100 protein-coding genes, 1 CRISPR repeat array and 1 riboswitch (2 of these 102 running past the window's edge) are annotated in these 115,343 nt (G+C 35.6%); of the genes, 48 read left to right on the forward strand and 52 right to left on the reverse strand.

What is annotated here, in order from left to right; genetic code table 11:
* From trpC to recG, 10 genes are all read right to left on the reverse strand, one after another.
* Nucleotides 1-152, reverse strand: partial view of an indole-3-glycerol phosphate synthase TrpC gene (trpC, locus tag LB076_RS07985; RefSeq protein ID WP_066331712.1) — the 5' end (the start) only. It extends 634 nt beyond the left edge of the window; the window shows 152 of its 786 coding nt (coding positions 1-152); its start codon is at nt 150-152; its stop codon lies off the left edge, out of view.
* 91 nt (nt 153-243) lie between these two features.
* Nucleotides 244-1,236: an anthranilate phosphoribosyltransferase gene (gene trpD / locus LB076_RS07990; protein WP_066331709.1), complete on the reverse strand. Its 993-nt coding sequence runs from the start codon at nt 1,234-1,236 to the stop codon at nt 244-246.
* An 80-nt stretch (nt 1,237-1,316) separates the two neighbouring features.
* Nucleotides 1,317-1,946: an anthranilate synthase component II gene (locus tag LB076_RS07995; RefSeq protein WP_066331707.1), complete on the reverse strand. Its 630-nt coding sequence runs from the start codon at nt 1,944-1,946 to the stop codon at nt 1,317-1,319.
* 64 nt (nt 1,947-2,010) lie between these two features.
* Nucleotides 2,011-3,411, reverse strand: coding sequence for an anthranilate synthase component I family protein (locus LB076_RS08000; RefSeq protein WP_066331704.1), 1,401 nt, complete (start codon nt 3,409-3,411; stop codon nt 2,011-2,013).
* 280 nt (nt 3,412-3,691) lie between these two features.
* Nucleotides 3,692-4,969: a hypothetical protein gene (locus tag LB076_RS08005; RefSeq protein ID WP_335583354.1), complete on the reverse strand. Its 1,278-nt coding sequence runs from the start codon at nt 4,967-4,969 to the stop codon at nt 3,692-3,694.
* 279 nt (nt 4,970-5,248) lie between these two features.
* The gene (locus LB076_RS08010; RefSeq protein ID WP_066331701.1) at nt 5,249-5,815 is read right to left on the reverse strand and encodes a YceI family protein; all 567 of its coding nucleotides are present in this window, start codon (nt 5,813-5,815) and stop codon (nt 5,249-5,251) included.
* Nucleotides 5,816-5,862: 47 nt separating this feature from the next.
* Nucleotides 5,863-6,318 (reverse strand): MarR family winged helix-turn-helix transcriptional regulator, encoded by a 456-nt coding sequence (locus LB076_RS08015; RefSeq protein WP_066331700.1) that lies wholly within the window; start codon nt 6,316-6,318, stop codon nt 5,863-5,865.
* Between the two features lie 131 nt (nt 6,319-6,449).
* Nucleotides 6,450-7,037 carry a GNAT family N-acetyltransferase gene (locus tag LB076_RS08020; RefSeq protein ID WP_066331693.1) on the reverse strand — a complete coding sequence of 196 codons (588 nt, stop codon included), beginning with the start codon at nt 7,035-7,037 and terminating at the stop codon, nt 6,450-6,452.
* Nucleotides 7,038-7,365: 328 nt separating this feature from the next.
* A complete protein-coding gene (locus LB076_RS08025; RefSeq protein WP_066331690.1) occupies nt 7,366-8,223 on the reverse strand; it encodes a bestrophin family protein in 858 nt (285 codons plus the stop codon).
* A 15-nt stretch (nt 8,224-8,238) separates the two neighbouring features.
* Complete coding sequence (recG, locus tag LB076_RS08030) at nt 8,239-10,347, reverse strand: ATP-dependent DNA helicase RecG (RefSeq protein WP_066331687.1); 2,109 nt, start codon at nt 10,345-10,347, stop codon at nt 8,239-8,241.
* A 209-nt stretch (nt 10,348-10,556) separates the two neighbouring features.
* On the opposite strand from recG, the gene LB076_RS08035 reads away from it, so the two are divergent.
* The 18 genes from LB076_RS08035 to LB076_RS08120 all read left to right on the forward strand — a co-directional run bounded on the left by LB076_RS08035 (nt 10,557) and on the right by LB076_RS08120 (nt 31,198).
* A complete protein-coding gene (locus tag LB076_RS08035) occupies nt 10,557-12,335 on the forward strand; it encodes a carboxypeptidase-like regulatory domain-containing protein (RefSeq protein ID WP_066331686.1) in 1,779 nt (592 codons plus the stop codon).
* 311 nt (nt 12,336-12,646) lie between these two features.
* Nucleotides 12,647-13,447 carry a hypothetical protein gene (locus LB076_RS08040; RefSeq protein WP_066331679.1) on the forward strand — a complete coding sequence of 267 codons (801 nt, stop codon included), beginning with the start codon at nt 12,647-12,649 and terminating at the stop codon, nt 13,445-13,447.
* Nucleotides 13,448-13,484: 37 nt separating this feature from the next.
* Entirely contained in the window at nt 13,485-14,633 is a 1,149-nt protein-coding gene (locus LB076_RS08045) for a thiol-activated cytolysin family protein (RefSeq protein ID WP_066331677.1), read from the forward strand.
* 327 nt (nt 14,634-14,960) lie between these two features.
* Nucleotides 14,961-15,407: a NanQ anomerase/TabA/YiaL family protein gene (locus tag LB076_RS08050; RefSeq protein ID WP_066331675.1), complete on the forward strand. Its 447-nt coding sequence runs from the start codon at nt 14,961-14,963 to the stop codon at nt 15,405-15,407.
* Nucleotides 15,408-15,552: 145 nt separating this feature from the next.
* On the forward strand, nt 15,553-16,782 hold the full coding sequence (locus LB076_RS08055; RefSeq protein ID WP_066331672.1) for an HD domain-containing protein: 1,230 nt from the start codon (nt 15,553-15,555) through the stop codon (nt 16,780-16,782).
* A 121-nt stretch (nt 16,783-16,903) separates the two neighbouring features.
* The gene (gene lpxD / locus LB076_RS08060) at nt 16,904-17,947 is read left to right on the forward strand and encodes a UDP-3-O-(3-hydroxymyristoyl)glucosamine N-acyltransferase (protein WP_066331670.1); all 1,044 of its coding nucleotides are present in this window, start codon (nt 16,904-16,906) and stop codon (nt 17,945-17,947) included.
* Entirely contained in the window at nt 17,940-19,325 is a 1,386-nt protein-coding gene (locus tag LB076_RS08065) for a bifunctional UDP-3-O-[3-hydroxymyristoyl] N-acetylglucosamine deacetylase/3-hydroxyacyl-ACP dehydratase (RefSeq protein ID WP_066331806.1), read from the forward strand. Before lpxD ends, LB076_RS08065 begins: the two co-directional genes overlap by 8 nt.
* 84 nt (nt 19,326-19,409) lie before the next feature.
* Entirely contained in the window at nt 19,410-20,195 is a 786-nt protein-coding gene (lpxA, locus tag LB076_RS08070) for an acyl-ACP--UDP-N-acetylglucosamine O-acyltransferase (RefSeq protein WP_066331668.1), read from the forward strand.
* 47 nt (nt 20,196-20,242) lie between these two features.
* Nucleotides 20,243-20,809 carry an elongation factor P gene (gene efp, locus LB076_RS08075; protein WP_066331667.1) on the forward strand — a complete coding sequence of 189 codons (567 nt, stop codon included), beginning with the start codon at nt 20,243-20,245 and terminating at the stop codon, nt 20,807-20,809.
* Between the two features lie 12 nt (nt 20,810-20,821).
* Nucleotides 20,822-21,751, forward strand: coding sequence for a UDP-3-O-(3-hydroxymyristoyl)glucosamine N-acyltransferase (locus tag LB076_RS08080; RefSeq protein WP_066331665.1), 930 nt, complete (start codon nt 20,822-20,824; stop codon nt 21,749-21,751).
* Nucleotide 21,752: 1 nt separating this feature from the next.
* On the forward strand, nt 21,753-22,115 hold the full coding sequence (locus LB076_RS08085; RefSeq protein ID WP_066331662.1) for a hypothetical protein: 363 nt from the start codon (nt 21,753-21,755) through the stop codon (nt 22,113-22,115).
* An 86-nt stretch (nt 22,116-22,201) separates the two neighbouring features.
* Entirely contained in the window at nt 22,202-23,074 is an 873-nt protein-coding gene (sucD, locus tag LB076_RS08090) for a succinate--CoA ligase subunit alpha (protein WP_066331651.1), read from the forward strand.
* 208 nt (nt 23,075-23,282) lie between these two features.
* Nucleotides 23,283-23,705 carry a hypothetical protein gene (locus LB076_RS08095; RefSeq protein WP_066331648.1) on the forward strand — a complete coding sequence of 141 codons (423 nt, stop codon included), beginning with the start codon at nt 23,283-23,285 and terminating at the stop codon, nt 23,703-23,705.
* A 107-nt stretch (nt 23,706-23,812) separates the two neighbouring features.
* A riboswitch (SAM-I-IV-variant riboswitch) is annotated at nt 23,813-23,908 on the forward strand.
* 55 nt (nt 23,909-23,963) lie between these two features.
* On the forward strand, nt 23,964-25,286 hold the full coding sequence (locus LB076_RS08100; RefSeq protein ID WP_066331647.1) for a Na+/H+ antiporter NhaC family protein: 1,323 nt from the start codon (nt 23,964-23,966) through the stop codon (nt 25,284-25,286).
* A gap of 189 nt (nt 25,287-25,475) precedes the next feature.
* A complete protein-coding gene (gene fabG / locus LB076_RS08105) occupies nt 25,476-26,222 on the forward strand; it encodes a 3-oxoacyl-[acyl-carrier-protein] reductase (RefSeq protein WP_066331645.1) in 747 nt (248 codons plus the stop codon).
* A gap of 72 nt (nt 26,223-26,294) precedes the next feature.
* Nucleotides 26,295-28,322: a hypothetical protein gene (locus LB076_RS08110; protein WP_066331643.1), complete on the forward strand. Its 2,028-nt coding sequence runs from the start codon at nt 26,295-26,297 to the stop codon at nt 28,320-28,322.
* A 61-nt stretch (nt 28,323-28,383) separates the two neighbouring features.
* Nucleotides 28,384-29,307 (forward strand): YeiH family protein, encoded by a 924-nt coding sequence (locus LB076_RS08115; protein ID WP_066331638.1) that lies wholly within the window; start codon nt 28,384-28,386, stop codon nt 29,305-29,307.
* Between the two features lie 136 nt (nt 29,308-29,443).
* Nucleotides 29,444-31,198 carry an alkaline phosphatase D family protein gene (locus tag LB076_RS08120; RefSeq protein ID WP_066331804.1) on the forward strand — a complete coding sequence of 585 codons (1,755 nt, stop codon included), beginning with the start codon at nt 29,444-29,446 and terminating at the stop codon, nt 31,196-31,198.
* 75 nt (nt 31,199-31,273) lie between these two features.
* On the opposite strand, the gene LB076_RS08125 is transcribed toward LB076_RS08120, so the two are convergent.
* The gene (locus tag LB076_RS08125) at nt 31,274-34,135 is read right to left on the reverse strand and encodes a TonB-dependent receptor (protein ID WP_066331636.1); all 2,862 of its coding nucleotides are present in this window, start codon (nt 34,133-34,135) and stop codon (nt 31,274-31,276) included.
* A gap of 299 nt (nt 34,136-34,434) precedes the next feature.
* Here LB076_RS08125 and ychF point away from each other — a divergent pair, with 299 nt between their 5' ends.
* The 5 genes from ychF (at nt 34,435) to LB076_RS08150 (ending at nt 42,450) form a co-directional block, all read left to right on the forward strand.
* Entirely contained in the window at nt 34,435-35,529 is a 1,095-nt protein-coding gene (ychF, locus tag LB076_RS08130) for a redox-regulated ATPase YchF (RefSeq protein WP_066331634.1), read from the forward strand.
* Nucleotides 35,530-35,775: 246 nt separating this feature from the next.
* Nucleotides 35,776-36,297, forward strand: a complete 522-nt coding sequence (locus LB076_RS08135; RefSeq protein WP_066331632.1) for an NADPH-dependent FMN reductase — start codon at nt 35,776-35,778, stop codon at nt 36,295-36,297.
* A 320-nt stretch (nt 36,298-36,617) separates the two neighbouring features.
* Entirely contained in the window at nt 36,618-38,480 is a 1,863-nt protein-coding gene (locus LB076_RS08140) for a DNA topoisomerase IV subunit B (RefSeq protein ID WP_066331630.1), read from the forward strand.
* Nucleotides 38,481-38,659: 179 nt separating this feature from the next.
* Nucleotides 38,660-41,371: a DNA gyrase/topoisomerase IV subunit A gene (locus LB076_RS08145; RefSeq protein WP_066331627.1), complete on the forward strand. Its 2,712-nt coding sequence runs from the start codon at nt 38,660-38,662 to the stop codon at nt 41,369-41,371.
* Between the two features lie 14 nt (nt 41,372-41,385).
* Nucleotides 41,386-42,450, forward strand: a complete 1,065-nt coding sequence (locus LB076_RS08150) for a hypothetical protein (RefSeq protein WP_066331626.1) — start codon at nt 41,386-41,388, stop codon at nt 42,448-42,450.
* A gap of 114 nt (nt 42,451-42,564) precedes the next feature.
* On the opposite strand, the gene LB076_RS08155 is transcribed toward LB076_RS08150, so the two are convergent.
* From LB076_RS08155 to LB076_RS08165, 3 genes are all read right to left on the reverse strand, one after another.
* Nucleotides 42,565-43,623, reverse strand: a complete 1,059-nt coding sequence (locus tag LB076_RS08155) for a nucleoid-associated protein (protein WP_066331617.1) — start codon at nt 43,621-43,623, stop codon at nt 42,565-42,567.
* 141 nt (nt 43,624-43,764) lie between these two features.
* On the reverse strand, nt 43,765-44,304 hold the full coding sequence (locus LB076_RS08160) for an IS1096 element passenger TnpR family protein (RefSeq protein ID WP_066331614.1): 540 nt from the start codon (nt 44,302-44,304) through the stop codon (nt 43,765-43,767).
* 142 nt (nt 44,305-44,446) lie between these two features.
* The gene (locus LB076_RS08165) at nt 44,447-45,004 is read right to left on the reverse strand and encodes a sugar O-acetyltransferase (protein ID WP_066331612.1); all 558 of its coding nucleotides are present in this window, start codon (nt 45,002-45,004) and stop codon (nt 44,447-44,449) included.
* A gap of 433 nt (nt 45,005-45,437) precedes the next feature.
* Here LB076_RS08165 and LB076_RS08170 point away from each other — a divergent pair, with 433 nt between their 5' ends.
* From LB076_RS08170 to LB076_RS08180, 3 genes are read left to right on the forward strand one after another with little or no spacing between them, the layout of a single operon-like run.
* Nucleotides 45,438-46,781, forward strand: a complete 1,344-nt coding sequence (locus LB076_RS08170) for a histidine kinase (protein ID WP_066331609.1) — start codon at nt 45,438-45,440, stop codon at nt 46,779-46,781.
* 24 nt (nt 46,782-46,805) lie between these two features.
* Complete coding sequence (locus LB076_RS08175; protein WP_066331606.1) at nt 46,806-47,108, forward strand: 2TM domain-containing protein; 303 nt, start codon at nt 46,806-46,808, stop codon at nt 47,106-47,108.
* Between the two features lie 11 nt (nt 47,109-47,119).
* The gene (locus LB076_RS08180) at nt 47,120-47,875 is read left to right on the forward strand and encodes a LytR/AlgR family response regulator transcription factor (RefSeq protein ID WP_066331801.1); all 756 of its coding nucleotides are present in this window, start codon (nt 47,120-47,122) and stop codon (nt 47,873-47,875) included.
* Nucleotides 47,876-47,938: 63 nt separating this feature from the next.
* On the opposite strand, the gene LB076_RS08185 is transcribed toward LB076_RS08180, so the two are convergent.
* The 13 genes from LB076_RS08185 to LB076_RS08245 all read right to left on the reverse strand — a co-directional run bounded on the left by LB076_RS08185 (nt 47,939) and on the right by LB076_RS08245 (nt 60,008).
* Nucleotides 47,939-48,121 carry a CsbD family protein gene (locus LB076_RS08185; RefSeq protein WP_066331604.1) on the reverse strand — a complete coding sequence of 61 codons (183 nt, stop codon included), beginning with the start codon at nt 48,119-48,121 and terminating at the stop codon, nt 47,939-47,941.
* A gap of 201 nt (nt 48,122-48,322) precedes the next feature.
* Nucleotides 48,323-49,111 (reverse strand): CDP-alcohol phosphatidyltransferase family protein, encoded by a 789-nt coding sequence (locus LB076_RS08190; RefSeq protein WP_066331600.1) that lies wholly within the window; start codon nt 49,109-49,111, stop codon nt 48,323-48,325.
* Nucleotides 49,112-49,177: 66 nt separating this feature from the next.
* Nucleotides 49,178-50,212: a COX15/CtaA family protein gene (locus tag LB076_RS08195; RefSeq protein ID WP_066331597.1), complete on the reverse strand. Its 1,035-nt coding sequence runs from the start codon at nt 50,210-50,212 to the stop codon at nt 49,178-49,180.
* Between the two features lie 61 nt (nt 50,213-50,273).
* Nucleotides 50,274-51,695, reverse strand: coding sequence for a CCA tRNA nucleotidyltransferase (locus LB076_RS08200; protein ID WP_066331591.1), 1,422 nt, complete (start codon nt 51,693-51,695; stop codon nt 50,274-50,276).
* A 20-nt stretch (nt 51,696-51,715) separates the two neighbouring features.
* Nucleotides 51,716-52,288, reverse strand: a complete 573-nt coding sequence (locus LB076_RS08205) for an L-threonylcarbamoyladenylate synthase (protein ID WP_066331590.1) — start codon at nt 52,286-52,288, stop codon at nt 51,716-51,718.
* A gap of 8 nt (nt 52,289-52,296) precedes the next feature.
* Nucleotides 52,297-52,944, reverse strand: a complete 648-nt coding sequence (locus LB076_RS08210; protein ID WP_066331589.1) for an acetyltransferase — start codon at nt 52,942-52,944, stop codon at nt 52,297-52,299.
* Nucleotides 52,938-54,014 (reverse strand): DegT/DnrJ/EryC1/StrS family aminotransferase, encoded by a 1,077-nt coding sequence (locus tag LB076_RS08215; protein ID WP_066331588.1) that lies wholly within the window; start codon nt 54,012-54,014, stop codon nt 52,938-52,940. The genes LB076_RS08210 and LB076_RS08215 overlap by 7 nt, the downstream gene beginning before the upstream one ends.
* Before the next feature lie 13 nt (nt 54,015-54,027).
* Nucleotides 54,028-55,146: a hypothetical protein gene (locus tag LB076_RS08220; RefSeq protein ID WP_066331586.1), complete on the reverse strand. Its 1,119-nt coding sequence runs from the start codon at nt 55,144-55,146 to the stop codon at nt 54,028-54,030.
* A 2-nt stretch (nt 55,147-55,148) separates the two neighbouring features.
* Nucleotides 55,149-56,162 carry a WaaS/CpsH family glycosyltransferase gene (locus tag LB076_RS08225; protein ID WP_066331585.1) on the reverse strand — a complete coding sequence of 338 codons (1,014 nt, stop codon included), beginning with the start codon at nt 56,160-56,162 and terminating at the stop codon, nt 55,149-55,151.
* Nucleotides 56,163-56,371: 209 nt separating this feature from the next.
* Nucleotides 56,372-57,241, reverse strand: a complete 870-nt coding sequence (locus LB076_RS08230) for a glycosyltransferase family protein (protein WP_066331584.1) — start codon at nt 57,239-57,241, stop codon at nt 56,372-56,374.
* Nucleotides 57,242-57,321: 80 nt separating this feature from the next.
* Complete coding sequence (locus LB076_RS08235; RefSeq protein ID WP_099092450.1) at nt 57,322-58,296, reverse strand: glycosyltransferase family 2 protein; 975 nt, start codon at nt 58,294-58,296, stop codon at nt 57,322-57,324.
* A gap of 12 nt (nt 58,297-58,308) precedes the next feature.
* Nucleotides 58,309-59,229 carry a glycosyltransferase family 2 protein gene (locus LB076_RS08240; RefSeq protein WP_066331582.1) on the reverse strand — a complete coding sequence of 307 codons (921 nt, stop codon included), beginning with the start codon at nt 59,227-59,229 and terminating at the stop codon, nt 58,309-58,311.
* Nucleotides 59,230-59,252: 23 nt separating this feature from the next.
* Nucleotides 59,253-60,008 carry a glycosyltransferase family 2 protein gene (locus tag LB076_RS08245; protein ID WP_099092430.1) on the reverse strand — a complete coding sequence of 252 codons (756 nt, stop codon included), beginning with the start codon at nt 60,006-60,008 and terminating at the stop codon, nt 59,253-59,255.
* Nucleotides 60,009-60,089: 81 nt separating this feature from the next.
* Here LB076_RS08245 and LB076_RS08250 point away from each other — a divergent pair, with 81 nt between their 5' ends.
* Nucleotides 60,090-60,800 carry a polysaccharide deacetylase family protein gene (locus LB076_RS08250; RefSeq protein ID WP_066331578.1) on the forward strand — a complete coding sequence of 237 codons (711 nt, stop codon included), beginning with the start codon at nt 60,090-60,092 and terminating at the stop codon, nt 60,798-60,800.
* Here the strand turns inward: LB076_RS08250 and LB076_RS08255 are convergent.
* Nucleotides 60,792-61,529 (reverse strand): glycosyltransferase family 2 protein, encoded by a 738-nt coding sequence (locus tag LB076_RS08255; RefSeq protein ID WP_066331575.1) that lies wholly within the window; start codon nt 61,527-61,529, stop codon nt 60,792-60,794. The genes LB076_RS08250 and LB076_RS08255 overlap by 9 nt on opposite strands.
* A gap of 55 nt (nt 61,530-61,584) precedes the next feature.
* Here LB076_RS08255 and LB076_RS08260 point away from each other — a divergent pair, with 55 nt between their 5' ends.
* The gene (locus tag LB076_RS08260) at nt 61,585-62,409 is read left to right on the forward strand and encodes a glycosyltransferase family 2 protein (RefSeq protein WP_066331569.1); all 825 of its coding nucleotides are present in this window, start codon (nt 61,585-61,587) and stop codon (nt 62,407-62,409) included.
* On the opposite strand, the gene LB076_RS08265 is transcribed toward LB076_RS08260, so the two are convergent.
* Complete coding sequence (locus LB076_RS08265) at nt 62,402-63,463, reverse strand: glycosyltransferase family 9 protein (RefSeq protein ID WP_066331565.1); 1,062 nt, start codon at nt 63,461-63,463, stop codon at nt 62,402-62,404. The two genes, LB076_RS08260 and LB076_RS08265, sit on opposite strands and share 8 nt — an antisense overlap.
* Before the next feature lie 64 nt (nt 63,464-63,527).
* On the opposite strand from LB076_RS08265, the gene LB076_RS08270 reads away from it, so the two are divergent.
* Nucleotides 63,528-64,307: a lipopolysaccharide kinase InaA family protein gene (locus LB076_RS08270; RefSeq protein WP_066331563.1), complete on the forward strand. Its 780-nt coding sequence runs from the start codon at nt 63,528-63,530 to the stop codon at nt 64,305-64,307.
* Nucleotides 64,308-64,354: 47 nt separating this feature from the next.
* On the opposite strand, the gene LB076_RS08275 is transcribed toward LB076_RS08270, so the two are convergent.
* Nucleotides 64,355-65,170 carry a 2,3,4,5-tetrahydropyridine-2,6-dicarboxylate N-succinyltransferase gene (locus tag LB076_RS08275; RefSeq protein WP_066331561.1) on the reverse strand — a complete coding sequence of 272 codons (816 nt, stop codon included), beginning with the start codon at nt 65,168-65,170 and terminating at the stop codon, nt 64,355-64,357.
* Between the two features lie 261 nt (nt 65,171-65,431).
* Here LB076_RS08275 and ruvX point away from each other — a divergent pair, with 261 nt between their 5' ends.
* Nucleotides 65,432-65,848 (forward strand): Holliday junction resolvase RuvX, encoded by a 417-nt coding sequence (ruvX, locus tag LB076_RS08280; protein WP_066331558.1) that lies wholly within the window; start codon nt 65,432-65,434, stop codon nt 65,846-65,848.
* A gap of 120 nt (nt 65,849-65,968) precedes the next feature.
* Nucleotides 65,969-67,468 (forward strand): malate:quinone oxidoreductase, encoded by a 1,500-nt coding sequence (locus LB076_RS08285; protein ID WP_066331552.1) that lies wholly within the window; start codon nt 65,969-65,971, stop codon nt 67,466-67,468.
* A gap of 42 nt (nt 67,469-67,510) precedes the next feature.
* Here LB076_RS08285 and LB076_RS08290 read toward each other — a convergent pair whose 3' ends face one another.
* Nucleotides 67,511-69,736: an FUSC family protein gene (locus tag LB076_RS08290; protein ID WP_066331797.1), complete on the reverse strand. Its 2,226-nt coding sequence runs from the start codon at nt 69,734-69,736 to the stop codon at nt 67,511-67,513.
* Nucleotides 69,737-69,934: 198 nt separating this feature from the next.
* Between LB076_RS08290 and def the strand changes: the two genes are divergently transcribed.
* From def to mazG, 3 genes are all read left to right on the forward strand, one after another.
* Nucleotides 69,935-70,522, forward strand: a complete 588-nt coding sequence (def, locus tag LB076_RS08295) for a peptide deformylase (RefSeq protein WP_066331549.1) — start codon at nt 69,935-69,937, stop codon at nt 70,520-70,522.
* 84 nt (nt 70,523-70,606) lie between these two features.
* On the forward strand, nt 70,607-71,041 hold the full coding sequence (locus tag LB076_RS08300) for a DUF5606 family protein (protein ID WP_066331547.1): 435 nt from the start codon (nt 70,607-70,609) through the stop codon (nt 71,039-71,041).
* Nucleotides 71,042-71,147: 106 nt separating this feature from the next.
* Nucleotides 71,148-71,933, forward strand: a complete 786-nt coding sequence (gene mazG / locus LB076_RS08305) for a nucleoside triphosphate pyrophosphohydrolase (RefSeq protein WP_066331546.1) — start codon at nt 71,148-71,150, stop codon at nt 71,931-71,933.
* Between the two features lie 20 nt (nt 71,934-71,953).
* On the opposite strand, the gene LB076_RS08310 is transcribed toward mazG, so the two are convergent.
* Complete coding sequence (locus tag LB076_RS08310; RefSeq protein WP_066331544.1) at nt 71,954-72,634, reverse strand: Crp/Fnr family transcriptional regulator; 681 nt, start codon at nt 72,632-72,634, stop codon at nt 71,954-71,956.
* A 110-nt stretch (nt 72,635-72,744) separates the two neighbouring features.
* On the opposite strand from LB076_RS08310, the gene LB076_RS08315 reads away from it, so the two are divergent.
* The 9 genes from LB076_RS08315 (at nt 72,745) to LB076_RS08355 (ending at nt 81,666) form a co-directional block, all read left to right on the forward strand.
* Nucleotides 72,745-75,123, forward strand: a complete 2,379-nt coding sequence (locus LB076_RS08315; protein WP_066331543.1) for a heavy metal translocating P-type ATPase — start codon at nt 72,745-72,747, stop codon at nt 75,121-75,123.
* Nucleotides 75,124-75,213: 90 nt separating this feature from the next.
* Nucleotides 75,214-75,405, forward strand: a complete 192-nt coding sequence (gene ccoS, locus LB076_RS08320; RefSeq protein ID WP_066331542.1) for a cbb3-type cytochrome oxidase assembly protein CcoS — start codon at nt 75,214-75,216, stop codon at nt 75,403-75,405.
* Between the two features lie 2 nt (nt 75,406-75,407).
* Nucleotides 75,408-77,597 carry a cytochrome-c oxidase, cbb3-type subunit I gene (gene ccoN / locus LB076_RS08325; RefSeq protein ID WP_066331539.1) on the forward strand — a complete coding sequence of 730 codons (2,190 nt, stop codon included), beginning with the start codon at nt 75,408-75,410 and terminating at the stop codon, nt 77,595-77,597.
* Nucleotides 77,598-77,601: 4 nt separating this feature from the next.
* Nucleotides 77,602-77,772, forward strand: a complete 171-nt coding sequence (locus LB076_RS08330) for a cbb3-type cytochrome oxidase subunit 3 (RefSeq protein ID WP_066331536.1) — start codon at nt 77,602-77,604, stop codon at nt 77,770-77,772.
* A 21-nt stretch (nt 77,773-77,793) separates the two neighbouring features.
* Nucleotides 77,794-78,693, forward strand: a complete 900-nt coding sequence (locus LB076_RS08335; RefSeq protein WP_066331534.1) for a cbb3-type cytochrome c oxidase N-terminal domain-containing protein — start codon at nt 77,794-77,796, stop codon at nt 78,691-78,693.
* A 73-nt stretch (nt 78,694-78,766) separates the two neighbouring features.
* On the forward strand, nt 78,767-80,185 hold the full coding sequence (ccoG, locus tag LB076_RS08340; RefSeq protein WP_066331531.1) for a cytochrome c oxidase accessory protein CcoG: 1,419 nt from the start codon (nt 78,767-78,769) through the stop codon (nt 80,183-80,185).
* 47 nt (nt 80,186-80,232) lie between these two features.
* Nucleotides 80,233-80,682, forward strand: a complete 450-nt coding sequence (locus tag LB076_RS08345) for a FixH family protein (RefSeq protein ID WP_066331530.1) — start codon at nt 80,233-80,235, stop codon at nt 80,680-80,682.
* Between the two features lie 17 nt (nt 80,683-80,699).
* Nucleotides 80,700-81,401, forward strand: a complete 702-nt coding sequence (locus tag LB076_RS08350) for a sulfite exporter TauE/SafE family protein (RefSeq protein ID WP_066331527.1) — start codon at nt 80,700-80,702, stop codon at nt 81,399-81,401.
* A 28-nt stretch (nt 81,402-81,429) separates the two neighbouring features.
* On the forward strand, nt 81,430-81,666 hold the full coding sequence (locus LB076_RS08355; protein ID WP_066331525.1) for an HP1242/YdcH family protein: 237 nt from the start codon (nt 81,430-81,432) through the stop codon (nt 81,664-81,666).
* A gap of 124 nt (nt 81,667-81,790) precedes the next feature.
* Here LB076_RS08355 and hemN read toward each other — a convergent pair whose 3' ends face one another.
* The 16 genes from hemN to rsfS all read right to left on the reverse strand — a co-directional run bounded on the left by hemN (nt 81,791) and on the right by rsfS (nt 106,771).
* Nucleotides 81,791-83,155 (reverse strand): oxygen-independent coproporphyrinogen III oxidase, encoded by a 1,365-nt coding sequence (hemN, locus tag LB076_RS08360; RefSeq protein WP_066331523.1) that lies wholly within the window; start codon nt 83,153-83,155, stop codon nt 81,791-81,793.
* A 156-nt stretch (nt 83,156-83,311) separates the two neighbouring features.
* Entirely contained in the window at nt 83,312-85,273 is a 1,962-nt protein-coding gene (locus LB076_RS08365; protein ID WP_066331522.1) for a DUF349 domain-containing protein, read from the reverse strand.
* Nucleotides 85,274-85,451: 178 nt separating this feature from the next.
* Nucleotides 85,452-89,134: a CRISPR direct-repeat array (repeat unit 46 nt; unit sequence GTTGTGAATTGCTTTCAAAATTGTATTTTTACTTATAATTCCCAAC).
* Between the two features lie 116 nt (nt 89,135-89,250).
* Entirely contained in the window at nt 89,251-89,598 is a 348-nt protein-coding gene (cas2, locus tag LB076_RS08370; RefSeq protein WP_066331519.1) for a CRISPR-associated endonuclease Cas2, read from the reverse strand.
* Nucleotides 89,599-89,615: 17 nt separating this feature from the next.
* Complete coding sequence (cas1, locus tag LB076_RS08375; RefSeq protein WP_066331516.1) at nt 89,616-90,512, reverse strand: type II CRISPR-associated endonuclease Cas1; 897 nt, start codon at nt 90,510-90,512, stop codon at nt 89,616-89,618.
* A 288-nt stretch (nt 90,513-90,800) separates the two neighbouring features.
* Entirely contained in the window at nt 90,801-95,414 is a 4,614-nt protein-coding gene (gene cas9, locus LB076_RS08380; RefSeq protein ID WP_066331514.1) for a type II CRISPR RNA-guided endonuclease Cas9, read from the reverse strand.
* Nucleotides 95,415-95,771: 357 nt separating this feature from the next.
* A complete protein-coding gene (locus LB076_RS08385) occupies nt 95,772-96,524 on the reverse strand; it encodes a shikimate dehydrogenase family protein (protein ID WP_066331511.1) in 753 nt (250 codons plus the stop codon).
* Complete coding sequence (locus tag LB076_RS08390) at nt 96,511-97,920, reverse strand: tetratricopeptide repeat protein (RefSeq protein ID WP_066331507.1); 1,410 nt, start codon at nt 97,918-97,920, stop codon at nt 96,511-96,513. Before LB076_RS08390 ends, LB076_RS08385 begins: the two co-directional genes overlap by 14 nt.
* Nucleotides 97,921-98,062: 142 nt before the next feature.
* Nucleotides 98,063-99,244, reverse strand: coding sequence for an aspartate aminotransferase family protein (locus tag LB076_RS08395; RefSeq protein WP_066331502.1), 1,182 nt, complete (start codon nt 99,242-99,244; stop codon nt 98,063-98,065).
* A gap of 65 nt (nt 99,245-99,309) precedes the next feature.
* Nucleotides 99,310-100,941, reverse strand: a complete 1,632-nt coding sequence (locus tag LB076_RS08400) for an OstA-like protein (protein ID WP_066331500.1) — start codon at nt 100,939-100,941, stop codon at nt 99,310-99,312.
* Between the two features lie 208 nt (nt 100,942-101,149).
* Nucleotides 101,150-101,926: a superoxide dismutase gene (locus LB076_RS08405; protein WP_066331498.1), complete on the reverse strand. Its 777-nt coding sequence runs from the start codon at nt 101,924-101,926 to the stop codon at nt 101,150-101,152.
* A gap of 8 nt (nt 101,927-101,934) precedes the next feature.
* Nucleotides 101,935-102,204, reverse strand: coding sequence for an acyl-CoA-binding protein (locus LB076_RS08410; protein ID WP_066331496.1), 270 nt, complete (start codon nt 102,202-102,204; stop codon nt 101,935-101,937).
* Nucleotides 102,204-102,857 (reverse strand): phosphatidylserine decarboxylase family protein, encoded by a 654-nt coding sequence (locus tag LB076_RS08415; protein WP_066331491.1) that lies wholly within the window; start codon nt 102,855-102,857, stop codon nt 102,204-102,206. The genes LB076_RS08410 and LB076_RS08415 overlap by 1 nt, the downstream gene beginning before the upstream one ends.
* Nucleotides 102,847-103,737, reverse strand: coding sequence for a phosphatidate cytidylyltransferase (locus LB076_RS08420; protein WP_066331489.1), 891 nt, complete (start codon nt 103,735-103,737; stop codon nt 102,847-102,849). The genes LB076_RS08415 and LB076_RS08420 overlap by 11 nt, the downstream gene beginning before the upstream one ends.
* A gap of 1 nt (nt 103,738) precedes the next feature.
* On the reverse strand, nt 103,739-104,341 hold the full coding sequence (locus LB076_RS08425; protein WP_066331486.1) for a lactate utilization protein B/C: 603 nt from the start codon (nt 104,339-104,341) through the stop codon (nt 103,739-103,741).
* 112 nt (nt 104,342-104,453) lie between these two features.
* Nucleotides 104,454-106,385 carry an ATP-dependent zinc metalloprotease FtsH gene (ftsH, locus tag LB076_RS08430; RefSeq protein WP_066331481.1) on the reverse strand — a complete coding sequence of 644 codons (1,932 nt, stop codon included), beginning with the start codon at nt 106,383-106,385 and terminating at the stop codon, nt 104,454-104,456.
* Nucleotides 106,386-106,399: 14 nt separating this feature from the next.
* Complete coding sequence (gene rsfS, locus LB076_RS08435) at nt 106,400-106,771, reverse strand: ribosome silencing factor (RefSeq protein ID WP_066331478.1); 372 nt, start codon at nt 106,769-106,771, stop codon at nt 106,400-106,402.
* Nucleotides 106,772-106,867: 96 nt separating this feature from the next.
* On the opposite strand from rsfS, the gene LB076_RS08440 reads away from it, so the two are divergent.
* Nucleotides 106,868-107,596: a biotin--[acetyl-CoA-carboxylase] ligase gene (locus LB076_RS08440; RefSeq protein WP_066331476.1), complete on the forward strand. Its 729-nt coding sequence runs from the start codon at nt 106,868-106,870 to the stop codon at nt 107,594-107,596.
* Between the two features lie 59 nt (nt 107,597-107,655).
* Here LB076_RS08440 and LB076_RS08445 read toward each other — a convergent pair whose 3' ends face one another.
* Together LB076_RS08445 and pyrE are read right to left on the reverse strand one after the other, a co-directional pair.
* Nucleotides 107,656-108,048: an orotate phosphoribosyltransferase gene (locus LB076_RS08445; protein ID WP_066331473.1), complete on the reverse strand. Its 393-nt coding sequence runs from the start codon at nt 108,046-108,048 to the stop codon at nt 107,656-107,658.
* A 7-nt stretch (nt 108,049-108,055) separates the two neighbouring features.
* Nucleotides 108,056-108,706: an orotate phosphoribosyltransferase gene (gene pyrE, locus LB076_RS08450; RefSeq protein ID WP_066331470.1), complete on the reverse strand. Its 651-nt coding sequence runs from the start codon at nt 108,704-108,706 to the stop codon at nt 108,056-108,058.
* A 7-nt stretch (nt 108,707-108,713) separates the two neighbouring features.
* Between pyrE and LB076_RS08455 the strand changes: the two genes are divergently transcribed.
* The 3 genes from LB076_RS08455 (at nt 108,714) to LB076_RS08465 (ending at nt 112,319) form a co-directional block, all read left to right on the forward strand.
* The gene (locus LB076_RS08455) at nt 108,714-109,331 is read left to right on the forward strand and encodes an NUDIX hydrolase (RefSeq protein WP_066331467.1); all 618 of its coding nucleotides are present in this window, start codon (nt 108,714-108,716) and stop codon (nt 109,329-109,331) included.
* 41 nt (nt 109,332-109,372) lie between these two features.
* The gene (locus LB076_RS08460; RefSeq protein WP_066331464.1) at nt 109,373-110,719 is read left to right on the forward strand and encodes a DEAD/DEAH box helicase; all 1,347 of its coding nucleotides are present in this window, start codon (nt 109,373-109,375) and stop codon (nt 110,717-110,719) included.
* A 538-nt stretch (nt 110,720-111,257) separates the two neighbouring features.
* Nucleotides 111,258-112,319 carry a tetratricopeptide repeat protein gene (locus tag LB076_RS08465; RefSeq protein WP_066331461.1) on the forward strand — a complete coding sequence of 354 codons (1,062 nt, stop codon included), beginning with the start codon at nt 111,258-111,260 and terminating at the stop codon, nt 112,317-112,319.
* 96 nt (nt 112,320-112,415) lie between these two features.
* Here the strand turns inward: LB076_RS08465 and fumC are convergent, their stop codons facing one another.
* The gene (fumC, locus tag LB076_RS08470; protein WP_066331458.1) at nt 112,416-113,813 is read right to left on the reverse strand and encodes a class II fumarate hydratase; all 1,398 of its coding nucleotides are present in this window, start codon (nt 113,811-113,813) and stop codon (nt 112,416-112,418) included.
* Nucleotides 113,814-114,083: 270 nt separating this feature from the next.
* On the opposite strand from fumC, the gene LB076_RS13780 reads away from it, so the two are divergent.
* Nucleotides 114,084-114,257 (forward strand): hypothetical protein, encoded by a 174-nt coding sequence (locus LB076_RS13780; protein WP_099092432.1) that lies wholly within the window; start codon nt 114,084-114,086, stop codon nt 114,255-114,257.
* A 132-nt stretch (nt 114,258-114,389) separates the two neighbouring features.
* Here LB076_RS13780 and LB076_RS08475 read toward each other — a convergent pair whose 3' ends face one another.
* Nucleotides 114,390-115,343 carry the 3' portion of a TonB-dependent receptor gene (locus LB076_RS08475; RefSeq protein WP_066331451.1) on the reverse strand. The gene runs 1,509 nt beyond the window's last position, so only the last 954 of its 2,463 coding nucleotides appear in the window; its start codon lies beyond the right edge, outside the window; its stop codon occupies nt 114,390-114,392.

Raw genomic sequence — 115,343 nt, forward strand, 5'->3', positions numbered from 1 at the left:
ATTCCGGTAGTGCTGTTTTTTAAATTTTGGCGTAACGAAATGGTCTTTTTCTCAAAAAAAACGGAGGCTTCTAATTGCGAAACCGGAATGATGGATTTTTTGAGAAGGACTTCTTGTTTTTTATCCACGATTATTTTATCGAGTATGTTCATTGTTTTAGTATTTAAAGATTAAAAAACTTGCCATTTTGAAATCGATTTACAATTGTTCAGAAAACGGTGTCTTAATCTTTTAATTTTGTGTTTATTTACTTAACTCCTGTAATTTTTTCAATGCTTGCAATGCTTTTCCAGAAAGTAAACTTTCTTGGGCTTGGGCAAAACCTTCTAAAGGAGTGCACTTAGTAACGGTAACCAAGGCCATTGCGGCATTGGCACAAACAACATTGTTTTGGGCTTGGGTTCCGTTGCCAGATAGAATATCTGTAAAGATTTGTGCAGATTCTGTAATTGTTTTTCCGCCTTTTATGGCGCTTTGTGTTACACGATCTACTCCAAAGGTTTCGTGGGTTAACATGCCTTCCATGTTGGGGGTAATTATTTTGGTTGGGCTAGTTAATGCTATTTCGTCATAGCCGTCTAAGGAGTGTAAAATAGTAAAATTTACATCCGTATTTTGGTATAAATAGGCGTACATACGGGCTAGTTCTAGGTTAAAAACGCCTACTAATTGGTTTTTAGGAAAAGAGGGGTTTACCATTGGACCTAACATATTAAAGAAGGTTTTTACGGCAAGTTCTTTGCGTATGGCTCCAACGTTTTTCATGGCTGGATGAAATAGGGGAGCGTGCAGTATGGTAATTCCGGCTTGATCGATACAACGTTCAATAAAATCTGGATTATTGCTGAATTTTACGCCTAGGTTTTCCATCACGTTGCTGGATCCCGAGATGGATGAAAGACCATAATTGCCGTGTTTGGCTACCTTTATTCCGGTTCCTGCTGTTACAAAGGATGCTAGTGTAGAAATATTAAAGGTGTCTTTTCCGTCTCCGCCAGTTCCGCATAAATCAATGGTATTGTAGGCAGATAAATCCACACGAACACATAGTTCTAAAAGGGCTTCTCGAAAACCTGCAAGCTCCGCAATACTAATGCTACGCATCATGTAAACGGTTACAAATGCTGAAATTTGACTTGGGTTATAACTTCCGTTTGAAATATTTATTAATACATCTTTAGCTTCTTCTTTTGAAAGCGTTTCGTGACTAATTAATCGGTTTAATATATTTTTCATAGCCTCCCCCAACCCTTCCGAAAGAAGGGAGCAACCTACTGGAGAAATAGGGTTTTAAATTTATATCGTCTTTTGGTCGTTTATTCCCCTCTGGGGTTTGGGCTATTGACCCAATTTTCTAACATTTTTTTGCCATTGGGTGTCAATACGCTTTCTGGATGAAATTGTACTCCTCGGACATCATAGGTCTTGTGGCGTAGGGACATGACTTGTCCGTTTTCGTCATACGACGTGGCTTCTAAGACCTCTGGAAGCTTAGGATCTACCACCCAAGAATGGTAGCGACCTACTTCAAATTGGGAGCCTAAACCTTCAAATAAAAGTTCGTCATTTACTACTGTTTTTACGTTGGTAGCAATTCCGTGGTATACCTTATCTAGGTTAGAAAGTGTGCCGCCGTATACCTCGCCAATGGCTTGTTGTCCGAGGCATACACCAAAAATGCTTTTGGTTGGACCGTACTTTTGGATCACAGCTTTTAGTAAGCCTGCTTCTTCGGGTATTCCGGGGCCTGGAGAGAGTAATATTTTGTCAAAATGAGCAATTTCTTCGAGGGTAAAGGCGTCGTTTCGGTACACAGTAACCTCGCAGTTTAAATCCTCTAAATAATGTACTAAATTGTAGGTAAAGCTATCGTAATTGTCTATGACTAAAACGGATTTCCTAATCTCAGATTGAGGAACTGTTGGAGTAGGTATATGGTTGTTCATTGTTTTTTATTTTATCTTTTGTACTAATTGTTGCGCCATTAGCTGCGCTTTGTAACGCTAGAAGCTAGATGGTTTCGGCTAGATCTAATGCTGCGTTCAGGGCTCTTAGTTTGTTGTATACTTCTTGCATTTCGCTTTCTTCGTCTGAGCTGGCTACAATTCCGGCTCCTGCTTGCGAATGTAATTGGTGGTTTTTGCTCAAAAAGGTTCTAATCATTATGGCATGGTTAAAGTTACCTTCAAAATCCATAAAACCAATGGCACCACCATAAAAGTTTCGGTTTGTTTTTTCGTACTGTTCAATTAATTGCATGGCCCGGTGTTTGGGTGCTCCGCTGAGAGTTCCTGCCGGAAAAGTATCTGCAACTACTTGCATGGTGTTGGCTTTTTCATGCAAATGGCCGGTTACTTTAGATACTAAATGAATGACATGCGAAAAAAATTGTACTTCTCTATAACGCTCCACTTGCACGTGATGCCCGTTGCGGCTCAAATCATTTCGAGCCAAGTCTACAAGCATTACGTGTTCGCTGTTTTCTTTTTTATCTACAGACAATTGTTTTGCAAGTACAGCATCTTTTTCGTCATCGCCAGTGCGTTTAAAGGTTCCTGCAATAGGATGGATTTCGGCCTTACGATCTTTGACAATTATTTGTGCTTCGGGCGAAGACCCAAAAATTTTGAAGTCTCCGTAGTCAAAAAAGAAGAGGTAAGGAGAGGGGTTGATACTTCTTAAGGCTCTGTAGACGTTAAATTCGTCTCCTTTGAAGCCTTGAGTAAATCTTCTGGACAAAACCAACTGAAATACATCCCCTCTAAAACAGTGTTTTTTGGCTAGAGTTACGTTGTGTTTAAACTCTTGGTCTGTTAGGTTCGAAAAGCCTTCGCCGTCTTTATTAAATTTATATGTAGCAATGTTGCGAGATTGTAAGAGTTGCTCTATCTCTGCAATATTATTGGTATCCTTTAGGCTATGGCAAAAGATATAGGCTTGATTTTTAAAATGATTAATAGCAATAATGTTTTGATAAACGGCATAATAGACATCTGGGATGGTATTGCTATTTTCTTTTTTGGCAATGTTGACTTTTTCAAAATAGCGCACGGCATCATAAGAAATGTACCCAAAAAGACCATTATTTATAAATTTAAAATCATTTTTCTCGGATTTAAATTGACCAGAAAACGCTTGTATTATTTCCGGAATGTTGGTCTGTGGTGTGATTGTTTCTTTGGAGGTACTTCCGTCTGGATAGCTTTTGTAAATAGTTTCGTTTTCTATTTTTATGGAAGCAATTGGATTGCAACAGATGTAAGAAAAACTATTGTCACTCCCATGATAATCACTGCTCTCTAGCAACAAGCTGTTAGGGAATTTATCTCTTATTTTTAAATACACACTTACAGGAGTAATGGTGTCTGCGAGTATTTGTTTGTACTTTGTATTTAATGTAAATGATTTCAATTGGAATAAATTTTATGATTTGTAATTTATTGATGTAAAATTTTAAAAACAGAAAAGGCCTGTCGTGATGACAAGCCTTTTTATATTTATATTAAAAATAATACTATAGGAGCTTAGTTCACGACTATTGACGTAAAATGTTCCACCACCAAGTATTGTTTATTGTTGTTTTCATAAGACAAATATATAAAAATAATTTTGTTTAGTACAAGGGTTTGTTTTAAAATTATATTTATTTTTTTAATTTGTTGTAACCAATGTTTTTGTACGTATTTTTTTTCTAATTACGACCAATCAAATTGTTCACTTTTACTCTAAAATCTGGAGTGGATCTAAGGCTTACATCTGTAAATAAATCTTTTTTCGGGATATCGGTATATTCAATGGCAAAGGCATCGTTGCTGTACCAATTGTTGATTTCGGTATTGAACTCTTCTGCTTGGCTTACAATTTTACCCTTGCATCGGTTTACTGTTATGTTGTTTAGGCTTATTCTGGCTAAGTTTGCAGAGAGATATTCTATTTTTTCGTCTAATAATATAAAAGGACTAAACCCAGAGATTACACAGTTGTTTAAACTTAAATTACTTTTTTCTTTGATGTAGATAGATTCGCGCACCAAGCCTTGGTCATTTTCTTCCATGTTTATTAAAGTAATGTTGTTGGCATTTACTTTAGTCATTTTTTTGGTAAAATCTACATTATTGGGTTTGTCATACGAGTCAATTTCAAAACATCTAGAACCAGATATATCCGAAGAGTAAGGATGACGAATGGCTATACTGTTGTTTAGGTTAGCTTGTGCGCCTTGAGTAAAATCAAAATCATCATCGGTGGTTCGGTAAGAGATAAGGTTGTTTAAATTAACATCTCCACCATAGCACTCAAAAGAATCGTCATTTGAAAAACTAATCTGAATATAGTCTAAAATGGTTTTTCTGCCCACACCTGCCATAGACAAACCATTTAGTTCTTTATGAGCATTTAATTTTCGGCCAGAGTATTCTATGCGCACATATTTTAAGATTCCGGAGCTATCCCCTACATCCTCGCCGCCATAGTAGCTCATGGCTGGATTTAAATTAAAATCTAAATAACCCATACCGCCAATTTTATTGATTGGTGCTTGTCCTAACAGTATAATTCCGCCCCAATCTCCAGGTCTTCTGGCTAGGGTGTTTTTGTTGGAAGTAAAAACAATAGGGTCAGTTTCATTACCCTCAGCTATAATTTTAGCACCCTTTGTAACCACTAAGGTACCACAGCTTTCTTGATCTCCTCGGATTACGGTTCCTGGTTCAATGGTTAAAACCGCATTGTTGGTAACGTATACAATGCCATTTAGGAGGTACGTATTTCTTTTGTATAGTTTCGTGTCTTTGGATATTACTCCGGTGATTATATCCGTGGCTTCGTTATAATCCGTGGTAGCAGGTTTAAAATTAGTCCAATTGTACATCCAGTTAGAAACACCAAAAATTCCTTTTGGTTGTTGTGCTGTTCCAATAAAATTAAAAAGTAAAATAATAACTACAGTAAATAGTGTTCTTTTCATCATAATTGTTTTTTTAATATTCCGGATTATTTAAAGGAATATTTGGGTTACGTTTTGTTAAGAAAATAACTATTAAGTAAATGTTTAATAGACTTGTTTTCTGGTCACAAAATTAACGCTATAGTGCGTATACCCTCAATTTTTGGCATTATCAATAAGTTACTGTAATGTTAATTTTGTTTAGTAAGAATTAACATACATTATAAATAAAAAAAAACCACCCTAACAAATCTAAAATTTGTCAGGGTGGTTTTAATCCAGAATAGTTGGTATAAGTACGTACTAATACTGCATACTAACGGTTAACTGAAACGCATCTGCAATGGCTTTGTCTCCAATGGTGCTAAAAATACTTGCGGAGTTGTATTTGATATCGTATTTAGTTCTGTCTACAACAAGAGTTGTGCTAGCAGTTGTAGGTTGCACTAAAAGATCAAAAGTAACTGGATTGGTGATTCCTTTAATGGTCAAATCTGCTGCAATGGTATATAGATTTTTTGCTTTGGTTTTGATTCTTTTAAATACCAAAACGGCAGTTGGAAACGTATCGGTTCCAAAAAAATCTTTAGACTTTAAATGGGTATTTAGTTTTTGTTGGTATTCGCCAGAAAGATCCGTAGCAGTTAGTGTCTGCATGGCTACCGTAAAGGTTCCACCAACTAATTTGTTTTGTCTAAACAAAAGCGTACCATCCTTAAAAGCAACCGTACCAGAATGCTCTCCAGTTACTTTTTTGCCCACCCATGAAATGGTGCTTTTTTGGATGTCAATTTTTTTAGTTTGTGCCGTTACAGATACTGCCGTTAGAGCTACAATTAGAGCCAGTGCAATTGTTTTTAATTTTTTCATTGTGTTTTAGTTTTTAGAGATAGTAATTGGTTTGTTATTAATTTGTTTTATGCGTTTCGGTATTTTTCTAACAAAAAGTTCAATGTTTGGCGTTCTTCTGGGTTCAAATTAGAAGCAAAATACTGCTCATGCGCAACTACTTTGGGTTCTAATTCGGTCAAAATATCCAATCCCTTTTGAGTAATGGTAACCTCTATTTTGCGTTTGTTATCGGGGCAAACCTTACGCAAAACCAGGTTTTTTAATAATAATTTATCTACCAATCTGGTAGTATTGCTTGTTTTGGCAACCATTCTTTCTTGAATGGTAAACATATTTACAGGATTGCCTTTTTGTCCTCTCAAAATTCTCAAAACATTGTACTGCTCACTCGATAACTCAAATGGTTTTAAAATTTCGTGAAACTTCTCTGCAACTATATTTTGAGTGTACAATACATTAAGAATAATTTTTTTGGCATCCGTAAGCGCCGTATTGGTTTTTATAACATCTTCAATTTTCATAATCTCAATTTGGGATTACAAAGATATTCTTTTTATTTGTATATACAAATGTTGAGATAGTTTTTTTAAATTCTAAAATAAAAGTAACCACAAATAACCATTCAAGTTCATGGTTTTACGGTTATTTAACCTTAAAATAATTTAGAAGCTAAGTTTATAAAATCGGGACCAATCTGCAAATGTTCCATAGGTTTGCCTGCCAAAACAGTAGGTCTAATAATCCTAAAACCTAATTTTAGATACAATTTTTTGGCCTCTGGATTTGCCTTGTCAACCAATAAACCTAAAGTTTGTTGTTGGTCCACAACGTGTTTTTGAATCAAAAAACGCAGCAATTGAGAACCCAAACCATTTCCTTGCGCCTCAACCCGAACCCCAAGACTATCCACATACCATTCGCCTGGTTGCGTTTCGGCCTCCATAACGCCACTGTAGTGATAATGCCTTTTTAAATAGGCAATTATAGGCGCTCTCAAAGCCACTAATTGCGCGCCATCATACACATTTGCCGCAGCAACAACCCCAGATTCAGTTTGTATCACCCAGCAATTTTGGTATGAATATTGGTTGTTTTTTTGGGTAATAAATTGCAACAAAAAAGCCTCCGCCTGCGCATAATTTTCTTGACCAATAAAACGATACAGTATTGTATCCATGGCCAGTAACAAACAAGTAGCAAGAGCAGGAGCATCAGATAAAACGGCTTTTCGGATTAGCATTACAAATATTTTTGAGTGTTGTTTTAAAAAAAGAAACAGTTTAAGATCCAAACCAGAGTCCGTATGTAAAAGTACTCCATCAAACCCAAAAAAACTTTTTTAAGGAGCAGAAACAATGCGTTTTGTAATAATACACCCACCTACTATCCGCTGTATCTCTTGTTTTTGCTATCGCAACACAAGAGGATGCCGCTTCTATTAGGGCTAAATTAGGGTATTTTGTTTTTTCAAATACCGTCACATAGATATTCTGGACAATATACCTAATTTGACCAACAGAAAATACTATTTAGACCCAAAACAAGCTTTTGTATTGGTGGAGATTGCTTTATAACAATTCTTCGACATGTCTTTTGATATTTTCGGCAATTTTTTTGGTTGGCAAATCATTAGCATCGTGTCCAAAAGGATCTTCAATCTCTTCGGCAATTAACTCCAAACTAGCCAAAACATAAAAAGTAAAAATAACCACCGGAATTACATAATACCCAAGATTGAATACATACCCAAAGGGCAATGTCATAACATAAAAAAAGATAAATTTTTTGATAAAAGCACTATACGAATACGGAATAGGAGTGTTCTTTATACGCTCACAGGCTCCACAAATATCCGTAAACGATTGTATTTCGTGGTTTAATATAATGAGTTGGTCTCCAGTGATTTTTTTAGACATATACAGCTCATTTATTTTATAAAACAATATCTTGGCAACCTGATTAGGGCGGTGGTTGTGGTGTTCTAGAACTACACCATCAAAAAGTTGCTTGCTAGTTTGTTCGTTCTTTAGATGTTTATTAAGTATCGAAGCATAACTAGGAATTATTTTTCTAAAAAAAGCTCGATCCGATTCTTCGGTCAAAATAGCCGATAATTTTAAGGCCAAATTACGAGAATTATTAACCAAACTACCCCATATTTTTCGACCTTCCCACCATCGGTCATAAGCCGTATTGGTTCTAAAAACTAGCAACAAAGAAATAACAAAGCCCAGCATACCATGCATGATAGAAATGTTTTTTACATGGCTATTTTCGGGCAGAACCCAATATTCAATTTCTAAATACGCTATTGCTGCGGCATACAAACCAATAAAAAGCATCATAGGTATTAATTGTCTAAAGGTGTCGGCTTTATGAAATCGAAAGATAAAGGTAATCCAGTCTTTTGGGTTGTAAGAGATCATGTTTTTGGGTGGTTTTTAACTAATATAATTCCAGATGTTTTTCTTTTTGGTTAACTCCAAATATACCGCTCTCATGCCTGCATGCTCTGGTTTCTGTAGTGGCGCATCTTCTTTTAGTATTTTCATGGCGTGATTTCTAGCAAGAGCCAGAATATCTTTGTCTTTGACAATATCTGCAATTTGTAGGTGGAGCACTCCACTTTGTTGGGTTCCCATCAGGTTACCAGGTCCTCGGAGTTTGAGGTCTACTTCGGCAATTTCAAAACCATCATTAGTACCTACCATAGTTTCCATTCTGGTTTTACTATCGTTGCTGAGTTTAAAACTAGTCATCAAAATGCAATAACTTTGATCTGCACCACGCCCCACACGCCCCCGCAATTGGTGTAGCTGCGAGAGTCCAAAACGTTCGGCACTCTCAATAACCATCACCGAGGCATTAGGGACATTCACACCAACTTCAATCACCGTGGTTGCAACCATAATATTGGTTTTGCCTTCAGCAAAGCGTTTCATCTCGGCATCTTTGTCTGCGGGTTTCATTTTTCCGTGCAAGATAGATATAGCGTATTGCGGCAACGGAAAATCTCTAGAAATACTTTCGTAGCCATCCATTAAATCCTTGTAATCCATTTTTTCGGATTCCTGGATCAAGGGATAAACAATATAGATCTGACGTCCAATAGCTATTTGATCCCGTATAAATTTCCAAACCTTTAGGCGGTTGCTGTCAAAGCGGTGTACGGTTTGGATGGGTTTTCTGCCAGGAGGCAATTCATCAATTACCGAAATATCCAAATCACCATACAGACTCATGGCCAATGTTCTGGGTATTGGCGTAGCGGTCATGACCAAAACATGGGGCGGAATACTGTTTTTTTTCCATAATTTAGAGCGTTGTTCTACCCCAAAACGATGCTGCTCATCAATAACGGCTAGCCCTAAATTTTGGAATTTTACTTTGTCTTCTAACAGTGCATGGGTGCCAATGAGTATTTGTAAACTTCCGTTTTCTAGTTCTTCTTGTATGGTTCTTCTGGCAGCTATTTTGCTAGATCCGGTGAGTAGTTTTATATTTAAATCCAGCTTTTGAGCCAATTCTGAAAGACCTATAAAGTGTTGGTTGGCCAGTATCTCCGTGGGTGCCATTAGGCAAGCCTGAAAACCATTATCTAATGCCAGTAGCATAGTCATAAAAGCTACTATGGTTTTTCCGGAACCTACATCTCCTTGTAATAAACGATTCATTTGGGCATTACTACCCATATCGGTTCGTATTTCTTTGATTACTCTTTTTTGAGCACCCGTGAGTTCAAAAGGCAGATGGTGTTGGTAAAAACCATTAAAAAAAGTACCTACAACTGCAAAGGGATGCCCTTTTATTTTGTGTTTCTGGATTAGGTTTTTGGTAATTAATTGCAATTGAATGAAAAACAACTCTTCAAACTTGAGTCTATACTGGGCTTGTGCCAAAGCGGTACTGCTTTTAGGAAAATGAATTTGTAATAAGGCGTCTTTTTTAGAAATTAGTTTTAATTCTTGCAGTAAATAATCTGGAAGCGTTTCTGTAAATAAGGCTTGGGTTTCCTGAAATAATTGCTGCATTATTTTGTTAATAACCCGGTTGCTAACCCCTCTATTGGCCAAGGTTTCTGTAGATGGGTAGACAGCCTGCATGGCCGAACGCAAGCTGGTTTGGTGCTCCGTGAGTAGTTCTATCTCGGGATGTGCGATGCTGTAAATTCCGTTGAAAGAACTGCATTTTCCAAAAACCACACTTATTTCATTTATTTTTAAGGATTCTCTAACCCATTTCTGTCCTTGAAACCAGACCAATTCCATTTGGCCTGTAGCATCTACAAAGGTAGCCACAAGACGTTTTTTGCCTTTACCAAATTCTACCGTTTTGATATGGGTAATTTTGCCAACAATCTGCACCTCAGCAGCACTGTCTTGTAACTCGTTAATTTTATAATAGCGGGTGCGGTCAATGTAGCGGTTGGGGTAGAGCTGGATTAAATCTCCATACTTGTGGATTCCTAACTCTTTGCGTAGCAATCCGCCACGAGTGGGACCCACGCCTTTTAGGTATTCTATAGGGGTAAGTAAGAGGTTGTTAGACATGTATTTTATTTTTAATAAAAAGCCAAAAAGCAATAGTTTGCCGCATTGCTTTGCAATGGAATGGTATCCAAAGCGAAGATAGTTTTTTGTTTGGAAATTAAAAACAACATGCTTTGAAAATAAAATACCAAGAAAGTCGGACAAGTCTCGGCTAATAGGTGATTTTACATAAAAAAAATAGTTATAAAGAAATTTATTGAATTTAACAATTGTTAAGTTTTGCTTTTAAGATTAGCAATACATTCGTTCCTGTTTTATTTGTAAATGTTTCAAATGCTTGGAATTTATCAAAAAATAAAAGATTGATTGTCAATGCTGGCGGTCTCTATTTTGAATTACTATTTGTTAGTTTTTTATTTTTAATTTACTTTTTTAACAATAGATTTGAATTGTTATTTATTAGCTTCGTAATTTTAGTACAAATGTTATTTCAGTTTAATCCTTTTATCAGAACCGATGGCTATTGGATTTTGTCTGACTTTTTAGATATTCCAAATCGTAAACAAAAATCACTAATGGAACTAAAAAAAACATTCTTAATTTATAAAAATCCAAAAATTCAGATTAATAAACCCTTATTTATTTATGGATTAATCGGTTTTCTTTTAAGTTATTTAGTCATATTTGGGGCATTTATAAAAGATAATTCTGTAATCTATATTTTTGGAAATGCTTCAAAATTATTTTTTGACTACAAAAATAACTCTTTTAATTTCTTGCATGTTTTAGTTTTTTTAGCGTCTATTTTATTCTATATTTTGCTAATCAAGGAAGGTTTAATGTTATTAAAAAGTATTAAAAATTTTAAAAAAACAGTTTTTTTAGCAACACTATTATTGATAAGTTTTGAGGGATTTTCTCAATGCCAATTAATTGGTAAAGTGGTAGATATAAATAAACACCCTATCGCATATGCAACTATTTGGTCAAAATCAAATCCGACTGGTGTGGTTTCTAATGAAAATGGTGCGTTTTCAATCAATATAAACCAACAATCTACAAATGACACTATTTACTTGTCACACATAGGTTTCAAAAAGGCACTATTAAAAATCAGCAATTGCAATAAGACAGAATTTACATTGGAAGATGATGTGATTCAATTGTCTGAAGTTGCAATTTTATCAATAAAAGGAATAGATATAATAAATAAAGTTAAAGAAAAAATACCATCAAATTATCCTGTTAACGCAACTGTAAATTCTATTTATTTTAACTACGAGGTTAAAAATGATAACGCTTTTCTAGCTTATTTTGACGGAGAATTAAATTTAAATATTCCGAATTACAATAAAAATAATAGCCTAGATGCTAGACTAATAAGCTTAAAATTGAATGTAAATAATTTGGATAAAATCAAAAACTTTTATTCTCCTTCTCCCAAAAGTATAATTGCATCTTTTTTTCCTTTAAACCTACCATTTATCAAAAACGAAAAGGATTATACATTTGAAGTCAATAAATTTACATCGGATAAAGAGACTTATTATAATGTTACTTTTATCCCCAAAAATTCACAAAAAAAATGGCAGTACCAAGGGAATTTTATTGTAGATTCAAAAACTTTTGCTATTACGGAGAGTAATTTTAATCTTGTAAAAAACGTCCAAAACAAAGATACTTCTATAAGTATTGGTCTTTCAAATAGTAAAACAGTTACTTCATCCAATTCAGAAGAGTATGTTGTTAAATATAAATTAGTTGGTAATTTATATTATAATAATTTTTTAAAATACGCGACTGATGTTAGTTTTTATGACTCAAAAATAGACAAGACACAAAATATTTTTATCCAATCGGTACTTTTGACTAACGGGTTTAATAGCAACCCTAAATCAGAAGAATTAAAAGCGGGTAAAAACTTCAATCTCTATAATTTGAAAACACAAAAAGCAGAAAATACTAAAAACAAGAATAGCTATCTGAATATCGACTGGGACAAAAAAATTAAAAAATTAAAAGAAGAAAACCCAGAGTTGAATGATTAAAATAAAAATTAAAGATTGCGGAAATTATGGTTTCATACAACAGCGTTTTTGCAAAAGGCGGTTTAAGGCTTAATTTAAAGCTCGTTTTGTACTTGAAAGTTCTGTTGTAAATTAAGGAATCTAAATTAAAGGGTACTAGTCCGGAATTAATCGCTGGACAAATCAAGTTGTTATATCCAAATGACCTTATTATTTCCATTTCTTACGAATCTATATTATAAAGCAAATTTATTGAATTTAACAATTGTTAAGTTTTGCTTTTAAAATTAGCAATACATTCGTTCCTGTATTTTTAAAAAAAAGGAACACAAATGAAAAAAATAAACGCATTTATGGTTGTTTTAGTAGGGTTTTTGTCTTGCTCAAAACCAGATAGCCCTGCAGCTGTACAAGTAGTAGATCCAATATCTCGCCTAGAGAGCGAAGCGCCTGAATTGGATTTTTATGGGCTACCAAAAAAATCTGCTACCAATATAGAGGTAGGGGATTATGTCAAAGTAAAATTAAGAATAACCAAATTAAACGGCGCTAATCTTATTGTTGCGGCACCAGTAGGTAAATCGGCCACATTCCATGATTTACTCAACACGGATTATGAGATGTATTTAGCCAGTAGTTCAGAGCCCGGAAAATACCTAAAGGTAGAATCTCTTAATTTGCAACTAGGAGAAAATGTGTTTTATATCAAACCAATAGTTGCGGGCACTTTTCAGTTACAATTAGAAGAAATAACCAAAACCTTTATTCTTAAAGATCCAATAATCTTTAATGCGGTAAAAATAACTACAAGTACTACTACAGGTACGGATGGTAATTGCGGTCTTAAAAGATGGCGACATAGAGATTTTTATTTCTCTATAGATGCAGGCAACCAGATCTATGATAATTATTTGACGGATTCCAAAGCAGCCTTTGGATACAGCACCAGTTATGACGGCGCCTCCTTGCAAGACGTATTTGCGCCCAAAACAAATTTAAAAATAATACCTACCAGAAACCAGTGTGGTGACAATCCTGGAGTTCCTGGCGGCGGTGCCACTATAGAATTATTTAAAACAATAAATGGCAACAAACAAATTATTGCGGTTTATTATGGCGTAGCAGTTAATTAAAAAACAATTAAATAAACAATTAAATAAACAATTAGAAATGAAAAACAATTTAACCAAATTAATGGGTTGCCTCTTTGCGGTTGCAGCAGTGAGCTGTAGTGATTCAGGAGATGCTACTCCAGAGGTAAAATCTACTGCTAGTTTAGATAAAGTAGCATTTACAGCAAAACCTACCACTACCTTATCTTCGGCCAAAACAGGCTTGACCAAGCTCAATACCACCACCGGAAAAATTGAATTTGAATATGCCGTTAAGCTAGAAGAGTCTAAAGCAATCAATCCAACTTTGATTTTTGACTCGTCTCAATCTAATGATATTATATATCCAGGAAGTATTTTGAGAGGCTCCTCTTTTATGAATGGCAAATACGATCCCTTAGTACTCAGTACTCCTTTTAACGATGTTACACTGTCTGTAGAGTTAAAGGATTATGATTTTCCTGGATCAGTAGTGGCATCTCCCACGCTAAGTAGTATCAGAGGTCAATTGAATAGTTTTTTATTTAAAAATATAGACGCTTATGATCCCAAAGCGGTACCAGCAGAATATATCTATCAAAGTGATTCTATTTATTCTAGCAATACCTTTCATAAATCGCTGAATGTGCATGTAGAGGCCAATGCTTTGGCAGGTATGGTGAGTGCTAATTTTAACTATTCGGGTTCTAACACCTCTACGAACTCCAAAAAATATGTAATGGTAAAGGTGTATCAAAAATTTTATAACGCCTCTATTGATCCCAAATATGTAAGTACTTGGATCAACGGAGATATCAAAGCATCGGAGTGTGGCACGCACGAACCATTATATATCAGCAGTGTAGATTATGGGCGTATTGCTTATTTACTGATAGAAACGGATCTAAGCACTAGCGAAATTACCAAAATGGTAAATGCTGCAGTTGGCGTAAAGTTTTTGAGCTGGAGCGCATCTGCAGACGTGAATTATAGTGAGTCCTTTAAAAAACTATGGGGTTCTAACAGTATAAAAATTAAAGTGTTGGGTGGCCCAAGTGGCATAGTGACTAGTTATAATGCATTTATGACGTTCTTGACGGCTCCGAGCACACAGCAACTTGTGGATACTTCTGTGCCTATTTCGTATAAAGTACGAAGATTGCTAGACAACACCCAAGTGGATGTAGTTGGTAGATTCGAAAAAGAGTTTAAAGTTTATAAAGAATAAATAAAGAGTTTGGTGTTTTGGCACCAAGTTATTTAATAAAAAATAATTCCAAAGGGATTAACTTGTAGTACAACGTTAATCCCTTTTTTTTTGACTTTTGTAAAAACAGGCAATACGTGTTTCGTTTTTTTAAGCGCCCTCTTAGTAGTATCCGTATCATTTAAATATGGCACAAAGCTTTGGTTCTTTGGACTGGTCCATAGTATGGTTTTGCACGGATTAGTTTCTTTATATAAAAAAAAGAAAACAACATGCTAGCAAATAAAGAATCGTTTTTTTGTATAAATTTACAGCAACAAAATAGATTTAAACCATTAAAAAGAACGCATGATACTGGATAAAATTGAAAATTACGCTCTCTACGCTACCATTACGGATAGATTAGCCAAGGGTTTTGAATTTATAAAAAATATAGATCCCAATACCATAGAGCTTGGAACCTATGAAATTGAAGACAAAGCAGTCTTTGCAGTGGTGCAAGAGTACGATACCAAAGAAATCAAAGATTGTCTCTTGGAGAGTCACATCAAATACATAGATATTCAGTATGTATTAGAAGGAACCGAATTAATGGGGGTTGCCACCAAAAAAGATCAAAAAGTGTTGGAGGTAGACACCGAAAAAGATTTTATTTTTTATGAAGCAGAAACGCCATACATTCAATTGGTTCCGGGTATGTTTACGGTATTTTTTCCGGACGATTTACACCGTCCGTGTGTAAAAGACGGCGCCATCTCTAGAGTCAAAAAAGTAGTAGTGAAAGTACAGGTTTGATTAAATACGCTCCAATGCAGAGCAAAAAATCCGAGAACCATACTGTTTTTGGATTTTTTTGCTCCCAAGCAATACGTATAGATAACAGGAAGACTGATGCATAAAATCTATTTTACCTATATTTGTTGACCTAAAAAAAGTTATAGTGAGTCAAATCAATAAACTAAAAATATTTAATGATCCCATATACGGGTTCATCAGCATACCAAATGCCTTAATTTATGATTTAATACAACATCCTTATTTTCAGAGGTTAAGGCGTATTTCGCAAATGGGATTGTCTTATTTAGTCTATCCCGGAGCCAATCATACCCGTTTTCATCATGCCTTAGGATGCATGCATTTGATGCAAAAAGCAGTAGATGTGTTGCGATTTAAGGGAGTTATAATCTCCACAGAAGAAGAAAACGCCCTTTATATTGCCATTTTATTGCACGATATAGGCCATGGCCCTTTTTCCCATGCCATGGAAAAAAGCATTGTCGAAGACGTAAACCACGAGCAAATATCTTTGCTTTTTATGAACGAATTGAATGAGCAATTTAACGGGCAGCTTGCTCTAGCAATTCAGGTTTTTAAAGGAGAATACCATAGGTTGTTTATGTTGCAACTCATATCGAGTCAATTGGATATGGACAGAATGGATTATTTAAAACGCGATAGTTTTTATTCTGGAGTAGCAGAAGGCAATGTAAACTCAGAACGATTAATCCAGATGATGAACGTAGAGAAAGACGTTCTGGTTATTGAAGAAAAAGGCATATACTCCGTAGAGGAGTTTTTAATGTCCCGAAGATTGATGTACTGGCAGGCTTATTTGCACAAAACCAGTTTAGTTGCAGAATTAATTTTGACAAAAATCTTAAAACGAGCTAAAGAACTCACCTTAAAAGGAACTATTTTGCCATGCAGTGCTGCACTGCAGTTTTTTTTGCAAAATAAAATTACCTTAAATCATTTTGACGCCAACACACTAGATTTGTTTGCAAGATTAGATGATTTTGATATCATAAGCGCCCTAAAGGCATGGCAGTATGAGCCAGATTTTATTTTATCTGCTTTAAGTAAAATGATAATTCACAGAGATTTATTAAAAATAAAAATGGCCAATGACAAAACAGATTTAGAAGATTTACAACCCCTAAAGGAGCAATTTGCAGCCAAAAATAAAATCAGTTTGCAAGAAGCTTCTTATTTTGTTTTTAAAGGAAAAATTAAAAATCAGGCCTACAGCAAAGAAGCAGAACCCATTAGAATTTTAAAGAAAGACAGAACCGTAGAGGATGTAATTGAGTCATCAAACCAGCTAAATTTAAAATCCTTGTCAAAAGCGGTAACTAAGTATTATATTTGTTTCCCAAAACAACTGATATAAATTAACAATTAAAATCTATTTTTTTATATTTTTGTCCAAATCAAAAGTTAATCATTTTTTATATGTTTAGAGAACTGCGATCATAACGCATCTTATACCATTAAAAATACAATCTAATAAGATGAAATTTACAGCAGAACAAATAGCCGGGATTTTAGAAGGAGAAGTTGTTGGCAATCCCAAAGCTGAAGTGCAAGAATTGGCAAAAATTGAAGAAGGAAAAGAAGGTTCCCTAACATTTTTGTCGAATCCTAAATACAATCATTACATCTATACCACTCAGGCTACTATAACTATTGTAAATAAAAGCTTTGTACCTGATAGTAAGGTAAATACCACTTTGATAAAAGTAGAAGACGCATATTTATCCTTTTCAAAATTACTAGAATTTTACGATCAAGCCAGAGGTACCAAAAGCGGTATTGAGCAACCATCTGTAATAGCCGAAAATGCAAAATATGGAAAAAATTTGTACCTAGGAAGCTTTAGCTACATAGGATCTAAGGTAGTTATAGGAGATAATGTAAAGATATATCCCAATTGTTTTGTAGGAGATAATGTAATCCTTGGAGATAATGTCACTATTTTTGCTGGTGCCAAAATATATTCGGAAACCAAAATAGGCAACCATTGTACCATACATTCGGGAGCAATAATAGGATCAGACGGGTTTGGTTTTGCACCAAGTTCAGACGGGAGTTACAAAAAAATCCCACAAATAGGCAACGTTATTCTAGAAGACAACGTAGATGTTGGATCTTGCACCACAATAGATCGTGCCACAATGGGATCTACAATTATACGCAAAGGCGTAAAGCTAGACAATCAAATTCAAATAGCTCATAATGTAGAAATAGGCGAAAATACCGTTATTGCCGCCCAAACCGGGATTGCTGGTTCTACCAAAATAGGCAAAAACGGCATGATTGGCGGACAAGTAGGTATCGTAGGGCATTTGACCATTGGAGATAATGTACGCATACAAGCCCAGGCAGGTGTGGTTAGAAATATAAAAGACAATGAAATTTTACAAGGAAGTCCTTCCTTTGGCTACAATGATTTTAGCAAATCATACGTCCATTTTAAGAACTTGCCCAAAATTGTAAACGAAATAAAAGAGTTAAAAAAACAAACATTAAACCAAAAAAATGGAAACAATGGTTAAACAGAAGACCATCAAGACACAAATCTCGTTAACTGGGGTTGGATTGCATACCGGTAAAGAAGTTACAATTACTTTTAAACCAGCTCCAATCAATAATGGTTTTACTTTTGTTAGAGTAGATTTAGAAGGGCACCCAGTAGTAGAGGCAGATGCCAATTATGTAGTTAATACACAAAGAGGTACCAACTTAGAAAAATTAGGCGTAAAGGTACAAACACCCGAACATGTTTTGGCGGCTTTAGTAGGCTGTGACCTAGACAACGTTATCATAGAATTAAATGCGTCCGAATTGCCAATTATGGACGGATCTTCTAAATATTTTGTGGCAGCACTTGAAAATGCTGGTATCGAAGAACAAAACGCAAAACGTAACGTATATGTAGTAAAAGAAGTAATTTCGTATACGGATGAAGCCTCTGGAAGTGAAATACTAATCATGCCAAGTGATACCTATTCTGTAACCACAATGGTAGATTTTGGCACCAAAATATTAGGTACTCAAAACGCAAACCTTAAAAATATTTCGGATTTTAAAACCCAAATAGCAGATTCTAGAACCTTTAGTTTTCTTCATGAGCTCGAAACCTTGTTGGATAACGGTTTGATCAAAGGCGGCGATTTAAACAACGCAATTGTTTATGTAGATAAAGAAATCTCCGAAGCTACCATGGAAAATCTAAAAGTAGCTTTTGGCAAAGAAGCTATTAATGTAAAACCAAATGGAATTCTAGACAACCTAACCTTGCATTATCCTAACGAAGCAGCAAGACATAAATTGCTAGATGTTGTAGGAGATTTAGCTTTGATAGGAACTAAAATTCAAGGAAAAGTCATTGCAAACAAACCAGGGCATTTTGTCAATACTCAGTTTGCCAAAAAAATGGCCAAAATCATTAAAATAGAACAACGTAATTATGTACCCGTTTATGACTTGAATCAAGAGCCATTAATGGATATTCATAAAATCATGGCCGTATTGCCACACCGACCACCATTTTTATTGATTGATCGAATTATCGAAATGTCTGAAACACACGTTGTGGGTATGAAAAACGTAACCATGAACGAAAATTTCTTTGTAGGTCATTTTCCCGAAGCACCCGTAATGCCAGGAGTTTTAATAGTAGAGGCAATGGCACAAACCGGAGGTATTTTAGTGTTAAGTACGGTGCCAGATCCAGAGAATTATTTGACATATTTTATGAAAATTGACAATGTTAAATTTAAGCATAAAGTATTGCCAGGAGATACCTTGATTTTTAAATGTGATTTAATTACCCCTATCCGAAGAGGAATTTGCCACATGCAAGCCAATGCGTATGCCAACGGAAAATTAGTTGCAGAAGCAGAATTAATGGCTCAAATAGCCAAAAAATAATAAAAATTTTAGAATTGTATTAAAGTTTTTTTTAAATAAATTTTAAAGGCTTTTTATAATAAACAGAAACGTAAAAAAAAGCAGATGAATCAACCATTAGCATATGTTCATCCTGGCGCAAAAATCGCCAAAAATGTAGTTATAGAACCATTTACCACCATACATAACAACGTAGTTATTGGTGATGGTACCTGGATTGGTTCTAACGTGACCATCATGGAAGGCGCAAGAATTGGTAAGAATTGTAATATATTTCCAGGTGCCGTAATCTCCGCAGTACCTCAGGATTTAAAATTTGGCGGAGAAGACTCTTTGGCCATCATAGGAGATAATTGCACCATAAGAGAATGCGTAACCATCAATAGAGGCACAATTGCATCCGGACAAACCTTAGTAGGAAACAATTGCTTAATTATGGCAGCGGCGCATATAGCCCACGACTGTCATGTTGGTAACAATGCTATTATTGTAAACGGAGTACTCTTAGGCGGGCACGTAACAATAGGGAACCATGCAGTAATAGGAGGATTAGCAGCAATACACCAATTTATTAGTGTTGGGGATCACGCCATGGTATCCGGTGGATCCTTAGTACGAAAAGACGTACCACCATTTACCAAGGCAGCAAAAGAACCCTTGTCTTATGTAGGGATCAACTCTGTAGGTTTACGAAGACGAGGGTTTACTTCTGAGAAAATAAAAGAAATTCAAGAAATATACCGAATTTTATACCAAAAAAACTACAATGTAACCCAGGCCTTAGGTATTATAGAAGCCGAAATGGAAGCTACTCCAGAGCGAGATGAAATTATAGATTTTATACGAAACTCCTCTCGCGGAGTCATGAAAGGCTATACCGGCAACTATTAATACACACAAAATACACACAACAAATTAATTTAACAAACAACAATAGAATGGCATCTACATCAGATATTAAAAACGGATTATGTATTAAATATAATAATGACATTTATAAAATCATTGAATTTTTGCATGTTAAACCAGGAAAAGGACCTGCTTTTGTAAGAACAAAATTAAGAAGCTTAACCAACGGAAAAGTATTGGATAACACCTTTTCAGCAGGACATAAAATTGAGGAAGTACGGGTAGAAAACCACAAATTTCAATACCTATATCCCGAAGGAGATGATTTTCATTTTATGAATACAGAAACCTTTGAACAAATATCTTTAAACAAAAACATACTAGATTCACCAGGGTTATTAAAAGAAGGAGAAAACGTAATGGTAAGCATCAATACCGAAACGGATTTACCACTTTCTGTAGACATGCCTTCGTCGGTAGTTTTAGAGATCACCTATGCAGAGCCAGGAGTAAAAGGAAACACTGCTACAAATGCCACTAAATCTGCCACCGTAGAAACAGGAGCAATAGTAAACGTGCCTTTGTTTATCAATGAAGGAGACAAAATTAAAATCGACACCACTTCAGGGGCATATATGGAGCGTGTTAAGGAATAATTAAATAATTGTATGAAATTTCCAAAACCCCATTTTTTAAACCAAATTGCAGACTTAATTGGTTGTGCGTATGTTGGTGATGCTAATTTTTCTGTAACCGGGATGAACGAAATTCATGTGGTTGAAAAAGGAGATATTATCTTTGTAGACCATCCAAAATATTACGACAAAGCATTACAGTCTGCCGCTAGTGTTATTTTAATTAATAAAGAAGTTGCCTGTCCAGAAGGAAAAGCATTGTTGGTATCGGAGGATCCATTTAGAGATTTTAATATATTGACCAAACATTTTAGACCCTTTCAAGCCTCTAATGTTGCTATTGCTGCAACAGCTACCATAGGCGAAGGAACCGTGATACAGCCCAACGTATTTATAGGCAACCACGTTCAGATAGGAAAAAATTGTTTACTACACGCCAATGTGTCTCTTTATGATCATACCGTAATAGGAGATAATGTGATTATCCATTCGGGATCTATATTAGGAGCAGATGCTTTTTATTATAAAAAAAGAGCTACGGGTTATGATCCGTTACTTTCAGCAGGACGCGTTGTGGTTAAGAATAATGTAGGTATAGGAGCGCTTTGTACCATTGATAAAGGAGTGACGGGAGACACCACAATTGGTGAAGGAACCAAACTAGACAACCAAGTGCATGTTGGGCATGATACCGTAATAGGAAAAAATTGTTTGATAGCCTCACAAACAGGCATTGCAGGTTGTGTTGTTATAGAAGATGAAGTTACCATTTGGGGGCAAGTAGGTACCACAAGCGGTATCACAATAGGTGCCAAAGCCGTGATTTTAGGACAAACTGGAGTAACCAAATCCGTAGAAGGAGGCAAGTCTTATTTTGGTACACCAATTGAAGAATCTAGAGAAAAGCTCAAACAATTAGCCAATATTAAGAAAATACCAGAAATTCTAACCAAATTAAAGTAATATGACCGTAAAGGAAATAATTCAAAACTTTTATAAATCTGACGCACTAATAGATAGTGAGATAATGAAAGATTTTTTGCATGCAGAGATTTTAATAGATTGGAATAGCAGCAAAGGTTTTTTGCAATTAGATTATAAAGCAGTTTTAGAAATGGCAGACGAACTTGCAAAGGCCTACGTGCGCTCCAAAGTACGTATTAGTCATATTATTTCGGAAGGCGATATGGTTAGCGTGCGGTATTCTCATTATGTTAAAACAATAGAAAACCCAAGAGAAGAGATGCTTTTGGCAAATTTTATAGTACTATGGCAAATTAAAGAAGATAAATTATACCGAGGTTACCTTATGAGTCAATTATCTTAGCATATTTTGACAATAAAAGAGCTCAAAATAATTTCAAAACCGTACTTTTGCATCACAATTTTTAAAAATCACATAAAATATATATCATGAGTGTTTTAGTTAATAAAGATTCCAAAATAATTGTTCAAGGATTTACAGGAAGTGAAGGAACTTTCCATGCTTCTCAAATGATTGAGTACGGTACCAACGTTGTGGGTGGTGTAACTCCAGGAAAAGGAGGGACTACACACTTAGACCGTCCGGTTTTTAACACTGTAAAAGACGCTGTAGTAAACGCAGGAGCAGATACCACTATTATTTTTGTACCACCAGCTTTTGCTGCAGATGCAATTATGGAAGCTGCAGATGCAGGAATTAAAGTAATTATTGCAATTACAGAAGGAATTCCGGTTGCAGATATGATCAAAGCAAATGCTTACGTAAAAGAAAGAAACGCTAGATTAATCGGGCCAAACTGTCCTGGTATCATTACACCTGGAGAAGCTAAAGTAGGTATTATGCCAGGCTTTGTTTTCAAAAAAGGAACTGTAGGTATTGTTTCAAAATCAGGAACATTAACCTATGAAGCTGCAGACCAAGTAGTAAAGCAAGGATTAGGAATCACTACTGCCATTGGTATTGGTGGTGATCCAATTATTGGAACTACTACCAAAGAAGCTGTAGAGTTGTTAATGAACGATCCAGAAACAGAATGTATTGTTATGATTGGTGAAATTGGAGGACAATTAGAAGCCGATGCAGCAAAATGGATCAAAGAAGATGGTAACCGCAAACCAGTAGTAGGTTTTATTGCAGGAGTTACAGCACCAGCTGGACGTACTATGGGACATGCAGGAGCAATTGTAGGTGGAGCAGACGATACCGCTGAGGCTAAAAAACAAATTATGAGAGACAACGGAATTCACGTGGTTGACTCGCCAGCTGAAATTGGTAAAAAAGTAAAAGAAGTTTTAGGATAGTAACCACTATTTTAAATAAAAATAAAAAGAGCCTCACATTTGTGGGGCTTTTTTATTAGAATACAAAATTAAAGAAATACATTTGCAATTAATTAAAATAAGCATCATTTGACGCTTGTTTTATAACAATAGAACCCTGGTTATTTAAACAATAGGCTAATATTTTTGGCTTTTAGAGCTTAAAAACCAATTTAGAAAAATAGTAAATATGTACAAAGAGTTAGAAAAATTTAAAAATAACGATCAATTTTCATTTACACCAGAAGATAGTTTAGAAGAAAAATGCAATGCAACCGATGCAAGCGGCGTGTTTTTGGTTTATGCAGTAGACCAAGAGAAGGAGTTAATTATGGTAGGTTCTACAGGGACCGTACAAAATAACGGCTCTCTAAAAATAAAAAATGGTGGTTTGTATGAAAAAATTGTAAATGGACACCAATTTGCAAAAACAGGCAGAAAATATTCTTGGCCAGCACAAATGAAGTTAGAAAACATTTCTGTTTTGGAAGTAGTGTGGTACCAAACCTTTGACGAAACAACCAAAGGTATTCCAACAGCTGTAGAAGGACAAATTTTACAAAATTTCTTGGATGCCAATGGCAGATTGCCAAGATGGAATGTAGCTTTCTAAACATTTGTTATAGATAGTATAGAGCAAAGCTTTACTTCGGTAAAGCTTTTTTTTATGCTTAAATGGTGTTTTAGGGCCAATTAGTTACAAAAAAGGATTACTTTTGTAGCCGTTATCACGAATCTCTAGGGAGATAGCAACCTGCAGCAACAAGCAAGGTGCTAAAACGATAAGCCAAATTCTTTGGAAAAAACGTTGTTTTATACTTCCTTTATTTTGCTTTTGTTTTCGTCGTAACTTTAATATTAAATTATTTTTATGACTACATTTTTAAAAAAAACAGCAAAGCCTTTGGCCTTACTTCCTTTACTGGTTTTTATTTTTACTTTTTTGGGAGCCGGAATTGTCCTAGATGATTTTTATGCCTTTCCATCGCCTGTGGCTGTATTGGTGGGTATTATTGCGGCTTTTTTGGTGCATCCATTTACTACAGAACAAAAAGTGGCTACGCTGGTAGCGGGTTGTGGGGATAGCAAAATAATAACCATGTGTTTGATTTATCTTTTGGCTGGTGGGTTTGCAGTTGTAAGCAAAGCTATGGGCGGGGTAGATGCGGTGGTTAACTTAGGGATTAATACCATTGCTATTGCGTATTTTCCGTTAGGGATTTTTTTGATAGCTGCTTTTTTGTCTACCGCCACCGGAACTTCTGTGGGGGCAATTGTAGCCTTGGGACCTATTGCGGTGACTCTTGCAGACAAAAGCGGTGCGTCTTTGCCTTTGATCTCGGGTGCTTTGTTGGGCGGTTCTATGTTTGGGGACAATTTGTCGATGATTAGCGATACGACCATTGCTGCCACCCAATCTTTGGGTTGTGCCTTGAAGGATAAGTTTAAAATGAATGTATTTATTGCGTTTCCTGCGGCAGTGTTTACGGTGTTGGTTTTGTTTTATTTGGGTTGGAACTCGGAGTTAACCCCGGTTGTTATTGCTAAAACTAGTTTTGATTGGATGGCAATTGTTCCGTATGTTTTGGTGGTTGTTTTGGCTCTTATGGGCATAAATGTTTTTTTGACCTTGCTTACTGGAACCATTTTGGCGGGGATTATTGGGTATTTTTCGGGTGTTTTCACGGGGATTACTTTTGCGCAAAAGCTCTACGAAGGTTTTACGGGAATGACGGATATTTTTTTGCTTTCGATGCTTACTGGTGGCTTAGCGGCTATGGTGGCTAAAGCCGGTGGTATAGATTATTTGTTGGATCAAATAAAAAAAAGGATTAAAAACAAAAAGTCTGCCCAAACCGGGATTGGGGTTTTGGTAGGTTGTGCTAATTTGGCAATTGCAAATAATACGGTTTCGATTGTTATTACGGGGCCTATTGCTAAGCAAATTAATGAGGAGTATGGTTTGAATAACAAAAAAACGGCAGCTATTTTGGATATTTTTTCGTGTATTGTACAAGGAATTTTGCCTTATGGTGCGCAGGTTTTGCTGATTTTGAGTTTTGCTAACGGAAAAATAGATTTTTTGGACTTAATCTCGAATGCTTGGTACCATCTGTTTTTGTTGGGTTGTACTTTGTTTGCTATTTATAGTTCGTATTGGGATAGAGGTGCTAAAAGGTTCTTTGGGATTTAAAATTGGATTTTATTGGGGCTTATTGATTTTGAAATTTTTTTTAGGAAAGGAATTATTATATATTTGGCAAGTCATTTTTAGCCCTGATAGCAACGGAAATCCTTTTATGTTTTTTCTTTAAAAACATAAAAGATTGTAGTGTATAGCAGGAATAGCTCTAAATAAAAAAAAATAAATTAACTTTTGAATATGAAATTACTAGAAGGGAAAGTAGCCGTTATAACTGGCGCAAGTCGCGGAATTGGAAAAGGAATTGCAGCTGTTTTTGCAAAACATGGCGCAAATGTTGCCTTTACGTATAGCTCCTCTGTGGAGTCTGCGGTGGCATTAGAGAAAGAATTGAATGCGTTGGGAGTTAAGGCCAAGGGCTACCAGTCTAATGCGGCAGATTTTAACCAAGCACAAACTATGGTAGATGCTGTGCTTGCGGAGTTTGGTACGATTGATATTTTAATTAATAATGCGGGTATTACTAAAGATAATTTATTGATGCGCATGTCTGAGGCGGATTTTGACCAGGTTATTGAGGTTAATTTGAAATCAGTTTTTAATATGACTAAAGCGGTTCAAAAAACGTTTTTGAAAAACCGAGCGGGTTCTATTATTAATATGAGTAGTGTTGTTGGGGTCAAAGGGAACGCAGGACAGACTAATTATGCGGCATCTAAGGCTGGGGTTATTGGTTTTACTAAATCGGTTGCTTTGGAGTTGGGGTCTCGTAATATTCGATGTAACGCTATTGCTCCAGGTTTTATTGAAACGGAAATGACAGCTAAATTAAATGAGGATGTGGTAAAAGCATGGCGCGATGGGGTTCCGTTGAAACGCGGTGGTACTACCGAAGATGTGGCTAATGCGTGTTTGTTTTTGGCGTCGGATTTAAGCGCCTACGTAACCGGACAGGTCTTAAATGTAGACGGCGGGATGCTAACGTAATAAATTAGTGTAAATTTGCAGCAAGAACTGGGGATACTTGGTTCTGGATCATTTTTTTAAAATTATATACCAATGACTTTAACTACGGCGCTATTACTTGTTTTTTCGATGTTAGTTGCTGGGATGGTATCGTTTTTTCAGTATTTTTATAAAGCCAAAAACAAATCAAATCTGTATTTGTTTTTGGCTTTTGTGCGTTTTTTGAGTATTTGGAGTGTTTTGGTTCTTTGTATTAATCCAATCCTAAAAACCAATACGGTGGTAAATACGCCACCTGTTTTGGCTGTTGTGTTGGATAATTCTAGTTCTATAGTTGCCATGCAATCGGAAAAAAAAGCGCAGGCTGTGTACCGTAATTTGATTTCTAATAACGCCTTAAAGGCAAAATTTGACATTCAGGGATACCAATTTGATTCGGAGTTTAAGGTTGCGGATACTTTGGATTTTAAGGGCAAGCAAACCAACCTGGCTTTGGTGGCTTCTAATTTGCAAAATAACAACCGCAAATTGACCTATCCTACGGTACTTATAACGGACGGAAACCAAACTACGGGCACGGATTATGAATATAGTTTTGATCTCTCTAATAAAGTGTTTCCGGTTGTTTTGGGAGATACCACTACGGTTGTGGATTTAAAAATAAGCCAGCTAAATGCGAATAAATACGCTTTTTATAAAAATAAATTTCCTGTTGAGGTGTTTTTGAGCTATTCAGGAGACAAAAGTATTGCGGCTAATTTTAAGATCACAAACGGGAATACGGTTGTGAACCAACAGCAGATTTTATTTTCTGAAACTAAAAGAACGGCTATTTTGAACCTGCTTTTGCCTGCGGATAAATTAGGAACAGTGGTCTATAAGGCGGCAATTAGTGCTAATTTAAAAGAAAAGAATACCTACAACAACTACAAGCATTTTGCGGTAGAAGTTTTGGATCAAAAAACAAATATTGCTTTGGTTGCAGGGGGCAATCATCCGGATGTTGGTGCTTTAAAGCGTGCCATTGAGGCGAATGCGCAGCGCAAGGTAACGGTGTTTTCGCCGGAGGCTACAATAGACTTAAAAAAATATACGGTGCTCATTTTGTACCAACCTACAGGGGCTTTTAGAAAGCTAATGGAACAGAATAAGCAAGCCAAAATAAATACCTTTGTACTTACGGGTACGCATACGGATTTTGCGTTTTTGAACCAACAACAACCGTATTTAAATTTTAAGATGGGTGGTCAAAGAGAGGAGTATGCAGCTGTTTTTGATACCGATTTTAATTGGTTTGCAACAGATAATATAGGTTTTGAACGTTTTCCGCCTTTGGAAAACCAGTACGGCACCGTTACAACTAGCGCCAATGTATCGGTGTTGTTGTGGTCCAGAATAAGAGCTATTGCCACCAATGCTCCTTTGCTGGCTTTTGCGGAGAGCCAAGGCAATAGAACGGCTTATTTATTGGGAGAAAACAGTTGGAAGTGGCGGATGCAGAGCCATGTAAACACAGGATCGTATGCTAAATATGATATTTTTGTGGACAAAATAATGCAGTTTTTGGCCTCCAAAGAGTCTAAAAAAGCCCTCGAGGTTACGCACGAACGTTTTTATAACTCTGGGGATCCAATTGAAATTTTGGCGCAGTATTTGGACAAAAATTATGCACTAGATGCTAAAGCAAGGTTGGCCATTGTGGTAACCAACACCAAAAACAAATGGAGTAAAAAGTATGATTTGCTCAAAGCTACCAATGAGTATAAAGTAAATTTAGAAGGCTTGCCTGCCGGAAAGTATACCTTTTCGGTGACAGAATTGCATTCTAAAGCAACGTATTTAGGCCAATTTGAAATCTTGGATTTTGATATTGAAAAACAATTTGTTAATCCGGATGTTTCTAAATTGCGTCGTTTGGCAGCGGCTACCAATGCAAAAGCATATTTTCCGGATCAAACCGAACAACTGATCGCCCAATTACTACAGGATACAAGCTATCAGACGATTCAAAAAACGGTTGTTTCTAAATCTCCATTAATACAATGGTATGTTTTGTTGGTATGGATTATTTTGTTGTTAGCTATAGAGTGGTTGGTCCGAAAATACAACGGCCTTTTGTAAATAAACAGGTTCAGATTGTAACGAATGCTTTTATAAATCACAATTTGAAGGTTTTGTCCAGATGAAAATAGTTTCTATACTTACGTTTATAATTCTTGTTTTGTTTTGTTTGTCAGGGAGTGTTAGTCCGCCTATGGCATTACTCTTGGGTTTGGTAGTTGCTAATGTTACTGGGCATCCATTTTTAGAATACAACCACAAAGTTATTACGGTTTTATTACAGCTTGCAGTAGTGGGACTGGGTTTTGGCATGCAGCTAAGTACGGCTTTTGCAGCAGGAAAAGAAGGTTTTCTATTTACGATTGTATCTATTTTTAGCACTTTGATTTTGGGTTTTTTTATAGGAAAATGGTTTGGTATAGACCATAAAACCTCTCATCTAATCTCTTGTGGTACGGCTATTTGTGGAGGCAGTGCTATTGCTGCTATTGCACCAGTTATCCATTCCAACGAAAAACAGACTTCGGTGGCTTTAGGAGTTATTTTTATTTTAAATTCGGTGGCTTTATTTTTGTTTCCAGCCATTGGGCATGCACTTGCGTTATCTCAAGAGCAATTTGGTTTGTGGTGTGCCATTGCTATACACGATACCAGTTCTGTGGTTGGTGCTGCCAATAAATACGGCATGCAGGCTTTGCAAATAGCCACAACGGTAAAATTGGCAAGAGCTTTATGGATTATTCCGGTTACTTTAATTACTGCCCTATTATTTAAAAACAAAGCAAACAAAATCAAAATACCGTATTTTATTGGCGGTTTTGTACTGGCTATGCTGCTAAATTCCTACTTGCCACAAGTAGCTATTTTTTCTGTGTATATTGTATCTGCTGCCAAGACAGGACTTACGGTAACGCTTTTTTTAATTGGCGCAGGATTGCAGTATCAAAAGCTAAAAACAGTGGGAATAAAACCATTATTACAAGGTGTTTTGTTGTGGGTGATTATTGCTACTGTAGCTTTAGTTGCTGTTAAATTCGGGTATTAAAAAAAGGAGCTTAAATACCAACCCAGTTGCGCCTGTTTGTTTTTAGAACTTAATGCTAAGTTTACTTTTTGGTAAATGCAACATAACCTTATGCGTGCATAGTATTTGTAGTATTGCAAAAAAAAAATACTATAAAATGGAATCAAAATCAAGCCGTCGCTCCTTTCTCAAAAATTCGTTATTGGTAACTGGAGGAATTTTAATTACTCCAACTTTTATAAGTTGTTCCGAAGAGGATCCAGAAATACAAATAGCACCTCCTTTGCAATTGGCAAATTTTAACCAAGGGGTTGCGAGTTTTGATCCTACAGCAAGTAGTGTTATTATTTGGACTCGGTACACGGCAGGCACAGCTGCGGTTGTAAAATTATTTTGGGAAATCAGTACGGACATTGATTTTAAACAAATAGTAAGACAAGGCAATCTAGAAACAGATGCTTCTAGAGATTATACTCTGGCCATTGAAGTACAAGATTTGCCAAGCAATCAGGCTTTTTACTATAGGTTTTACAATCCATTAACGCAAGAGGTATCCGTGATAGGAGAAACCATTACCTTGCCTTTGCAATCTGAGGCGGTTAGTCAATTAAAATTAGCGGTATGCTCTTGTGCAAATTATGCCGCTGGATTGTTTACGGTGTATGCGGCAATGGCAAATTCGGATGTGGATGTTATTATTCATTTAGGAGATTATATTTATGAATATGCTGTGGGAGAGTATGGTACTAACTCTCATACGGCTAGTTTGGGTAGAGAGCATGCTCCAAAACATGAAATTATAACTCTAGCGGATTATAGAAACCGATACAAGCAATACCGAGGCGATGCAGATTTAAAATTAGCACATCAAAAAAAGCCTTTTATAACCGTATGGGATGATCATGAAATTGCTAATGATACCTATAAAAGTGGTGCCGAAAACCACCAAACTACAGAAGGTAGTTTTGCTGTCCGCAAACAAGTTGCCTTACAGGCTTATAGTGAATACATACCCTTAAAAACAGGAAAAGATAGCAGAATTAATAGGGATTTTCACTTCGGAAATCTAGTTTCTTTATACATGTTAGATACCCGTGTAATTGCCCGTGACAAGCAATTGAACTATGGAGATTATTTTACTGCAAACGGAAGTCTGGATGCGGTATCCTTTCAAAAAGATTTATTCCGTACTGACAGACAGTTATTGGGTATGGAACAACTATCTTGGTTGGGTTCTAAAATAAGTTCTAGTAACGCAAAATGGCAAGTATTAGGCCAGCAGGTTTTAATGACCAAAATGCTTATGCCTGCAGAATTATTATTGACCATGACTACTATTCTGGCCGAAATAGACGCTTTAGGGAGTGCTAGACCAGAGACTTTTCAGCAATTTCAAAAAGTAGCCAGTGAATTAGTCGCTATAAAATTGCGAGTTTTGGCAAAAGACCCTTCTCTAACTCCAGCAGAAAAAGCAAGAGTTAGTACCGTTATGCCATATAATTTAGATGCTTGGGATGGGTATCCGGCCGAGAGAGAAAAAGTGTACGCCATGCTCAACGGTAAAAAAATAGTTGCTTTGGCTGGAGATACGCACAATGGCTGGAAAGGCAAATTAAAAGACGCGAGCAACAACACTGTGGGGGTTGAATTTGCTACATCTTCGGTTACATCACCCGGATTAGAAACCTATTTGGGTATAGGAGATGCAGGAGCAAGCATGATAGCTAATTTTCAGGATATTTTAACTATTTTGATTGACGATTTAGACTACACGGATTTATCCAAAAGAGGGTATCTCAAAACCACTTTTACCTCCAGTGAGGTCAAAGCCGAATGGTTTTATGCTTCTTCTGTGTTTGTTCCAAATGGCGGGGTTTTAAATCTTGAAAAAACAGTTGTAGAATCTTTTTAATTTGGGATATATATTTAAAAAAAAAGCCGGTTTCTACTTGTAGAACCGGCTTTTTGGGTAGTATAAAGCAGTGTTTTAGAACTTATAATTCAAAGATAAACTAAACATCGTTCCGAGTTGGCTAAAATGGTATCCATCATACGTCATTTGCGAATAACGTTGGTTAAAGGTAATCAAATTAGACTCTACTTGTATCGGAGTCAGTCCAGCATGGTTTACGGTAGTGTTATTCATAATGGCTTGTCCAGCGGCGTTTTCGGCCTTAAACTTCCATTCTGGTAACACATTAAGTAGGTTGTTTACATTTAAGGATAAGGTCAGTTTTTCTGTGGCAGAGTAGGTAACTCCTAAATCGGTTACTATTTTAGGAATGAACTCTGTTCTCAGATTGTTGTTTAGCCCTTGTTGCTTAAAGGTCGTTTTTCCAAAATAAGTATTGTTTAATGAAAATCCCATTTTGCCAATTTCATAATTTGCTCCTAAGATCCATTTTGTTTGAGGTCTAGAGGTAAAAAATAAGGCTTCTTGGGTAGGATTAACAATAGATTGTCCAGCACTTTCCACTAGGCTAGGGTTTTTTACGGCACCATCTCTTTCGTTTTGAATGGTGTAATTTCCAGACAAACTAAAATCAAAATCTCCTTTACCAACCAGAAGGTTGTTGTAGTTTAAAACCACATCAATACCACTGGTTTTGGTGTCAATGGCGTTAGCAAAGAAACTAACGTCGGATAAATTATTTGCTCTTAGAACATCATCCAAAGGCGTGGTTCCAATGTTGTTGCCATCACCATCCAATTTAGTTCCTGTGATTTCAGATCCCAATACAATTCTGTCTTTAACCGCAATGTGATAATAATCTATGGTGTAGTTGAAGTTTCGGGTTATTTTTCCGCCAACACCAATGGTGAAGTTTTTGGATTTTTCGGCATCTAATTTAGCCAATCCCAAAAAGGAAGCTTGTGGAGATACATTGTTAACCAAACCACCTACCTGGATTCCTTTGCCAGGAATAAAAGAGTATTGGGATTTTTGGGTATATATTTGGTGCAAGGTAGGAGCTCTAAATCCAGTAGAATACGAAGCTCTTAGAGTCAGCATTGGGTCTATTTTGTATCTGGAGCTTACTTTATACACAAAAGCATTTCCAAAATCCGAATAGTTTTCGGCCCTAACAGTTCCGCTTAGCAAAAAAGCATCGGTTACATCATAGTCTAAACTAAAATAACCTCCAATGTTGTACCGATTCCATTTTCCGGAGTTTTCTGGGGTATTTCCGGCAAAGGAATCTGCACCACCACCATCATAAGAAGCAAGTCCACCAGAAATTATTTCAAAATTTTCGGCTCTCATTTCAGATCCAATACCAATACTGATTTTATCCGATAAGACTCTAGAGATGTCAATATTTCCTACATTGTGAGAAAAACTGGTTCCACCTGGGTTAAAAGCGACAGGACTGTTTTCGCGGTACAACTCTACTGGTTCAAAAAGATTTGTGTCTGGATTCCATCTTGGAGCGTATACTTTATTTCTGTTGTGCGAATTGCCAACCATATACGTTTGTGCATTTCCACCAGTTGTAAAACTTACATCAATATTCCAATCATTAATTTTAGATCTTAAACCCACCGTACCATTATAATCATTTAATAATCCTTCAAAAGTAGGTACATAACCATCATAAGTTCCGTTAGGACCATTTGGAAAAAGTTTAGCCAAGTAGGGATAATCCTCTACAGATCTCCAATACGGCGTTCTGTAATTGGCAAAACTATTTACTTTTTTGTAAATATACGCCGCATTAAAATACAATTCCGTTTGTTCACTCACGTTATATGCACTGTTTACCAAAAATTTAGCAGCAGCATTTTCAGGAGAGCCATTGATGTTTCCGGCATCGGATCTGCGAGACAAAAACTCATTGACCTTAGCAAGACCGGTAGCGTTATTTGCAGTTATAGATGCTTGTGTGGCACCATTGGTATAATTGGCACTGTCATTTGGATCTACATAAACAAAATCCGAATATTCTCCAGCAGCATTAACGGTTCCAGGTCTGTTGGATTGGCTTGTTTTAGAAAAATCTACAGTATAGTTTATAAATCCTTTGTCTACCCCAATTGGGCTTCCGTTATTTACACTTACTCCTAGCATTTCGCCATCTCCTTGGGCAGTAATTCCGCTTCTTGCAGTCACAGAACCGTCTCCTTTATTGTCTTTCAGAATAATATTCATCACCCCAGCAATAGCATCGGATCCGTATTGCGCAGAGGCACCATCACGTAAAATTTCGACACTTTTGATAGCATCCGTAGGGATTCCAGAAATATCTGCTCCTGTTTCTCCACGTCCTGGAGAGGTTTGGGTATATAATAAAGCACTCAAGTTCTTACGCTTACCATTGATAAGTATTAACGTTCTACTAGGTCCCATGTTTCTAATTTCGTAAGGATCTAGCAAAGAGGTAGCATCATTTACAGGAGTTTGCACGGTGTTAAACGAGGGTATTTTGTATTGCAAGGCCTTGTCAAAAGTTGCTTGTCCAGTTGCAGCTAAATCTTTGGACGAGATCACATCAATGGGCAATGCTGAGGTTGTATTGCTTCTGGGTGCTGTTCTGGATCCTGTAATTACAATTTCATTTAGAGTTTGTCCTCCTTCTTGAGACAAAATCACATCCATTTTGGATCCCGAAGCGGTTTTCTCTACAGAATCATACCCAATGTAACTAAAAATTAGTACGGCTCCATCTTTTACTTTTATTTTATAGCCTCCGTCCATATTTGTTGCAACCCCATTTTGGGTTCCTTTTTCAACAATATTTACTCCAGGCAATGCAGCCCCCGAATTGTCTTTGACTACTCCGGTAATTTCTTTTTGGGCAAAGATAAAACTGGCTTGGAATAGCATAAGTAGTAATGTAAATTTTTTCATAACGGATTTAATTTAGGTTGGTTACTACTGCAATGTAATAATTTTTTAACAAAATTTTATCATTTATGTTTATTTTCATAAAAAATAACATAAATAAAGATAAAAGGATGTTGGTGTTATTTAATTATTAAAAAATAACATAATTTAATGTTTTATGTCTAAAAAGTATTAAATTAAAGGCAATCCCAACATAATTTAGTGATTTTGGTTGCAAACCTTTTTTAAATGGTATATTTGCAAATTTTAAAGTAAATCATAAAACGCATTGCCCTAAAAAGCCATTTGTAAACATAACTATCATGAAAGCAGGAATTGTAGGATTACCTAATGTTGGAAAGTCAACTTTGTTTAATTGTTTGTCTAACGCCAAAGCGCAGAGTGCAAACTTTCCTTTTTGTACCATAGAACCTAATATAGGAGTCGTAAATGTACCAGATCCTAGAATCAACAAATTAGAAGAGCTAGTAAAACCAGAGCGGGTACAAATGGCAACGGTGGATATTGTAGATATTGCAGGTTTAGTAAAAGGAGCAAGTAAGGGAGAAGGCTTAGGAAATCAATTTCTGGGAAACATTAGAGAGTGTAATGCAATTATTCACGTTTTGCGTTGTTTTGATAACGATAATATTGTGCATGTAGACGGAAATGTAAACCCTATCCGTGATAAAGAAACCATTGATATTGAGTTGCAATTAAAAGACTTAGATACGGTAGAAAAACGTTTAGAAAAAGTAAATCGTGCTGCCAAAACTGGAAACAAAGAAGCAATCACTGAGAAAGCACTTTTAGATAGAATTAAAGACACGCTTTTGCAGGCAAAATCTGCAAGAACCATTACCTTGGAGAGTAATGACGAAGTGATTTTAATGGAAGGATTTCAATTAATTACCGCAAAACCTGTTTTGTATGTGTGTAACGTAGATGAAAATTCTGCCGTTAACGGAAACAAATACGTAGACCAAGTAAAAGAATTGGTAAAAGACGAAGATGCCGAAGTAATTATTCTTTCTGTAGGAGCAGAGGCAGATATCACCGAATTAGAAAGCTATGAAGAGCGTCAGGTTTTTCTGGAAGACATGGGTTTAACAGAGCCAGGAGCATCCGTATTGATACGTGCGGCATACAAATTATTAAAACAACAAACCTATTTTACGGCTGGAGTTAAAGAAGTTCGGGCTTGGACGATTAACATTGGGTCTACTGCACCACAAGCTGCTGGAGTGATTCATACCGATTTTGAAAAAGGATTTATCCGTGCGGAGGTAATTTCGTACGAAGATTATGTAGCCTATGGCTCTGAGGCCAAAGCCAAAGAAGCTGGTAAATTTAAAGTAGAAGGAAAAGAATATATCGTGAAAGATGGAGATGTAATGCATTTCCGTTTTAATGTGTAATACTTTGCTATATCGATAGAAAAAGTTAACCAAGAGATCCAAAAACCTGCAAGAGTAATTTTGCAGGTTTTTTTGGTTTATTGTAGTAGCTAGCAAAACCAAATGTTGGGGTTTAAAGGGTTGATTTTAAGTACAAAAGCCTAAAAGATGGTTTTAAAAATATGGGATAGTTAGCAGGCAAATACGGTGATTTGTGCTTGTTTGTTGGTTTGTGCTTTGGATTTTTAGTATTTTTATAAAAAAAAGATGAAAATAATTGCTTTTGGCGCAAGTTCTAGTAAAAACTCCATTAATAAAAATGTAGCAATCTACGCTGCTTCTCTTTTTGAAAAAGCGCAAGTAGAAGTCTTGGATTTAAATGATTTTGAAATGCCACTATTTAGCGTAGATACGGAACAGCAAATTGGACAGCATCCTCTGGCGCAGTCTTTTTTGGATAGTATTGCCTCGGCAGATGTTTTGGTGGTTTCTTTGGCGGAACACAACGGAAATTATGCTGCAGCTTTTAAAAATATTTTGGATTGGTGTACTCGCATTACTCCCAAGGTGTTTCATGGAAAACCCATGTTGCTTATGGCTGCTTCTCCTGGAGGTAGAGGGGGAGCTACTGTTTTGGAGATTGCTACAAATGCTTTTGCTCGTTTTGGTGCCGAAATCAAAGAAACGTTTTTGTTACCAAATTACTATTCTAATTTTGATGGTCTGAAGATGCAGCTCTCGGATCCCGAATTGGATACGGAATTAAAAACGAAGGTGCAACGTTTTTAGGGGGTTTAAAGACGGTGTTTTTGGGAGAAATCCTCTAAAATACTATTTGGATGTCTAAAACACCATTACTACCCCCGACAGCAGCGGCATCCTTGTGGCGGCGGGCATTGATGCCGCCACAAGATATAGCGAATGGCGGGAGGGTTGTTTCTTGAAAATGCCTTGCTTTCTGGTTCTAATTTAAGGAATAAGTAGTAAATTTGGGGCTAATAATGGGGGTATAGTATAAGCTTAGGAGGTATTCTGGTTAATTTTGGATCGACCTCTTTTAAAATATATCCAGAAGCCTTATATTAGCACAAAATCGTTAAATTTCCACAATGTCTGATCAAAATCAATATACCGAAGATAATATCCGGTCACTGGACTGGAAAGAGCACATCCGTATGCGTCCCGGGATGTATATCGGAAAACTAGGCGATGGCTCCTCTGCAGATGATGGTATTTATATTTTATTAAAAGAGGTGCTGGATAACTGTATTGATGAGTTTGTTATGGGTGCCGGCAAGACCATTGAGGTATCTATAAAAGATAAAACGGTGGCTGTTAGGGATTATGGCCGTGGGATTCCGCTGGGCAAGGTGATTGATGTGGTTTCTAAAATGAATACGGGAGGAAAATACGACTCTTTGGCATTTAAGAAATCCGTTGGTCTGAACGGTGTGGGTACTAAGGCGGTGAATGCTCTGTCTAACTATTTTAGGGTGGAGTCTGTTCGAGAAGACAAACAAAAGGCGGCAGAATTCTCGGCCGGAAATTTGGTTTTGGATGAGGATATCATTGCTACTACCAAACGCAAAGGAACCAAGGTTACCTTTATTCCGGACGAAACTATTTTTAAAAATTATAAGTTTAGAAATGAGTATGTAATAAAAATGCTCAAAAATTATTGTTACCTAAATACCGGGTTGACAATAATTTATAATGGAGAAAAATATTTTTCGGACAATGGATTGAAAGATTTGTTAGACGAAAATATTGCTCAAGAGGACATGATTTATCCCATTATTCACCTAAAAGGAGAGGATATTGAGGTAGCAATTACGCATAGTAAGTCCCAGTATAGTGAGGAGTACCACTCTTTTGTAAATGGACAAAATACCACACAAGGAGGAACGCATTTGGTGGCTTTTAGGGAAGCTTTGGTTAAAACCATTCGAGAGTTTTATAACAAAACGTTTGATCCATCGGATGTTAGAAAATCGATTGTCAGCGCCGTGAGTGTAAAGGTGATGGAGCCAGTATTTGAATCTCAAACCAAAACCAAACTGGGATCTACCGATATAGGTTCGGAACCCGGAATGCCCTCTGTGCGTACGTTTGTAAATGATTTTGTGAAAACAAAATTAGACAACTACCTGCATAAAAATCCAGAAACGGCAGATTTGCTTTTGCGAAAAATTTTGCAGGCCGAAAGAGAGCGAAAAGAGCTTTCGGGTATTAGAAAACTAGCCAAGGATCGTGCTAAGAAATCCAACTTGCACAACAAAAAATTACGAGACTGTAGGGTGCATTTGCCCGATATTAAAAATGCCCGCTATCTAGAGAGTACGCTCTTTATTACCGAGGGAGACTCGGCGTCGGGATCCATTACTAAATCGCGGGATGTGAATACACAGGCTGTTTTTAGTTTGCGTGGTAAGCCTTTGAACTCCTATGGCATGAGCAAAAAAATTGTTTACGAAAACGAAGAGTTCAATTTGTTGCAAGCCGCTCTAGATATTGAAGACGATATGGAAAACCTGCGTTACAACAACATTGTAATTGCAACGGATGCCGATGTGGATGGCATGCACATCCGATTGTTATTGATTACGTTTTTTTTGCAGTTTTTTCCAGAATTGATCAAAGAGGGGCATTTGTATATTTTGCAAACCCCACTCTTTAGGGTCCGAAACAAAAAAGAAACCATTTATTGCTACTCAGATGAGGAGCGCAAAGTCGCCATCGAGAAACTAAAGCCCAAACCCGAAATTACTCGATTTAAGGGATTGGGAGAGATCTCGCCAGATGAGTTTCAGTTTTTTATAGGCGAAGATATTCGGTTGGATCCGGTGATGATGGACAAAAATACTTCTGTGGAACAATTGCTTTCTTTTTATATGGGTAAAAATACCCCAGACCGTCAAGAGTTTATTATTAAAAATTTGAAGGTAGAATTGGATGTGGTGGAGAAGGAGTAGCCTCCAAAATGGGTGGAAATAAAATACGGTACTCCAGAGTTGGTACCCACAAACCGTTTTTGGTTTTAAGTGGTGGAATCTTTTTCTAAAAAAAAATAACCAATACATCGTTGGCAGTAAGTATAAAACGGTTTTACCTAGTAAAGAAGATTTAATGAAATTAATTTCGTGAGCATTATATGAAAGACGAGGAACAAGAAGATATAAATCCAGAAAAGGAAGCGATTAACTCAGAGGATTCTAGCGTTGGTAAAAATCCAGAAGCAGATGAAGCAGATGATGTTGTTGAAAAATCGACAGACACAGGCCATTTTTACGATACTAACGAAGACGGTGCCGAAACCATTACTAAGGTAACCGGAATGTATAAAGACTGGTTCTTAGATTATGCCTCTTACGTAATTCTCGAACGAGCCGTTCCTGCTATCGAGGATGGTTTTAAACCCGTGCAACGCCGTATTATGCACTCCTTAAAAGAGCTGGATGATGGGCGGTACAACAAAGTTGCCAATGTTGTGGGCCACACCATGCAGTACCACCCACACGGAGATGCTAGTATTGGGGACGCTATGGTGCAAATAGGCCAAAAAGAACTCCTGATTGATTGCCAAGGAAACTGGGGAAACATACTCACTGGAGATAGTGCCGCAGCTTCGCGTTATATTGAAGCTCGTTTGTCTAAGTTTGCCTTAGAGGTTTTATATAGTCCAAAAATTACAGATTGGGGTATGTCTTATGATGGTCGTAGAGCCGAACCCAACAACTTGCCCGTAAAATTTCCGTTGCTATTGGCACAAGGAGCCGAGGGGATTGCTGTGGGACTTTCGACCAAAGTATTGCCACACAATTTTAATGAACTAATTGATGCTTCGATCAAAATATTAAAAGGGAAACCCTTTGCAATTTATCCTGATTTTATGACACAAGGTATTGCCGATGTGTCTAATTATAATGATGGAATGCGTGGTGGTAGAGTACGGGTGCGTGCCAAAATTGCGCAACAAGATAAAAACACCTTGGTGATTACCCAAATTCCGTTTTCGACCAATACTACTACACTTATTGATAGTATTTTGAAAGCCAATGAAAAAGGGAAGATCAAAATCAAGAAAATTGAAGACAATACAGCAGCCAATGTAGAAATCTTAATTCATTTATATCCAGGTGTTTCGCCAGATAAAACGATAGATGCCTTATTTGCCTTTACGGCTTGCGAAACCTCTGTGGCGCCGCTTGGTTGTGTGATCGAAGATAACAAACCGCTGTTTATAGGCGTATCGGATATGTTGAAAATTTCGACCAACAGAACCGTGCAGCTATTAAAGAGTGAACTCGAAATTCAACTAGCCGAATTAGAGGAGCAATGGCATTTTTTATCCTTAGAACGTATTTTTATTGAAAACAAAATTTATAGAGATATTGAGGAAAAAACCACACGCGATACCGTTATTCAAGCAGTAGAAGATGGTCTAAAACCACACATCCAACATTTAAAGCGTGCCATAACCGAAGAGGATATTTTGAGATTGTTAGACATCCGAATCATGCGTATCTCTAAGTTTGACAGCAACAAAGCACAAGATAAAATTGAAGCTTTAGAAGGAAGTATTGCACAAGTAAAGCAGGATTTAGAACATTTGATTGATTTTGCGATAGCCTACTTTACAAAGCTTAAAGAAAAGTATGGAAAAGGGCGCGAACGCCAAACAGAGCTTCGTATTTTTGACGATATTGAGGCCACCAAAGTAGTTTTGCGCAATACCAAATTATATGTAAATAGAGAAGAAGGATTTGTTGGAACCAGTCTCAAAAAAGACGAGTACGTTACCGATTGTTCGGATATTGATGATGTTATTGTTTTTTTGCGCAACGGAAACATGATGATCACCAAGGTAGATGCCAAAACCTTTGTAGGCAAAGACATTATCCATATTGCTATTTTTGACAAGAGTGACAAGCGCACCATTTATAATATACTATATCGAGACGGAAAATCGGGCCCAGCTTATATAAAACGGTTTAATGTAACTGCCGTAACCAGAGATAAATTATATGATTTAACAGCAGGCACTGCAGGATCTCAAATTTTGTATTTTACATGCAATCCTAATGGCGAAGCAGAAGTTATTACCATACTATTGCGACAGGTAGGAAACATCAAAAAATTAAAATTTGACATAGATTTTGCCAAACTTACCATTAAAGGCCGTACTGCCAAAGGAAACATAGCCAGTAAATACCCTATCAAAAAAATTGAAATCAAAGAAAAAGGAATCTCCACCTTACTGCCCAGAAAAGTATGGTTTGATGACACCGTTAGACGTTTAAATGTAGAGGGTAGAGGAGCATTATTGGGAGAATTTAGACCTAGCGACAAAATACTAATTATCCAACAATCTGGAAAATTAAAAGTAGTCACACCAGAGCTAACCACCCATTTTGAAACCGATATGGTTGTATTAGAAAAATGGGTGCCCCAAAAACCCATTTCGGCAATATACTATGATGGCGAGAAGCAGCGGTATTATCTAAAACGTTTTTTGGTAGAAACAGAAAACAAAGAAGAGGTTTTTATAACCGAGCATCCTAATTCACAATTAGAGATTGTAGCAACCGACTACCGTCCGGTGGCAGAGTTGGTTTTTCCAAAAATAAAAGGCGTCCAAAAAGAAACCATTGTTATAGATGTAGAAAATTTTATTGCCATAAAAGGATTCAAGGCCATGGGGAACCAATTGACTACAGATAAACTAAAGCAAGTAAACCTGTTAGACCCATTGCCATATGAAGCACCTCTAGAAACACCGCCAGAAAAAAGCAATTTGGATTCAGAGAACCATACCGATGGGGATGTGCAACTAGATGAAGATGGTCAGGTAATATTATTTTGATAAACAAACAACCCATGAGTGATGCATTTATACAATTCAAAAAACCGTCTTATCCCATAAATAAATCCTTATTTGACTATTTAGAACGTTTTGATCGCATTTCAAAAGTAGCCATAAGTTATGAGGATTTATTACGATTTTCAGGATCTATAAACGTGTATGACAAAAAAGACCAAGACACCCTCTGGGCACGAGTTTTTTATAGTGAGCACGAAAGGACCGAAATAGATTTGAACCTAAAAAAAATCTATTCTCTGCTCCATTCGGATGGAAATACAGATATCCTAAAGTTTTTAAATGTAGATGCCATTGATTACTGCACCTTTGGAAACTCCAAGCCTTTTAGGGTAAAAGTACGTAACATTCTCAATGACAATTACGTGCATTTTTATATAAAAAAAGCCGATGCCTCCAGGATTTATGGTCTGGAGTTGGAGCATATTTTATCCCCAGACAAAATAAACTTTTTAGTCTACCAAGATACCTTGATTGAAGAGCACATTATAGGCATACCAGGAGATGTTTTTATGGATACCTTGTTAAAAAATTGCATTGAAACCGAAAAAGCACAAATAGCAAAAGAATTTGTAAAATTTAATGAACGCTGCATGATCCGTTTGTTGGGAGACATGAGAGCCTATAATTATGTAATTGTTCCCATACATGATTTTGATCAGGTAGTGTATAGAATACGCCCCATTGACTTTGACCAACAATGTTACGAAGGCAATTTTAAGGTATATCGGCCGCAGTTTTTTAAAGAAAACAATCCAATGGTACGGCTAGTTAAAGAAAAACTACAAATTAGTTCTGTAGAACAATATAAAAATGAAGAACGGTCCGCATTGGCCAAAAGAATTTTGTCTGCCGAAACCCGTATAAAGCGTATCCTAAAAATCATGGGACAAGACACTATTGCCCCTCCAGAACATGTAGAACAACTAAAAATGGATCTTTATAAGTACACCAATGACTTGAATTTTAAAAACGCCAAACGAATGGGAAATGTGCTCAGTGCCGCATTCCGGTTTGTAACCAAAAATTATAAGAACGCAAACGTATTTAAATCCGGTTTTTGAGAAATCGATTTTGCAAGACACCAAAAACCACCAAACCAATACCCCAAAACAGCAACTCCTTATTTACAAGCTGTAAATAAGGAGTTGCTGTTTGTGTAGAGGCAAGATTGCTAGTTATGATTTTTGTTCTTTATTAAAATAAACCAGATAGTAATACATCTGTTTTTCTTCGTCCCAGCCTTTTTCTACATATTTTTCGGCACTTTCGGGATTAATAAAATCCATTTTTATTTGGATATTGGTATCCAGATTGATAACGTTTTTGATAGATTTTCGGGCATCCGAAACCGCTGCATTAGCAATAGGGAACGAGGTTACGTCCTCAATGCTATATTTTTCACCTTTGTCGGTTTTATAATTTTTAAATTCTGGAATCAAATCCGGGTTGTCTAAAACTTCATTCAAGAAGTTGGTTTCTTCAAACTGGTCGTTTTTGGCAAAATAATTTACAGATCGGTTCATAAACATTACCTCTTCTTTTTTGTCTTCAGCCGGAAAAACCACATCTTTAGCAAAATTTTGACAAAATTTCAAGTATTTCTTAGTGATAAAATTTTCATCCTCAAACGCATCCACAGACAAAAAATGTTCCAACCAATAGCGGGCATCATAACGGTTACTATCAACGGTCAATATTTTGTAGCCTTCTTCTTTTTTATGATTAAAAATAATACAGCCTTTATCTAATTTACTCAAGTTTACCCCTTGTTGCAAAATCATCTCTAAATGGGTTCCTTTTTCTTCAAACTGCAAAAAATCTGCTTGTAACTCACTTTTAAAAATCCCGATGGCATCCACAGGAGTATTGTCAATATTCACATTGGTCAAATACGTCACATACACCTCTCCGTTTTTAATATGCGGATGGTTGGATTGCTCAAATAAATGTTTGGTTATTTTTTTAGAGGTTTCGTGTAGTGTTTCTGGTTTTTCAAAAATTTCGGTAGCAAATTTGTACATATCATTGTAATCCAAATCTACCTCATGCGCAAACTGAAAATAGTTTTCCTCTTTTTCTCTAAAAGGTTTCAAGAAAAATTCTTTCATAAGCGGCACAATCTCGTCATTAAGACTAAAGGGTTGCTCGGATAAAAAAATGGCCTCGTTGCGGCTTTTGTTTCCTACCCTATGGATAGAAAGCGTCTCTATGTGCGTGTTAAATAAGTTAATCATTTTTATTTTAGAGTTTATGAGAGACTGAGTTTAAAAGATTCAAAGTGTTTTATTTTCCTGCAAAGGACACCTTAGCTTCTTTCAACTTCTGGACTATCTTGGTATGTTTTCTTAAATTGTAATTGGGATATGCAATTGGGGTTAATTCCAATTTTCCTCATATCCAAAATCTTCAAAGCTATCATCGCCTTCAAATAGATCCAAATCATCCGGATCCAAACCATCCTCATAGTCGTTGGCATAATCGTCTGCGTTATCGGCTTCAAAGTTTTTTTCGATAGCCTCATCGGGCATTTCGCCATGAGCAAATAACGTTTCTGGATACGTGGCTCCAGCTTCTTGCTCCTCCACCGAAGCGAGTTCAATAAGAAACGTCCACATGTTTATAAAATCATAAACATACAAAAGCTTGGTGTTTTCTTCATCCAAAATATCCGAAAGCTTATAATCACTCATGATTTTTTGTTCGCCCGGAATATCTCCTGTATCAAAAAGCGAAATTTCGTCCTCCTGATTCCAAGTCTCATCACAAGTATAAAAAGATGCCACTTCCATCCCGTCAAAGCCAAACGAATTGAAGATTGCATTATGTAAATCTTCTAAAGTATCCTCATCAAGTATTGCAATATCTCTAAAAATATCTTCTTCGGCATCTAGAATCACTCTGAATTTGTAAACCATAATCTTTGTTTTTAATGAAAGTTCAAAGGTAAAATTTAATTTTAGATTTCAGATTTGCAAACGGCATTTGTTGATAAGATTTTTGCCCAAAAACCTAAAGCCCTAGCCCTAAATTTGTTTCGGACCAAAACCCCAATCCCCATCACAAATTTAATTCCCGAATCACCCTAGCGGGATTTCCGACCGCCAAGCAGTTATCCGGAACATCCTTTGTGACCACAGATCCAGCACCGATCACACAACCCTTACCAATACGAACTCCAGGGCAAACCACCGTATTGCCACCAATCCAACAATCCTCCCCAATGGCAATTGGCAAGGCAGATGCCCTGGTTTTTCTAAGTTCTGCCTCCAGCGGGTGCGTAGCGGTATAGAGCTGTACATTAGGTCCCAAAAACACATTAGAACCAATAGTTACCGGCGCAGCATCCAGCACCACACAATTCACATTAAAATACACATTGGCACCACACTGTATATTATAGCCATAATCACAATGAAAAGGCGGCTCAATATAAAGATTAGCCCCAACATTAGGAATCAATTCCTGTATAATCTCGCGCGCCTTTTTAGTAATGCGGAACTCCGTAACATTCAGTCGATGCAGCAAGTTCTTGGCACGTCTTCGGTCTTTAACCAAAGAGGCATCGCCAGCAAAATAATAGTCACCAGCAATCATTTTTTCTTTTTCTGTTTTCATGATCGGTTACTTAAATACATATTTTAAACATTAGGGCATGCCCTGCGCAAAAGCTCCGGTCGGGCTATCCGTTACAATCTCCCATAAAAAAATGGGAGGATTTTCACTACTATCCCTCATGCAAGCCATCGCTGTGAGCAATCATGATTTGGTGTAAATATACCCGAAAAAGGAGTTTATTACAACTCATCCTCCTAATTTGACAGTTCAGTAACAAAAAATTTTTCTAATGCTGGCTTGCATATACTTTTGTACCCACACAACCCCAAGTTAGTAACCCTAAAAACACCCAATACCCATGCAAAACAACACCCCCAATAGTGCCACATACCGCTATACCATCCAATTTTTAGTTATTTTTAGCCCCAAAAACCACTTTTTATACTCACAACAAAACAATCCACAACAAAACAACCACTAAAATAGCAATCTAATGTACACCCAAAAACTAATAAAAGAACTACCCCGAGCCTTATTTATCTCTACTACCATAGCAATATTTTTAAGCCTTTTACCGCTATTGCACGCGGATAACAGCAGTTTTGACAACCAATTCAAAGTCAGGTTTTTGTACGCCCTAAGCTATAGTTTTATACTCTATTATGCCAACGCCATGTTATTCTTGTTTTTGAACTCCTTTTTTGAAGAACAAAAATACCCCTTCAAGAGAGTGCTAATTGGTTTTTTGAGTTCTTTTATTCTAAGTCTAGTAGTGTTTTTTTCACTACGGATCCTTGAAGAAGTTATTTTGCGCCAAGGGACCTTAGAGGCATTTTTAGACACCGAATCGGTTTCTAATTACACCACTACTTTAGGGATCACTTTTTTGGTACTATTAGGCATTTATGGACTCTATTTTTACAAAGCCTATACAGACCATAAAATAACCGAACAACAAATAATTGCAGGAACGGCTTCGGCTAAATTTGAGAGTTTAAAAAACCAAATAGACCCCCATTTTTTGTTCAATAGCCTAAACGTGCTGAGTTCCTTAATCGAAGAAAATCCCGAAAATGCCCAGCGTTTCACCACCTCTTTATCCAAGATTTACCGTTATGTATTGGAACAAAAAGACAAAGATCTAGTCCCTCTAGAAGAGGAGTTAGCCTTTGCTAAAACCTACATGAACCTACTCACCATGCGATTTGAAAACAGTTTGTTTTATGAGTTACCCACCACCATAACCAATCCCGAAGCCAAAGTGCTGCCCTTATCCCTACAACTATTGCTAGAAAATACCGTAAAGCATAATGTAGTGAGTCAAAAACGGCCTTTACATATCCGGATTTATATCCAAGAGGATTATCTGGTAGTGCAAAACGACCTACAGAAAAAAGAAGTACTCTCCAATAGGCAAGGAGTTGGCCTACAGAATATTATCAGCAGATACGCATTAGTAACCAACAAAAAAGTAAAACTAGAGCAGAGCCAACAACTCTTTACGGTGCAATTACCCATTTTAACCAAACAAATCTCCACCATGTTTGTCGAGCCTCATAACCAACAAGACCAGGCATATGGCAAAGCCCAAGAAACCGTAACGGCTTTAAAAAACTTTTACCAAAGTCTGCTAACATATGGAATCGTGGTACCGATTTTAATTGTTATAAATTTAAGATTTTCGCCACAATTTCAATGGTTTTGGTTTCCAGCCGCAGGATGGGGTTTGGGATTACTATTGCGTGCCTTGCAGGTTTTTGGGTACAACTCCAATTGGGAACACAAAAAAACACAACGTATTTTAGAACAACAACCAACCAAAACTAAATCAAAATAACCCATAAAAAAATCCTACAAAAACATGCAAAACACCACAACCAACCAACAGCATTGGCAACAAGTCCAAAAGCAAGCCCAACAAATTCAAATATGGTACACCAAATGTAGGGGCTATCTACTTATAAATACCGGATTAGTGGTGCTTAATTTGTGGACCTCTCCAGATTCGTTATGGTTTTACTGGCCTATGTTGGGCTGGGGGATAGGTCTTTTTTTTCAGGCAAAAAAAGCATTTAACTGGCCGTTTTTTTTAGGAAAAAACTGGGAACACAAAAAAATACAACGTATTTTAGACCAACAAACACAACAGCGCCAATGGGAGTAATTGCAAAACCAATCACCACAATAATAATTGAAGACGAAAAGCCTGCCGCAAGATTATTGCAACGCAAACTACAAAAACTGCAAATTCAGGTAGAGGTGCTATTGCATTCCGTAGAAGAAGCCATAGCATGGTTTGCCCACAACCCGCATCCGGATTTGCTATTCTTGGACATACAACTATCCGATGGATTGTCGTTTGAGATATTTGAAAAAATAGAAATCAAAAGCGCTATAATTTTTACCACAGCCTATGATGCCTTTGCGTTACGAGCCTTTAAATTAAATAGCATAGACTACCTATTAAAACCCATAGAAGAACAAGAGTTGGCAACGGCTGTTTTAAAATTTGAGCAACGCTTGCCGCAAAAGGACACACTACACTTGGATTTTGAAGCAATTCAAAAAATGCGCCACAGTCTCTTTCAAAAAGAATTTAAAAAACGTTTTACAGTCAAAGTTGGGACGGCTCTAAAAATTGTTTCGATAGAAGAGGTAGAGTGTTTTTATAGCCAAAATAAAGCAACCTACCTGCATACATTGGACAACAGAAACTACCCACTCGAAACCACTTTAGAAATTTTAGAGCAAGAATTAGACCCAGAAAATTTTTATAGAATAAGCCGAAAATTTATAATTCCGATCCAGTCCATTACTAAAATTACGCAATACAGCAATTCCAGATTGGAGATACAACTGCCATCTTTTAAGGAAGATCCGGTTGTGGTAAGCCGCGAAAAAGTAGGAGCATTTAGAGACTGGTTGCGCTAAAGAGGAGGCACAAAAAAACGGTTTCAATAGTCTATTGAAACCGTTTTAAAAAAGAGGCTCTTTTTATTCAAAAAGAGATAAAATTTCTTTTTTAGTTTTCCCTAATTTTTTCTGTAGGTTACCCCACATTTCATCTTCTTTACCTTCTGCATAAAGCAAATCGTCGTCCGTTAGATCTGCAAATTTTTGCTTAAGTTTTCCTTTAAATTCATTCCAGTTTCCTTTAATTTCTTCTGAGTTTGGCATGGTGTTTATTTTTAATGGTTCGTATTATTTACATCACAAAATTGCAAAATACTACCCGCAAAACACTTATGTAATTTTTGTAAAGTGTTACAAAATTATGGGATATAGGTTTTTAAAATCCAAAAATAACATTAAACAAAAAGTATAGGTAGTGTTGTTTAGTGATTTGGTTAATAGGTTTTTAGAAGTATAGTATAAAATTTATCTATAATGGGTTTTGGTGCCAAAAAAGTATTTTCGGATAGCAATCAATGCAAAAATAAATACGGAGTATCCAATAAGAAAAGGCATAATGTAGGCTATCCATCCAAAGGCTAACATGGCTGCTATAAGCAATAATTGAAACCCTAAGCCATACAAAGAAACAAAGGTCATGAACCAATTTGGAAAGGTTTTTACCTTGTATGCATCGGGATCCAAACGATGGATTATTTTGTCAAAACCACCATAAACTATCGTATAAATTTGGAACAAAATGGTAACCGTTTTTTGACTCTCCCCAGCTAAAGCTCGTGGTGCTTTGTACTCAAAAATTTTGCTTGTTGTATCTGCTCCTACAGACTTGTTTCTTAAAATAACATAGTAGTAATTATACAAAGTTCCTTGTAACTGAATACAAAAAAAAGCAATTAAAGTAAGCCCAAAAGTTGCCTCGGACACATAACAAATTGCAGTCAAAAAAAAGAAGTTTAAAAAAATATCAAATATACTATCTAAATACCTTCCGCTGTAGGATGGGGTTTTTTTGATGCGCGCAAGTTCTCCATCTGCAGCATCGATACCCGATTTTAAAATTATAAAAAAACCAGCCCAATATTGGTGGTTTTCTAAAATACAATATACTCCAAGCAGACCAGAAACACCAAAAAGTAAGGTAACATGTATGGGAGTCCAACGGGTGTTTTTTAATTGGTTTGCAACCATTTTTCCAAAAGACCTTCCATAATCGGATAAGTCCAAAAAACGATCTTGTGAGGCGAGTTTAGCCATGTAGTTATGTAAACAAAAGAAATGCGACAATATAGTCTAGCCCGGAGAGCATCTGAAATTAGTGGGTTATTTGGATAACCTATGTAGGGTGAAGGTCATGGCAGATAGCAAAAAGAAAGCGTTGATTTGATGTGCCAATCCCAACCATAATGGAACCTGGTAGAGTAGCGTAAAGACGCCTAATGCAAATTGTGCAAATACCAGTAGCAGCAGGAGTTTTATTCCGGCGGCCTGTTGTTTGTTTAAATCAAATTTTTGGCTCTTAAAATACAACAAAACCATAAAGCCAACTACAATATAGGCTAAGGTGCGGTGTATAAACTGCACGCCGCTTTTGCCTTCTGTGAAACTCAATAAGAGGTTTTTTTGTTCTATAAACACACTATCGTGGATAAATTGTCCGTCACTCATCAAGGGCCAGTGGTTGTGTATTAAACCAGCATTTAGACCAGCTACAAAACCTCCGTATATAATTTGTAGTATTAAAAATACTAATGCGTAACGGGCTATTTTTTTTAAACTAGTCAGGGCTGGATTTCTATCGGGATATAGTAAATCTAGAGCAACCCAAAATGTGTATGCAAAGGTGATAAAGGCAAAGGTTAAGTGTAAGGCTAGTCTAAAATGGCTTACATCTGGATTGTCAATCAAACCGCTTTTTACCATAAACCAACCCAAAAAACCCTGAAAAGCACCCATTGCTAGCAATACCAAGCATTTTTGTATGGTGGCTGTGTCCAGTTTTTTTGTATATAAAAAATAAAAAAAAGGAATTAAAAAAACCAGACCTATTATTCTTCCAATAAAACGGTGAAACCACTCCCAGAAATAAATAAATTTGTAATCCGAAAGCTGAAAATCGTTATGAATATTGATTTTTTGGTATTCCGGAAATTTTTTGTACTGCTCAAAGGCTTCTTCCCATTTAGCATCGGTTAGTGGCAAAAATGTGTCGGTAACCAAATGCCAATCCGTCATGGATAGTCCAGAATTGGTTAGTCTTGTTATACCGCCTACTGTAACCATTATAAATAATAATACACAACCCGATAAAAGCCAGATGATTACGGGTTTGTTTGGTGTTTTCTTCTTTAAATCCATTTTGTAACAAGATTATTTTAAATACGATACAAAGGTATTTTATTACCACAGCAGTATTGGTTTAACAAGCGTTAATTTTTAAGCCGAGTTTTGCGGCTCTTTTTAACATAAATTGGTAGGCAGCTTGGTACTCATTGGGTATCTCGCCTTCCAAAATAGCCTCTTTAATGGCTTCTTTTAGTACGCCAATTTCTCGGGAGGGTTTTAAGTCAAAAAGAGTCATAATTTCTTCGCCAGTAATTGGGGGTTGAAAATTACGAACGTGATCGCGCGCCTCTACTTCAACTATTTTGTTTCTAACAATTATAAAATTGTGATGGTATTTCTTGAACTTGTTTGGGTTTTTGGTGGTGATGTCTGCTTCGCAAAGTGTCATTAAATCCTCCACGTCTTCGCCTGCATCAAATACTAAACGACGCACGGCGGAGTCCGTAACGGTGTCTTGCGATAAAACAATGGGACGAGAGCTCATCATAACCATTTTTTGAACAAATTTCATTTTTTGATTTAAGGGTAGGTGCAAACGCTCAAATATTTTTTTGACCATTTTGCCACCCAAAAATTCATGGCCATGAAAAGTCCAACCTTGTTTTTTGTTATAACGTTTGGTAGGAGCCTTGCCTATATCATGCAATAATGCGGCCCAACGCAACCACACATCATCGGTATGTGGACAAATGTTGTCAACTACCTCAAGAGTGTGGTAAAAATTATTTTTATGGGTTTGTCCTTCAATTTCTTCTACATTATTTAGGGCGGTTAATTCGGGCAGTAGAATTTCTAGTAGTCCGGTTTGGTATAACAGCAAAAATCCAATGGATGGTTTGGGTGTAGAGAGTATTTTGTTTAACTCCTCAACAATTCGTTCTCCCGAAATAATTTGGATTCTATCGGCATTTTTGGTAATGGATTGTAAAGAATTTGTTTCTATTTCAAAATTTAATTGCGTAGCAAACCGAATGGCACGCATCATCCGCAGGGGATCATCAGAATAGGTGATATCTGGATCGAGCGGCGTTTTTAAAATTTTATTTTTAATGTCTTTTAGTCCATCAAAAGGATCTAGTAGTTCTCCATAATTGTCTGGATTTAGTGCAATTGCTAGGGCATTTATGGTAAAATCTCTACGGTCTTGGTCGTCTTGCAGGGTTCCGTTTTCGACTACTGGATTTCGGCTTTCAAAATGGTAGGATTCTTTACGTGCACCTACAAATTCTATTTCGGTATCTTCAAAACGAAGCATGGCTGTTCCGTAGTTTTTAAAAACCTGTACTTTGGGTTTTTTTGGAAGTAGTTGAGAGACCTTTAAGGCCAATTCTATTCCGCTACCAACGGCAACAATATCAATGTCTTTTTTAAAGTTTCTCTGGAGGATTAAATCTCTAACAAAACCGCCAATAACGTAGCTCTCTACGTGGAGTTCTTGTGCTGCTTGTGAGATGATTGGAAATATCTTGTTATGTAATGCTTCTTTGTAATTCATTATTTTTTGGGCCACTAATGTTATTTTCGGATCACTTTCACCTGTGAATCCTTTGTCAATTTTATAATTGTTGATGGTTTTGCATTTACTTTATCGTGCTGCAAATTTACAACATAGTCTACGCCATTTATAATCTCGGGGCTAATTTCTTTAAAACTTTTGGGTGTAGGTTGCCCAGAAATATTTGCAGATGTGGATACTAGGGGTTTTTTCATTTTTTCGAGAAGTTTAAAACAAAACGGCTCTTTGATCATCCGTACGCCTAATGTTTGGTCTGTTGCAATTAAATTTGCTGCTACATTTCGGGGCTGGTCTAGTACCAAGGTGGTGGGGTTTTCGGCAAAATCGATAATTTGCCAAGCTACTTCTGGAATGTCTTTAAATACATTATAGAGCATTCTTTCGCCATTGACCAGTACAATCATGCTTTTGGTTTCGGCTCTTTGTTTGAGTTGGTATATTTTGGCTACTGCTTCTGCATTTGTAGCATCACAACCTAAACCCCAAACGGTGTCTGTAGGGTAGAGTAGTATGCCACCATTCTTGATGACTTCGTAGGCATTATGGATTTCTTGGTTGGTGTCTGAATTCATGATCTTAACTACAGATTAATTGGGCTTAATTCTTTTTTGATCACTGCTGGTATCCCTGCTACCATACAATTGTCTGGAACATTTTTTGTGACAACAGCTCCTGCTGCTACAATTACGTTTGTACCAATGGTTATTTTAGGTAGTACCGTTGCATTGGTGCCAAGAATGCTGTAAGCGCCAATAGTGCAATTTCCAGAAATACTCACTCCTGGGGATAGTTCTACAAAATCCTGAATGATGGTATCGTGTCCGATGGTACAATTTAAATTAATTATGGTGCCTTTGCCTACGTGAATATCGTTTGTGAGTACTGTTCCAGTCATAATATTACAACCTTCTTGGATGGTGTTGCCAAAATGTCCAACAGAAGCTTTAGGGCTTATCGTTGCAGTAAACACACCACCGATGGATTGGAATTTTTCGTAAAGCATTTTTCTCAATACGGGGTTACCTATCCCAATGGTAAATTCATTGGAGGTAGTTTTGAAGTAAGCCTCGGCTGCTTCCATTGTTTTCAAAATTGGAAAAGTTTGATACAGTTTTCCGGTCAACTCAGTATTTACATCATCAAAAAAGGCTACATTTTTTAGTTGCTTATTTTGGTATAACACTTCGAGTACTTCTTTAGCAAAACCTTTTGCTCCTACTATTAACATATTGATTGGTTTATTATGAATGTAATTTCTTCTAATTGGGTTGTTGTTAATCCTACATAAAGAGGCAGACAAAGTACTCTGCTTGCTATGGATTCTGCAACAGGCATTGTAGCTCCCTTGAGGTAGTCTATTGTGTTTAAGGATGGATAAAAATACCTTCGTGGAAATATATTTTTAGCATTCAATGCTTTCTGGGTTTTTAGAAGTATTTCTTCGGATTCTAAAATAATGGGAAAATAACTATAATTCCAACGGGTGTTCTCTCGTATTTTGATGGTTTTTAAGAGACCAAAATTTATATTTTTGATATAAAAATCTACCACCTCTTTTCGGGCCGAAATAATGTTATCCATGTGCGGATACACTGCCAGCCCCATGGCAGATTGTAGCTCTGATATTTTGGCGTTAATGCCTAAACCATGAAATGCTAACGGCCCATTGTGTCCAAAATTATGACTATAAAATAATTGTTGGAACAGCTCTTTGTTGTTGCAAAATAAAGCACCTCCCTCTCCGGTATGGAATAACTTTGTAGCATGAAAACTACAGCTGCTAACATCTCCAAAATTAAAAATAGAAGTGTCATTGTAATTTACTCCAAAGCAGTGTGCGGCATCATAAATTACTTTTAGATGGTGTTTTTTGGCAATTTTTTCGATTGCAATTACCGCACAAGGATTTCCAAAAACATGAGTTGCTACTATGGCAGTGGTTTTTGGGGTTATTGCGGCTTCAATTTGGGTTTCATCAATGGTTAAATATTCTGGATGTATATCTACAAACACCGGAGTACAATTTTCCCAAACAATAGCTGCTGCTGTTGCTATATACGAGAAAGGTGTAGTGATAATTTCGGCATTATTACCCAATAGTTTTAAGGCTATTTGCAGGGGTAGGGTTCCGTTAGTGGTTAGTATTAAATCACTAACCTTAAGATACGTTTTTAGTTTTTGTTCTAGTTCCAGGGTTAGTTCGCCTCTATTGGTGAGCCATTGGTTTTGCCAGATACGTTCTAAATATTGGTTGTATTCCTCTAAGGGAGGAAAAAATGTTTTGGTTACATTGATCATTTATAGCGGCTTTTTATTTAAAGTCTAAATCTCCTTGGTAATATTCTTTGATCTTACGTTTAAAGCGTTTATAACTATAAATATCAGATACTAATTTAAGTTGTTTTTTTTGATAAACCTCAAAGGCTTCTTTTTTATCTAGCACCAGGATATCGGTAACAATATTGTGATGCAAGGTATCAAAATTAGCGTAGACGGTTTGTGAATTTTGAAATTCGGTGGTAAAAAAAACAGCATTATAGACTGCAAAAGAGATGCATCCTGAAAAAATAGATTCGACAAAATAATTGTCTAAACCTTCTCCAAAAGTAATAGCAAATTTTGCCTTTGCTATTAACTCTTTGTAGGTATCGTACTTCATATCAGAGATAACAACTATTTTATAGTGTGGTAATTTTTGCGCAATCTGATCTAAAATTTCTTGTTTAGTGACACTAGTTTTATTGGGTACTCTGTCAATTTCATCTGGAGAAACAATGATAATATTTTCTTTATCCTCATAGGCTTTAAAAAGATATGGAGTAGGACTCATCCAAGGTTGCAAAAGATGTAATGGAATGCCATAATGGTCTCTTTTTTCTTGGGTAGCATAATTATCATGAGCAACAGTCATGGTTAGGTTTTTGGATATTTTTTTTAGAGCATCAATATAATTTTGAGACGGCATCAATAAATCGTTTTGATTTAAAATATTGATTTGCACATGTTCTATATTTTGTATCCATTGTAGCAACGGTGCCATTTTTTTGTTGGTTAAACTAAATAAAGGCACCATGTAGTCCGGAATGTGTATTTCTAATTTTTTTGGTTTTTTAAATTCGGTAGTAATTTGACTGAAATTAAAAACCACAATATCGTTTTTGAACTGGCTAAAGGTATGTGCTGTTTTTCTTTTTTTAGGCAAAAAGCTAGCCACTACATTGCTTTTATGCACCTCAAATAATGTGTTAACCTCTTGTAGGATAGAGCAAATAGATAACAATCCGCCACTGATGTGATCGGTTTCTGAGGGAACAAAAAAGAGAATTAAATTATCGGTATCTTTGGTATTGGATTTTAAATACTGTTTTCTAGCTTCAATAGATTTTTGGAGCTCTTTTATTTTTTTTAAAAAATTAATTTGTAATGTCATAATTAGGGTTGTGATCCAGTTATTTGTAAAGTATGCTCTATCCAGTAAGAAAAACTATATTTATGTTTTATTTCGGGTTTAATTTCTACAAGATCTGTTTTTATAAACAATGCCAAATTGGTTGGGTTGTCATAGATATGGATGTTGTTTTGAGTATAAAAATCATAATCTTTTATGGCGGTATTGGTCGTAATCAATTTTTTATGGTATCCTAGGGCCTCAAACGGTCGGAAAGACAATCCTTTATGTAGACTATCATGTGCCATGTCCAAAATTATTTTGGTGTTAGCAACATGTACCAAATTTTCTTTAAAGGAGATGGGTTTTTTAAGAATATTTATATAAGGATATTGCTTTAATTTTTTGGCCTTAGATTTTTTGGCCATTATATTAATATTCAATTTTAGTCCTAATTTATGGAGCTGCTCACAAACCACCAAAAGAGTATCCATTCTATCATCAAAACTCCCTAGATAATAAACATCAAATGCAGGCTTTTTTGAATCAAAAATAGCGGTATAACAATCAAAATAAAAATTATTTAAAATAGAAACTTTTGGGTTATTTACTAGATCTTGTTTGTCAAAAACATAAAACTTTTTAAACAACGGAATAGTGGTTGCCGCCATCGGAAACCTATTTAATCCATCCCATTGGTAGGCATAGAGTTCTTTTGTTTTTTGTTGGACCAATTCAAGGATGTTTTGGTCAAACAAATCTGGTCTTATAACCAAACCATAATCAAAATCATTAGGCACATGGTGTAACGTATCTAAATAGGTGGCATTTCTAAAGGCGCTTTGTAGTTTTTTTTTGTAAGATTTATCTCCTAAAAAAACTTTTCGTAAAAAACTAATTACTTTATGCGTATTGCTTTTGTATCTAAAAGGGGTGTTGTCACATAACAACACGGTTTCAAAACCAAGTAGATTTAAGTTCTCTATAAAACACTCGTATATTTTAAAATCAGAAGTTATAGCCAGTATGATTTTTTTTCCTTCAAATTGTTTTTTCATGGCTTTTTCATGGTTTCTTTACGGTTGTATAAAAATAATAAATGCAATTTTTGGTTCGGATTTAATTTTGCAAATGTAGCGCATTTGTAGTCTGTAACCTAGTGGGTTTTTCGGAACGTAATTGCCTTCTCTTTTTTTCTTTTTGGGTGCATTGTGCTACAAAATAATTTTCAGAAATCTAGTAAAAGGGACATAAAACAATCCATCTTTTAGTTAAAACCTTTAAACTTACCCATTCGGTTGTTTTTAAAATCGGATTGTGCTTTAAATTGGTATTTATAAAAATTGAAAATATTATTGGTATAATTCAAATTAGTTTGTACTTGGGTTTTATAGGATTTTTTTATCTCTGAAATATACTCTGGAAAAACAGAGTAGTATTTTTGTTCGAGATAGAGTGCGTTTCTAATCATATAATACAGCCGTATAGGAGCGTGCAAATGTTTTTCTTTTGAGACAAGATATAATGTTTTAAAAGAGCGTCTTTTAATTTTGTTACCAATACGGTGTTTGAAATAGTTATTTTTAAATTCAATACATTTAAAGCCATTCTTTAGAGCCGCCAAGCAATAATCAAAATCCACTCCATCAATAAATAGATTTTCATCAAAACCGCCTATTTGAGTGTAATTTTTTAAATTAATCACCGATCCAGAGGTTATCACAGTCGGAACCTCTTGCGAGAGTACCTCTCTAGGATCTACAACCAGATTTTTATCACTGTATTGCAGATTAAATAGCCCAACGGTTTCTTTGTTTGGAAAATTTGTAATATCCTCAAAATACCGATCTAGGTTTGCCGTAATAAATGAGGAGTCCTGATCCATGGTTAGCAAAAAATCAAAACCATCTGCCAGGGCTTGTTGGCAAGCTTGGTTCAAGCGAACGGAGAGTCCTTTGTTTTCGAGGTCAGAATAATAAACCATTTTGGGGTTGTTTTGGTCTCTTAAAAAAGCACATGCGCTAGCTTCGGTGTTGTCATATACATAAACTTTATTTACCTTAGAGGCATAAGTGGATAGGTTTTGTAACTCTTCTTGGTTTGGATGATATACTATTACACAAGCCGCTATATTCATTGGTAGGTTTTTAAATTATAGAAAATTGCCAGTCAAATAGTGGCGTTTAAGAGTGCTCTTGTGCGCTATTGTCAAAGGCCTTAAAGTTGTCTTTTTTGGGCTATTTTGTCTGCAACAATACAGCCGTAATAATAAATGGGGTTGTCTTTTTTGATTTCTTGTAACATCCGTACACAAGCGCTTCTAGAATCTGCAATTCGGATATTTAAGGCTTCTTTTTCAAGTGTGGTTAATCTAAAATCATCTTTAAATTTAAGGTAAGAACTATAGCGAGAATAATATTTATTAAATAAATACCGTTTTTCAAAAATAGTTTTGGGACTATTTAGGCCCAAAAGAATTCTTTTTAACTTTATTTTTTTGTCTTTTGGAGCCTTACTTTTAACGCCTACTTGTTGGGATTGGTGCAGTCGGTACGAAATTAAATTTTCGGCTAAATAGCCTAGATTGGTATTAAAAGACAGTTTTTTTGCAATTACTTCATCGTGTAGGTTTTTGGTCTTTTTTACAAAAGGTAAAACAGTTGCTTTGGCTTCTTTTGTAATACACATGGTTGCTCCAGTGGCAATATTTCCGTTGAGAGCAATTATATTTAAAAGGTCTATGGGTTTGGTGTATTCTTTTTCAAAAAAATGGACACATTCCCAAAGCGTTTTAGAACCAATAGGAGAACCTTCTTGGTCTATGAAATCGGCATCAGTAAACACTCCTTGCATTTTGGGATTGTCCTGAAAGTACTGAATTATTTTTGCAGTTTTATCTTTTTTCCAAATATCGTCTTGATCTGCCAAAAAAATAAAATCTCCAGTGGCCAACGAAAGTGCCTTTTCAAAATTTTTGGTACTCCCCAAGTTTACTTCATTTTCATGAATTCTAAAAATGGTAGGGTATAAATTGGTATACTCCGTAAGAATTTGAAGGGTGTTGTCTGTTGAAATGTCATCACAAACAATAATTTCGTCGGGCAGATGGCTCTGTTGGTTCAAAATACTATCCAATTGTTTGGATAGGTATTTGGCTCCGTTGTAGGTACATAAAATTACAGAAATTTTCATTTTCATTTTTTTTTATTCAATTAATTTCTGTCTAGTTTTTAAAGAGTGCGATAGTGGAGCCCCTATCAAAAGGACGCTAAATAGTTGCCAATATTTGGGTTTAAAAAAACTTTTAAAGAAATATTGTATTTGCAAATAGGTCACTAAAAATTTATAAGCCCAGTAACCAGAATGTTTTTTAATAACGTATAGTAAAGAAATTTTGAGCTCAATTTTGATATCCATGCCACTTGGGGTACTGGCGCCGTGGTGGTGGATGTATTTTGCATCAGGGATCAAAAAACAACTTTTGTTTATTTTTAGTAATCGTTTGCTAATATCGGTTTCTTCGTAGTACAAAAAAATATTGGTATCAAAACCACCAACCGCATTAAAATCTTGGTTACGAATAACCATAAAGCTACCCTGTACATAACTAACCGCTAATGGGTTGAGGTACGTTGCTTTTCTTTTTGGATACTTTTTGGGGTTGCATTTTTCAATAAAATCTCTTCCGAAAAAGGCTTTAGTAACGCTGGCAAAATGATCAAAGGCTTGCATTGGAGTGCCGTCTTCTTTAAAGGATTGTCCGCCCACCATACCTATGGTAGGGTTGTTTTGGAGTGCTTTGATCAAGATGGACAAGCAGTCGTTCAGAAACACAGTGTCGTTATTAATAAAGGCCAAATGTTTTGCGCAAGCATAATGCACTCCAAGCATGTTGCCAGCGCCAAAGCCAGTATTTATTTTGCTACGCACTAGTTGTAGGTGTTCAAATTTTGTTTGATCACAATATTTCTGCAGCTGCAAAAAATCTTCTTTTTCAGAACAATTATCCACAACAATAATTTGAAAATTAAGCGAAGGATCGGTGTTTTTTAGAATACTTTCAATGCATTCTTGAGTAAGAGAACTGGAATTGTAATTAATCAATACAGCAGCAATTTCAAACATTCTATCTAATTTGTTAAGTGTAATTATTCTATTTTTCGGTACATCATCCAGAGTTGCAAATACCGTTTTAAAACCGCAAAAGAATGAATGTAAGCAAGAATAAAACCTTCTTTGCCGTCCAGAAAACCCAAACGATAGAGGTATTGCCATAAAAAACGGTAACTAGGTCTTATAAAAAAATGGTAGCCATTGGGTTTTGTTTTTTTGATATAAAGACCTTCGGCTTGTAATTTGCTGTACAAATTTAGTTTGGCGTTGTAGTTGTCAAAACTTTTGTAACTGTAGTGGTTGGCACTTTCTTTCAAACGCCCAACTGCGCCATTGGTTGCAATAGATTCGTGCACTAGGTTGCCATTGTATTGGCAATATTTTTTATTAAAAACCCGGATTACTTTATCGGTTTGCCAACCTCCATAACGGATTTTTTTTCCCATAAAAAACAAATTCCTTTTAATGGTAAAGGCAACAAATTCTTTGGGATTGGTAATGGCTGTTATAATTTCTTTTTCAAGAGAAGCTGTAATTATTTCGTCTAGATCAAAAAAAACAATCCAATCATTAGTTGCTTTTTTAAGGGCAAAATTTCGTTGTTTGGAAAAACTATCAAAATCCCGTCTGAATACGGTAACGCCCATTTTTTGGGCTATAGCAGCGGTGTTGTCTGTGCTGTTGGAGTCTACAAAAATAATTTCATCGGCAAAAGCCAAACTCGAAACATATCGTTGGATATTTTCTTCTTCGTTGAACGTTATTGCTAATGCAGTTATTTTTGGCTTCAAATTATTTTGATTTCTATTTATAAGGTTATTAATCACAAATGTAATAATTTTACCATTATTTACTAATATTATATTTGACAAATGAATCGATTGCCTATTTTAATGTATCATAATGTAATTCCTAATCAAGCCCTTAGTTCTGGTCTGAGCATTGCAGCACAAAATTTAGAAAGCCAATTTAGCTATCTGATGGAGGCTGGGTTTACATCTTTTCATTTTTCGGATTTAGAATCCAAAACAATCCTTCCTAAAAAAAGTGTGGTAATTACTTTTGATGATGTAACGGTAAACCAGCTCATTTATGCGGTTCCGTTACTTAAAAAGTACCATTTAAAGGCTACTTTTTTTGTTCCATTGGCCTACCTAGGCAAAGCCGATTTATGGAATCAAGGCAAAGAACCCATCATGACTGTTGAACAATTGCAACAGCTAGACGACAATATTGAGTTGGGTTTGCACTCGTATGCACATAATAAATATGCGGCTATGTCCGAGGCCGAAATTATGCAGGATTTTGAAAAATGTTTTGCAACAATAGCACAAAACAAACTAAAGGTAGCTCCAATTTTGGCATATCCGTATGGCAATTATCCTAAAAAAGACCCTCAAAAAACGCGTTTTGTATCGATATTAAAACAGCATTCTATTGCATTTGGTTTACGAATTGGAAATAAGCGCAATAGATTTCCGTTCCAAAATCCTTACGAAATAACCCGTATTGATATTAAAGGCCAAGATAGTCTCTTGCGTTTTAAGCTAAAATTGCGCTTTGGAAAACTAAAATTATTTTAGATTTCTTTGTATTAAAATTAGCTTCACATACCTAGAAAAAACGCCATACGCATTTATGCTGGCTAAGGCCAAACCAGGAATGCCGTCCATGAAACCTCTTTTTAGAATATACGAAGAAAAGAAACGGTATAAAGGTTTGAACATTAAATGAAAATAAGTGGTTTTTTTGCCTCTTTTGTACGACGTATTTGCTTGGTACCAAGCGTAAGAATCTTTTTTTTGTAATAAAGCAAACAATCCTTTATAGGTATAATGGATCATAAAGTTTTGGAGTGTTCCAGTGCTTCCTTCTACGTGGAGTTTTTCATGGACATCTCCGCTAAACCGAATGTTTTTGTTTTTTACCAATCGTGTTACCCGATCTACTTTATGGTACAAAAAACGGTTCATATAAAAGTGCGGAAAACGGAGCTTGTATCCTGCGTGTTGGGCTGTGTTTAGTACCGAAAGAATTTCTAATTTTAGTTTTTGACTCACCCGTTCGTCTGCATCTATAAATAAAATCCAGTCTCCTGTAGCAGTTGCTATGGCGTGGTTTTTTTGATTAGAAAAAGTGTCAAATTTGCGCTCCAGAACAACACAGCCCAAATGGATTGCTTTTTCTTTGGTGCCATCAGAGCTAAAGGAGTCTACTACGATTATTTGATCCGCAAATCCTACGGATTTAACGGCATCTTCAATGTAGTCTATCTCATTATAAGTTGGAATTATTACCGAAAGTGTACTCATTATTTTTTTTAAACTAAAAGCTAAATTAACAAATTTAGGCTATCTTTGCGTTATTATGCAAAAGAATATTTCAGTTATTATAAGTACATACAATTCGGCGGAATGGCTCAAAAAAGTTATTTGGGGCTACAACACACAAACCTACCGTAATTTTGAAATGGTTATTGCTGATGATGGTTCCCGCCAGGAAACTAAAGATTTAATTGAAGATTTAAAAAAAGAAGTTTTTTTTCCAATTATACATGTGTGGCATCCAGATAATGGTTTTCAAAAATCACAAATCCTAAACAAAGCTATTTTGGCCTGTACGACAGATTATATTATGATGTCTGATGGAGATTGTATTCCGCGTTCGGATTTTGTCGAACAACATATAAAATTTAGAGAAGAAGGCTTTTTCTTGTCTGGCGGATATCATAAATTACCGATGGCGCTCTCGGAGAGTATTACTCAAGAAAACATCTATTCGGGCCAGTGTTTCTCGGTTTCTTGGTTAAAGAAAAACGGTATGAAAGCCTCTTTCAAAAACAATAAGATACACGCCAAAGGCCTTTTTAGTACTATTTCTAATTTTTTGACTCCAACTACACCAAGCTGGAACGGGCACAATGCTTCTGGTTGGAAACAAGACTTGCTTGCTATTAATGGTTTTGATGAAAGAATGCAATACGGAGGACAAGATAGAGAGCTAGGAGAGAGGTTGGTCAATTACGGAATTAAGCCCAAACAAATACGCTACAGTACGGTTTGTTTGCATTTGGACCACCCACGTGGGTATGCTACTCCAGAATCTATACATAAGAATAAAAACATTCGGAAAGAAACCAAGCTGCAAAATAAAAAATGGACCAATTTTGGTATAAAAAATGAAGCTAAATAGTGTTCTTTAAAAAACGATCTAATTCCGGGAGGATCATCTCGGGTGTGAGTTGTAGGTAGAGTTCTTCTGGGTTTTTTTCTATTTTTTTGCGTTCTTCAAAAGTAAAATCAGCAAATAAATTGGGTTTCATTTCTAACAAATGCACGGAGTGGTGTTTTATTCCATCTTCAAAACTAGCCCAGTGGTCTTTGTTTACATACGGCGAAAAAATGGTAAAAGTGGGCTTGTTTAATGCCTTAGCGATATGCACTGTGCCTCCTTCATTTGCCACCAAGGCGGTACATTGGTTCATTATTTGTATAAAATCACGAATGTTTTTGGCGTATATATCCAGCAGAATATTGGATTTATTTTTGCAAAGAGCGTAAATCTTTTGCGCTTCTTGTTTTTGATTTGGAGCGTAATTAAAAAGTACTTTTACTTCATAATTAGATGTTATAAAGTCTGCCATCTGGGCTACGTAGGCGTATGGCATAGATTTTTGAGGCGTACTGCCTAAGATGCCAAGTACCACAATCTTTTGGTTGGCATGTTCTCCTAAATAGTTTTGTGTTTGTTCTTTGGTGGTCAAAAATATTTTGGGCTCATAATCTATGGATTCAAAAGATCCTGCTTGCTGTAATAAATGGATTCGGTCTTCAATTGCTTTGCCGCAAATTTTTGTTTTTTCTTTAGCAATAGCTACAGGATTGGTGTAATATCCTAAGTTTCCTAATTTTTTTCGGCTTTTATGGCCTATGGTTTGTTTGGCTCCTGAGAATTTACAAATTAAACGGCTTTGTGTTTTAGAGTATGGGTCAAAAATAATATCGTACTTTTCTTTCCTAACAGCACGGATAGTCTTAAAAAGAACGTCGATTTTTTTGAGTTCTTGGTCATTTATACTAATAATTTTATCTATATTGGGATTGTTAACCAACACGCCATGTGTAAAGTCATACGCCATAAAATGAATTTCACTATCGGGATGTTTTGCTTTAAAATTATTTGCAATCACAGAGCTGATTAGTACATCTCCAATACGCTTGTTTTGTATGATTAAAACTTTTTTCATAAAATTATTTCTTGTTGCAAAGTACTATTTTTTATACTTTTAAACCAAATAAAAACTACCGAACGTGAAAATTATACTGCATCCAAAATACTTGAGCCACAAAGAAGCTATATTACAGTTAGTTGCAACCTTTTTTGACCAAGGAGAGCTTATTGTACAAGGATCCCGAAATACCATTAAGTCTAATTTTTTGGGAAACCAAAAGGTAAATATTAAGTTTTTTGCAAAACCAGGAGTTTTTAAATCCATTATATATTCTTTTTTTAGAAGCACTAAGGCAAAGCGTTCTTTTGATTATGCCAATTATTTATTGGAGCATAACATACGCACTCCGTTTCCGGTGGCTTATCTAGAGGATCGCAATGGTTGGAATCTTTTGGCAGAGAGCTATTATCTGTGCCAACAGTTGGATTATGATTTTACGATACGGGAGTTAATACACCAACCTTGGTTTGTGGATCGGAACCTGATTTTGCAACAGTTTGCCCAATTTACGTACCAGATGCATCAGGCACGCATTAATTTTTTAGACCACTCGCCCGGAAATACGTTGGTGGTTCAAACCGGTGCTCAAAAATATGATTTTTATCTTATAGATTTAAATAGAATGCGTTTTGAAGATTTATCTATAGAACAAAGAATGGATAATTTTAAAAAAATGTGGCTCTCTAAAACCATGGTTAAAGTAATTGCCAAGGCTTATGCAGAGTTGAGTGGGTATCCAGAGGAGCAGTTACAGGCTATTTTGCTCCAAAAAACCACTTCTTTTAAAAAGAAAATTACCCAAAAAAAATACCTAAAGCGCAAATTAGGTCGGTTGTACCAAAAAAAACCTACCTCTTAAAAATAGATTTAAGGGTAGGCTTTGGTGTGTGGATGTGGTAGCGGGAACTAAACCGCTACATTGTATTCGCGCAAGGCGTCATTCAATGAAGTTTTGAGGTCTGTAGAGGCTTTTCTTTGTCCGATGATCAATGCACAAGGAACCTGAAACTCTCCTGCGGCAAATTTCTTGGTATAACTCCCTGGAATTACTACAGAACGTGCCGGAACAAATCCTTTTACTTCCACAGGCTCTGGACCAGTAACATCAATAATTTTGGTAGAGGCAGTCAAGCAAACGTTAGCTCCCAAAACAGCTTCTTTACCTATATGTACTCCTTCTACAACAATACAACGAGAACCTATAAAAGCACCATCTTCAATAATAACAGGGGCAGCTTGTAGGGGTTCTAGTACTCCGCCAATACCTACACCACCGCTTAGGTGTACGTTTTTGCCTATTTGAGCACAACTTCCGACGGTGGCCCAAGTGTCTACCATGGTTCCTTCGTCTACATAGGCTCCAATGTTTACATAACTAGGCATCAAGATTACACCGCTAGAAATATAAGCACCATAACGTGCTACGGCATTTGGAACTACTCGGATTCCTTTTTCGGCATAGCCTGTTTTTAGGAGCATTTTGTCATGGTATTCAAAAATCCCAGACTCCCAAGTTTCCATTTTTTGAATAGGAAAATACAGCACCACGGCTTTCTTAACCCATTCATTTACTTGCCACGCATCACCTTTGGGTTCTGCAACACGTAATTTTCCAGAATCTACCAATGCAATTACGTCTCTAATTGCCTTTGTAGTAGTTTCTTCTTGCAACAAAGCTCTGTTTTCCCAGGCTTTCTCTATAATGATCTGTAATGATTCCATGTGTGATTTGTTTTTAGCAAATATAATTGGATTTTTTATAATCCCGAAAGCCTTTTAAGAATACTCACATAATTGTTTTTATTGTTTCATAAACAACAGTAGGGAGCTCTAGGTCTAGAATTGTTTTGGGGATTATGCTGCTGCAAAAAGGCCACAGATATTCTGCCTCTTGCTTAGGTGTGGCAAAACCACCACCAAGCAACTACGCTTGGTATTATACCAACATATTGCAGTATCTTTGTGGTTTTAAATCTATTTATTATGCCTAGAATTCTCTCCATAGACTACGGACAAAAACGCACCGGAATAGCCGTTACCGATGAATTGCAACTTATCGCTTCGGGATTAACAACCATACCTAGCGCAACAGCAATTGCATTTTTAAAAGAATATTTTGCCAAAGAAAACGTAGAGGCAGTACTAATAGGAGAGCCCAAACAAATGAATGGGCAGCCCTCAGAGAGTGCATCGGTTATAAAAGGATTTGTAACCCATTTTACCAATCATTTTCCGGATATGAAAGTTATCAGAATGGACGAAAGATTTACCTCCAAAATGGCTTTTCAGACCATGATTGCTAGCGGACTAAACAAAAAACAAAGACAAAACAAGGCTTTGATAGACGAAATAGCCGCTACAATCTTGCTTCAGGATTATTTAACCAGCAAACGGTTTTAAGCATCATACAGCTGTCCATGTATAATAATCTAAGTATTTAAAATTTCTAACTTTTCTAGTTTAGAATATGCTTTTTTTTGCCATTATAAAAAGTATCTTTGCATTTTAAAATATTTTGCTATGCCTGATACAACCATACGTTCAAATACTGAAGTAGTTCTGATAGGAGCTGGAATTATGAGTGCCACACTTGGTTTAATTCTAAAAGAACTACAGCCGGATATTAAAATAGAAATTTTTGAAAGATTAGATATTGCTGCAGCCGAGAGTTCTGATGCTTGGAACAACGCAGGAACAGGTCACTCTGCATTCTGTGAGCTCAATTACACCCCGGAACAAAAAGATGGCAGTATTGATCCACAAAAAGCAATTAGTATTGCAGAATCTTTTGAGGTTTCTAGACAATTTTGGGCTTATTTAGTAGAAGAAGGTAAAGTTCCTTCGCCTGAAAATTTTATAAAAAGTATCCCGCACTTGAGTTTTGTATGGGGAGAAAAAAACGTAGCATACCTTAAAAAGAGATTCCAAGTTTTACAACAAAACCAGTTGTTTAAAGACATGGTTTTTAGTACTGATTTAAAAGAACTAGAGCAATGGATGCCACTGGTGATGGAAGGAAGGGAAACAAAAGAAAAAGTAGCTGCTACAAGCATGAAAATAGGCACGGATGTTAATTTTGGAGCCCTAACCAGAAGCATGTTTTCGTATTTAAGCACCCTAGATGGCGTAACCATTCATTACAATCATGAGGTGGATAGATTGAGACAAAACGACGATGCAAGCTGGAGAATAAAAATCACAGATCTTGCCACTGGTCAAAAAAGAAAAGTGTACACCAAATTTGTTTTTATTGGCGCAGGTGGTGGCTCTTTGCCTTTGTTAGAAAAAGCAAACGTTCCAGAAGGCGAAGGGTATGGTGGTTTTCCGGTTAGTGGACAATGGCTCAAATGTACCAATCCCGAAGTTATAGCAAAACACGCCGCCAAAGTATATGGTAAGGCCAGTGTAGGCGCACCTCCAATGTCTGTACCACACATTGATTCTAGAATGATCAATGGCGAAAAACAATTATTATTTGGCCCATTTGCAGGGTTTTCTACCCGATTTTTAAAGAACGGATCCTATTCCGATTTACCCTTATCAATAACCACAGACAATATTTGGCCAATGATTTCGGCCGGAATAAAAAACATTCCGTTAACCAAGTATTTAATTGAGCAAGTACGCCAATCTACAGAAGATAGGATAAAAGCGCTACGAGAATATGTGCCTAATGCCAAATCTGAAGATTGGGTAATAGAACGCGCAGGACAACGGGTACAAGTTATCAAAAAAGACGAAAAAGAAGGAGGTATATTAGAATTTGGTACAGAGGTAATCACCACCTTAGATGGTTCTCTTGCGGTTTTGTTAGGAGCCTCACCTGGTGCCTCAACGGCGGTTTCTATTATGCTAGATCTAGTAGCACGTTGTTTTAAAGAGCAAGCAGCTAGCCCAGAGTGGCAAACCAAGTTTAAAGAAATGATTCCATCTTATGGGCAAACCCTAAATGATAATCCAGAGCTTTCGGATCAAATCAGAAAGCATACATCGGTTGTCTTAAATTTAAACCAACACTAAACTGCTTTTTTTTAGATTGTTATAAAGCCCAATGACTTAGAGTTATTGGGCTTCTTTTATAACCACCAATGCTTGGGTAGATTTAACAATATTTTCGGACAAATTATTTAGCCAAATGAGTTGTTCAATGATTAAATGCGCCTCCTGCATTTTTAACTGAAATTCCTGGTCCTTAATTTCTTTTCTATTTTTTAACTCTCGGACTCTTATATTTTTTAGCGCCGTAAAATGCTTGCTGATATCCTCACCAACAATTTGATGCGACACTGAGGTTTGTTTTTGATTCAATACAAGGGTAGCATATTCTAGATTTTGGATCACCCGATCTACAACTGCGTTAAATGCTTGGGATGCTTCGGAGGTTTTATGGGATTGAATGTAGGTGCCAAGCGAGGCCACAGAAGAAAGTAAACTATGATTAAGAACCGTAAGTTTGTAGAGCTGCGGGAGTTGGTCTTGTTTGGATTTTGGTTCTTGCACCATTCTCTGAAAAGAAGCCATTAAATTTCCGATGGCAATAAAAGCATGCTTGCGAGCCAATCGGTAGGAGCTAGGAACCTCTCCTTTTTTGTTATAAAAAATAGAAATTTGTTGGAGATAATTTTGGTTGGCCAGAATGGATTTTTCTAAAAACACCGGCACATTCAAAAACTCCCAAGAGGGCCAAATAAAGCTGTTTGCCAAAAAAGATAACAAGGCACCCACCAGTGTATCCAAAACCCGGTATTGTATTACATCTACAATATTTGGAGTCAGAATTCCGTACACAAAAATCACATATACGGTTATAAAAGTAGCACCGATTTTGTAATTGGTAGGAGTAAAAGAATATCCTAAAATCATGGCTATAATGGTAAGTCCACCAATGATTTGGGGTTGTTGTACAAAATATAAAATTCCAAAAGCAATTGTCCCTCCCATAAAGGTGCCAATTATTCTATGGTAGGTACGTTGTTTGGTGAGTCCGTAGCCCTGTCTCATAATAACAACAATGGTCAAAATGATCCAATAGGTATTCTCAAAAGGCAGTATTTGACCGATTATAAAACCTACTAAAAGCGTAATGGTTAAGCGCAAAGAATGTCTAAAAACAGTAGAAGAAAAACTAAAATTTTCAATTAACGTTTGTAGTGGGTAGTATTGCGGTGTGATAAATTTTTCTAAATCCTTGTCTTTATTTTTGAAATCAGACACCGTACTTTTGGAAGTCAGGGTGCGCTCCAAAATTTTTATTTTTTCAACTTGCTTTTCGGCATAATGCAACATGGTAGTTAGCATAAAAACCCCTTCGTCTGCCGCTTCGCCACCAACCTGACTTTGGTACTCTGCAATAGCCAGCTCTAGGGCATATAGATCCTTAATGAGATCTTGTTTTGCGTTATAAACCGTACCATTCTCCAGAGTTTTGGCTAGTTTTTTTAAGTTTTTGGCTAGGTTTGCAGCCAAATTTTGATAGGTATTTAATACAATAGGATGGGCGTCAAACTTTTGATGCAATTTGGCATGATCAAAGGAGTTAGAAACCGCTAATTCCATTATTTCTACCAGAGAGATAAAAATCATTAGCATTTTTCTGTTTTGATCAGAAGAGCCTGTATTGGCTCTATTCAGGACCAATACCTCTCTAATGTTTTCTTGTATAATATTGAGTTCTACCTGGAGGTAGAGCTGTTTTTTAGTAATTTCTTCTCGGTCCGATTTTAATTTCCATAAATTACCTCTTAGTTTTAAATATTTAGAAGTAAGCTGCATACATTGCGCAATTTGTAATTGGATATACCGGTGCGGGCGCACATAATGAAACAGCACAGAAATAAACAAATAAAATAGACCACCACTGAGCACAAGCCCAGAATATTTTAAAATATCCCAACCAGTTTGTATGTGTGCAAAGGTTAAGGATAAAGCCAGTAAACCAGAAAAAGAAGTCATGCTTGCACGCTGGCCATATACCGAAATCATGGACAAACTAAAAACAAGAACCACCAATAGCGTATAAAAAATAATCGGATAGGGATAGGCTAAGTTAATAACCAAATTGAGACCAGACACAATAAAAGCGGTTACAAGAATACCATTTACCTTATGGGTTAAATTACTGGGAATATCACTCGGATAGGTAAAAAAAGCACCCAATGCCATGGTGAAACCCATTTCAAAATGCCCTAAATAAGTAAACAACAGTACCGGAAAAACAGAGGCAATGGTAACTTTTAGGGCACTTGTGAAATCCGTAGAATCAACAAATTTTTGTATTTTAGAAAACATAATATGTATAGTTACCAACAAAGGTATGGTTTGTTGGTATAGCAAAGCCCAAGTTAGCACGAATTAAGTTTAAATTATAAAAAAATACTATTTATCAACCAGTAATTATTCATTGTCTAAAAATTTACTATTTTTGCCATCCGTAATCAAGAATAGCAAACACGCAATGCGGGGCAATTAATACTTAATATAATTACAATGATTTTACCAATTATAGGATACGGAGATCCGGTACTAAGAAAAGTAGGAGAAGACATTTCAAAAGACCATCCAGATTTGAAAGAAACCATTGCTAACATGTACGAAACAATGTATAATGCTTCTGGAGTTGGGCTTGCTGCGCCACAAGTAGGCAAGGCCCTGCGTCTATTTGTTATAGATACGACACCCTTTAGTGATGATGAAGATTTAGAAACCGAAGAGCAAAACCAACTAAAAGGCTTCAAAAAAACCTTTATTAATGCCAAAATGATTGCCGAAGATGGCGAAGAATGGTGTTTTAATGAAGGTTGTTTAAGTATTCCAGATGTTCGGGAAGACGTGTATAGAAACGAAAGAATTACTATAGAATATTGCGAAGAAGATTTTGTGGTAAAAACAGAAATATTTGATGGTTTGATAGCTAGAGTAATCCAACACGAATACGATCATATAGAAGGAATATTATTTACGGATAAAATCTCGTCTCTAAAAAAACGATTGATACAAAAAAAATTAAAAAACATTACTGAAGGAAAGACTTTTCAAGACTACAGAATGAAATTTATAGCAAAAAAAGGAAGATAATGCTGCCTAGCAGTAGTAATTGCACGCTTTTTGCATACCCTATACAAACACAAATCAAATTCTTAAAATAAAACACTTTAAAAAATGAATTTAGAAAAAATATTAGCCATTTCTGGTAAGCCCGGTTTATATTCTCTTAAGGTACAAACCCGTTCTGGTTTTGTTGCAGAATCTTTAGCAGATGGAAAAAAAATTACAGTAAACTTAAAAAGTAATGTAAGTTTATTATCTGAAATTTCAATTTACACTTACGAAGGCGAAAAACCGTTAGCTCAAATTATAAACAATATAGCTAAAAAAGAAAAAAACCAAGCTGCAATTTCTCATAAAGAAGATAATGCCACTTTATTGGCCTATTTTAGAGAAGTGTTGCCAGAATTTGACGAAGATAGAGTCTATCCTTCGGATGTAAAGAAAATTTTAAATTGGTACAACATTCTACAATCTAAAGGATTGGTTACAGATGTGCTTGATGAAGAAACAGTTTCTGCCGAAACAGAAACAGAACAAGCAAAATAATACTAAAAAGTATTCCGAATACTACTTACTTACACCTTACCCAAAATCCTGTAATCTACCATTATTTAGAATACAGGATTTTGTAATTTAACACCAACCTATTGTTATGAATTCAAGACCAAGCCAACTGCAAGCCTTTGAGAGACTACTAAACATCCTGGATGATTTGAGAGAGAAATGTCCATGGGATAAAAAGCAAACCATGCAAAGTCTACGTCATTTAACCATTGAAGAAACCTATGAGTTAGGAGATGCCATTTTAGATAACAATATGGAGGAGATCAAAAAAGAGCTTGGCGATGTGTTATTGCATCTTGTTTTTTATGCCAAAATAGGCAGCGAAACCAATGCATTTGATATTGCAGATGTGTGCAACGAAATTTGTGATAAATTAATCCACAGACATCCGCATATTTACAGCGATACAGTAGTTAAAGACGAAGAAGAGGTAAAGCAAAATTGGGAAAAATTAAAACTAAAAGAAGGAAGAACTTCTGTTCTAGAAGGGGTTCCAAAAAGTTTGCCTGCATTAGTAAAAGCCAGTCGAATTCAAGACAAAGTCAAAGCAGTTGGGTTTGATTGGGAAGAGCCGAGTCAAGTCTGGGACAAGGTGCAAGAAGAATTGGCCGAACTCCAAGTAGAAGTTGCTGCAGGCGATAGAGATAAAATGGAGTCTGAGTTTGGAGACGTATTATTTTCAATGATTAATTATGCCCGATTTTTAAACATCAACCCCGAGGATGCTTTAGAACGAACCAATAAAAAATTTATACAACGCTTTCAATATTTAGAAAGTAAAGCCAGTGCTCTAGGCAAGCCTTTAATGGATATGACATTGGCCGAAATGGATGTTTTTTGGGAACAAGCAAAAAAAGGTACCAATACTAAATAAGTTTTTCTGCGGTAGCAAATTTACTCAGCTAATTTTTTAAGCTTTGCTAGATCCAGAATAGTAATTTTTTTGCCCGAAAGCGCAATTAAGCCCGATTTTTTAAAGTCAGACAACAACCGAATGCAGCTTTCTGTGGCGGTACCAATCATGCTCGCCAATTCTTCACGAGATAATTGAATTCGTAAGGAGTGGTCTGTATTTATACCAAAAGTAGTTTCTAGATAAACCAGCGTTTCTGCAAGTCTTTCTTTTACGGTTTTTTGCGCCATAGAAACCGTATGGCTATCGGCTTCTTTTAGATCGCCACAAATACTTTTCATAACATTCATTGAAAAATCATTGTTGTGGTTAAAAAAACCCATAATTTCTGTTTTTGGAATAAAACAAACCTCCATATCCTCTAGTGCAACAGCACTCAAATTTACGGGTTCTTCACTAATCATGGAGCGTTGCCCTAGCAATTCTCCTTTGGACACCAATTTGATGATTTGGTCTTTGCCATTTTGGCTTAGTTTGCTTAGTTTGCAAACCCCATCTTTGATACAAAAAATCCCATTTACATTTTCTCCCTCACTAAATATGGTTTCTCCTTTTGTAATGGTATACGAGGTTTTGCAATCTGCAATTTTAAGCAACTCATCTTTTTTGAGTGCCTTTAGAGAGCTGAATTCTCTAACAATACATTGTTCACATTTACTCATCACAAAAGGGGGGTTAATTGTTACACAAATTTAATCATTAAGTATGACATATATCATATAATTCGTAACATTCATTTAAGAACTTTGCAAAAGGTAAATTGAGCAAAATTATGGACACAAAAAACTGTTTCCATTGTGGTTTAGATATTGTAAAAACAGAAGAAATTATTTTTGATCAAAAAAGTTTTTGTTGTAATGGTTGCAAAACCGTTTACGAAATTTTTAGTCTCAATGATCTGTCTTGTTATTATGATTTTGAAAAATCCCCTGGTACATCGCCGCTGGATATAGCAGGCAAATATGATTTTTTAGACAACGAAACTATTGCTACTAAGTTAGTAGAATTTCAAGAAGAAAATATTGCCATCATTGCAATGAGTATACCAAATATTCATTGTAGTTCTTGTATTTGGATTTTAGAAAACCTCCAAAAACTTCAAAAAGGGATCCAGAGCTCACAGGTAAATTTTCCAGAAAAAAAAGTACGCATTACCTACAATCCTCAAATTGTTTCCCTCAAAGAGATTGCTTATTTGTTAAGCTCCATTGGCTATGAGCCGTATATTAGTCTTGAAAATTACCAAACAGCCAAGAGTGCCATTGATCGGAGTTTGACCTATAAACTAGGAGTAGCGTTTTTTTGTTTTGGAAACATTATGCTATTGTCTTTTCCGGAATATTTTGAGGTAAAAGAATTTTGGTTAGACAATTACAAGCCTTTTTTTAGAGGATTAATATTCGCCTTGTCTTTACCGGCATTTTTATATTCGGCCAGTGGGTATTATGTTTCTGCCTACAAAAGCATAAAGTCCGGAATGTTAAATATAGACATTCCGATTGCTTTAGGAATAATAGTAATGTTTGTTAGGAGTACCATAGATATTGTGTTTAATTATGGATCGGGTTTTTTTGATAGCTTGACCAGTTTGATTTTTTTTATGCTCTTGGGCAAAATGTTTCAAATCAAGACCTATAGTTTTTTAAGTTTTGAGAGAGATTTTAAATCGTATTTTCCGATAGCCATAACCAGAATAAACCCAGATACCTCAGAAGAAAGTGTGCCTATTTATGACATTCAAAAAGGAGACCGCTTGCTGATAAGAAACCAAGAGTTGATTCCGGTGGATGGTATTTTAATTAGCGACAAAACAGCCATAGATTATAGTTTTGTAACCGGAGAATCCGTACCTATAATCAAAAACTCTGGAGACAAAATATATGCTGGAGGAAAACAAATTGGCAAAGTAATAGAGATGGAAGTCTTGCATTCTGTATCCCAGAGTTACCTAACACAACTGTGGAGCAATGATGTTTTTCAAAAAAATGTAGCCCGTACGCACAAAACCATCACAGACAATATTAGCCGTTATTTTACCCCTATTTTACTGACTATAGCCTTTATTGCCTTTGGTTATTGGATAGCTATAGATACCAACACTGCCTTTAATGTGTTTACAGCAGTACTAATTGTGGCTTGTCCTTGCGCCCTAGCATTAACAGCTCCTTTTACTATGGGTAATGTGTTACGGATTTTAGGCAAAAAACAATTTTATCTCAAAAATGCTTTAGTAATAGAACAATTGGCAGCCGTAGATACTATTGTTTTTGATAAAACAGGCACCATAACAACCAATAAAAAAGCTGCCATTGTTTATGATGGAGCGCCATTATCCGATACCAATTTAGCCCTGATAAAAAACGCCCTGCGTGCATCTAACCATCCTTTGAGTAGGATGTTGTATGATTTTTTGCCAGAATATCCAAAGAAGACAATTACGGACTTTCAGGAAATTACTGGACAAGGAATTTTAGCCCATGCAGCTGGTGTGGCTATTCAAATTGGATCCGGTATTTTTGTACAAAACAAAGCAGAGACCAACAGTTTGCAAACCGCCGTACATATTAAAATAGAGGGTATTTATTATGGCAAATATATCTTTAATAATCAATATAGAGAAGGCTTAGAAACCTTATTTAAAACCTTAAAAAACAACTACCAAATCCACGTTTTATCCGGGGATAATGAAGGCGAAAGAACCATCTTAGAGAATTTATTGCCCATAGGTACAGAACTAGTTTTTAACCAAAAACCAGAACAAAAATTAGAATTTATCAAACAATTGCAACTAAGTGGCAAAAATGTGATGATGGTTGGGGATGGTCTAAATGATGCGGGCGCTTTGGCACAAAGTAATGTAGGTATTTCAATATCCGAGAATGTAAATGTTTTTTCGCCCGCCTGTGATGCAATTTTAGAAGCACAGCAATTTGAGAAATTAAACTACTTTTTGTCGCTATCCAAAAAAGCCATGCGCACCATTAAGATGAGTTTTACATTGTCTTTTTTGTATAATGTAGTTGGGCTTTTGTTTGCGGTAACCGCCAATTTAGAACCCCTGGTAGCGGCTATAATTATGCCTTTGAGCACCATAACAATTGTAAGTTTTGTAACCTTGATGAGTAATTATTATGCCAAAACAACACAGTAGGTAAAAAAAGTATATTTAAGCAGAAAGCATGATAAATATCATGTTTATTAAGGATTCGATAAAGTAATTTTGTTAACATAATTTTAAGGTATGAGTGTTATTTATTTATTGATTACCATTAGCATATTTGTTGCAATAGGTTTTTTTATTGCTTTTGTAGTAGCAGTAAAAAGCGGCCAGTATGATGATGATTATACGCCCTCAGTACGAATGCTTTTTGATGACGAAATCAAAAAAACCAAAAAACAAGGAATACAAACAACAGAAGAAAAACAAATTTAATTATGGAAATGCAGCAGTTTTATTATGACAACAAAATTGTAAAGAAATTCATTTACGCTACCATTCTTTTTGGTGTCGTAGGAATGCTAGTTGGTCTAACACTAGCAATTTTATATCTCTTTCCTAACCTAACCGATGGTATTTCATGGTTGAGTTATGGTAGATTAAGACCTTTACACACCAATGCGGTTATTTTTGCTTTTGTGGGTAATGCTTTTTTTGCAGGAATGTATTATTCTATGCAGCGATTACTTAAAGCAAGGATGTATAGTGATTTTTTAAGTGGACTTCATTTTTGGGGTTGGCAACTTATTATTGTAGCGGCTGCAATTACTTTGCCTTTGGGGTATAGTACTTCCAAAGAGTACGCGGAACTAGAGTGGCCTATTGATATTGCAATTACTTTTATTTGGGTAGTTATGGGTATCAATATGATCGGAACTATGATAAAAAGAAGAGAACGCCACTTATATGTAGCAATTTGGTTTTATTTAGCCACTTTTGTGACAGTAGCTGTTTTGCATATTTTTAATAGCTTAGCAATACCAGTTTCATTGCTATCAATGAAAAGTTACTCTGTTTATGCAGGCGTGCAAGATGCTCTAGTGCAATGGTGGTACGGGCATAATGCAGTTGCTTTTTTCTTGACTACACCTTTTTTAGGATTGATGTATTATTTTGTTCCTAAGGCTGCTAACCGTCCGGTATATTCTTACCGATTGTCTATTGTACACTTTTGGTCATTAATATTTATTTACATCTGGGCAGGACCACACCACTTATTGTATTCGGCTTTGCCAAACTGGGCTCAAAATTTAGGGGTAGTTTTCTCCATAATGTTAATTGCACCATCTTGGGGAGGAATGATTAACGGCCTCTTGACCTTGCGTGGAGCTTGGGATAAAGTTAGAGTAGATCCAGTATTAAAATTCTTTGTAGTTGCAATTACAGGTTATGGTATGGCAACTTTTGAAGGACCAATGTTGTCTCTTAAAAATGTAAATGCAATAGCGCATTTTACAGACTGGATTATTGCTCACGTACACGTAGGTGCATTGGCTTGGAACGGATTTATGGCTTTTGGTTTGATATATTGGTTAGTACCAAGAATGTCCAAAGGACCTTTATTTTCAGCAAAATTAGCTAATTTTCATTTTTGGATTGGTACCTTAGGGATTATACTTTATACTTTACCGATGTATGTTGCTGGTTTTTTACAGGCATCTATGTGGAAACAATTTAACCCAGACGGAACCTTAACCTATGGTAATTTTTTGGAAACCGTAACGCAAATTATGCCAATGTATTGGATGCGTGCAATAGGAGGTACCTTATATTTAGTAGGGATGCTTGTTTTGGTTTACAACATCTACAGAACCATTAGAGCAAACGCTGCCATTGAGGATGAGTTAGCCGAAGCACCAGAATTACAAAAAATAAGTAGTAGCCGTATTAAAGGAGAGAAATTTCATCCTTGGTTAGAAAGAAAACCAATTCAATTAACAATTTTAGCAACAATAGCTATTTTGATAGGAGGAGTAATCCAAATTGTACCTACCATTATGGTAAAATCTAACATTCCTACCATTGCTAGTGTAAAACCATATACTCCATTAGAATTAGAAGGACGTGATTTATATATTAGAGAAGGTTGTGTAGGGTGTCACTCTCAAATGGTAAGACCTTTCCGTAGTGAAGTAGAACGTTATGGCCCACAGTCTAAGGCAGGAGAGTTTGTTTATGACCATCCGTTTTTATGGGGATCCAAACGTACTGGACCAGATTTATTACGAGTAGGAGGCAAGTATAATGATAACTGGCACTTTAACCACATGTGGAACCCACAAAGTACTTCTTCAGGATCTATTATGCCAGGTTACAAATGGTTATTTGATAATAAAGCACTAGATATTTCGGATATAGAATCCAAAATGAAAGTAATGCAAACATTAGGAGTGCCATATACCGATGCCGAAGTTGCTGATGCAAGAAACGCAATGAAAATACAATCTCAAAAAATTGAAAACAATCTAAATGCCGATCCTGACTTTGTAAAAAGTTATGAAAACAGCAAGAAAAAAGCCATTGCCAAAGGAGAAGAATTTGTACCAATGCACCAAAGAGAAATTGTAGCATTAATTGCCTACATACAAAGACTAGGGACCGATATTAAAGTAAAAGATAAAAAGTAAAATTATGTTTGAACAAATAAAACACAACATGGAAACGATCTCTGGAGTAGAGATATATCCGATCCTATCGTTACTTATTTTCTTCATTTTTTTTGTAGGGCTTGGAGTTTGGGTTCTATCCTATAAAAAGGAAAAAATAGATGAGTTGAGTCAAATTCCTTTAAAGGATAATTAGTAAAATTTCAAAATAGTTACAATGAAAAAAATAATTCCAGCATACGTAAGAGTACTTTTAATTTTCTTTCTCGTGTTTGGCGCAATGGAATACTTTATAGATTCAGGAGATCGCGCAGCATTTATAAAATACCCCATGGTTTCCTTGTTCTTAGCCGTATTTTTATTTGTTTTGATAGCCATTGAGATAACAGTAAGTGCCATAGATAACATCAGTTATCAAATGCTCAGTGCCGAAGAAAAATTGGCGTTTGAACAAGAGAGCGCCACTAGCTATAAAGACAAGGAATGGTTTCAGAAATTAATGAAAAAACTGACCAAATCAGAACCAATAGAAAACGAAGAAAATCTTTTATTGGATCATGATTATGACGGAATCAAAGAGTTAGATAATAATTTACCGCCATGGTGGGTGTATTTATTTTACGGCTGTATTGTTTTTGCGGTAGTGTACTTGGTTCGTTTTGAAATAATGGGAGGAGATAATCAAGAAATGGAGCTCCAAAAAGAATTAGCTCAAGCCAAAATTGATGTAGCCCAATACATGAAAACAGCTCCGGATTTAATGGATGAAAAAACCGTAACCCTACTTACAGATCCTGCAGATTTAGCCATAGGAAAAACCATTTTTGCAACCAATTGTGCCGCCTGTCACCGAGCAGATGCTGGAGGACAAATTGGACCCAATTTAACGGATGACAAATGGATTTTAGGAGGCGGAATCAAAAACGTATTTCATACCATTAATAATGGAGGGCGTGATGGTAAAGGGATGATTTCTTGGAAAGGAACTCTAAAACCTAAAGAGATGCAAAAAGTAGCAAGTTACATTTTGTCTCTACACGGAAGCAACCCTAAAGATCCAAAAGAAGCCGAAGGCGAGGTTTGGGTTGAAGAAGCTACTGTAGCTCCAGCACAATAAAAGCACTGATTTGCTAAGATAGTATGCCTTATAACAAGGGGCGTACTATCTTAAAATTATAAATACCATAGCAATGTCAAAATTACCAAACGAAGCATTTAGAGACACCATCGGAACGATTGATGAAGAAGGAAAAAGAAAATTCATTTTTCCTAAAAAGCCTTCAGGAAAATTGTATGATTATCGTAAATGGGTAAGTTACATCTTGTTACTAATTTTAATAGCCAATCCATTTATAAAAGTAAACGGAAACCAATTTATGCTCTTTAATATACTAGAGCGTCGTTTCAATATATTTGGTTTTCCATTTTGGCCGCAAGATTTTTACCTCTTTGTGCTTTTTATGATAGTAGGAGTGGTTTTTGTGATTTTGTTTACAGTGATTTTTGGACGCATATTCTGTGGATGGATATGTCCGCAAACTATATTTTTGGAGCTTGTCTTTAGAAGAATAGAATATTGGATAGAAGGCGATCGAGGAGCTCAAATTAGATTGTCCAAACAAGAATGGAACGCCGAAAAAATAAGAAAAAAAGGCTTTAAATGGTTTTTGTTTTTACTTATTTCCTTTGCAATAGCAAATGTATTTTTGGCCTATCTCATCGGTAGTGACGAACTAATGCAAATGATTGAAGAGGGCCCACAATCCCACCTAAGTACCTTAATTGCACTATCTATTTTTACGGGCGTTTTCTACTTTATATTTGTATGGTTTAGAGAGCAAGTTTGTATTATAGCCTGTCCTTACGGGAGATTACAGGGTGTTTTGTTAGACAATAAATCTATTAATGTAGCCTATGATTTTGTACGTGGAGAGAAAGAAGAAGGAAGAGCTAAATTTAATAAAAAAGAAGATAGAGCAACCACCGGAAAAGGAGATTGTATTGACTGCAAGCAATGTGTAAATGTTTGCCCAACAGGAATTGACATCCGTAACGGAACACAACTAGAATGCGTAAACTGTACTGCTTGCATTGACGAATGCGATACGATCATGGATAGCGTAGGATTGCCAAAAGGATTGATCCGCTATGCCTCTGAGGATGAAATTGAGAAAAAAGCCCCATTTAAATTTACCGCCCGAATGAAAGGATACTCTGCTATCTTATTAATTTTAGTAGGGATTTTGATAGGATTGTTGTTCTTGCGTACCGAGGTAGAAGCTACTATTTTAAGACTACCAGGGCAATTATTCCAGCACAAAGGAGATAATATTAGTAATGTTTTTACGTATAAAGTTATTAATAAAACCAACAATGACTTTAAGGACGTTCACTTTAAACTAGTAGGTATAAACGGAACCCTTAAGCTTGTAGGGAACCAACATTTGAACGTAGAAAAGCAAGGCATGAGTAGTGGTACGCTGTTTATAGAAATCAACGAAAACCTATTAGAGAATGATAAAACCAAGCTCAAGATAGAGGTCTATGATGGGGCTAAAAAGATAGAAACTAGTTTTACCAGTTTTTTAAGCCCACGTAGCTTTGATTAATACACAAATTACTTTAAAATTAGGTATTTCAGCAAAAAAAAAACAAAATGAAAATCAATTGGGGAACCGGAATTGTTATAGCCATAGTGTCCTTTATGGCGTTTATACTCTATTTTGTAATCAAAGTACAATCTAATTCTAAATACGATAATGAATTAGTAGTAGAAGAATATTACAAATACGATGCCGATTTTAGTCAAGAAATGCAAAGAGTACAAAACGCACATGACTTAGCACAAAAACCAGTAATAACAAAAACAGCAGAAGGCATTACTATAGTCTTTCCGTTAGTTTATGATCCTAAAAAAATAAAAGGAAATGTATCCCTTTATAGACCGTCTATGAAAAAATTAGATTTCGTAACTCCAATTTCGTTATCTAAACCAACTTTGCTCATACCTAAATCAAAATTGGTAGGCGGTCGTTGGGATATTAAAATGGAGTGGCAATATGACGGAAAACCATATTTAACCAAAGAGACTATTTATATCAATTGATCCTTTAGAGAATTACCATGCTATACACCGCCTTTATTTTTGGACTAATTAGTAGTTTACACTGCATCGGTATGTGTGGTCCCATAGCATTGATGCTTCCAGTAGATAGAAGTAATAAAGCAAAAAAGGTAATCCAAATAATGACCTATCATTTAGGACGAATAACCGCTTACGCCACCATTGGGCTTGTTTTTGGATTAGTTGGAAAAGGTTTCTTTATGGCAGGATTGCAGCAAAAAATGTCTATTATAATAGGCATTTGTATGATTGCTATTGTTTTGTTACCCGAACAAATTTTTGCAAAATATAATTTTTCAAAGCCTGTTTTTAAAATTATAGCCAAAGTCAAGCAGCAATTAGGCAAACAATTCAAGAACAAAAGTTACCAATCCTTATTTACCATAGGGTTACTCAATGGGCTTTTGCCCTGCGGAATGGTCTACGTTGCTTTGTTTGGCGCCATAGCCATGCAAAGTGCTAGTCTAGGAGTAGTTTACATGATTTTGTTTGGACTAGGAACCGTGCCCATGATGAGTAGCATTGTGTATCTGAACACTTTTATTAGCCTAGAGGTTCGTAATAAAATTCAAAAAACCATTCCTTATGTAGCCGTTTTTATTGGAGTACTTTTTATACTGAGAGGTCTAGGGCTAGGTATTCCGTATGTTTCACCCTCTAATATGAGTTTGTTTGTACAAGCTACTCCAAATTGTCATTAATTTAATAACCACTAATAAATCAATCAACATGGAAAGACATAATTTTGTCCACGAGTTTCCCGAGCATGCAGAAAAAATTCACCAACTAAAAGTAGAAAACAACCATTTCAGAAAATTATTTGATGAATACCACGAATTGGAGCATGAAATACACCGTATCAATACCGATACAGAGGCAGTTACAGATGCACACGCACACGAAGTAAAAGCAAAGTTTTTATTTTTAAAAGACGAATTATATAGCATCTTAACCAACAGTAACTAAAAGTAAATTATAGCCCCTACATAGGTGCCATTGCTTTTAATTTTAAAAAAAACCGCAAGTTCTAAATCTAGAATTTGCGGTTTTTTAGCATACCAAAAGGATTTTTTAGTACAAATAAAGCGTTTTAAATGGTCATAGAAAATAATTTAGTATCTGGAGCTTTTCGCTTTAAGCGCAAATCAAAAGCCATACATACATTACGCAAATAAGCCTTTCCGATTTCGGTAACCTGTATCGTGTTGTGGTTAATAAGTACTAATTGGTCTTTATCCATTTCTTCCAATTGGGCAATTACATCCGGAATTTCGTCAAAATAATGCGCAATATCTTTCCAAGAAGTCTCAAATTGACACATTAGATTAAGGATATGTTTTCTGATGATGAGATCCTCTGGCGTTAATAAATGCCCTCTGTATATAGGTAATTTATTCCACTCTAATAACTGGTAATAATCCTCTAAGTTTTTTTCATTTTGTGCAAAACTGTACCAACTATCACTTATAGAAGAAACCCCCAGGCCAATCATTAATTTTGTTTTGGAAGCACTATATCCCATAAAATTACGGTGTAATTTTCCGTTCTTAAAAGCGTTATATAAGCTATCTGTTGGTAGAGCAAAATGATCCATTCCTATTTCGTGGTAGCCATTTTTGAGTAGCAATTCTTTCCCTTTTTGATACAACTCTCTTTTCTCTTTATCTTTAGGGATATCTTCATCCCTAAAACCACGTTGCCCATTGCCTTTAATCCAAGGCACGTGTGCATAACTATAAAAAGCCAAACGATCTGGTTGCAAGGATTTTGTTTTTTCAATGGTATCAATCACGTCTTCTATATTTTGAAAAGGCAACCCAAAAATAATATCATGACCTATAGAAGTATACCCAATTTCTTTTGCCCACAAAGTAACCTTAGCCACATTATGAAAGGGCTGTTCTCTATGTATTGCTTTTTGTACCTTAGGAGAGTAATCTTGCACTCCAAAGCTAACTCTTCTAAAACCTAAGTCATATAATTTTTGTAAATGCTTTTGAGTAGTATTATTAGGATGGCCCTCAAAACTAAACTCATAATTTGTAGCCTTAGATCCATAGCTCAAAATACCTTGTATTAAATCTTCTAAATTTTTGGGCGAAAAAAAAGTAGGCGTACCACCACCCAAATGAATTTCTTTTATAATTGGTTTTTGATCTAAAACCTTGCAATAAAGCGACCATTCTTTTAAAACAGCCTGAATATAAGGATGCTCAACGTCATGATTTTTGGTTATGCGTTTGTTACAACCACAAAAGGTACACATGCTTTCGCAAAAAGGAAGGTGTATATACAGACTAATTCCGTCGGTGGCATTACTTTCTATAAAGGTTTTTTGTAGGGTATCCATCCAGTTTTGGTATACAAAATCCTCTTCGTTCCAATACGGAACAGTAGGGTAGCTGGTATATCTAGGCCCGGGAACATTATATTTTTGAATTAAAGCATTTTTCATTATATCACATTTAGCTATTGTTCAAAAGTAAAAGTATACCCTAAATATTAAAATGATAATTATCATGCTTCTAACCTAATAAAACCATTGTTTTGAACACAAAAAAACCTCAAACTATTGCTAGAATGAGGTTTGTTTTGGTTCTTTAAATCCAGTTTATTCTTGATTTAAGCTACGCAATTGATTTAGTTTTTCTTTCCAAACCTCTAAGCTTTCTTTATGGATGGCAATATTTTTGCGCACCTCCAATACAATAGAATTTTCTTTTTTAGCATTTTTGGTATTTGCAAAAAACTGGATGTTATTTTCTAATTGAAAAATCTCATTCTGAACTTCGTCAATTTTTCGTATCAAAAAAATCTTTTCGTTTTCTAGCTTACGGGTTTCATTATTTTCGGCTAAGTTATCCAGACGGTTGGTAAAACGCATCATATCTGTTTCCTTTTTGCTAAGACTTAATTTATCAAAAAGAGCATCTAAAATTTTATTAAACTTGCCTTCAATATGCCTCCTAGCATGGGGTACTCTTCCTAGATTTTTCCAGTTTTCAATATGTTGTTTAATGGCCTCTAGGTCTATTTTGTGATCTCCGGATAACTCAAACTCTCTTAAAGATTCTAAGTAGGTTTTCTTTTTGTCAAAAGATTCCATTTCTTCGGCAATGTTCTCACTCTTTTGCTCATTTAAACGATCAAAATAATGGTTGCAAGCAGCCTTGAACTCCGTCCAGACTTTGTCCGAAAATTTTCGAGGCACATGTCCAATTTTTTTCCATTCTTCTTGAATGTTCTTCATGATAGGCGTAGTGGCTTCAAAATCCGTATTATCTTGAAGTTCTTGCGCTTTTGCTACCAAGGCATTTTTTTTATTTAGATTTTCGTTTTGGTCTTTTTTTATTTCTTTATAAAAAGAGTTTTTAAAAGAATTAAAGTTTCTGACAGCAGTTTTAAAACTAGACCAAGTAGCTTCGTTTACCTCAGAGGGAACTTTTCCGGCCGCAAAAAAGGCAGTTCTCAAAGCCTCTACCTTTTCAATCTGAAGTAACCACTGGGAGTGTGCATGTACTTTAATGGTAGCCAAATCTTCAATCTCAGCTATGATTTGTTTTTTATTCTCTAGGTTTACTAGCTCTAATTCTCGTTGTTTTTCAAATAAAAGCTCTCTTTTGTCGTGCATTTTTTTAGTGAGATCACTAAATAAATTCCAGATTTCTTCACGGTGCTCTTTAGATACAGGCCCTATGTCCTCTTTCCACATTCTGTGTAGGTCTTGCAGTTCTCTAAAGGCTTTATTGACATCCTCTTCATTCAAAAGTTCTTGAACCCGTAACACAATTTTTTGTTTTTGTTCTAAATTATGTTTAAAATCTAAATCTCTTGCTTCTCTATCTAAGTGTAGGTAATCGTAAAAGTTTTCTACATGAAAATGGTAATTATTCCAGACATGATTGTATTTGTCCTTAGGGATGGAACCTGCATTTTTCCATCTCTCACGCAATTCATTAAAATGCTTTAAGGTATCTTTGATATTTTCTTGCGGATTGATTAACTCCTTTAGTTCTTCCACTATAGCAAGCCTATTCTCAAGATTGGATTTTAAGTTGGTTTGTAAACTCTTAAAATGCGTATTCTTTTTATTTTTGAAGGTAGTATACAATGCATCAAATTGTGCCTTCAGAGGCAAATGATATTCAAAATCTTCGGTGCTATCTGGATTTTCAGCCTGAAATTCTTCTTTCTTCTCTTCAATAAAATGGGTGTATTTTGCTAAAAAAGATTTTTTAATTTCATCCACATGTTCTTTAACAGACATTATTTTATCAGAGCCAGCAATGATATTTAATGCCTCAACGAGATCTACCATAGATAAAGAGTCATAATCCTGCATGGGTATTTCATGGCGCTCTTTCAGGGTTTGGTCTTCGCTTTCTTCGGCGTTAGAAGCATCAATAGAACGCAGTGCCCTTTGTGAATCCTGCTCTAAGGATTGCTCACTTATTCCAGCAATTGTATTTTCCGTTGCGTCTTTTTCAGGAGCTGTGGTTTGTTTTTTTTCGAGAGACTCTAGTGCTGATTTTCCATCTGCATTTTGCAGGTTATCATTCTTTTCTTCTAACATTGGTTCAATGTTTAAGGTTGCTAATAAATTGAACTCGAAAGATAGTAAAGCAGTATTAAATAAAAAAATAATTATCTAATTAAGAGTGGTTTTAGGGTACAAAAAGGTTTTTTTATTTCTCAGAATATAACATCCCAAAATTACATTTAAATTTCAGAGGTATAAATTAGTAGCTCCAATTGTGAATTGCTTTCAAAATTGTATTTTTACTTATAATTCCCAACTGAGAAGTAAATGGGAAGCGCACAACTCGGGTTGTGAATTGCTTTCAAAATTGTATTTTTACTTATAATTCCCAACTTGCAGCAAGTACTTTTTTAAAGCTGGTAAGTTGTGAATTGCTTTCAAAATTGTATTTTTACTTATAATTCCCAACTTATCTTCGATTAATTCATCGTTTCCGCTAGTTGTGAATTGCTTTCAAAATTGTATTTTTACTTATAATTCCCAACGGAGCAGATAAACAAAGAGCTGGAACAGCAGTTGTGAATTGCTTTCAAAATTGTATTTTTACTTATAATTCCCAACTTTCCATTTTGTTTTGTTTTTTAGTTCAATGTTGTGAATTGCTTTCAAAATTGTATTTTTACTTATAATTCCCAACAGCAGCTTCCAAAGCTTATTGAGCGGATCAGTTGTGAATTGCTTTCAAAATTGTATTTTTACTTATAATTCCCAACCTTGCTGATAATAACGACATTAGAAGCATCGTTGTGAATTGCTTTCAAAATTGTATTTTTACTTATAATTCCCAACGGTAGTTGAAGCAAGCATCCCGTTGGCTAGTTGTGAATTGCTTTCAAAATTGTATTTTTACTTATAATTCCCAACAAACAATTATGGAAAAATACGTAATGTTTGGTTGTGAATTGCTTTCAAAATTGTATTTTTACTTATAATTCCCAACACGCTTGTTTGCTGCTGAAGTATTAATGAAGTTGTGAATTGCTTTCAAAATTGTATTTTTACTTATAATTCCCAACACGACGAGAAAAACGTTTGTACTGTTACTTGTTGTGAATTGCTTTCAAAATTGTATTTTTACTTATAATTCCCAACGCGGAAATAGAGAATTAATGAAGTTTATTGTTGTGAATTGCTTTCAAAATTGTATTTTTACTTATAATTCCCAACTGACACCTCGGTTAATGCTTTAATCTTGTTGTTGTGAATTGCTTTCAAAATTGTATTTTTACTTATAATTCCCAACCGGCTGGTTATTTCGCTACCAACGGAAACGGTTGTGAATTGCTTTCAAAATTGTATTTTTACTTATAATTCCCAACACGTTAAGAAAACCAAAGGAGATTTTGACAGTTGTGAATTGCTTTCAAAATTGTATTTTTACTTATAATTCCCAACAAAAGTATGATTATAAACGTGAAATATGATGTTGTGAATTGCTTTCAAAATTGTATTTTTACTTATAATTCCCAACAAAAACGGCAAAGCTTAGTTCCGAAGATTTGTTGTGAATTGCTTTCAAAATTGTATTTTTACTTATAATTCCCAACATTCATGGGGCAATTTTGTTGCTAGCTTAGGTTGTGAATTGCTTTCAAAATTGTATTTTTACTTATAATTCCCAACCACCTCAGGGATTATTCCGAAAGGATTAAGTTGTGAATTGCTTTCAAAATTGTATTTTTACTTATAATTCCCAACTTTTAACAACTTAAGTATTTCATCAAGAATGTTGTGAATTGCTTTCAAAATTGTATTTTTACTTATAATTCCCAACTAGCACTTGTGGCTTCATCGGTCACTTTTTGTTGTGAATTGCTTTCAAAATTGTATTTTTACTTATAATTCCCAACAGTTTCTGTTTTGGGGCGAGTACTTACTAGTTGTGAATTGCTTTCAAAATTGTATTTTTACTTATAATTCCCAACTACCAAATAATCGGTATTGCGATTAATAAGTTGTGAATTGCTTTCAAAATTGTATTTTTACTTATAATTCCCAACATTTGAAACTAAAGAAAAAAGAGCATACCTGTTGTGAATTGCTTTCAAAATTGTATTTTTACTTATAATTCCCAACCCCAATTATCGGCTAAACCTACGGCAGATAGTTGTGAATTGCTTTCAAAATTGTATTTTTACTTATAATTCCCAACGGCTAACTATTCCGAAATGCTTGCGTACTGTTGTGAATTGCTTTCAAAATTGTATTTTTACTTATAATTCCCAACTCAATGGGCTAAGACAGACTCAGTTTTCAGTTGTGAATTGCTTTCAAAATTGTATTTTTACTTATAATTCCCAACAGAAGCGAAAAAAGAAAAGTTAAAAGCAAGTTGTGAATTGCTTTCAAAATTGTATTTTTACTTATAATTCCCAACTAAGGGGCTGGCTAATCGTACTAAGTGGCGTTGTGAATTGCTTTCAAAATTGTATTTTTACTTATAATTCCCAACTACAATTAAAAGCGATGCTACTTAAAAAGAGTTGTGAATTGCTTTCAAAATTGTATTTTTACTTATAATTCCCAACTTTTTTCAATTTCCAACTCCATAAATTCGGGTTGTGAATTGCTTTCAAAATTGTATTTTTACTTATAATTCCCAACGATATGACGGCAGGCAGTATCAAGAGCCGGTTGTGAATTGCTTTCAAAATTGTATTTTTACTTATAATTCCCAACACACCTCAGGCATAATACCGAGAGGTTTAAGTTGTGAATTGCTTTCAAAATTGTATTTTTACTTATAATTCCCAACTGTACGCTTCGGTTGCACCCTCTTTTCCTAGTTGTGAATTGCTTTCAAAATTGTATTTTTACTTATAATTCCCAACTTAGAAACTTGGCTGAGTTTCCTGAGATGTGTTGTGAATTGCTTTCAAAATTGTATTTTTACTTATAATTCCCAACACACTATTCCACGTGCTACGGAGCTTATATGTTGTGAATTGCTTTCAAAATTGTATTTTTACTTATAATTCCCAACAATATTTATTTCGATGTTAGCGGATTAATGTTGTGAATTGCTTTCAAAATTGTATTTTTACTTATAATTCCCAACGAGGCTAAATATTCCGAAATGCTGGCATACGTTGTGAATTGCTTTCAAAATTGTATTTTTACTTATAATTCCCAACCTACATTCTTTTAATATTCGGACGTATTCAGTTGTGAATTGCTTTCAAAATTGTATTTTTACTTATAATTCCCAACACAAATCAATTCTCAATTTCTCAGGTAAGCGTTGTGAATTGCTTTCAAAATTGTATTTTTACTTATAATTCCCAACAACTTGCGAAAAAAGGCTCTGCTGATGAAGGTTGTGAATTGCTTTCAAAATTGTATTTTTACTTATAATTCCCAACTTAATTTCCACAGCCAATCATACCACCCCGGTTGTGAATTGCTTTCAAAATTGTATTTTTACTTATAATTCCCAACTAAATGGATGGATGGAAAAACAGATTCTTTGTTGTGAATTGCTTTCAAAATTGTATTTTTACTTATAATTCCCAACTCAGTTCAAATTCTCGTTATCGGCTACCACGTTGTGAATTGCTTTCAAAATTGTATTTTTACTTATAATTCCCAACCAGACAACCAAAAGAGCGTTCTGGCACTGAGTTGTGAATTGCTTTCAAAATTGTATTTTTACTTATAATTCCCAACTGAATCAAGTTTTCACATTACCCACAGGCTGTTGTGAATTGCTTTCAAAATTGTATTTTTACTTATAATTCCCAACCGGAGCAGTTGGTAAACAAGGTATCACTTCGTTGTGAATTGCTTTCAAAATTGTATTTTTACTTATAATTCCCAACCTAAGCCTTTCACAAATAATGCCGCCCCCTGTTGTGAATTGCTTTCAAAATTGTATTTTTACTTATAATTCCCAACATACCGCGATTTAATCGTTTGATATGTTGGTAGTTATGGGTTTGTTTAGAAAATAAAAATGGATTCTTAAATAGTGCTAATCTTCAGCTTGTTGTAGGTTTTTGGAATTCTAATTTTTAAAAAAGTTCCAATTGTTGCGAAGGTTTATCTGTTTCTACCGGCTTTTTGCCATAAAAAAGTTCCATCATTCCAAATTGCTTGTCCGTTATTTGCATCACACCAATTTTGCCGTGCTCGGGTAAACTATTCCTAATTCGTTTGGTGTGTACTTCGGCATTTTCTTTACTGGCACAAAAACGCATATAGATAGAAAATTGAAACATAGAAAATCCATCGTCCAATAATTTCTTTCGAAATCCACTGGCAATTTTGCGCTCTTTGCGTGTTTCTGTAGGCAGGTCAAAAAATACTAATATCCACAAACTTCTATATTGATTTAATCGGGTGTACTGTTTGTCAAACATATTTATTTCAAAGCTGTTTAACCGTAGACAGGATACATTATTTTTCGTGCTGTTCCTTCAAAACATTCCTGTAAGGAATGCGTAGTGCGGCTCATGGCAACCATCAACGGACTGTTTTTGCCATCTATAATTACATCAATGGTAGCAATACTCAGTAATCGTTTTTTGATTTCGATAGTCAATTCGTCATAGTGATCTTCGGTTTCCATAATGTGGCATACTATTAAATCAACATACGGTCGATAGGGTTCCATAATATCATCAGCAAGGCAATAGGCATTGTATTTATTGCGATGAAAAATCCCAAGCGTGGGCAACATCCCCGAGCTTACAATAGCGCGGGCGGTAATGGCTCGCAGAATAGCATAGCCATAATTAAGCAGGTTGTTAGGTGGAATTCCTTTTTGTCCTCGAGTAAAATTTGCAACAGGAATAAGATTTTTCCAATAAAATGCTGCAGCTCTAGATTCGTGATTCAGCGCATCTCCTGAGGTCACTTCCTTGGACCAAATCTCCATTTTGCGACAAGGAATCCCTTTCTCTTTTAATACCCCCGCTTGGTTCCTAATTTTGGAACTAATGGTTTGTTGCCATAAATTTTTTTTGAGTGGGGCAGAAGCATTAATTTGATTCCTGAATCGTTCGCTTTGTTCCGTATGGCCATTAAGTGGCATCAACAACCCGATCGGTAAATGGTATTGGTCACAATTGATCAGTGCTACATTGTTGTTTGTTAGTTTTTCGAGCAAGCCATTGGTGATGGTTATTTGTTGGTTTTCTAGAACAAGGACACCAACATCTTCAATGGCTACTGTTTTGGTCTCTTGTTCTTTATCAGGATAAGAGATCACTATTTGTTCATTTTTGGTACTCAGATAGGCTGGGTTGCCAAAAAAAAGCGTTCTTTTGATCATTTTTTTGATGTTTTAAATTCACAATCTATTTTGGCTAAAGCCAATATGGAATATTTTTTAATGTTGAATGGGTTGTATAACAATGTTTTAAAACCTGTTATTTTGAAAAATAATATTGTCATCATTTTAAAATTGTCTACAGCATTCAATTGCTTCCAGCTTTAGCTGGAGGGAAAAAGATTATTTATTAAAAGGATTTGCTTTAGCCGAATTATTTTGGCTAAAGCCCTCATTTTGTGTTTGTATGTTTTAGATTGGGTTGAAGCGCAATCCTATTGAAGGCGTATATTATTTGATTATTTTTATAACCTTTCCCAATCGGTCAACTTCTAATTTCCAACAAATAGATTTTATCATTACAGGTTTTTCTTTTCCATCAAATATTATGTTGAAATTATTGAAATTTAACATACGTTCATTTTTATTATTAGAGCCATTTTCATTAGAAATAATTTCTTTTGAGTAATTATTCGGTACAAAATGTCCCTCTCCTCCTGTGCAACTTACAAACTTATATATGCGTACAGTTTGCTCTTTATTAAGATTTTTAAAATAAACACCATTTAAATATCCAATTTCATCTTCCAATGGAATGTAAACCAAATCGTTTGGAGAAAGAGTAAATAAAAGTCTATTTCCATTTTCATCAATTTCTAATGCTGCATTTAATCCTTGTTTTTGCCTTTCAATTACTTCGTTAAAAGGAATAGTTTTGTAATTTCTTTTTTTATCATCATTTTCATAAACTGCAAAAAATAAGTTTGTGCCTTTTGCAGTTTCAACAAATTTATTTATTTTATTTCCTACTTCACCTAAAGGGAATTTATTGCCTTCTTCAAAAATCCTTACTTTTTTGATTGGCTGATGATTTTTACCATCATTTAAAAAAGTAATGTTTTTATTCAAATCTTCAAGACCATTTTCAGAAAAGGCTATTTCATGTGGAGCTAATTTTTTACCATTTTCATCAACTGTATTTTGATATTTTTCTTGTTTAAGATGATTCAATAGAATTTTTTGGATACCCGTATCTGTTATCTTTTGTATCTTTTTTTCGTCAAAAGTGATATCAAGTATTTTTCTTGTGGCTGTCGCTTCTAGCGTTTCATAAATCTGGATTTTATCAATCGCTTTGTCGTTTATCATTACAGGAAAAGCTTTGAGATGTTTTTTTAAGCCGGCTATATTGTTTGGATAAAGTTTAATTTTAGCTTTAAGTTGTTTTTTTACCTCTTTATCAACAATCAGTTCAACCTGTTCAATTGCGTTTGCTATAGTTATATGACTTTGTTTAATACGTTTTAAAAATACTTTACCACTAACGGTCTCAGCATGAAGTGGTTTTCTAATTGCCCAATTGTCTCCTTTGGTTTGCGTAATAACTTTCTTTTGTGGCAATCCATTTGCATCAACATTCAAATTGCCGTTTTCATCTTTATAACTCACATACTTGTTTACCGTTTTGTTGATAACTCTAGTATTTTGCTTAAAACTAACGATTGTCGTGTTTAGTTTGTCTTGGGCTTCTTTTGTGAATTTTTCCCAAGGTTTATGAAATTCCCATTTATAATTTCCATTACTATCAGGTTTAGTTTTGAAACACAATTTATTTCTTAATTCATGTTTTACAGCTTTGTCATCTGTATCTTTTGCATTTAGATTGTTCAAATAATTAATATGAGTTCTATTCACACAAGCAATAACCAGAGCATCCAATGCATGATGCCTGTGGTCAATTCTTTTTTTGGTAAAACCTTTTGCAATAGCATCTGGCACAGTAGTTTGAAAAACTCTTTTACCTTCATTACCATAAGCATCTTTTTTCAATTCAAATTGTCCAAAGTCATTTGAATTTGTAAGTGTATTTAAGCGTTCAAAACGAGGGCTTACTATAGTATTCCAAACATCGTTTAGCCCCCAATCTTGTTTCATTCTGGAGGTTATACTTCCGTTTAGCGAAACAACATGTTTTGACGTTACTTCTTGCTCATCTTCTTCACGAACAATTTTACTCAATAAATTTTTTACTATTTTACTAATGTATTTGGTATCGTTTAGTTGTCTGGATATAAATTGTTCTGGAATTTCTTCGGTTAGCAATCTTTTTTGTTTGTTTTTATTTTTAGAATAATAACTAATGATATGTTGGTTGTAAGCTTCTTTAGTGAAAATTTTAACGGTTTCGCCACCTGTTAAGGTTACTATTCTATTTTCATTAGTAAGTATAAATTCTAAGGCTGTCATATTACTTTTTAGCTCATTAACTTCGGATTCACAAATCACTTTATTGGATAACGAATCGTCAAAAAATCGGGATTGTGGTATAATATGTTCTATTTGGTATTTGGTTGTAAATAACTCGCTCATAGGAATTAGTTTTCCGGTATAGGGCGATGCATAACCCTGTTCTAACCACAATTTATATTTGATTATTTCAGAAGTAGTAGGTTTAGCATTTTTTCTAATTTTATCAACTTCCTCTAGTTTTTCTTTACGGCTTTCATTGTTATAAACTCCTTCTTCGTAAATTTTTAAAATCTCTTGTTGACTAGGAGAATAGGGACGTATATCGCTAACTCCATCGTTTTTCAATTCGGTCAATATGGCTTTAATTCTTAGATTTGTGTTTTCGTTTTCAGAAACTTTTTTAGATATTTTTTCACGAGTAGCTTTGTCGTTCTTCATTTCCCGCCCTAATTCAATATGAATTTCATTAAAGAAATTTTCTTTTCCTTCTCCATATTGTAGCCAAATATCTTTAACCACTCGCAAGGTTTCGGTAATTACTTGCTCCACAATTGGGTTTCTTAAAGAATGTTGTTTAAATTCATGTTTTAAAAATTTTTCAATATCTGCGGGAGTTTTCCACTTAGAAACATCGCTGGCTTCGCTATGCTTATCATAAACAATATACGAAGCCAACCACAAAGGCAAGTCTTTAAAATCGTCAATTTTATGTAAGTCTATCGCTTTTTCACGCACCCTATTTCTAATTTTTTCATCAAATTCGCCTGTTTGGATTTTATCTATTCTATCCAGAGTCTTAATATCTATGTTTTTTGCATCCCAATAACTACCAAAACGCATTAAAGGCAACAATTTCTTTATAGCTTTTTCTGAAAAAGAACCATATTCTTTTTTATACGGTTTTATTTTAGAAAAATTTATAATGAATTCATTGGGCAAATTATGCCTTTTGGCAAAAGTGGTTATTGCTTTTGTAATTTCAATTTTATCAGTAACCGAATATAAAATATGCCATAAATCTTGGGTGTTTTTAGTGTTGAAAAAGGATTTATCGACGTCAATTTTTGCAATAGCATTCAAAAATTGGTTTCTGGTTTCATTACATGGATAACCTTTGTCTTCTACAAAATTCCATCGGTGTTTGTCTTCTTTTAATTTGAAATTTACTAAAAACTGTTTTTGATTAATTTCGGCTTTATCATTCAACCAATTAAAAAGTTTTTCAACATCGTTTTCTGATTTTAGATAATCATTGGTAACCTCAACATCGTCTACAACACCTCTTTTATAAATTTTTAGATTTTTGACAAATTGCAACAATCTAAACTCTTGAAAAATAGGATTGGATCGTGCAATACATTTGAGTGCTTTTGCAATTTGTTTTCCATCGGTATCTTTTACCAAAACACCATTTTTATTTTTTATTGGCCGAAACTCTAAACTACAATCACTTATTAAGGACGTTTTGCTTTTTAGTGGTCTTTGATAAAAAATAATATCGTCCAAAAATAAGTAGTCAAAACCGCGGTCTTTGATACTGTTTTTATGAGAGTCGTTATTTTTGTATAATTCGTCAATACATTTTTTATACAAAATTTTGTCATTTAAAACATCAGAATGAAACTCCAGTTGCTTTTTCAGAATTTCTCTGAGTTCGTCTTTATAATATTTTCTTTCTATTGTCCGTACTAATTCTCCTTTTATTTTTTGATTCGGATTCTTTAATAAGGCATCATAAATATATGCTCCAACAGATTTATCACTTTGATTAATAGTTTTTTCCGTTCTTATTTTGATAAGCCCCCAGTCATCCTCTTTTGGGGATCGAAAACTTCTTTTTTCTTCATTGTCTTTGGTCAATTTTACACTTCCATCATCATTATATTCTGTTGTCACAATAAAACTTTTCGTCTTACCAATCCAATCAGCTAAAGAAATTTTACTTTCACGTTTATAAATCCATCCGTTTTCTAAAATAACATTATACCATGTTCCTGATTTTCCTTTATCTCTTTCAATAATATCGGTTACCAATAGCGTATGAAATTCTTCTTTCTTATTTTTGTTTTCTTCTTTTTCCTCACCACGCAATTGATAATAACCTCTTTTTTGATTAAAATTAAGTAGGATCCAAGCCAGTTCTTCTTTAGAAATTTTTTCTGTCAGTGCTTTTTTTCTCAAATAATAAATAGTCCAATCATAAGGGATGTTTTTTATAGTTGGATAGTAAGTTTGAAATTCAGTGAGCATTTCTTGATGACTTTTTGTAAAAATAAATTGGTTTTTACCACTTTCATTTTTATAAAAAGATATTTTTTGTTCTCTTTCGGGTTTAAATTGACCTAACTTTTTATCAAAATCAATAGCTTCTGAATATTGTTTAGGTAATAACTCAAGAATATGTAGCACTCTGTGTAGTCGTTCCCGTCTTAGTAAAAAACGTTGTACCAACCTCCTTTTTCCACGATATTCTGTACGTTGTGCCGTTTGTGAAAGAGATACACCGCTATCAAATTTTCCTAAAATGTCTTGACTCATGGGGATAATACGGCTTCCTAGCCCTTCGATAGTTCCTTTTTTAGTATCAAAATCATTTGTAGTTAACGCCCATCCAATACTATTTGTCCCCAAATCCAAACCTAATATTTTCTTCATTTTATAGTTGTTTTCTCATTTTTTATATCAATTGTTAAATATAAAGATAAGAAAAAGAATATTTTTACGGGAAACCGTAAACCAATTTTAAAATTTTTGTTGTACTATTGTACTACAATTTTGAAGCAATTCACAATAAGGATTATTCCGTTGTGAAAACATTCAAAGCGGCCTCACAAGGGTCGCTTTTTTATGGCTTAAACTGGATTTTTTATTTTAAACTTATAAAAAATAGTAGAGAATAGCTGCGGTGTTAAAAAATATTAAGGATATTTTTAGTATAATTTTTGAGCATAAAAAAAGCTTTCTATCTTAAATCAAGACAGAAAGCTTTTTTGCTATTAGGGGGTTTCATTTTTATTTATTCCAAATCTCCCAAGCTTTTTCTGCCTGAAAAACAAGCATATCATAGCCATTTTTGGTTTGAGCTCCTTCTGCAGCTGCTCTTTTTAAAAATTGGGTTTCGGCCGGATTATAAATCAAATCATAGGCAATGTGTTTACTACTAAAATCAGCGTAGGGCAGGGCAGGGTATGCCTCAATGTTTGGGCTGGTACCCACAGGTGTGGCATTGATTATAATGGTATGGCTCTGCATTATTTTGGAGTTTATGGCAGCATATCCAATGGAATTTTCTGTTTGGACCCGAGATACCAAAGTGTACGCAATGCCTAATTCTTTCAAAGCATAACAAACGCCTTTGGAGGCACCACCAGTACCCAGAATTAAGGCCTTTTTGTGGTGGGATTCCAGCATCGGTTCTAAGGATTTTTTAAACCCATAATAATCCGTATTGTACCCTTTTAATTTTCCTTTTTTGGTAAACTTGATGGTGTTTACAGCGCCAATTTTTTTGGCTTTTTTAGATACTTGGTCCAAAAAGGGCAACACTGCCTCTTTATACGGAATGGTAACATTAATTCCGGCTAAAGTTTCTGGATTGTCTTTAATTAGAGTATTAAAGAGGCTAATTTCGGGTATGTCAAAATTTTCATAGCTGTAATTCTCATAAGCTTCTTGTTCAAACTTAGCACTAAAATAGCCCTTTGAGAAAGAATAACTGATGTTTTTGCCTAATAGCCCAAAGCGTTTGCGGTTATTTAGTGTCATTGGTATTGTTGTGTTTGTCAATATAATTTTGAACTATTTTTTTGGACCACACCACCGGAAATAAATCTTCAATTAGAATATAATTATCAAATTTTAATCGCAAAGCGTTGCTTAAATGAAATTTTGCCTTGGTGTTGTCTTGAATCATAAAGTACAATCCGGCCAGGCGATATTCTATTTCGTTTTCTTCCGGAAAATATTCGGATGCTTGTAATAATGTTTGGATGGCGCTATCAAATTCGCCCAGAAATTGTAGAATATCTACCCAGAATAACCACGTATCTAATGCGGTATCTCCAAATTCTACTGCCTTTCTAAAACCAAATTCTGCTTCTTCAAAGAAATTCATCTCTTTGTTAATACTTGCATAACGTTTCCAGTACAACCGGTTTTGATTGTCAATTGCTAATGCTTTATTGACAAAAAACAATGCCTTTTGAAAGTTTTTTTGACGCAAATAAAAATCTGTTATAGCAATCCATCCCTTGTCCAAAAGAGGGTCTTCGTGTACGGTTTGATTGTAGTATTTTAGGGCTAAGGCGGTGTTGCCCAAGCGTTCATGGCATTTGCCTATTCGCAATAACGCGTAAGATGTTGCATCATCTAAGGCAATGGTTCTGTTGTAGCTTTCTATTGCTAAATCGTATTTTTTTAATCGTTCATAGGCTTTTGCTTTTTCCATAAATGCCCCTAAAAACTCGTCGTCTATTAGTGTTGCGTAGTCAAATGCACGTATGGCATTTTCATAATCTTTTAGATCATAATACAAACGCCCCATTTGGTGCCAAGCAATTTCACTGTAAGGATTTTTGTTAATGTACTTATTTAAGTACGCAATGGCTTCTAGATTTTGATCCAAAAACTCAAAGCAATACACCACATTATAGAGTGCAGATTGGTCTTCTAGATCTTCTTCTAGGCATTTAATAAAATTTTCTTTGGCAAGCTCTAGATTGTCCATAAAGAGGTATTCCATACCAATTAAGTTGTAGACATCTGCAAAATCTTCGGTGTGTTGTAAGGCTATTTTTAAAAATTCGACAGCTTTTTCGTGTTGGTCTCTTTTAGAATAAATATTGGCTTTCTGGATGTATATTTCTTCATTATTAGGCTCAATGGCATAAAGTTCCTGCAGTAGTTTCTCTGCAAGATCTAATTTGTTATCAAACACAAGCATTTCTACCTGGACCAGTCTTAGACCAGTAGATTTTGGATGTTGGTCCAAACCTAGTTTTAAAGCTTTTTTGGCCAAAGTCGCTTTGCCCATATCTAGATAATGAAGAATTATTTCTTCAAATTCTTCGGAGTCAAAAAAGAGTACTTTGTTGGTTTTTAACATAGACTCAAATTTGGATATAGATAAGTTATAGTCGTCTTCTTCGTTGCTTAATTGCATGCTTTGTTTTTTTGAATTTGACCTAACTAAATTTAGGTATCATTACTATTGGTGTGAAGAAAAATTAAAATTGTTGTAAACAATTTAATTAACAATGCACGTGCTAGAGTAGGGGTTTGGTTCTGGTTTTATAAGCAACTAGTTAGCCAACCATGTTGTCCAGTACTTGTTTAATGATAGCACAACCTTCTCTAATTTCTTCTTCCGAAATAGTTAGTGGTGGCGTGATCCGGATGGCGCAAGGCTCAAAGAGCAACCAAAATAAAATAAGCCCTTTGTCTTGGCATTTTAGAATCACCTCATTGGTTACTGCCTCACTTGGAGTCATTATAGCCAACATTAACCCTTTTCCTCTAACCTCCTTTATCAAAGGGTGTACCAAAAGATATCTAAATAGTTTTTCTTTCTCTAATGTCTTTTGTATTAGGTCTGTTTGGGTTAATTCTTGCAATGTGGCCAAACAAGCTGACGCAATGACAGGGTGTCCTCCAAAGGTGGTGATGTGCCCTAATTTTGGGTTATCTTGCAGTAGATCCATTCTTGCAGCCGAAGCCGTAAAGGCACCTACGGGCATGCCGCTTGCCATTCCTTTGCCCATAACCACCACATCGGGCAGAATATCGTAGTTTTGAAAACCAAATAATTTTCCGGTTCTTCCAAATCCGGGTTGGATTTCGTCCAAAATAAGCAAGGCACCCATGGCAGTACAGCGGGCTCTTACTTTTTTGAGAAAGTCATTTTTGGGTTCTATAAAACCAGCACCTCCTTGTATGGTTTCTACTAGTATGGCAGCTGTTTTGGTGGTTATTTTTTCTAAATCGGCTTCGTTATTAAAAGTAATAAAGTCTACATCTGGCAGCAAGGGTCGAAAAGCTTGTTTGCGTGGTTCATAGCCCATGAGGCTCAAAGACCCCATAGTGTTGCCATGGTAGGCATTGTGGCAGGAAATCAATTGGCTTCGGCCGGTTACTCTACGGGCTAGTTTTAGAGCTCCTTCAATGGCTTCGGTGCCGGAGTTGACCAAGTAGGTTTTGTTTAACGAATCCGGTAGGAGTGAGGCTAATAATTTACAATATTCTACTGCCGGACTTTGTGCGTATTCTCCATAAACCATCACGTGCGAATATTTGTCCAATTGTGCCTTAATGGCTTGGTTTACCCGTTGTGGTTGGTGCCCAAGGGTACATGCCGAAACGCCTGCTACAAAATCCAAATATTTTTGGCCATCAGTGGTATATATGTAAGATCCTTTTGCATAAGATATTTCTAAACCTAACGGATGCGGAGAGGTTTGTGCTTGGTATTTTATAAAATCGGTATTCAATTGGCAGTAGATTTATAAATTAAAAGACAAGTAGGTGCGTTAGGGGTTTAAAAACGGAAAAAAATTTATTTTTTAGGTTTTTTCTTATCATAATCTACGGTTTCCTTTCGGGTTTTCATAGGTACGTTTTTTAGCGCATTTTCTTTCTTTGCTTGGTTTAGCATTTGGGTATTATAGGCATTTTCTTCAGCCGAAAAAAGAGCTTCTTTGGTGTACATACGTTCGTCTCCTCGCCAGACTAAGCCTCTTAATTTTCGGGCATTTTCAGGCAATTCTTTATCTGGATATATACTGCCATCTACTTGGTTGTAAAACGTAATTGTTTCTACGGCATTATTGTCTAGTACCAGATCGATTTTGCTGCTTAGATTTTTGTTTATACCAATGAGTTCTTTGTTCTCATTGCGCATGTAATAAATAACTTCGGCATTTTTGACTACAGTCACATCATGCAATGTTCCTTGGTAAAATTTGCCATACAGATTAAGTCCTTTAATTTGATTATAGCCATTACTTATGGTATCTCTAGAAACCAAAAAAGTGTTGTTGAGCACTTTAAGGGAGTCTAATTTCCGGGTGGTATTGTCTCCTATAAGATGGATAACCTCTCCAGTTATTTGATTGTCACCGTTCCAGATAATAGGATTTCCAATTAATTTGGTTAGAGCGGTCTTGGCGCTAGAGTGGATCGAGTCACACTTGCCACTCATGTCTTTTTTTAAAAAACGCACGTTGTTAAAAGCCCGGATGATTCGGTCCCCTTCTTTGCCTGTTATAAGCAAACGTTTTCCGTGTATATAAACCGAGTCATTGTCTACAAAATTACTGGCTATTGCTCGTTTGGTAACAAACATAGAGTCTTTCTTTTTGTATATTTCGCCATAATGGCCCTTGATAATCCCTCTATTGATAGAGTCTGTAATTTTTACGTTTCTGGTGGCAGAGGCAAATTCTTTATTACGGTCATAATACAAGCTATCTCCTTGTATGCGCCTATCTTCATATTTTATGTACGATTTCCGAATAAAATGCGCCACGTTTTTTTTGGTATCATAAAATCCTTTTTCGGTATAAATATAATTGTTTTTACTCGTTATGGTTGAAGGTCCAAAGAGGTACGAATGTCCAGAATTGCTGTAATAATCCAAATGGTTGGATTGTATTACGCACTGTGGATTGGTGATGGTTACTGCGGTCAAAAATTGAAATTTCTTTTGTTTTACAAAATACTTTCCGGATTTGGAACGCAAGTTGTTGTCTTTGCTGGTAATATTCCCTACAGTAGTGTAATATACTTCTTGGCTGTTTCGATCAAAATGGATTGTATCGGTATTTAGGGTGGCATCTGGAGAGCTCATGTAGGCTTCTCCTGCGGCAAATGCTTTTTTGACATTGCCACTATATTCGGCATATTTGCTGTTCAAAAACAACGTATCTCCTTGCACTAACTGAACATTTCCAAAGGCTTTGATATAATTTTCTTTCTGAAAATAATAGGCTTTGTTACAGGTCAATACAATACCATCATGGTTAACCCGAACGTTTCCGGTTAGCAAAAAAGCATCTGGAATTTCTGCTTGATTAATATCTGCATAGTCCGCATGTTCTACAATTATTTTTTTTGGGGCTTGTGCCAAAGCAACTCTGGAACACAAAAACACTAAGAAACATCCTAGCAAGAATAGTGATTTATTCAATGGATTTAATTTTTGACAAATTTAATAAAAAGGAAACAATCCAAATGTAAATTAGGTTTTATTTATAAGTTTAAAGGCTTTTAAAACAGCACACTACTCGCATTGGGATTTAATACACTAGGGACTAAAGAGACCCATTAGACATCCTTCTGTTTTTTATTAAAGCCATTACAAAAATGCAATTTGTACCGTATGCAAAAGGGTACCGCTAGTATTTTTTTCTTATGGCAGCTTCGTAGTTTTCGTTAATTTTAGCCCAATTTATTACCGTAAAAAAAGAATCAATGTAGCTCTTACGTCGGTATTGGTAGCCCAAATAATAGGCATGTTCCCACAAGTCTAATGCCAAAATTGGAGTACCCGGAACCGCCGCATTCCGCATCAAAGGATTGTCTTGATTTTGGGTACTGGTTAGTTTTAATTTGCCATATTTGTCTACCACCAAAAAGGTCCAAGCAGATCCAAATTGATTGGTAGCTTCGTTTTTAAAGGCAATTTCAAAATTTTTAAAACTACCAAAATCCCTGTTTATAACAGCTGCTAGAGTATCTGTTGCTACATCTGGTGTATCGGGTGCCATAGATTTCCAATAGAGCGTGTGGTTGTAGTAACCACCAGCATTATTGCGTAATTCGGGATTGTTTAAATCTAGTTTGGCCAAAATATTCTCGATAGATTGGTTTTCGTATGGAGTACCCGAAATGGCTTTATTTAAATTGTTGGTGTAGCTGAGATAATGTTTAGAATAATGTGTTTCGAGGGTCAGTGCAGAAACCGTTGGAGCCAATGCATCATAGCTGTAGGCTAATTTTTCTAACTGAAACGATCCTTGTGCAGCCTTAACATCTTCAGGATGACCTATGGCAACTTTTTCTTGAGCGGTAGGCAACGGAACTTCTACTACTTCGGTTAATTTTTTATCTTGGCAAGAAAATAAAAACAAAGTTGTTATCCAGCTAACTATTAATAAAGCAGTATTTTTCATGGATAGTGCTATTTTTTTGAAAGATCTGTAATCATTTTAATGTATTCTTCTTTGGCTTGCTCTGCAGATAAATGACTTATTTGCATCCAAGCATTTGTTTTAAAAGCATCTCTTAAATGATAGGTGGTGGTTTGTTTGGTTTGTAAATTTCCAAAGGTAGCTTGTTTGTAATACGCATACAAACGCAATTGCACATCCTGCGGCAAAGTTGCTTGGGTCATTGTCAGCGCTTTAGTAACCGCTGCTTGAAATTGCGTATCTAAATCTTCGGAACGCATTATGCTTTTGTGGCAATAATGGTTTTTCCGCCAATGGCTTTTTGATTAAGGACTACATTTACAGGAGTTCCTAACGGTAAAAACAAATCTACTCTAGAACCAAATTTTATAAATCCAGCATCTGTACCTTGTACCACTTGCATTCCTTCTTGGGCATAATTTACAATTCTACGCGCCAATGCACCAGCTATTTGTCTATATAATATTGCTCCAAAGGTATTGTTTTGGACCACTACAGTAGTTCTTTCGTTTTCTTCGCTTGCTTTTGGATGCCAAGCCACCAAAAATTTACCGGGATGGTATTTGCTGAATTTTACAATTCCGCTTAATGCATAACGAGTTACGTGAACATTAATTGGAGACATAAAAATAGAAACCTGTAAGCGTTTGTCTTTGAAATATTCGGGTTCATAAACCTCTTCAATAACCACAACCTTTCCGTCTACAGGTGCCAGAAGGTGGTTTTCATTTATTGCAACGGTTCTTTTTGGATTTCTAAAAAATTGTAAAATGATAACTAAAATCAAAAAAGCAGCAATTTGAATCGCTTTTTTAAGCCAAAATAGTGCAATCAAATTGTCTGAAATTAAAAGTACACTAGCTGTAAAAATAATTCCTAATAAAATAGTCTTGGTTCCTTCTTTATGAAACATAATTTAAGATTTGATAAAATAAAAATACAATTGGTGCTACAAATATAACACTATCTAGTCGATCTAGTACGCCTCCATGGCCTGGCATTATTTTTCCGCTGTCTTTTACGCCAGCTATTCTTTTAAATTTCGATTCAATCAAATCTCCTATGGTGCCAAAAACACCTACAATTACCGCTATAGATGCCCAAATTATAATAGATTGTTGGCTAAATTCAGGTTTTGCTTTTATGTAATATTTAGAAATTAAATACCCTGCTAAAATAGCAAAAAGAATACCACCTATAAAACCTTCGACTGTTTTTTTGGGAGATATATGTGCTAATAATTTGGTTTTTCCGATGGATTTTCCAACAATGTATGCAAAAGTATCGTTGGTCCATATTAATAAAAAGAGACCAATTATGATTTTAGGATTGTAGTCCTTTATTCCAAAAGAAATTTTGGTGATAAATATAAAAGGAAGCAGAATATACCCAAATAGGTACAGGTATTTTGAAGAGGTGCTGATTTTGTGTAATTTATCAAAAAATAGAAACAAAATACATTTGACAAAAACCACCAAAGTTACCACCAATAACGTAATGTTGAGCTGTTGGATGTTGGTGTTTATTTCTATATTGGTGCCCAAATACGCATTGATTTTGGTGCTAGTTTCTTTGCTGTAATGGCTAACTAAAATTACGGTTGTATATAGTAAAGTTCCTGCAATTAAGGGTAGGGGTTTGCTAATTTGGGTCAGATTGCAAAACTCATATATAGCAAGTGTTAAAAATATTCCAAAGAGAATAAAAAAACTCTCCTTAGAATAATATATGGAAGCTATTAGTAAAATTACGTAAATTGATCCAGATATAGACCTCTTTAAAGTTTCATTCATTTTAAAGATTTTCTAACAACAATAAATAAAGATTTTTGGGAGAACTTCCATATTGTGTAAAGTCTTCCTCTTTTGCTTTTTCAAAATATTTTATTGCAGTTATATTTGTAGGATAATCACGTTCGTACTTCTTTTTTATAGCACTAAGACCATCGCTTTTTATAGCCAAAATTTGACTTGTTGTTGCATAAATCACCATATTGCTAGGCAATTCATTTGGTTTGTGTTGTTTAATTTGTTTGGACGAAAATAGTATAGAACCCTCTTCGGCTATTAAATTCTCACAGCCCGAAAACAGAAATTTAGGATTTCTAGCCATTCCATAAGAAAGCTTGTTTTCGTTTAGAAGACTAAATAAACTCGGGTCGTAGCAAAGTACTTCGCTTTCAAACCAATCGTTTTCTTCCAAAATGTTTTCAAATTGTTCTTTTAATTCCGTAAGGTTTTCACAATATAAAAATTTGCCGCCATTTTTTTTAAAATGATGAATAAATTGTTCATCTATAGATAGGTTGCTAAGCGTAGCGGTTTCTTGCTCTTCTCTCTCTCTCTCTTCATCTGAGGCCGAACTACTAGAACCAAAAAGTTTTCTAAAAAGACTCATATATTCTCAAGGTACTTTATATATTGTTTGAAACGTCCAAAGATAAAAAAATCTTAATTCAAAAGAGTGTTTTGAATTAAGATTTTAAAAATATTTTATAGTAGCATTTGGATTAAGACACTATTGGTTCTGTAGTGGTGTCAAATGGTCTTTTTCCAAAAATTGCTTCTAGGTCATCTTTAAAGATAACTTCTTTTTCAATCAAGATATCTGCCAGTTGGTTTAATTTGTCTTTGTTCTCTTCTAGAATAGCAATAGCTCTTAGGTATTGTCCTTCAATGAGTAAAGAAATTTCAGTATCAATAACTTTGGCAGTTTCGTCAGAATATGGTTTTGAAAAATTATACTCTCCTTGTCCAGAAGAATCATAATAGGTTACGTTTCCAATTTTATCATTCAAACCATATATGGTAACCATAGCGCGAGCTTGTTTGGTTACTTTTTCTAAATCACTTAAGGCACCAGTAGAAATACGATTAAAAGTCACCTTTTCTGCGGCTCTACCGCCCATTGTTGCGCACATTTCATCTAACATTTGATCCGGTCGAACAATTTGACGCTCCTCTGGTAGGTACCATGCAGCTCCTAAACTTTGTCCTCTAGGCACTATGGTTACTTTTATAAGTGGTGCGGCGTGTTCTAACATCCAGCTCACTGTTGCGTGCCCTGCCTCATGGATTGCAATAGCTTTTTTCTCCTCTGGAGTAATAATTTTATTTTTCTTTTCTAACCCGCCTACAATTCTGTCTACAGCATCCAAGAAATCTTGTTTGTCTACTGCAGTTTTGTTATAACGGGCTGCAATAAGCGCAGCTTCATTACACACATTGGCAATATCTGCACCAGAGAATCCTGGGGTTTGTTTGGCCAAAAAGTCTAAATCAAGACCTTCTACTTTTTTAAGTGGAGCTAAATGTACTTTAAATATCTCTGCACGCTCTCTAATATCGGGTAGGTCTACAAATATTTGTCTGTCAAATCTACCAGCACGCATTAATGCTTTGTCTAATACATCTGCTCTGTTGGTTGCAGCCAATACAATTACGTTAGAATTTGTCCCAAATCCATCCATTTCTGTAAGGAGTTGGTTTAGGGTGTTTTCTCTTTCGTCATTACCTCCAGACATGTTGCTCTTTCCTCTAGCTCTACCTACGGCATCAATTTCGTCAATAAAAATAATGGCAGGAGATTTCTCTTTGGCTTGCTTAAATAAGTCCCGTACTCTTGAGGCACCAACGCCTACAAACATTTCAACAAAATCCGATCCAGATAATGAAAAGAACGGAACCTGTGCCTCGCCAGCAACAGCTTTTGCCAATAAGGTTTTACCAGTTCCAGGAGGTCCAACTAGTAGCGCTCCTTTAGGTATTTTACCACCAAGGTTGGTGTATTTTTCGGGGTTTTTTAAAAACTCTACAATTTCTTGTATTTCTTCTTTAGCTCCCTCTAAACCAGCCACATCTTTAAAGGTGGTTTTGATATCTGTTTTTTCGTCAAAAAGCTTTGCTTTGGATTTTCCGATATTAAAAATCTGTCCGCCACCGCCAGCACCGCCACCGCCAGACATTTTTCTCATGATGAAGATCCAAACTCCAATGATGATAATGATAGGCAATAAGCTAATCAGGATATCGGACCAATTGCTTTTGGCCTGAAAATTGAATTCTTTTAACTTTCCTTCGGCAACTGCTTTTTCTAGTTTTGTCTGAAATATTTGGTCATTTCCAATCTCAAAGGTGTATTGTGGTCCTTTGTTATTTGGGCGGTCAAACACATCCTTGGAAACTTTTTGGTGTTCTTTAAGTTTTAGAGCCTCTGGTTTTAAAAAAACTTCGGCTTCGACCTTGTTGTACACCACTACTTTTTCTATTTGTCCTTTTTCCAGAAAAACATTAAATTTAGAAGAAGTTAATTGCGAAGGTTCTTGCAGGCCTGAGCTGCCAGTAATAAAACTTATGAATAGAAAAATAAGCAATATGGCAGTATATACTAACCATGGACTTACTTTAAATTTATTAGGGTTTGGATTATTATTTTTAGCCATTAGGTAGGGTTTCTTTAATATTTATTTTCAATTGTGGTGATTTTTGCATCTCCCCATAAACTTTCAATATTGTAGTATTCTCTAATTTGTTTTTGGAACACATGCACTACAATATTTACATAATCCATCAATACCCATTCTGCATTGTCGGATCCTTCTACATGCCAGGGCTTGTCTTTGAGTTCTTTTGAAACTGTTTTTTGGATAGAATTTACAATTGCGTTTACTTGCGTATTGGAGTTACCATTACAAATAACATAATAGTCACAAACTGCAGCATCTATTTCTCTCAAATCTAAAATGCTAATATCATTTCCTTTTACTTCTTCTATTCCTTTTATGATGTTTGCTAATAAATCATCATTATTGATTGTCTTTTTTGCCATGAAAAATTTTTATATAAGTTGGTAAAGTTACCATTTTTTGTGATTATTTTTGTGACTTAACAAAATATTAAATTCTGTTGCCCCAATACTGGTTCCATGAAACTAATCAAACTCGATGCCATAGATTCTACAAATGATTTTCTAAAAGAAATGGCAAAGCAACAGCCGCTAGAAAATTTTACCGTTGTCACCGCACAAACCCAAACAAAAGGTAGAGGGCAAATGGGGACAACATGGAGCTCAGAACCGGGTAAAAACCTAATAATGAGTATTTTTGTAAAAAATGACTTGGCTGATTTAAATCAAATCTATACTCTTAATATAGCCGTTGCTCTGGCTGTTGTTCAGGCTTTAAAAACCTTTAATATACCGCAATTAAGTATTAAGTGGCCTAACGACATAATGTCAGACCGTTATAAAATTGGCGGTATTTTAATAGAAAACACCTTCAAAAACCAAGATTCTGTGCGTTCCATAATCGGCATTGGGCTGAATGTGAACCAAATAAATTTTGATGCCCTTCCAAAAGGAGCCTCTTTGGCAGGTTTATGCAACCAAGAGTTTGATATAGACCAAATTTTATTAGAAATTGTATCTCAGCTAAAACACACCTTAGGTTTATTGCATAACCAACCAGAATCCCTTTGGCATGCTTATAGGCAATTGTTGTTTAAAAAAGCGGTGCCAATGCCTTTTAAGGCAGCTTCTGGAGTGCCTTTTATGGGCATCATACAAGGTGTTAGTCCAGCAGGGAAGTTGCAAGTAGTCTTAGAAGACGATAGTGTATCGGAGTTCCATATCAAAGAAATTCAAATGTTGTATTAAACACCAAACCCTTTTTAAAACAAATTAAAAAGGGTTTGATAGTATGGTAATACCGCTATTTACAACTTAGTCATGTTGTTTGCTAAGGTTTCAATAAATTTGCTAATTGGGCCTTTTATCATCATGGCCATCATAGGGTTAAAATCTCCTTCAAAGTCCAGTTTTACACTACTAGAGTCTGCAGTAATGCTAGCAATAGTTGCCACCAACGTAAATGGCAATTTGTCGCTTGCAGCACCCAGAACTACTTTGTTAGGAGCTACCTTCTCTTTCATCTTTAATTTAATTTCTGGCATTCCTTTTAAACCAAAAATAAAAGCATCTGCACCAATTACTTCAAATTTAGCAATATTGTCCGGCATTAGCTTTTCATAGCTAGTTACATCGGTCAATAAATCAAATAATTCTAATTCGGGCTTTTGAACGGTAACCATTGGGCTCTCTAAATTCATGTTCTAATTATTTTAAATCCGTATTCCAAGTAGATGGCGTAACGCTCCATTCTCTTAAAGTTTGTTCTTCTTTTTCGGTTACATAATTTTTGGCAACAGCCAAATTAAGCAAATTTTGATAATTACTCAACGTATATAAATCTATCTTGGCTTGCTTAAAGTTGTCCTCGGCTACCTCAAAACCATACGTAAATATAGCAGCCATACCTTTAATATTAGCCCCAGCTGCGCGCAAAGCCTCCACGGCATTCAAGCTACTGCTTCCGGTACTAATAAGGTCTTCAATCACTACTACATTTTGTCCTTTTTGCAAAAAACCTTCCACCTGATTCTGGCGGCCATGCTTTTTTGCCTCCGGACGCACGTACACAAATGGCAGTCCCATACTCTCGGCAACCAGCATCCCAATACCTATGGCACCGGTAGCAACTCCAGCAATAACATCTGGTTTTCCAAATTGTTGTTCAATATGTTTACAAAACGCATCTTTGACATAATTTCTTATGGCTGGAAACGAGAGTATTAGCCTGTTATCACAATAAATAGGTGATTTCCATCCCGAAGCCCATGTAAAAGGATTTCCTGGATTCAATTTAATTGCATTTATTTGCAAAAGCAATTCGGCTGTTTTTTCGGCAGTATCTTTATTAAAAATCATACTACAAATGTATAAAGTTTTTGTTAACGACAAACCACTTTTTTTGACAAATAAAATTTCAAAAGAAACAGATTTTCAACTATTTTTATTAGAAAGCATTGATATAAAGCAACTTATCATAAAAATGTTTCAAAATAAAATTCAAAAAGCGTATTTATACCATCCTGATGATAAGGAAATTATGAAAACGTTAAAATCCAAAATACCCGTAAATAAAGCAGGAGGTGGGCTGGTATTTAACAAAAAAGGCCAAATTTTATTTATTTTTAGAAATGGAAAATGGGATTTACCTAAAGGAGGCACAGAAAAAGGCGAAGACATTCGAGACACTGCCATGCGCGAAGTGGAAGAAGAAACCGGGGTAAACCAACTCCGTATTGTAAAAAAACTCCAAAAAACCTACCATATCTTTAAACGCAACGGCGTCTACAAACTAAAAATAACCCATTGGTTTGAAATGCACTCCGATTTTGAAGGTATACCACAAGGACAACTTGACGAAGGTATCGAAAAGGTAGCTTGGTTCCATCCCGAGCAAGTGCCCGAAATCTTAAAAAATTCGTACCAAAACATCCAGCTCCTTTTTGAAGAAGAGCCCCAGCCAAAGACCACTAATTCAAAATAAGTGTTCCTTCAAATTTACCTACCTTTACACAAATTATAACCATGAACACCAAAGATCCTGCAAACCACATACTATCCAATTTAGGCATCCAACACCTAAATCCAATGCAAGAAGTAGCCCAAGATGCTATTTTGAATGACAACAACATTTTGTTGCTATCTCCAACCGGTTCCGGAAAAACACTAGCATTTTTGCTGCCTATTTTGGAATTATTACAACCCGAAATTCTATCCGTACAATGTTTATTATTAGTTCCCTCCCGAGAATTAGCATTACAAATAGAACAAGTCTGGAAAAAAATGGGCACCACCTATAAAGTAAACGTTTGTTACGGAGGCCACTCCCTAGACACCGAAATCAAAAACTTAAGCAATCCGCCAGCAATACTAATAGGTACTCCAGGACGTATTGCAGACCATTTAGACCGAGAAACCTTCCGTCACGACAAAATACAAACCCTAGTTTTGGACGAGTTTGACAAATCCTTGCAATTGGGTTTCCATGAACAAATGTCTTTTATTATCAGTAAACTAAACAAAGTAAACAAACGCATACTAGTATCTGCAACCTCAGATATTGAAATACCCAAATACACCAGAGTAGTGAACCCAACCATTCTGGACTTTATACCAGAACACACCACAGAAAGCAACCTTCAAATCAAATTAGTTGTCTCTAAAGAAAAAGACAAAATAGGAAGTTTGTTTCAATTGATATGCTCCCTAAAGTCCGAGTCAGCCATTGTTTTTTGCAACCACAGAGATGCCGCAGAGCGCATAAGCGATACCTTGAACCAAAAAGGAATATATGCCACCTACTACCATGGAGGCATGGATCAAGACGAACGCGAGCGTGCCCTAATACAGTTTAGAAATGGAAGCGTTAGCTATTTGATCACCACAGATCTTGCCGCACGCGGACTAGATATACCAGAGATGAATCACGTAATTCATTACCATTTGCCATCCAAACCAGACGAATTTACACACCGAAATGGCCGTACAGCACGGATGACCGCCTCTGGAACCGCTTATATTATTACCCACGACAGCGAAAAACAACTCGATTATATCGATTACAGCCTGCCCATTCTGCAACTTCCAAACGAAAGTAATTTGCCTAAACCGCCACAATTTCAGACCATTTATATCAGCGGAGGCAAAAAAAACAAACTAAACAAAATTGATATAGTTGGCTTTTTTTCACAAAAAGGAAAGTTAGAAAAAGGAGATTTAGGCTTGATTGAAGTAAAAGACTTTGTTTCTTTTGCCGCTGTCAGATTTGGAAAAGTAAAAGAGCTATTACAAGCTATTAAGGATCAAAAAATGAAAGGCAAAAAATTTAAAATTGAAGTAGCCCGAAAAGTACTCAAAAAAGAAGAAGAGTAGTGAAACAGTAAATAGTCTACAGCTCAAAGAGATTTAATAAAACACACTCAAGCCATAAAAAAATCGTTACAACAAGTTGTTGTAACGATTTTTTTATGCGAATACAGGTAATTTTGGCCTAGTTAGGTCGCGATTACTTTGTTGGTAATCCATTGATTATAATAAAAATATAGTATAATTCTTATTATTTTATACTTCAAAAAATCTTTTAGGATATTTTTTTAGAGTAGCACTACATTAAGCAGTACCTATGCTAGTATTTGGGATCCGCATTGGAGTGCTTTTAGTGGATAAACCAAGCAGTCATTAGGTTTTGAGATAATACTAGTAAAATAGAGTATAATAGAGGCGATTTATTTTTTTGTAGTTAATTTCTTAGTGTTATCGAGTGAAATAGCTGTTTTTATTACAATTTATTCAGGATAAAATTTTTAAAAAAGGAAATAATACACTATTTTGCCGTTTATTAATGATTACATAAATGTTATCTTAATAAAAAATTACCATTAAAAAATACCACTATTTAAATGCAGGATGGATGAAAAATAAAATTTTAATACTTGTATTGTTCTTTATTTCAATCAAAGCAGTATCTCAAAAAGAACAAATTAAAAATGCCCAAAACGAATTTAAAAGCGATAATTTAAAAGTAGCTTTAGATATTTTAACCAAAAGTGAATATTTAATTATTAATGCAGAAGACGCGGATAAATCCGAGTTTTATAGTCTAAAGGCCGAAATTTTTAGAGCCTTTGCAGATAAAAATATTGCCGTTACCACCAATCTATCCGCCGCAGTTACGAGTTACCAACAATTAATCAAAGAAGAACTACTCACCGGAAATTTAATATACATCGTTAAGGCCAGAGAGGCTATTGATGCAATTAAAAAAGACTTAGAGAATCGGGCTACTACCGATATTAAAAACGCTAAATATAGGGATGGAGCAACCAAAATGTATGCTTTGTATGCCATGGATAAAAAGGATGCGGATAATCTCTATTATTCTACTTCGTATTTTATGATGGCCAAGGATTATGAGGCAGCATTACGAAATTACAAAGAGTTAGAAAATATAAACTATACCGGAAAAGGCGTGGCTTATTATGCCGTAAATAAAAAAACCAAAATAGAGGAGGAGTTTGCTTCTGCAATGTACCGAGATGCAAGTGTAAATGCAGGAGAGTATGAAAAACCACGAAACGCCAAAATAGAGTCCAAGAGAACCGAAATATGTCGAAACCTAGCATATCTGTATACAGAAAAAGGAGATTTGGTTGCGGCAGAAGTTATTTACAAAAAAATGATTGCTTTTAATCCCAATTTTATAGAACCTTATTTGGATTTGGCATATTTAAATTTAGATAAAAAAAAGCTTTTGGAAGACCAGATGAACACTCTAGGAACTTCCGCAAAAGAGATGCAAATCTACGATGCGCTAAAACTAAAAACGGAAGGCTTTATTAAAGAAGCCTTGTTTTATCTAAAAGCTGGAAATGCTTTGGCGCCAGATAACGATAAAATTACAGATCTATTGCTTAAATTATATAGAGCCCTAGATTTGACCTCAGAGTACAATACTCTAAAGGCAAAGATTTAAAATTAGTAAGTACGTTTTTTTTTTTTTTGGTTTGAAGAATAAAGCCCTGTAAATTTTGTTTTACAGGGCTTTATGGATTTAGGTATAAAAATAAAATTACTTCAGGGTTCCTACCATATCTTCTGGTTTTACCCATGCATCAAAATCCTCTGGAGTCACGTATCCTAGACGTACGGATTCTTCTTTGAGGGTGGTGCCGTTTTTGTGTGCTGTTTGTGCAATTTCGGCAGCTTTATAATAGCCTATTTTGGTATTTAGAGCCGTTACGAGCATCAAGGAGTTGTCTACTAATTCTTTAATGCGTTTGTGGTTGGGTTCAATACCTTGAGCACAGTGTGCATCAAAAGATAGGCAAGCATCTCCTAATAAACGTGCAGATTGTAAAAAGTTGGCTGCCATAACTGGTTTGAATACATTTAGTTCATAATGGCCTTGCATACCGCCTACGGTGATGGCAACATCATTACCCATTACTTGTGCACAAACCATCGTAATGGCTTCGCATTGGGTTGGATTTACTTTTCCGGGCATGATGGAGGATCCTGGCTCGTTCTCGGGTATGATTAACTCTCCAATACCGGAGCGAGGCCCAGAGGCTAGCATACGGATGTCATTTGCAATTTTATTTAAAGAAACAGCAAGTTGTTTTAATGCTCCATGCGATTCTACAATTGCATCGTGTGCTGCCAATGCTTCAAACTTGTTTTCGGCGGTGATAAATGGGTGTCCTGTAAATTGGGCAATGTATTGGGCAACTTTTACATCGTATCCAGCAGGGGTGTTGAGTCCGGTTCCAACTGCGGTACCTCCTAGGGCTACTTCGGATAGGTGTGGTAGGGTGTTTTTTAGGGCTTTAATACCGTAGTTTAATTGAGCAACGTATCCAGATAATTCTTGCCCTAAGGTAAGTGGCGTGGCATCCATAAGGTGGGTACGGCCTATTTTTACTACGTTTTTAAATTGGGTTGCTTTTGCGTGTAGGGTATCTCTTAATTTTTCTACTCCCGGAATAGTGGTCTCTACTACTGCTTTGTAGGCGGCAATGTGCATTCCGGTTGGAAAGGTGTCATTGGAGGATTGGGATTTGTTTACATCATCATTTGCTTTGATGAATTGTTCTCCTTCGCCAATGGCAAATCCTTTTAATACTTGTGCACGGTTGGCTACAACTTCATTTACATTCATGTTGCTTTGGGTGCCAGAACCGGTTTGCCAGATTACTAACGGAAATTGATCGTCTAGCTTTCCGGCCAGAATTTCGTCACATACCGTGGCTATGGCATCGCGTTTTTCTGTTGGAAGTACGCCTAAATCGCAGTTGGCATAAGCGGCGGCTTTTTTTAGGTATGCAAAGCCTTCTATGATTTCTTTGGGCATGGAGGCAGAGGCACCAATTTTAAAATTGTTTCGAGAACGTTCGGTTTGTGCTCCCCAATATTTGTCTGCAGGGACTTGTACTGCACCCATGGTGTCTTTTTCTATCCTGAATTCCATTTTTGTGTTTATTTGTGTTATTGTTTTATGTTGTGTTTGTGCTTGGTGGCTGTTTTGGATTTTGTTTGGTGGCCTAGCCCAGATAGTAGCGGCATCCCACGCTTTTGGGCGTGGATATAGCGGATAGCTGGAAATAGCTCCTAAAACTTTTGCTCAAAAATACGGATAAATACTTTTTTATAAAAATTGATGGATAGTTTTTATAAGTTTTATTGTTATAATTAGATATTAAACTTACATTTGTGGCTACATTCAAAAATTCCGGAAAACATGTTTGAATTTTCACAGTATTTAGGCTTTTTACTTTTTTTAACCATTCTTACTTTAGGATTTTGGTTAATGTTTTTTTTAGTTAGTTTCGTATCTTATTGGGTAGGTGGCGCAACTTGGGAGGCATATAAAGAAAAAAAAGCTAAGAAGAAGCAAGAACAACAAGCACTTTAAGTAGTATTGTTGGATAAAAAAGGACTCTGTATAAGAGTCCTTTTTTTATGCTTTGTATCCAAAAAAATACTAGATAATAAGGATTATCTGGCAATTGGGAGTAGTGCTATTTTGTTGGCGGATTGGTTTTTTTTAAAATCCGCTGCCTTCTTCTTCGTTGTTTTTGGGGTTTGTTTTATCTCTGTCGGTTTTTTTGTTATTGATTCTGTAGGTGAAGGATAGGTTCCATTGTCTTTTTCGCCATTGAAATTCACTATAAGAATTGAGATTTGCAAGGTTTGTTCTGTTTTTCATTTTTCGGGAGTTAAAGACATCACTCACATTGAAGGCTATGGTGGCTTTTTCTTTTAGTAGGTCTTTGCTAAAGGCGGTATGGACTACGTATTGTTCTAAACTTTTGCCTTGTGCGGTTTTGCTAGGACCAAAGTACATTATGCTGGCTTGCCATTCTATTTTGTAAGGTAAGCTCAGGCGGGAACTACTGCGTGTAAACCAACTAAAGGCTTGGTTGTTTAGGCTTTGAATAATTAGTTGGTTGTTGGAGTTGGTATAGCTAAAGTTTCCTGTGGTTGTGGTGTTGTAGAGGTTAAGACTGCTGTTTATTTTCCATTTTTTGAAGGGCGAGTAGTTTAGGGTAAACTCAAATCCTGTTTTTTGTTCTTTGCCCAGGTTAATAGGGGTGATTAAAACCACTGGGGTGCTGCCTACAAATTGACCGCTTTCGTAACGCACGAAAGAAAATACATCTGTGGTGTTTTCAAAATACACGGAGGTGTTCCAGCTTAGTTTGTTCCATCGTTGGAGGTATCCGAGATCCAATTTGTCGGTAAGAGAGGGATCTAAATCGGGGTTACCTCTAAATATGTTGATGTTGCTAGATAGGTTGGCGGTGGGGTCTAGGTAGCGTCCTCGGGGTCTAGACAATCGTTTGCTGTAGCTTATCGATAGGTTGCTTTGGTCTGTGATTTGGTAGTTGACAAAGGCACTTGGGAAAAAAAGTTGGTATTTTTTGGTGTTAAATTCTTGGGTATCTAGTAGGTTTACGGCAATGTTGGTGTCTTCCCAACGTAGGCCAAATAGGTAGGA

The organism is Flavobacterium crassostreae, assembly GCF_001831475.1.
GTDB classification, from domain to species: Bacteria; Bacteroidota; Bacteroidia; order Flavobacteriales; family Flavobacteriaceae; genus Flavobacterium; species Flavobacterium crassostreae.

Coding starts and splice junctions, on each gene's coding strand:
- trpD (WP_066331709.1), bottom strand. CDS start 1,236: ATGAAAAATATATTAAACCGATTAATTAGTCACGAAACGCTTTCAAAA.
- LB076_RS07995 (WP_066331707.1), bottom strand. CDS start 1,946: ATGAACAACCATATACCTACTCCAACAGTTCCTCAATCTGAGATTAGG.
- LB076_RS08005 (WP_335583354.1), bottom strand. CDS start 4,969: ATGATGAAAAGAACACTATTTACTGTAGTTATTATTTTACTTTTTAAT.
- LB076_RS08010 (WP_066331701.1), bottom strand. CDS start 5,815: ATGAAAAAATTAAAAACAATTGCACTGGCTCTAATTGTAGCTCTAACG.
- LB076_RS08015 (WP_066331700.1), bottom strand. CDS start 6,318: ATGAAAATTGAAGATGTTATAAAAACCAATACGGCGCTTACGGATGCC.
- LB076_RS08020 (WP_066331693.1), bottom strand. CDS start 7,037: ATGCTAATCCGAAAAGCCGTTTTATCTGATGCTCCTGCTCTTGCTACT.
- LB076_RS08025 (WP_066331690.1), bottom strand. CDS start 8,223: ATGATCTCTTACAACCCAAAAGACTGGATTACCTTTATCTTTCGATTT.
- recG (WP_066331687.1), bottom strand. CDS start 10,347: ATGTCTAACAACCTCTTACTTACCCCTATAGAATACCTAAAAGGCGTG.
- LB076_RS08040 (WP_066331679.1), top strand. CDS start 12,647: ATGAAAAAAATAAACGCATTTATGGTTGTTTTAGTAGGGTTTTTGTCT.
- LB076_RS08045 (WP_066331677.1), top strand. CDS start 13,485: ATGAAAAACAATTTAACCAAATTAATGGGTTGCCTCTTTGCGGTTGCA.
- LB076_RS08050 (WP_066331675.1), top strand. CDS start 14,961: ATGATACTGGATAAAATTGAAAATTACGCTCTCTACGCTACCATTACG.
- lpxD (WP_066331670.1), top strand. CDS start 16,904: ATGAAATTTACAGCAGAACAAATAGCCGGGATTTTAGAAGGAGAAGTT.
- LB076_RS08065 (WP_066331806.1), top strand. CDS start 17,940: ATGGTTAAACAGAAGACCATCAAGACACAAATCTCGTTAACTGGGGTT.
- lpxA (WP_066331668.1), top strand. CDS start 19,410: ATGAATCAACCATTAGCATATGTTCATCCTGGCGCAAAAATCGCCAAA.
- efp (WP_066331667.1), top strand. CDS start 20,243: ATGGCATCTACATCAGATATTAAAAACGGATTATGTATTAAATATAAT.
- LB076_RS08080 (WP_066331665.1), top strand. CDS start 20,822: ATGAAATTTCCAAAACCCCATTTTTTAAACCAAATTGCAGACTTAATT.
- LB076_RS08085 (WP_066331662.1), top strand. CDS start 21,753: ATGACCGTAAAGGAAATAATTCAAAACTTTTATAAATCTGACGCACTA.
- sucD (WP_066331651.1), top strand. CDS start 22,202: ATGAGTGTTTTAGTTAATAAAGATTCCAAAATAATTGTTCAAGGATTT.
- LB076_RS08095 (WP_066331648.1), top strand. CDS start 23,283: ATGTACAAAGAGTTAGAAAAATTTAAAAATAACGATCAATTTTCATTT.
- LB076_RS08100 (WP_066331647.1), top strand. CDS start 23,964: ATGACTACATTTTTAAAAAAAACAGCAAAGCCTTTGGCCTTACTTCCT.
- fabG (WP_066331645.1), top strand. CDS start 25,476: ATGAAATTACTAGAAGGGAAAGTAGCCGTTATAACTGGCGCAAGTCGC.
- LB076_RS08110 (WP_066331643.1), top strand. CDS start 26,295: ATGACTTTAACTACGGCGCTATTACTTGTTTTTTCGATGTTAGTTGCT.
- LB076_RS08115 (WP_066331638.1), top strand. CDS start 28,384: ATGAAAATAGTTTCTATACTTACGTTTATAATTCTTGTTTTGTTTTGT.
- LB076_RS08120 (WP_066331804.1), top strand. CDS start 29,444: ATGGAATCAAAATCAAGCCGTCGCTCCTTTCTCAAAAATTCGTTATTG.
- LB076_RS08125 (WP_066331636.1), bottom strand. CDS start 34,135: ATGAAAAAATTTACATTACTACTTATGCTATTCCAAGCCAGTTTTATC.
- ychF (WP_066331634.1), top strand. CDS start 34,435: ATGAAAGCAGGAATTGTAGGATTACCTAATGTTGGAAAGTCAACTTTG.
- LB076_RS08135 (WP_066331632.1), top strand. CDS start 35,776: ATGAAAATAATTGCTTTTGGCGCAAGTTCTAGTAAAAACTCCATTAAT.
- LB076_RS08140 (WP_066331630.1), top strand. CDS start 36,618: ATGTCTGATCAAAATCAATATACCGAAGATAATATCCGGTCACTGGAC.
- LB076_RS08145 (WP_066331627.1), top strand. CDS start 38,660: ATGAAAGACGAGGAACAAGAAGATATAAATCCAGAAAAGGAAGCGATT.
- LB076_RS08150 (WP_066331626.1), top strand. CDS start 41,386: ATGAGTGATGCATTTATACAATTCAAAAAACCGTCTTATCCCATAAAT.
- LB076_RS08155 (WP_066331617.1), bottom strand. CDS start 43,623: ATGATTAACTTATTTAACACGCACATAGAGACGCTTTCTATCCATAGG.
- LB076_RS08160 (WP_066331614.1), bottom strand. CDS start 44,304: ATGGTTTACAAATTCAGAGTGATTCTAGATGCCGAAGAAGATATTTTT.
- LB076_RS08165 (WP_066331612.1), bottom strand. CDS start 45,004: ATGAAAACAGAAAAAGAAAAAATGATTGCTGGTGACTATTATTTTGCT.
- LB076_RS08170 (WP_066331609.1), top strand. CDS start 45,438: ATGTACACCCAAAAACTAATAAAAGAACTACCCCGAGCCTTATTTATC.
- LB076_RS08175 (WP_066331606.1), top strand. CDS start 46,806: ATGCAAAACACCACAACCAACCAACAGCATTGGCAACAAGTCCAAAAG.
- LB076_RS08185 (WP_066331604.1), bottom strand. CDS start 48,121: ATGCCAAACTCAGAAGAAATTAAAGGAAACTGGAATGAATTTAAAGGA.
- LB076_RS08190 (WP_066331600.1), bottom strand. CDS start 49,111: ATGGCTAAACTCGCCTCACAAGATCGTTTTTTGGACTTATCCGATTAT.
- LB076_RS08195 (WP_066331597.1), bottom strand. CDS start 50,212: ATGGATTTAAAGAAGAAAACACCAAACAAACCCGTAATCATCTGGCTT.
- LB076_RS08200 (WP_066331591.1), bottom strand. CDS start 51,695: ATGAATTACAAAGAAGCATTACATAACAAGATATTTCCAATCATCTCA.
- LB076_RS08205 (WP_066331590.1), bottom strand. CDS start 52,288: ATGAATTCAGACACCAACCAAGAAATCCATAATGCCTACGAAGTCATC.
- LB076_RS08210 (WP_066331589.1), bottom strand. CDS start 52,944: ATGTTAATAGTAGGAGCAAAAGGTTTTGCTAAAGAAGTACTCGAAGTG.
- LB076_RS08215 (WP_066331588.1), bottom strand. CDS start 54,014: ATGATCAATGTAACCAAAACATTTTTTCCTCCCTTAGAGGAATACAAC.
- LB076_RS08220 (WP_066331586.1), bottom strand. CDS start 55,146: ATGACATTACAAATTAATTTTTTAAAAAAAATAAAAGAGCTCCAAAAA.
- LB076_RS08225 (WP_066331585.1), bottom strand. CDS start 56,162: ATGAAAAAACAATTTGAAGGAAAAAAAATCATACTGGCTATAACTTCT.
- LB076_RS08230 (WP_066331584.1), bottom strand. CDS start 57,241: ATGAATATAGCGGCTTGTGTAATAGTATATCATCCAAACCAAGAAGAG.
- LB076_RS08235 (WP_099092450.1), bottom strand. CDS start 58,296: ATGAAAATTTCTGTAATTTTATGTACCTACAACGGAGCCAAATACCTA.
- LB076_RS08240 (WP_066331582.1), bottom strand. CDS start 59,229: ATGTTTGAAATTGCTGCTGTATTGATTAATTACAATTCCAGTTCTCTT.
- LB076_RS08250 (WP_066331578.1), top strand. CDS start 60,090: ATGAATCGATTGCCTATTTTAATGTATCATAATGTAATTCCTAATCAA.
- LB076_RS08255 (WP_066331575.1), bottom strand. CDS start 61,529: ATGAGTACACTTTCGGTAATAATTCCAACTTATAATGAGATAGACTAC.
- LB076_RS08260 (WP_066331569.1), top strand. CDS start 61,585: ATGCAAAAGAATATTTCAGTTATTATAAGTACATACAATTCGGCGGAA.
- LB076_RS08265 (WP_066331565.1), bottom strand. CDS start 63,463: ATGAAAAAAGTTTTAATCATACAAAACAAGCGTATTGGAGATGTACTA.
- LB076_RS08275 (WP_066331561.1), bottom strand. CDS start 65,170: ATGGAATCATTACAGATCATTATAGAGAAAGCCTGGGAAAACAGAGCT.
- ruvX (WP_066331558.1), top strand. CDS start 65,432: ATGCCTAGAATTCTCTCCATAGACTACGGACAAAAACGCACCGGAATA.
- LB076_RS08285 (WP_066331552.1), top strand. CDS start 65,969: ATGCCTGATACAACCATACGTTCAAATACTGAAGTAGTTCTGATAGGA.
- LB076_RS08290 (WP_066331797.1), bottom strand. CDS start 69,736: ATGTTTTCTAAAATACAAAAATTTGTTGATTCTACGGATTTCACAAGT.
- def (WP_066331549.1), top strand. CDS start 69,935: ATGATTTTACCAATTATAGGATACGGAGATCCGGTACTAAGAAAAGTA.
- LB076_RS08300 (WP_066331547.1), top strand. CDS start 70,607: ATGAATTTAGAAAAAATATTAGCCATTTCTGGTAAGCCCGGTTTATAT.
- mazG (WP_066331546.1), top strand. CDS start 71,148: ATGAATTCAAGACCAAGCCAACTGCAAGCCTTTGAGAGACTACTAAAC.
- LB076_RS08310 (WP_066331544.1), bottom strand. CDS start 72,634: ATGAGTAAATGTGAACAATGTATTGTTAGAGAATTCAGCTCTCTAAAG.
- LB076_RS08315 (WP_066331543.1), top strand. CDS start 72,745: ATGGACACAAAAAACTGTTTCCATTGTGGTTTAGATATTGTAAAAACA.
- ccoS (WP_066331542.1), top strand. CDS start 75,214: ATGAGTGTTATTTATTTATTGATTACCATTAGCATATTTGTTGCAATA.
- ccoN (WP_066331539.1), top strand. CDS start 75,408: ATGGAAATGCAGCAGTTTTATTATGACAACAAAATTGTAAAGAAATTC.
- LB076_RS08330 (WP_066331536.1), top strand. CDS start 77,602: ATGTTTGAACAAATAAAACACAACATGGAAACGATCTCTGGAGTAGAG.
- LB076_RS08335 (WP_066331534.1), top strand. CDS start 77,794: ATGAAAAAAATAATTCCAGCATACGTAAGAGTACTTTTAATTTTCTTT.
- ccoG (WP_066331531.1), top strand. CDS start 78,767: ATGTCAAAATTACCAAACGAAGCATTTAGAGACACCATCGGAACGATT.
- LB076_RS08345 (WP_066331530.1), top strand. CDS start 80,233: ATGAAAATCAATTGGGGAACCGGAATTGTTATAGCCATAGTGTCCTTT.
- LB076_RS08350 (WP_066331527.1), top strand. CDS start 80,700: ATGCTATACACCGCCTTTATTTTTGGACTAATTAGTAGTTTACACTGC.
- LB076_RS08355 (WP_066331525.1), top strand. CDS start 81,430: ATGGAAAGACATAATTTTGTCCACGAGTTTCCCGAGCATGCAGAAAAA.
- hemN (WP_066331523.1), bottom strand. CDS start 83,155: ATGAAAAATGCTTTAATTCAAAAATATAATGTTCCCGGGCCTAGATAT.
- LB076_RS08365 (WP_066331522.1), bottom strand. CDS start 85,273: ATGTTAGAAGAAAAGAATGATAACCTGCAAAATGCAGATGGAAAATCA.
- cas2 (WP_066331519.1), bottom strand. CDS start 89,598: ATGTTTGACAAACAGTACACCCGATTAAATCAATATAGAAGTTTGTGG.
- cas1 (WP_066331516.1), bottom strand. CDS start 90,512: ATGATCAAAAGAACGCTTTTTTTTGGCAACCCAGCCTATCTGAGTACC.
- cas9 (WP_066331514.1), bottom strand. CDS start 95,414: ATGAAGAAAATATTAGGTTTGGATTTGGGGACAAATAGTATTGGATGG.
- LB076_RS08385 (WP_066331511.1), bottom strand. CDS start 96,524: ATGACACTAAATAACCGCAAACGCTTTGGGCTATTAGGCAAAAACATC.
- LB076_RS08390 (WP_066331507.1), bottom strand. CDS start 97,920: ATGCAATTAAGCAACGAAGAAGACGACTATAACTTATCTATATCCAAA.
- LB076_RS08405 (WP_066331498.1), bottom strand. CDS start 101,926: ATGAAAAATACTGCTTTATTAATAGTTAGCTGGATAACAACTTTGTTT.
- LB076_RS08410 (WP_066331496.1), bottom strand. CDS start 102,204: ATGCGTTCCGAAGATTTAGATACGCAATTTCAAGCAGCGGTTACTAAA.
- LB076_RS08415 (WP_066331491.1), bottom strand. CDS start 102,857: ATGTTTCATAAAGAAGGAACCAAGACTATTTTATTAGGAATTATTTTT.
- LB076_RS08420 (WP_066331489.1), bottom strand. CDS start 103,737: ATGAATGAAACTTTAAAGAGGTCTATATCTGGATCAATTTACGTAATT.
- LB076_RS08425 (WP_066331486.1), bottom strand. CDS start 104,341: ATGAGTCTTTTTAGAAAACTTTTTGGTTCTAGTAGTTCGGCCTCAGAT.
- ftsH (WP_066331481.1), bottom strand. CDS start 106,385: ATGGCTAAAAATAATAATCCAAACCCTAATAAATTTAAAGTAAGTCCA.
- rsfS (WP_066331478.1), bottom strand. CDS start 106,771: ATGGCAAAAAAGACAATCAATAATGATGATTTATTAGCAAACATCATA.
- LB076_RS08440 (WP_066331476.1), top strand. CDS start 106,868: ATGAAACTAATCAAACTCGATGCCATAGATTCTACAAATGATTTTCTA.
- LB076_RS08445 (WP_066331473.1), bottom strand. CDS start 108,048: ATGAATTTAGAGAGCCCAATGGTTACCGTTCAAAAGCCCGAATTAGAA.
- pyrE (WP_066331470.1), bottom strand. CDS start 108,706: ATGATTTTTAATAAAGATACTGCCGAAAAAACAGCCGAATTGCTTTTG.
- LB076_RS08455 (WP_066331467.1), top strand. CDS start 108,714: ATGTATAAAGTTTTTGTTAACGACAAACCACTTTTTTTGACAAATAAA.
- LB076_RS08460 (WP_066331464.1), top strand. CDS start 109,373: ATGAACACCAAAGATCCTGCAAACCACATACTATCCAATTTAGGCATC.
- LB076_RS08465 (WP_066331461.1), top strand. CDS start 111,258: ATGAAAAATAAAATTTTAATACTTGTATTGTTCTTTATTTCAATCAAA.
- fumC (WP_066331458.1), bottom strand. CDS start 113,813: ATGGAATTCAGGATAGAAAAAGACACCATGGGTGCAGTACAAGTCCCT.
- LB076_RS13780 (WP_099092432.1), top strand. CDS start 114,084: ATGTTTGAATTTTCACAGTATTTAGGCTTTTTACTTTTTTTAACCATT.